Origin of the sequence: Aeromonas sp. QDB31 (genome assembly GCF_027707605.1) — a bacterium.
GTDB classification, from domain to species: domain Bacteria; phylum Pseudomonadota; class Gammaproteobacteria; order Enterobacterales; family Aeromonadaceae; genus Aeromonas; species Aeromonas media.
The window spans coordinates 1-96,075 of record NZ_JAPCIX010000017.1; the positions used below are offsets into that span (position 1 = coordinate 1).

Sequence of the window (96,075 nt, forward strand, 5' to 3'; positions counted from 1 at the left end):
AATCGGCTCAAACATGAAGAAATGAAATGACTGAGTCAGCCGAGAAGAATTTCCCCGCTTATTCGCACCTTCCTTAGCGAAGCGTAATCGAACGTTCGCGTTCTTTACGTTGATGCCATAAAAATAATATTCTTTCCTGTTACCAAAAAAGAGACCGACATATAGCCGGTCTCTTTTTATTATTCAGGGCATGTCTTACGCCTGCGGCGGGGTACTTTCCGCGTTGGACATCACCGCATCAATCTGCACCAGGGCGCCGGCGGGCAACTCGCTCACCCCAATGACGGTGCGGGCGGGCAGATAGTTCGGGAAGTATTTGGTATAGATGGCGTTTACTGCGTCCAGATCCTCGATGTTCTTCACCTGGATATTGACCTTGACGATATCGTCCATCACGTGGCCGATACTCTCGACGATGGTCTTGATATGGCCGAGGCACTGGGCGGTCTGCTCACGGATACAGCCGGTCAGCACTTTGCCTGTGGCCATGTCGAGCGGCAGTTGGCCGGCGATATGGTTGTAGTGGGAGAAGGCGACAGTCTGGGTGTGCAGGGGGCTGCGCGGCGCCTTGTCGGTATTGCGGGCGCTGATCACCAGATTGTGTCTGTCTTCTACCAGCTGCGGCGGAGTGCCGTCACCGTGGGAGATCACCGCATCCATCTGCACCCTGGCACCCTGCGGCAGGGCGGAGGCCGCGATCACGCTGCGGGCCGGCAGATAGGCGACGGCGCGGGCGATGGCGGAGTCCGGGAAGAAGGTGCGGTAAACCTCGTTGACGGCGTCCAGATCCACCAGGCTGGTCAGATAGACGGTGACCTTGACGATATCGTCAAACGGCACATCTATGCTCTCCAGCACGTTTTTGATGTTGCGCAGGCACTGGGCCGCCTGCTCCTGGATGCCGCCGGCAACCAGCTGGCCGGTGGTGGCATCCACCGGCAGCTGGGCACCGATATTGTTGTAGTGGGAGAAGGCGACGGTATGGGTCGAGAGCGGATCCTGCGGTGCCTTGTCGCTGTTGCGGGAGAGTTTCACCAGCGGGCAGGGTGCCTGCGGGAAGGTGCCTTCCCCATTGGAGAGCAGGGCGTCCATCTGGACGGCTGCACCGAGCGGCAGACCGGCCACGGCGAGCACGGTGCGGGTTGGCAGATGGTGGGGGAAAAATTCCCGATAGACGGCGTCGACCGCCTCCAGATCCCCCATGTCTTTGAGGAAGAGGGTGACTTTCACCATGTCGTCCATGACGTGGCCGATGCTCTGGACTATGGCCTGGATATTGGTCAGGCACTGTCTGGCCTGGGCTTGGATATCGCCACTCACCAGTTTGCCTGTCTTGGTATCGACGGGGAGCTGGGCGGAAATATTGTTGTAGTGGGAGAAGGCCACGCTCTGGGTGCAGGGGCCCAGATCCTGCGGTGCATTGGGGGTATTTCTGGCGGATTTGATGATGGTACCACTCATGGCGATACTCCTTTCTCTTTATTGATGTAGGGTCAACGCCTTCCTTCCTCGTTTGCCGCACACCTCGCTTTATTTCGGCAACAGTTGCCCGTTCCCGACGAATGACGACGGGTGATACGGAAAACAGTCATCGCTGTTTCGAGTCTGGCTTCGACGTCGCCTGCGTGGGCGAGCGGCTGATGGAGAAATGGATCGGGTTGATGATTCAGACAGGGGGATTCTATGGGGGGCCGACCAGGGGATGCAAACCGGGATCGCATTTCTATGAGGTGGCTCAATGCTCTGAAATATAGCTAAAATGCGGTTCAATTCACCATATATAACGGCTGACCGGGTGTCATAACGCGCCTTATAAGGGAAATGGCCGCAGTACGTGGGTTTGTACCGGGCCATCGTTGATCAATTCTGTGAATAAAGGGTTAATCATCGGCAATATTTTGCTGTTCATGCACTCCAATATGAATGGCTATGCATTTTATGCCCATGGATGGGGCTGTCAGCAACATCAAAAATATGTTAGCCAGTGCCCGTTTTCGACCCTTGAAACAGCGGCGGGAAATATCATTCACCCAGGCTGCATGACGACGATGTCATTGACGCAAGCGAGCCGCTGCAATCAACCAATACGGGCTGCATATGACATCCAGATTTATGCAATGAAATTGCAGTGTGAAAAAGAAGGGGGATGAACACGGTCGATAACGTCTGCCGGCAGAGCCGGACAATGACAGAGAGGGCGGCATGTGCCGCCCTCTCTGTGCGTGTGCGCAGGTTGCCCGCTCAGGCGGGGTAGAGTGCGCCCAGCACCGCCGGTCGGCTGGCGCCGGTGACGGCGGGCAGGTTGCCGGGCTGGCGCGTCATGAAGCGCTGTGCCAGCCAGGCAAACGCGGCTCCTTCCACCCAGTCTGGGGCGAGCCCCAGCTCGGCCGTGCTGGTAAGGCGCCAGCGGGGCAGCAGGGCGGCGAGTTCCGCCAGCAGGGGACCGTTGTGGGCGCCGCCGCCGCAGACGAACAGCTCTGGCCTGGTTTGCGTCTCATCCACTGCGGGCAGCTGGCGGGCTATGCTGTGGCAGGTCAGCGCCTGCAGGGTGCGCTGTACATCCACCGGGGCGTATGCCGTGCCTGCCAGCTCGTGGTCTAGCCACTTCAGGGTGAACATCTCCCGACCCGTGCTCTTGGGGGCGGGGGCGGTGAAGTAGGGGTGAGCCAGCAGTTTGGCTAGCAGCTCGGGAACAAGCTGGCCGCTGGCCGCCCACTGGCCACCGGCGTCATAGCTGCCGCCGTCGGGCTGATGGCGGCGATACCAGCCATCGAGCAGGGTGTTGGCGGGACCGGTATCGAAGCCATATACCCCTGAACCAGAGCCCCCGTCGGCATGGCCCGGCAACACAGAGATATTGGCGATGCCGCCGAGGTTCAGCACCACCCGCAGGGCGCCCGGTTTGGCAAAAATGGCCTGATGGAAGGCGGGCACCAGCGGCGCCCCCTGACCGCCGAGGGCCATGTCCAGGGTGCGAAAATCGGCAATGACGTCGATGCCGGTCAGCGCCGCCAGCAGGGCCGCATTGCCGATCTGCAAGGTAAAGCCGAGCTGGGGGCGGTGGCGCACTGTCTGGCCGTGGGAGCCGATGGCGCGGATATCCTTGGGCTCACGCCCTGCCTTGGCAAGCAGCGCCAGGGTGGCGGCGGCAAATTCCTGCGCCACGCGATTGTCGGCCACACCCATGCGGTCTATTTCGTTCTCCCCCGGGGTGCAGAGGGCGTGAAGCTCGCGCGCCGTTGCCTCTGGCCAGGGGTGGCAGAGCGCCGCCTCCACCCGAAGAGTTTCCCCATCCAGAGTGACCAGCACGGCATCGATGCCATCCATGCTGGTACCCGACATCAATCCGATATAGCGCTCGCTCATGGCCTCTCCTTGTTATCTGTTCATTTACAGCAGCCACGATGGCAGTGGGGCGACTCTTAGCTGCCGTTGCTGTCCCGCTGGTTCTGGGCCAGTTGCAGGTCCGTGCTGTCAAGCTTGGCCAGTTGCGGTCTGGCCTGTGCCTTGAAGCTGGCCAGTGCGCGCCCGGTGAGGGTCTCGGCCTGGGGCAAGTTGAGGGTGCGCGGGTTCTTGTGCACGCCGCCCACCACGAATTCATAGTGCAGGTGCGGGCCCGTGACGCGGCCGGTGCCTCCCAGCAGGCCTATGGTCTGCCCCTGTTTCACCCGCTGCCCCTTGTTCACGGTGCGCTTGGAGAGGTGCAGGTACTTGGTCACATAGTTGCCGGCGTGCTTGATAAAGACATAGTTGCCGTTGAACTGGTTGTAACCGGCCGCCACCACGCTGCCGCCCCCCGCCGCCATGATGGGGGTACCCACCGGCGCCACGTAGTCGATGCCGTTGTGGGGGCGCACCTTGCCGGTGACCGGGTGCAGGCGACGCGGGTTGAAGTTGGAGCTGATGTATTTGAAGTTGACCGGGGCGCGCAGGAAGCTCTTGCGCATCGCCTTGCCCTCCGGGGTGTAGTAGTTGCCATCCTGGTTCAGCACGGCGCGATAGATGGCGCCCTGATTGATGAACTCGGCGGCCAGGATGTCACCGGAGGCGACCCGTTCGTCATCCTGATACTTGTCTTCGTAGACCACCCGGAAGCTGTCTCCCGGCTGCAGGTCCTGGGCAAAATCGATGTCCCAGCCGAAGATGGCGGCCAGGTCCATGATCTGATCCTCCGTCATGCCTGCCTCGCTGGCGGCGCCCCAGAAGCTGGATCGGATCTCCCCCTTCGCCACCTGCTCGCGGGTGTCGAGCTCGAGCTTGACCGACCTGGCGACGAAGCTGTCGTCCTTGCGGCTCACCTTGAGCGCCTGTTCCAGGCTGTGCGGGTAATAGAGGCTGTGCAGCTCGCCCTGTTCGGTGAGCTTGAAGGTGAGCTCCTGCCCCGGCTGCAGCATCCGCAGGGGATCGCTGCCATCGAGCTGATCGATCAGGTGCAGGTCCGTCGTGCTCAGGCCAATGCGCTGGAAGATGACCCCCATGTTGTCGCCCCGGCGCACCTTCACCTGCTTGGTGATGTAGCGCGGCTTGGGCGGGGTGAGGGGCTGCGCGGCCTCGAGTTCATCGTTTGCAGCGGCCGCGTCGGCGGGCTGGCGCAGGGCAAGCTCGTTGCCGTTGTCATCGACCCGGGTGGCGACGGCCTGTTCGCTTGGCCAGGCTGCCAGCATCATCACCAGGATGCTCAGAATAAGCACCATCTTGCGGTGCCAGGTAGGAAGAGAGTTGAAGGCGTGCCAAATGACCATGAGAAGCTGACGAAGTTGAACCCAGAAGAAGGTCGGAGTTTACCGCCTTTCCAATTGGCCTGCCATTCCAGTAATATGTCTGGCCCTGTGGAATCGTGATTGGAGAGTCAAAAAATGTCCCAGCTCGAGGTGGCGCTAGCCGAGATCAAGCGCGGAGCGGAAGAAATTCTGGTTGAAGAAGAACTTGTCGCCAAGTTGAAGGAAGGGCGCCCGCTGCGCATCAAGCTGGGGATGGACCCGACGGCTCCGGACATTCACTTGGGTCACACCGTGATCCTCAACAAGCTGAAGACCTTCCAGGATCTGGGCCACGAGATCATTCTGCTGATCGGCGACTTTACCGCCATGGTGGGGGATCCCTCCGGCAAGAACAGCACCCGCCCGCCGCTCTCCGAAGAGGCCATCAAGCACAACGCCCTCACCTATGCGGAGCAGGCGTTCAAGATCCTGGATCCCGCGAAGACCCGGATCGAGTACAACTCCAGCTGGCTCGGCGAGCTCGGCGCGACCGGCATGATCAAACTGGCGGCCAAGCAGACAGTGGCCCGCATGATGGAGCGCGACGACTTCAAGAAGCGCTACAGCGGCGGTCAGTCCATCGCCATTCACGAATTCCTCTATCCGCTGCTGCAAGGCTATGACTCGGTCGCGCTGAAAGCGGACGTGGAGCTCGGCGGTACCGATCAGAAATTCAACCTGCTGATGGGCCGCGAGCTGCAAAAAGATGCCGGCATGGCCGCCCAGTGCGTGCTGATGATGCCGCTGCTGGTGGGTCTGGACGGCGTCAAGAAGATGTCCAAGTCCGCCGCCAACTACATCGGCGTGCACGATGCCCCGGGGGAGATGTTCGGCAAGATCATGTCCATCACCGACACCCTGATGTGGAACTACTACGAGCTGCTCTCCTCCCGCCCGCTGGCGGACATCGAAGGCTTCAAGGCCGGCATCGAAGCCGGTACCCTGAACCCGCGCGACGTGAAGATCTGGCTGGCCAAGGAGATCATCACCCGCTACCACGACGAAGCGGCGGCCGAAGCGGCCCACGAAGACTTCACCCAGCGCTTCTCCAAGAACGCCATCCCGGACGAGATGCCGGAGGTTGATTTGGCCCTGGAAGGGGAAGGCCTGGCGATTGCCAACCTGCTCAAAGACGCCGGTCTGGTGGAGACCACCTCCGAGGCGCTGCGGATGATCAAGCAGGGCGCGGTCAAGCGTGACGGCGACAAGCTGGAGGATGGCAAGGCGCTGGTCGGTGCCGGCACCGCCGTCTATCAGGTCGGCAAGCGCAAGTTTGCCCGGGTGACCGTCAAGTAATCGCGATCCGCTGATAGAAAGAAGGCCTCCATCATGGAGGCCTTTTTGTTGCGTCATTCCCGGGGGCGCGGGGATCAGCCCTGCGTTTTAAGGAAGTTGCGATAGAGCATATAGAGGTGGGCCGAGCTCCAGCTGAAGTTGCTGGCCCCCTGCATGGCGCCGGTCTCCGGGTTGTAGTTCTCGCGGATGGGGCCGCTGCCCGCCAGCCCCTCTGCGTTGGCAAACAGCTTGTTGACCAGCAGCTGGGCGTCGTCGCGATAGCCGTAGTTCTCCAGCCCCTTCACCCCAAAGTAGAACTGATCCAGCCAGACCCGGCCGCGCCAGTAGATGTCGGGGTCATAGGCCGGGTTGGTCAGCGCCGCCGTGCCGAGCGGTACTTTGGTGTTGAACTCCTGGCTGCTCAGCATCACCTCGCGCACCCGCGCCGCCTTCTCCTTGTCCGCCACCTCGGCCCAGAGCGGGCTCCAGCCTTCCGGGCCACGACCTCGGGCGGTCAGCAGCTTGCCGACGCAGCCGTTGGCATCTGCCACATCGCCCTGGGCAATCTGGCGATCGTAATAGAAGCCGGAGGTCTCATCGAACAGGCAGCTGTTGATGTAGCCAGCGAGCTGGCTGGCGCCCTCGCGATAGCGGATCCCTTCGTCCGGTTTGCCGAGCAGATCTGCCATGTCCGCCAAGATGCGCTTCTCCTTGGCGAGGAAGGCGTTGAGTTCCACCGACTCCTGATCGATGGAGAAGCCGATGAGGCTGCCGTCGTCCTCGTGGTTTTCGAAGAAGGCGACGTTCCAGTCCTGGCGGGCCTTGTCGATGTCGCCACCATAGGCCTTGTCGGCGTAACGCTTGAGCTGATCCGGCTCGATAAAGCCGAAGCGGGCGGCGTTGTCCATGCCGGACTCCCAGCCAGCACCGTGCTGGGCACCTATGTCCATCTCGTCGTACCTGCCTGTGCTCAGCACCTGCTGATAGAGTGCCATACCGGCGCAGCCGTACCAGCCGTCCCCCTCGTCGGTACAGCTCGCGAGATCCAGCCCGGCGGGCACGCCACTGGCGTACTGCACCTTGAAGGTGATATTGCCGAACTCGTCGTTGTGCTCGACGTGGCGGGTGGCGCCGTATTCGATGATGCCGTTGCGGTTGTTGTCCCGCGCCCTGTACCACCAGTCGTGATAGGCCTGGATCTTCGGATACATCTCGGCGATGAAGGCCTTGTCTTTGGTGGCGCTGTAGATCTCCCAGATGGCCCAGGCGGAGAGGGGCGGCTTGGTGTCCCGTTCGTTCCAGTTGCCGCCGTCGCCACCTCTGTCAGACAGCTTGTTGTAGAAGACGGCGTCGATCACCATGCCGGCATCCTGCGGACGCACCGGATCATCCGGCTGAACCTGGTAGTCATACATGGCGCGCACGTTGTTCTTGGCTACCTCGGGGTTGAAGTGGGCCATGGCGTAGGCGTGCTTCCAGCTGTCCCAGGCCCAGACGCCGTCGAACCAGCGGGCGGTGTTGGAGGGGGTGACCCCGTCGTGGAGGATGGCGCCAGCCGGGGAGCGCCAGTTGCCGTTGAGGGTCTCCATCGCCTTGACCGCGATGCGACGCTCCGACTCCGGGATGCCCTGGTTGGAGAGGCCGCGCGCCAGGTAATCCTCCCAGCGACGGATAGAGGCATCGAAGGCGTCGGCCGGGTCGGCCAAGAGGGCTAGGCGGCTCTGCTCGAAGCGGCTCGCCTCCTCGCTGCTGTGGACATAGCTCTGCAGGGTGTAGATATCCTGCTGACCCTTGGCGGCCAGGGTGAGGCTGGCCTCGCTCACATAGCCGAGCCCCTTCTCGTCCAGGGTGGTGCGGCTGGGCAGGGTGCGGTCGATGCGGTAGCGGGCGCTGCCGCTTTGCATGATGTTCCAGGTGCTGCGCAGTTCGCCGAACTGGAACTCGATGCCTTGCTCGCTCTGGCTGATGGTGCGGGTCCAGTCGGGATACTGCTCGGCGACCGTCTTGTTGGCATTCCACTGCTGGAGCAGCTCCCCCTGCCAGTTGAGGGTCAGGGTGAGGGGCGCATCCTGGTTGTTCACCAGACGGGTGCGGATAAGGGCGGTGCGAGCATCGCCGTAGCGCAGCTCCAGCTCCAGGGTGAAGGGCTCGAACTCGAAGCGCTGCACCAGGGCGCCGGGGATGGCGTAGATCTCATGCTTGCTGGCGCTGGTGAGCGGGAAGGCGCGGCCGCTCTCGTCGCTCAGGCTGAGCCTGTCCAGCTCGCTTGCAAAGAAGAGGCTGTACTCCTCGGCGATCACCATGGGGCCGGTGAAGCCACCCCATTCGCCGTCGCTTTTGGGCAGCAGGAAGCCGTGCCAGGCCCCGAGATCGAGTAGCGGGTTGTATTTGAGGTTGGAGTAGCTGTCAAAGTCACGGAACTGGAGCGGGGTGCCGGTGCGATCGATCACGTTCCGATACTGGTTCGCCAGGGTGGCGCCAGGCGGGGTTGGGGCACTTGAGTCATTGCCGTTGCAGGCGGCCAGGCCAAACAGGGCGACACCCAGGGCGATGGAAAGTAAATTTTTACGAAACATATCTCGCTCCAATGACGATTTTGTAGGTTAAGGAAGGTGATTTTTTTTTGTGTTTATTTTAGTAAAAACGTTTTCATGGCCATTCTAGGGGAAAGAAAGCGGAAAGATTGGCGCTGCGTCACAGTATGGATGGGGAAATGTGTGATCGGGATCACCGGGTTACATGAGGTTACACAGGAGTTGTTTTTAGTAACTATTTACTTGGCATCGCGGGGCAGTTGCGGGGCAGGTGCGCAAATATTGGTGGGGAGTCAGGCCGAACTCCTGCTTGAAGCGGGCGGCGAAGCGGCTGGGAGAGTCGTAACCACAGGCGAGGGCGGCCTCCAGCGGGTTCAGTCCCTGTTGCAGCAGGGTGAGGGCGTGGCTCATGCGCACCTGGGCCAGCAGCTGGCGAAAGCTGCGCCCCTCGGCGGCCAGCTTGCGCACCAGGGAGGCGCGACTCATGGAAAAGTGGGGGGCCAGGGTCTCCAGCCTGTGGTCGGCGCCGGGCTCCACCCCCAGGTAGCGGGCCAGCCGCTCCCCGAGCGTCATGGTGCTGGCGGGAAACAGCAGATCGAGGGCATGGGCGGCGCGCAGCTCGGCATAGAAGCCGTGCAGCAGCTGGGCCTGAGTGGCCTCGCTCAGTCTGCGGTCGGCCATGGAGCAGATCAGCTCGAAGCAGAACGCCAGCGCCGGGCTTACCTCAAGGCGCGGCTCCCGCTGCGGGGTAGCCGGGGCATCAGTCAGCCAGGTTGCGGGGGGCGGGGCCAGCAGGGTCAGGGCATGGGAGCTGAACCTGCCCTGCTCGGGCTGGTTGACGAAGGTGAGCTGGTGGCCTGCCGGGATCAGCAGCCAGCTCCCCTTGTCAAACGACAGGCGCCTGTCCTGCCACCACAGCTGTTTGTGCCCCTGCTGTACCCAGATGAGGGTCGGCGCATAGATGAGCACCCGGTGCAGGGGCTGCTGGCGGATCCCGAAATAGTGATTCAGTTGCAGCAGCGGCGTGCTCATCCGGCGGGCTCCTAGGGGGTGACGAAGGTGGCGGTCAGGGTGGCTTTGCCGAGCGCCATGGCATTGAGCATGTAGCCTACCATGGCGGGCGGGGTATCTGCCTTCACCTCGAGATCCCGGGGCAGGGCCCAGGCGGTGAACTGGTAGCGGTGCATGCCGTGACCGGCGGGCGGGCAGGGGCCGCCGTAACCCTGGCTGCCGAAATCGGTGCCAAGCTCCAGCCCCTGCTTGAGCTTGCCGGAGGCGTTGCTGGCCAGCTCGCTCTGGCTGACGGGCAGGTTCACCACCAGCCAGTGCCACCAGCCGCTGCCGCTGGGGGCATCGGGATCATAGGCTGTGATGGCGACGCTTTGGGTGCCGGCCGGCAGGTCCTGCCAGCTCAGCTGGGGGGAGTGGTTCTCCCCCTTGCAGCCGAAGCCGTTGAAGCTCAGTGCCTTGTCCATCAGCTGGCCTTCCTGGATGTCCGTGCTCTTCAGGGTCATTGCGGCGGCGGGCAGGGCCGCCACGCACAGCAGGGAGAGCAGGGCCGAACTCAGGGGTAATTTCATGGTGGTGCTCCTTCATGGATGAGGGGATCCCCATGGGAGGATCCTGATGACGGGATCAGTCTAGCGATGGGGGTCGAGCCAGGTTCAACCATACTGCTCAATGTTGGATTGAAGAGTGCCAATTTTGAGCCGAACTGCGCTATGGCGGGAAGGGAGGGGGACTGGGAGTTGGGGACGCCGGGCTGGTCAGTGGTGCGCGGCCATAAAAAAACCGGCCTCCATGAGGCCGGTTTTGACATTGTGCTGACAGAAGAGCAGGCGGCTTAGCGCAGTATCATCTGCTCGCGGCCCGGGCCGACGGAGACCATGGGAACCGGCACACCCAGCAGGGCTTCGATGCGCAGCACGTAGTGCTGGGCAGCCTTGGGCAAGTCTTCGAACTTGCGGATGTGGGAGATGTCTTCGCTCCAGGCTTCCATGGACTCGTACACCGGCTTCAGACCGGCGGTTTGCGGCCAGATCGGGTTCTCGGTGTTGGCACCTTCGTAGGCCACGCAGATCTTCAGATCCGGCATACCGGAGAGGCAGTCCAGCTTGGTCAGGGCGATTTCGTTGGCGGCCTGGATCTCCAGACCCTGCTTGGTGGCGACCGCATCGAAGTAACCGATGTCACGGGGACGGCCAGTGGTGGCGCCGAACTCGTTGGCGAACTTGCGGAACTCGTCCTGGTTCTCCATGGCGGTGATCAGGGTGCCGGTACCAACAGAGGTACTGAACGCCTTGGCCACGGCAATCACGCGCTCGGGGCGCAGGGCCGGCAGGCCGCCACCGATGCCGGCGTAGGCGCCGGAGACGTGGGAGGAGGTCACCCAGGGGTACTCACCGTAGATGAGATCACGGCCGGCGCCCAGCTGGGCTTCGAACAGCAGGGTGCCGTTCTGGGCCTGGATGGCCTTGAGCGGCTCGCTGACGTTGCAGACGGCGTCGATCCAGGGGGCGGACACTTCCAGCAGCCAGTCAGCCATCTCCTGAGCAGTCTGGCTGAATTCGAAGCTGGGGTAGAGGGCTTTGAGCTGCGGCAGTTTCCAGTCGAGGAAGAACTGGATGCGCTCGACCAGCACGTCCGGCTGTTTCAGCCAGCCCACCAGGATCGCCTTTTTCATGACCCGATCACCGTAAGCAGGGGCAATGCCCTGACGGGTGGAGCCATAGGCACCATCACCCAGACGGACTTCTTCCAGGGTGTCTTCCAGCGCGTGGATCGGCAGGCAGAAGGTGGCTCTGTCAGAGATGGCGAGTTTCGGAGTCACGCCGGCGGCCTTCACTTCGGCCAGTTCTTTGGTCAGCGGCTCCGGGCTGATGACCATACCAGGGCCGAGCACGACCAGGCAATCCGGGTTGAAGACGCCGCTTGGCAGCTGGTGCAGCTTGAAGGTGCCAAGATCGTTGACCACGGTGTGGCCGGCGTTGTTGCCTCCCTGGAAACGGATGCTGGCGGCGGACTGGCCTGCCAGATAATCGACGATGCGGCCTTTGCCTTCATCACCCCAGTTAGCACCTACGACTACGATAGACGACATGACTCTTTCTCCTAAGACGTTAGGCGTCCATCCTAGGAGCCCTATGCGGATTAGAAAAATTAATTATCTTTATAATTCCGATAAGTAAGTCATATAATTATGGCCAATTTATCAGCAAAGCCCCGCCATGACGCGCTACCCCGCGCCAGTCGTGGGTGAGAGTTACCTCATGTTGGATATTCACTGGTTAAATACCTTCGTCACCCTGGCCCGTTTGCAGCACTTCGGCCAGACCGCCACCGAGCTGCACATGACCCAGCCCAACGTCAGCCTGCACCTCAAGAATCTGGAACAGGCTACCCGGGTCAAGTTGATTGAACGCAGCCCGTTTCGGTTGACTCAGGCTGGCGAGCGGCTGCTGCAAAGTGCCGAGCGCGCCATCAACGAGCTGCAGCTCTGTCAGTCCGATCTCAACGCCCTCAGCCAGTCGAGCCAGGGGACGCTCGCCATCGCCGCCAGCGACATCATCTCGCGCCTGCTGCTGATCCAGCCGTTCCAGCGCTTCAAGCAGGCCTTTCCCGGCATCGATCTCACCCTGTTCAACACCACCTCGGATCAGGCGGCGGATCTGGTCAGGGCGGGCAAGGCGGATCTCGGCTTCGTGATGGCGCAAAAGCGCAGCGAGCCGCTCTACTACACCGAATTGCAGCAGGTGACCTGGTGCGCTCTGGGGCAGGGGCTCACCCGCTGGCAGGTCCGTGCCAAGGCCGGGGAGAGCGATCCCCTCGACGAACCCACCCTGATCCTGCTGGGGCACGACACCCGCACCCGGGCGCTGATCGACCCCTCCTTGCCCCTGCTCGGGCTGCCGAGCTGCCGCATCATGGAGGTGGGCAGCGTGGATGCCCAGCTCGACTGGGCGGAGGCGGGGTTCGGGGTCGCCATAGTGCCGGATTTCTCGCTCCACCCGCGGCTCAAACTCACCGCCCCTGTTACCCGGCTCACCGACTTCCCCGGCACCAGCCTGGGGTATGTGGTGCGCCAGAACCAGGTGCTGTCGCGGGCCATCAAGCAGTTGCTGCACTGGGTGGAGGAGGAGATCCTGCGCCCGGACTCGTTACTGTCCCCCAAAGGGTGAACCCGGTGCCCTTCGCTGAACAGTCAGATGACAAGAGGCAACCCCAGGGTGGCCTCTTGCATTGTGCTCTCCCCGTCATTGGGCGGGGGCTGGCGTCTCGTGGGTGGCCGGCGAGGCGCCGCTTGGGCTGCCCGGTGCGGGTGTGGCGGTTGTCACTTGCTCGGTGCTCTTTGCCGCGGAAGGGGTGGCGATCCCGGCCGCATCCGGCTGGCTGCCCTGCGCTATATCAGCCTCCGTCGGCACCGGTAGCGTGGTCAGCGCCGGGGCTTGCCCGGTCGCCACCGCATCCGAGCTGGCCGGCAGGGTGGCGCCAGCAGGCTGCTCCGGTAGCACTTCAGCCCCTTCCAGCGGGGTGGCCGCGCTGGTGGGGGCGGACGGCGCCGTGGGGAGCGCCCCTGAGGTGGCTTCGGCCCCGGAGGGGGCTAGGGACTCGGGCAACAGGGTCGGCACGGCATCCAGCATACCGGGGTGCAGCGGGAGTATGTCCCCTGCCTGCATGGATTCGGGGGTAAGGGTGGTGAGCGCCGGGTGCAGGCGAGTGAACTGCTTGAGATGGCGGCTCAGCACGTCGCGCAGGGTGCGCACCTCGGCCTCGGGCAGGCTGGCCTTGGCCACCAGCTCGGCGGTCACGGCAAAGGTGGCGAGGGAGCTGGTCTGCCCCGGGTAGAGATTGGCGCCGATGCGGCTGCGTTGGTAGTAGGGGTATTGCTTGAGCAGCTTGTCTATCTGCTCCCCCTCGATGGGGATAAGGCGGGCCTGGCAGCGACCGGTCAGATCGCCGATCCCCTGATTGGGGTGGCCGGCAACCAGGAAGGCGGCATCCAGGGTACCGTTGCAGAGTCCCTCCAGCCGGTTGCCGGGGGATGCCACGGGAGGCAGTGTGAAGTCGGTTGGGCGCCAGCCCATGGCTTCGAGCAGTGCCTGGCTGGTGACCCTGTCTCCCGAGTTGGGGCTGCCCAGATCGACCCGCTTGCCTTCGATGTCCGCCAGAGTGGTGATGTTGCTGGTGGCACTGGCGAGCAGGGTCAGGGATTCATTATGGAGCCGCAGCAGGCTGCGCAGCTGATCGTTCGGGGCCTGACCCGCGAAGGGGCCGCTGCCGTGGGCCGCATGGAACAAGACATCCGACTGTACCAGCGCCAGCTGGATGTCGCCCTTGGCCAGTGCGGCCAGGTTGGCAATGGAGCCCGAGGTGCTCTGTACCGTGCAGTGCAACCCGTGGCTGGCACTGTCGTCGTTGAGCAGGCGGCAGATGGCGCCCCCCGTGGGGTAGTAAACGCCGTTGAGCGCCCCCGTGCCTATGGTGACATAGGCGGGGGCGGCAGACAGGGGCAGCGCCAGCACGGCCGCCAGCCAGGGCTGGGCAAGGTGTAACAGGCGTGACAGGGCGCGCAGGGGTCTTGGGTGCATAGGGAACCGGAACAATGGCTGAAAAAAGGGATGAACCAGGCTCATCCCGTCATGAGTCACATCTTATCTATATCAGATGTGAACCTGAATGGCTTTCGCCATTCCCGTCCATGGCTGGGGGAGGCTGACCGGCAGCCCCCTCCTTGCCGTCAGTGGCGTGCCTGGAGAATCACCTCCTCCATGCGGGCCAGCGTCTCCCTGAGCTTTGCCCGGTGGCTTGCCGGAGCGTGCGATCCTGGTCAGATGCCGCGCTGAAGAATGGCTTTCTCCATGCGCGACAAGGCTTCGGTGAGGCGAGCCCGGGTGCAGCCAAAGTTGAGGCGCACGCATTGGCCATCACCAAACTGGGCGCCCGGTGAGAGACCGACACCCGCCTGCTCGAAGAAGGCGACCGGGTCATCCAGCTCGAGGCCGCTTACATCGATCCAGGCGAGATAGGTCGCCTGATTCTTTGCCAGCTTGACGCCGGGCCAGCGGGCCACCGCCTGCTCGATCAGCGTCAGGTTGGCCCTCAGATAGTCGAGCTGCTCGCTGAGCCACTGTTCACCACCCTCGTAGGCGGCCTCGGCGGCCACGAAGCCCAGCAGGTTGACGTCGGCACTGATGCCGCGCATCGCCTGCTGCAGCTTGAGGCGCAGGCGGCTATTGGGCACTACCGCGAAGGAGCAGCACAGACCCGCGATGTTGAAGGTCTTGCTCGGCGCCATCATGACGGCGCTGCGTTCGGCGGCCGACGGGCTCAGGGCACCGTAGGGCAGGTGGCGGGCATCCTTGTCCAGCAGCAGATCGCAGTGGATCTCGTCCGAGCAGACCACCAGATTGTGGCGCTCGGCGATGGCGTCGATGGCGAGCAGCTCCTCGCGGGTGAAGACGGTGCCCCCCGGATTATGCGGGTTGCACAAGAGCAGCAGGTCGGCGGAGGGAGCCTGGCGCTCCAGCTCCTCCAGATCCAGCACCCAGCGCCCGGCTTCCTCAATCATAGGGACGGTCAGCAGGGGGCGATCGTTGAAGCCAGGCGCCTGCAGGAAGGGGTAATAGACCGGCTTGGGGGTAATGATGCCACGGCCGTGCTGGCTCCAGGCCTTGCAGGCGAGGTTCAGACCGGGCACCACCCCCGGCAGGAAGACCAGCCACTCCGGGGAGATAGTCCAGCCATAGCGCTGCTGCATGCGGGTGATGATGAGTTCGATCAGCCGGGGGGAGGGGCGGGAATAGCCGAAGATGCCGTGGGCCACCCGCGCCGTGAGCGCTTCGATGACGGCGGGGGGCGAGGCGAAGTCGGTGTCGGCCACCCACATGGGCAGCACATCCTGACCCTTGTACTTGTCCCACTTCAGGCTCATGGTGCCGCTGCGATCTATCTCCCGATCAAAATCAAACATGTGAAATCCTTGTACTGGCCAGAGGGTTTACCAATGTACGGACTTGGACGTGGCCTCGCAACCCTTGAGGTGGCTGTTGATAATCGCATAAAATAAACGCCGTCATACTGTACACCCGCCGGCTTCTGGCTCCCTTTTTCTCTTCCATATCAATGGTATCTCTATGAGTTTGCTGAGTGCTGCCCGCAAGAGGCCGGATCCCGTCTCTCTCTCTTTCCTCGCGGTGACCTTCATGACCGGGGTGGCGGTGGCACTTCAAGTGCCCACCTTGAGCCTGTTTCTGGCCGAAGAGGTGCAGGTGCGCCCCTTCCTGGTGGGGCTCTTCTATACCGTCAACGCGGTGATCGGCATCCTCATCAGCCAGTGGCTCGGCCATCGCTCCGACAACGGGGGGGATCGCAAGCAACTGATCCTGCGCTGCTGTGTCGCCGGCATAGTGCTCTCCCTGCTGTTTGCTTGGAACCGGCAATACTGGCTGCTGGTGAGCCTGGGGGTGGTGCTGGCGAGCCTGACCGCCACCGCCAGTCCCCAGCTGTTTGCCCTGGCGCGCGAATACGCCGACAGCCGCAACAAGCGGGCGGACATGTTCAGCTCGGTGCTGCGGGCCCAGTTTTCCCTGGCCTGGGTCATCGGGCCACCGGCGGCCTTCGCGCTTGCCATCGGTTACGGCTTCGAGGTGATGTATCTGGCCTCCGCCCTCGCCTATCTCATCTGTGCCTTCGTGGTCTGGCGCTGGTTGCCCTCCCTGCCGCTGCCGAGCACCCAGGGCGAAGGGGAGCGGGTCAGCAGCTGGCGAGATCCTTCGGTGCGGGCGCTCTTCATCGCCTCCACCCTGATGTGGACCTGCAACAGCATGTACCTCATCAACATGCCGCTCTACATCACCCGCGAGCTGGGACTGGAGGAGAAGCTGGCCGGGATCCTGATGGGGACGGCGGCGGCCCTGGAGATCCCCTTTATGCTGCTGGCGGGTTACTACACCCGGCGCTTTGGCAAGCGGCCCATGATGCTGCTGGCGGTGCTGGCCGGGGTCGGCTTCTACGCCGGGCTAGTGACCCTGTCGAGTCAGGGGGCCCTCATCGCACTGCAACTGCTCAACGCCATCTTCATCGGCATCGTCGCCGGCATCGGCATGTCCTATTTCCAGGATCTGATGCCGGGTCGGGCCGGGGTGGCGACCACCTTGTTTGCCAACAGCATCCGCACCGGCTCCATCATGGCGGGCGCCATCGCTGGGACTGTGGCGGAGATCTGGAGTTTTCACGGGGTCTTCATGGTGGCCACCGCCTTGGCGCTGGCCGCGCTGGCCGCCTGCTGGCGGGTGCCCAATGTGTGAGGTGCCCGGGGCGGGCGAGGGAGGGCCTGACGGGATGAGCAGGGGCCGGCCGCGTTGGCCGGCGCGGGGCTATTTGCCGCTGTCGGCCTGGTATTCGTTGCGCAGGCAGCGCAGCAGCAGCTCGGCTGCCGGCCCCAGGGCATCGGTCGACGGGGTGAGCAGGTAGGTGTAGAGGTAGCGCTCGCTGCCGCCAGCGAGATCGAGCCTCACCAGGGCGCCGCTGGCGAGCTCCTCCTGCACCAGGTGGCGTGGTACCCAGGCATAGCCGAGACCGAGGCTCACCATGCTGAGCACCTCGCGATAGTGGGTCGCCTTCCAGCCGGTGTCATCCGCATCGTTCCAGTCCACCGAGCGGTGGATGGGGGGGTGCAGGCTTATCTGGTTATGGCTGGCGAGCAGTTCGGCCGTGATGGGCTCCTCCTGCCCGGCGAGGGGATGTTCAGCCGCGCACAGCGGCAACAGGCAGACCTCGTCCAGGGGCAGACCGGTGCGATCGTGGGGCAGGTGCTCGGAGAGCATCAGATCCCCCACCTGGAGCGCATTGAAGTGGCAATGGATCCGCTCGTGCAGATTGATGCGGCAACCCCGGCTGCGGGGATGGAAGTGCGCCAACGCCCGATAGAGCCGCTCGCGCGGTTGCAGCACCGACACATAGAGGTTGATCTGCGGCTCCCACTGGCGCTCCAGGTTGTTGGCCAGGTTCTCCAGCTCTTCCACCTGCTGGCTGAGCTGGCGGGCCCGCTTGAGGAAGATCTCCCCCGCCGGCGTCAGCACCGCCTTGCGCCCCCTCACCTCCAGCAGGGCCAGCCCCAGGCTCTGTTGCAGCTTGGCGACCGCATGATTGAGGGAGGATTGGCTCTTGTTCAGCGCCTCTGCGGCCTGGGCGTAACCGCCACAGTCCACCACGGCCTGGAAGATCCGCCATTGCTCAAACGTGCTCTTGGGACGAAACATAGTGCAACCTGTCAGGGGCCGATGGGATTCAACAGGGCGCGACTGGCGCCCCCCTTCACTTTAACCCCATCTGGTTAGTGTGTTGATTTATTTGGGCTGGGCCACGAAGGTCTGGCCGGTCTTGCCACGGCTGTCCGGCCCCATCAGATAGAGATAGAGCGGCATCAGGTCGGCTGGGGTCTTCAGCAACTGGGGATCTTCCGCCGGGAAGGCGCTGGCCCGCATCCTGGTGCGGGTGCCGCCCGGGTTCAGGGTGTTGACCCGCACCCCGGTGTTCTCCAGCTCGTCCGCCAACACCTCCATCATGCCCTCGATGGCGAACTTGGAGATGGCATAGGTGCCCCAGTAGGCTCGTCCCTTGCGCCCCACGCTGGAGGAGGTGTAGACGATGGAGGCCTCGCCGTGCGCCTTGGCGGTCTGGCGAATGAGGGGCAGCAGCGCCTGGGTCAGCAGGAATTCCGACTTGACGTTGACCTGCATCACCTCGTCCCACTCCTTCTCCTGGATGTGCTCGAAGGGGGAGAGGGTGCCAAGCAGGCCGGCATTGAACAGCACGCCGTCGAGGCGGCCGAACTGCTGGGAGAAGGTCTCGGCCATGCCGCGGTAGTGGGCGGCGGTGGCCCCTTTCAAATCGACAGGGACTATGGCGGGCAGCGGGTGACCGGCCGCCTCTATCTGGTCATAGACCGCCTCGAGCTTGGCGCTGGTGCGACCGAGCAGTACCACGGTAGCACCGTGGGCGGCATAGGTGAGCGCCGCTTCGCGGCCGATACCGTCACCGGCACCCGTTACCAGAATGACCTTGTCCTTGAGCAGATCCCGAGGGGCCTGATAATCGAGCATGTGCACTCCTGTTAACAAATCCGTGGCGGATGGGCGCAATAGAGGAGGCAAGTGTACTGATCCGGCCCTGCCGTTGACCAGCATGAGACGGCAAAAATGTGAAGAAAACAGGGCGGTAGCCTGAATTGGCGCAAGATGGCCCTGGGCCAGGGCAGAGTTTTTGCGCGGCGCCGACAAACTCCTTACTATGTGAAAAAACCGAACATAGCGCGGAGCATCAAGTGGCATTTTTGACCGAATACGGCCTGTTCCTGGCCAAGACCCTCACCCTACTGCTGGCCATCGGCGCCGTCGTCCTGATGGTGGCGAGCAGCCGTCAGCCCAGGACCCGCAAGGGGGAGCTGGTGGTGACCGATCTCTCCAGCGAGCTGGAGCAGGGGCGTCATCAGTTGCAGACGGCCCTGGCCGGCAAGGCCGAGCGCAAGCAGATGGACAAGGCACGCAAGGCCGAAGAGAAGGCGCGCACCAAGGCGACCGATGAGCGCAGCCGGCTGTTTGTGCTCGATTTTCACGGTAGCATGGATGCGAGGGAAGTGGCCTCCCTGCGGGAAGAGGTGAGCGCCGTGATTGGGGTCGCCCGGCCCGGGGACGAGGTGCTGCTGCGCCTCGAGTCCGGCGGCGGCGTGGTGCACGGCTATGGCCTGGCGGCCTCCCAGCTGCAGCGCCTGCGTGACAAGGACATCACGCTGACGGTGGCCATCGACAAGGTGGCGGCGAGTGGTGGCTACATGATGGCCTGTGTGGCGGACAAGATACTGGCGGCGCCCTTTGCCATCGTCGGTTCCATCGGGGTGATAGCCCAGTTGCCGAACTTCAACAAACTTTTGAAAAAACACGATATCGAATTCGAGATGCACACAGCCGGCCAGTACAAGCGCACCATCACCATGTTCGGCGAGAACGACGATCTGGGGCGGGAGAAGTTTCGCGAGGAGCTGGGGGCCATCCACGAGCGCTTCAAGGGGTTCGTGGCCGAGCACAGACCCGACCTCGACATCGACAAGGTCACCACGGGGGAGCACTGGCTGGCGAGCCAGGCCAAGCAGCTCGGCCTGGTGGATGCACTCTGCACCAGCGATGACTACCTGCTGGCCCAGGCCAGCCACCACAAGGTGGTCGGCATCAGCTACCGCAAGCCCAAGAGCCTGACCCAGCGGCTGGGCCGCCAGGCCGCACTGGGGCTGGAGGGTGCCCTCGGTCGCCTGTGGCAGCAGAGTCCCTGGCGCTGAGGTACAGTTCAATAGGTTGAAACAAGAGAGCCGGGCATTGCCCGGCTCTCTTTTTTATTGCGTCGGCTCTGCAGGCCGATGGCGCGCCTCAGCGCTGGAAGGGGTAGACGGAGCCGAGTTTGAGGATCTGGGTCAGCTCGTCCAGGGCGGTGCGGGTCTCCAGCACCAGGGCCGGGTCGCGCAGATCGTCCAGTGCCAGGCTGTCGCGGTAGTGACGTTCGACCCAGTTGTCCAGACGGGCGAACTGGCCGTCGTTGATGAGGCAGGCCGGGTTGACCGCCGCGAGCTCGGCGTCGTTCATGGCGACCCGCAGTCGCAGGCAGGCGGGGCCTCCGCCGTTGCGCATGCTCTGCTTCACGTCCATGAAATGTACCCCCTTGATGGGGGTGCCCAGGGTCACCAGCTTGGCCAGATAGGCAGAGACCGCCGGATTGTCACGGCACTCGGTGGGGGCGATGATCGCCATCTCGCCGGAGGGCAGGGTCAGGATCTGGGTGTTGAACAGATAGGATTTCACCGCGTCCTGCACCGACACCTCATTGGTCGGCACTTCGATGAAGTGCAGTTCCCCTTCACCGAACTTGGTGCGGACCTCGGCCAGGGCCGCCTCGGTATGGAGGAAGGCCTGCTGGTGGAAGAAGAGCACATTCTGGTTGCCCACCGCGATCACGTCGTTGTGGAATACCCCCTGATCGATCACGTCCGGGTTCTGCTGGATGAAGACGGCGCTCTCTTCCCCGAGCCCGTGCAGACGGGCGATGGCCTGGCTGGCCTCCAGGGTCTGGCGGGCCGGGTAGCGCTTGGGGGCGGGCTGTGAGACGTCGAAGGCGCTGCGGCCATAGACGAACAGCTCGACCCCGGCCTCGCCGTAGGCGCGGCACAGGCGGGTGTGGTTGGCGGCCCCCTCGTCACCGAAGTGATCGTTCTCCGGCAGGTGCTGGTGGTGGCTGAAGTGGCGATCGTTGTTAAACACCGCGCGCAGGATGCGGCCGGTCACTTCGGGCTCCAGGGAGCGGTGGAACTTGTTGGTCAGGTTGGCGGGGGTGAAATGGATGCGGCCATCCTGGGTGTCGGCGCTTGGCGAGACGGTGGCGGCGTTGGCGGTCCACATGCTGGAGGCGGAGTAACAGGCGGCCAGCACGGCGGGGGCCTGTTTTGCGGCCTGGGCCAGGACGCTGGCATCGTTGCCGGTGAAGCCGAGGCGGCGCAGGGTGGCGAGATCCGGCCGTTCCTGTGGCGCCAGCACCCCTTGCGTCATGCCGAGCTCGGTCAGCGCCTTCATCTTGCGCAGCCCCTGCTTGGCGGCCTCCTTCGGATTGGACGCTTCCTTGGCGTTGCTTTGGGACGCCACGTTGCCATAGGAGAGACCGGCATAGTTGTGGGTGGGGCCGACCAGGCCGTCGAAGTTGACCTCGAAGTGCTTCATGACTACATCCTTTCGATTTTTATATGGGGAGCGGTTCCTTCCGCGCACAAAGCTGCGGCGTGCGGCCATTATAAAGAGATTTCATCCTTTGTAACAAGCTGATAACCAAGATGGTTTTTTATGTGACGGGGGTGGCTGGATATGTCATTTCCAATCTAAAAAAGGGGGGGATATAGCATAAAAACAAAAAAGCGGTTGCTTCCCGCGCGTCCCCTTCGCATTAATAAATAAAGAAGCAAGGTGGTTCGGGCTGCATGGCAAATTTGTTCACAAGATTGCTTTTTCCCGTCAAATCTCTTATACAGCCCCACAAAACCGCACGCCAACCCCGTCGGGTGCAATGAGGATAATAGTTACAGCATGGGCAAATCACTGGTCATAGTGGAGTCTCCGGCCAAGGCCAAGACCATCAACAAATATTTGGGCAAGGACTACGTGGTGAAATCCAGCGTCGGTCACGTGCGCGATCTGCCGACCAGCGGCAGCGGCAGCACAGAGCCCAAAAAACCTGTCATTCGCGGCATCAAGCTCAGCGAATCCGAGAAGGCGGCCAAGGATCGCAACGCCCTGTTCTCCAGGATGGGGATCAACCCGACCGCAGGCTGGCAGGCCAACTACCAGATTTTGCCCGGCAAGGAAAAAGTGGTCAGCGAGTTGCAAAGTCTGGCCGCCAAGGCCGACACCATCTATCTCGCAACCGACTTGGATAGAGAAGGGGAGGCAATCGCCTGGCATCTGCGGGAGATCATCGGCGGCGACGACAGCCGCTACAAGCGGGTGGTGTTCAACGAGATCACCAAGACCGCGATCCAGGAGGCGTTTGCCCAGCCGTCCGAGCTGAACATCCATCGCGTCAACGCCCAGCAGGCCCGTCGTTTCCTCGACCGCGTCGTGGGCTACATGGTCTCCCCGCTCTTGTGGAAGAAGCTGGCCCGCGGTCTCTCCGCCGGTCGGGTGCAATCCGTCGCGGTGCGCCTCATCGTCGATAAAGAGCGCGAGATCAAGGCCTTCGTGCCGGTGGAGTTCTGGGATCTCAACGCTGATCTGCTGACCGGTGACAAGGCCGACCTGCGGATGGAAGTGGTCAGCCGCAACGGCGTCGACTTCAAGCCGGTGACCCAGGCCGAGACCTTCGCCGCCGTGGCTGCCCTCGAAGGGGTCGACTACAAGGTGGTGAACCGGGAAGACAAGCCGACCGGCTCCAAGCCGTCCGCCCCCTTCATCACCTCCACCCTGCAGCAGGCGGCCTCCACCCGGCTGAGCTTCGGGGTCAAGAAGACCATGATGATGGCCCAGCGCCTCTATGAAGCGGGTTACATCACTTACATGCGTACCGACTCCACCAACCTCAGCAAAGAGGCGGTCGAGGCGGTGCGGGAATATATCGGCGAGCAGTATGGCGCCGCCTATCTGCCGAGCGATCCGAATCTCTATGGTTCCAAGGCCGGCGCCCAGGAGGCCCACGAGGCGATCCGTCCCTCCAGCGTGCAGGTGACTGCCGAGATGCTGGAAGGGATGGAGCCGGACGCCATGCGGCTCTATGACCTCATCTGGCGCCAGTTTGTGGCCTGTCAGATGACCCCGGCCCAGTACGACTCCTCCACCCTGACCGTCAAGGCCGGTGAGTTCGAGCTCAAGGCCCGTGGTCGCACCCTGCGCTTCGCTGGCTGGACCAAGGCCCTGCCACCCATGGGTCGCAAGGGGGACGACAGCCAGCTGCCGGCGGTGACCGTCGGCGAGATCCTGAAGCTGGTCAAGCTGGATCCCCGTCAGCACTTCACCAAGCCGCCCGCCCGCTTCACCGAAGCGGCCCTGGTGCGCGAGCTGGAAAAACGCGGTATCGGCCGCCCGTCCACCTACGCCTCCATCATCTCCACCATCGTCGATCGCGGCTATGTGCGGGTCGAGAGTCGCCGCTTCTTCGCCGAGAAGATGGGTGAGATCGTCACCGACCGCCTGGTGGAGAACTTCGTCGAGCTGATGAACTACGAGTTCACCGCCAAGATGGAAGACAAGCTCGATGGCATCGCCGAAGGCAGCCTGGAGTGGAAGAAGGTGCTGGACGCCTTCTACGCCGAGTTTACCCAGGAGCTGGAGCAGGCCGACAAGCCGGCGGAAGAGGGGGGCATGCGAGCCAACCAGATGGTGCTGACCGACATCGACTGCCCGGATTGCGGCCGCAAGATGGGCATTCGTACTGCCACCACAGGCGTCTTCCTCGGCTGCTCCGGCTATGCCCTGCCGCCGAAGGAGCGCTGCAAGAAGACCATCAACCTGGTCAGTGCCGACGAGTTCGTCTCCGCCACCGACGGGGACGAAGCCGAGACCGAGGCGCTGCGCGCCAAGCACCGCTGCGGCGTCTGCGGCACCGCCATGGATGCCTACATCATCGATGACAGCCGCAAGCTGCACGTCTGTGGTCGCAACCCGGACTGCGACGGTTACGAAATCGAGCAGGGCCAGTTCAAGCTCAAGGGCTATGAAGGGCCGAGCATCGAATGCGATCGCTGCGGCTCCGAGATGCAGCTCAAGAACGGCCGCTTCGGCAAGTACATGGGTTGCACCAACGAGACCTGCAAGAACACCCGCAAGATCCTGAAAAACGGTGACATCGCGCCGCCGAAGGAAGATCCGGTGCCGTTGCCGGAGCTCAAGTGCACCCAGTCCGACGCCCACTTCGTGTTGCGTGACGGGGCGGCGGGTCTGTTCCTAGCCGCCAGCAACTTCCCGAAATCCCGTGAGACTCGTGCGCCTCTGGTGGAGGAGCTCAAGCGCTTCCGCGATCGGTTGTCGCCCAAGCATCAGTACCTGGCCGACGCCCCGGCGTCAGATCCTGACGGTAACGCATCCGTGGTGCGCTTCAGCCGCAAGAGCAAGGAGCAGTACGTGATGACGGAGGTGAACGGCAAGGCAACGGGCTGGACCGCCCATTACGACAATGGAAAATGGCAGGAGAGCCTGCCCAAGGCGAAGAAAGCCTGATCCGCTACCGCTCATACCATGATGAAAGAGGCCCCTTGCGAGGGGCCTTTTTATTGGGAGATGGCGGTATACTGAGAGGGCTGCATGGATGGCAGCACAAGACAGGGAGGTTGTCATGGAGATACATGAAATCCGGCCAGGCATGACCTGCCTGACACGGGAAGGAACGGCCTATGTGCTGGAAGTGGACAGGCAGAGTCTGCTGGTATTGCTGCAGCGGGAAGATGAAACCATCCCGGTGCAGGTACGTTGCGACGACATCCTGGGCCCCCTTGCCAGCGATTAGCGAAATCGCCCAGAAAGGGACTAGAACGGGATCAGAAAGAGCAGCTCGGCGAGGTCGGGCTGCCACTGCCACTCCCCCATCCTGACCCGCCCGCCAATCACGGGCACCCCCTCTTCCTGCAATCTTCCTACCTGTTCATCAAACCCCACCGAGCCCTTGGGCAAGGAGATGGCACCCCCTGCGCCCAGCACGCGATGCCAGGGCAGCGTCTTGTCCGTCTCCCGCAACACTTTTCCCACCAGCCGCGCCCGCCCGGGCAGGCCCGCGAGATCGGCGACCTGACCATAGCTCACCACGCGGCCGGCCGGGATCAGGGCCAGGATAGCCTCGATGCGCGCCACCTTGTTCAAGGGGGAAGGGGGAGGGGTCATCATCATGGTGTGTTACTCGGCGTGAAACAAAAGCGCCACCATTGTGGCGCTTCCGTGGTCTGGGGGGCAACAGGGGATCCGGCTCAGCCGAAGGTCTGGCTCAGCCCCCTGAGCTCGCTGGCGCGTTTGAGCAGCTCCTGGCTGGAGTTGTCCACCGCCTGGATCTTCTGGCTGTTGGCGCGGGAGTACTGGGAGATCTGGTGGATGTTGCGGCTGATCTCCTCCACCACTGCCTGCTGCTGTTCGGCCGCGGCGGCTATCTGGGTGGAGAACTCGGTCACCTGATCTATCTCCCCCAGCACCAGATGCAGGTTGCCGGAGCCCTGGCGCGTCATCAGGGCGCACTCGCGGGTCTGGGCCAGGTTGTCCTGCATCATCCCCTGCCAGCGTCCCAGGGTCTGCTGGATCTGGCGGATGCTGCCCTGGATCTGTTCGGTCGCCTTGTGGGTGCGGGTGGAGAGGGTGCGCACCTCGTCCGCCACCACCGCAAAGCCGCGTCCCTGCTCACCGGCCCGCGCCGCCTCGATGGCGGCGTTGAGGGCCAGCAGGTTGGTCTGCTCGGCGATGCCCTGGATCTCGCCCATGACGCTGCCGATCCGCTCGGATTCGTTCGCCAGCTCGACGGCGGAGTGGAAGGCATGCTCCGCCTGCCTGGCCAGCAGCTCCATCTGCTGCTCGGTCTGATCCAGCTGCTGCACCGTGTGCTGGCAACTGCTGCGTGCCTCTGTCACCTGGCTGTTGGTGTCCAGGATGTTGCGCGCTATCTCGTGGGCCGTGCTGGCCATCTGGGTCATGGCGGCGGCCATCTGCTGGGTCTGGGCGTCCTGCTCGTTGATGTCGAGGAAGGCTTGATGGGAAGAGTCCTGCAGGTCGGTCGCCAGGGTCTGCAGGGGATGGGTGGCGTCGTTGACCCGACCCAGCACGGTACGAATGCGGGCCTGCAGCATCTTGAGATGGAAATCGGCGATGGCGCCGGGGGCATCCCCCGAGTAGACCAGCCGGGTCAGGCTGTCATATTGCTGGCCGAGCCGCTTGAGGTAGCGTGGCAGCGAGATGAGCTCGCGCCAGTAAGTGCCGGCGACGGCCAGCAGGGGCAGCAGCATCAGCAGCACGGTCAGGGCACCCTGGGAGAAGGCCGCCCAGCCAAAGAGCACCAGCATCAGCAGGCCGAGCAGCAGGGGTCTGGCACTGTGCAGGGAGGGCAGCTTGCTGGCGCCGCCCTGTTCGGCCTTGAGCAGGGCCTGATAGGCCTGGGCTGCGACCAGCTTGAGCTGGGGCTCCGGCTTGCAGCGCACCGACTGGTAGCCGCTTATCTTGCCGTTCTCGTAGATGGGGGTCACATAGGCGTCGACCCAGTAATAGCGGCCATCCTTGCAGCGGTTCTTGACCATGCCGCGCCAGGGGTTGCCCTCCTTGAGGCGATCCCAGAGGTCGGCGAAGGCGGCCTTGGGCATGTCGGGGTGACGCACCAGGTTGTGGTTGTGTCCGACCAGTTCATCGACCTGGTAGCCGGCGATGCGGCAGAAGGCAGGGTTGGCGTAGGTGATGACGCCGCGCAGATCCGTGGTGGAGACGAGTTGCACGTCGGCGGGGAACTCAACTTCACTGTCCTGGATCTGGACGTGTTTGCGGGCCATAAGGGTAAGCTCCGAGGCGTTGCTGGTTGTTATTGTGGTTGAGCCGGATGCAGGCCCGGGCGCAGTGCGTCTTGCCCGGCCTCATCGGGGGCCTTATTTTGCCAACAAAGGCAGAGTAAAAGTAGGGGCCAGGTTGGATTTCTGTTGTTTAGTGGTAAAAAAATGGCGACCAAAAGGTCGCCAAAAAGAGAAAGACAACACTACCTCTGTGGCACCCGGTAACGCACCTGTAACTGATCGAGGATCTGCAGCTGGCCGGGCAGGCGGGCGGCGAAGTGATCCCAGGCCTTGCGGGCGGGGTCGCTCCACGCCACCTCGGCCGTGGCGAGCATGCGCGGGAACAACATGTAGTCGAGACGATCGCGAGAGGTGACCAGTTCCGACCACAAGGGGCTCAGCACCCCCAGGATGTTATCGTTGGCATGGAAATCGACCGGTGCAGGATCACATCGGTAGACCTGCTCCAGATTGAGGGTCCCCGCCCAGTAGAGCCCGGGTTCATGGATGTCCGGGCTCCAGGCGAGATCCAGATAGAGAGACTGGGCCGGGGCCATCACCACGGGGTAACCCGCGGAGGCGGCATCCAGCCCCGCCTGGAAGCTGGTCCAGGCGAAGATGGTGGCGTCCCGGCTCACCTTGTCCCCGTGCAGTATCTCCTCCCACCCCAGCATCTGCTTGCCCCTGGCCGCGAGGTATTGCTGGCAGTGGCGCAGCAGGTGGCCCTGCAGCTCCCGGCAATCGGAGTAGCCCTGCTCTGCCATCAACTGCTGGCAGGCGGGGCTGTCGGTCCAGACCCCGGTCGGCACCTCGTCCCCCCCCATGTGCACCTGAGTGCCGGGGAAGAGTGTGCACACCTCGTCGATCACCGCCTCCAGGAAGCGATAGGTGCCGGGCAGGGCCGGGTTGAGCACGTTGTCGTCAAAATATTGCACCGAGAGGTAGCGGGAGCTGTCCGCCTCTTCTCGCAGCAGTTCTGGCAGCGCCTTGATGGCCGCGTGGCAGTGACCCGGGATGTCTATCTCCGGGATGATGGTGATGCCGAGCCCGGCGCCGTAGGCCACCAGTTCGCGCACCTCGCTCTGGGTGTAGTAACCGCCATAGGGTTCGGGGCCGCCGCTGAGCTGAGGATCCACCGCCAGGCCATGTCCCCGCCAAGCCGCCACCTCGGTCAGCTGGGGGAAGGCCTTGATCTCGAGGCGCCAACCCTCGTCATCGGTCAGGTGCCAGTGGAAGCGGTTGAACTTGTAGAGGCTCATCTGCTTGAGCAGGCGCTTGAGGGTGGCGATGGAGTGGAAGTGGCGGGCGCAGTCGAGAAAGATGCCGCGAAAACCGAAGCGCGGTGCATCCTCCACTTCGAGGCAGGGCAGGCTCTCCCCGTGTTGCAGGGCCCACTGTGCCAGGGTCACCAGACCATGGCGCCAGCCCGCCTCCCCGGCGGCCCGGATGCGGATCTCCTCCGGCGTGATGGTGAGTTCATAGCCCTCGGGGGTAAGCGGCGCCTCGACCAGGTGGATCTCGGCGTCGTGATCCTGTGTCAGGGCGAGCCCCGTCAGCTCGTTGAAATGGGCCAGCAGGGGAGCGAGGGAGACTGGGCCGCTGACATGGGCTCGCTCGGCCAGGCGGAAGTTGCCTTCCGGCAGTCTCAGGTGCACCGGCTGGGGCACTATGCCGTTGGCGGGCTCCACCTCGGGCAGATCGGGGGTCACGGCGGGGCTCGGCGGCAGGCCGAGATCCTGGCCCGTCTGCACCACGGGTTGCAGCTGGGCTTGGGCGCCTTCGTCCGTCAGGCTGAGGAAGAAGCCCTGGGGCAGATCGGAGTAGCGTTTGATTGGGGTGTTGCGGCAGCAAAAACGCAGCTCGCTGACCCCCTCATTGGGTACCAGTACCTTGTAGCTACCGCTCTGGCGCGCCAGAGCTCCCCCTTCCACCGACTGGGGATCTATGTGGCGAGCCAGGCAGAAGTGCAGCTTCCAGGGGCTTGCCGGGAGCTGGCTCAGGGTGAAGCGGAACCAGACGTCTTCACCGTCGCGACGGTCGATCTGGGTATGGATCAGGGGTGCAGACATGGGTATTCCTCTGATGGGGTGAACAAGATGGGGTCCTCTCCCGCAGGTGGCTCGGCGTGGACTGTGCTCAGGGATGCAGGCATGGGTAGGCCTCTGACTGGGCAAACGGGGTTGTGCCCTTTCCAGCGCATCGTTCACACCCGACAGGGCTCAAGGATGCAGACATGGGTAGGCCTCCGATTGGGCAAACAGGATGGCACCTTCCAGCGCATCGGCTTGCGGGGGAACCAGGTTGAGGTGCCCCAGGCGAGGGGCCAGGCGCATGCCGACGCCGCCCAGCAGGGCGATGCGGTCGGCTCCCAGCAGCCCCATGCCCTCCAGCAGGGTCTGCAACTGGGCACAGGTTTCATCCAGCAGCTGGTTGGCGAGCTCATCCCCGTCGCTGGCGGCGTCGAACACCCAGGGGGCGAAGCGGCCATAGTCGGCGGGAATGGCGCGGGCGGCCCAGCGCACCACCTCGGCCTGATCCCGCTTGAAGTGATCGAGCAGGCGCACGGCGAGCAGGCTGGGGGGCAGTATGCCGTCGTGGCAGAGCAGGGATTGCTGGATGGCGCGCAGCCCGAGCCAGGCGCCGCTGCCGAGATCCGAGATGGGGAAGCCGCGCCCTGAGCAGGTATGAAGCCGGCCATGGCGGTAGATGAGCCCGGCGGATCCTGTGCCGGCGATGAGGATGGCCCCCTCGCGGCCGCCAAAGGCGCCGAGGCAGGCGCCGAAGGCGTCGGAGGTGAGCCTGACGCTCGCAAAGGGGAAGGGCATCTTAAGCAGGGCGTGGTAGCAGTCGGCCAGCTCGGCGGAGGCGAGCGCCAGCCCCACCCCCATCTGCTGTTCGCACTCGATGCCAAGCCCGGCGGCCAGCCGGGCGCTGGCGATGGCCGCCAGCACGTTGGCGTGGGCGAGGGGGATGCCGAGCTCCAGATTGGAGCCTGCGGCGCGTCCCTCTCCCAGCACTCTGCCCCCCTTGTCCCGAATGCGAGCGCGGGTGTGCGTTCCCCCGCCATCGACCCCGACCCAGTACTCAATCATGACGGGCCTCCGGCGCACTCTGCCAGCTGATGGCCAGGGCGAACCAGGCGCCGTGTGGGATCCACTGCTCCCCCCAGCGCCAGTTTTGATCCAGCCTCTCCTTGTACTCTTCGGGGATGAAAGCCACCTCAGCCTCGTCATCGAACCCGGCTGTGATGCCGTTGCAGATCCCCCCGGGTGCATTGGGATAACCGGCGGTGTAGCTCGGGTTGTTGATGCCGTGCCCCGCCAGCATGCAGGCGTTGAAGGGGTTTTGCCCGAGGATCCAGTCGAGCTGGCGCTGGCCGAACGTCGTCAGGAGCTGGCTCTGCTGGGGGAAGTGGCGGGCCGCGGCGAAGGCCATGGCGGCGAGGGACGCCAGCCGGGCGTTCTCGCCCTGCCACCAGTAACCGGACTCGTTGTGGTGGGGCATAAAGAAGCTGATGCGGGGGGCTTCGTCGACGCCCTTCACATATTGGCGGGCAAGGGCGAAGGGGTTGCCTGCCCGGGCGGCGAGGGCCAGCTCGGCGGCCAGCGCCTGCTGCACCACGGCGCTCACCCGGGCGCGGCGCTCCTGATCCGGCTCGACTCCCAGGTATTCCAGCAGGGCCAGCACCGGCAGACCCGCCTCGGCGGCGTGGTAGTAGGGGCGCGAGCCGTCGTCGTTGGCACTCCAGTAGTGGCCGAGCTCGGGGTGGGAGCGCTGGCGGGCGCAGAGCCTGTCAGCCCGGTCCCTTGCCTCCCCGAGCCAGTCGCGGCCAAGGGTCCGGGTCAGTTCCACCGCCGCCAGCAGGGCGCAGTAGTCGTCGATGATGTTCTCGCAACCATCGTCCAGGTAGGCGAGGTTGTGTTCGCGCAGGTGCAGGTAGCTGCGCCTGGCCGCCCCGGCATAGTGGCTGGTATCAAAGTCGCCGCCGGTCTGCTCGCGGGCGGCGCGGGCCAGGGCGGCGATGGCCATGCCACCTCCCTGGCGAAAGCCTGCTTGCCAGTGGTCGGATTTGAGCCCCTGTTGGGTGGCGTAGGCGCACAGCTCGCGCTGCTCGGGATCCTTGCTCCACTTGTCGAACAGTGTCATGTAGAAGAAGCCGCTCTCATCTTGCATCCGGCAGAGAAAATCCGCCCCGTGCAGCCCCTCGTCACTGAGCCGCTTGCAGAGATTCAGCCCGTCGATGTCGTGGCGCGTCGCCAGTAGCGCCCGGCTCTTGAGCAGGCTCCACACCACCAGGGGGGTCTGCTGGGGATTGAGGTAGTTGGCGTAGGAGAGGTGGCTCAGGTACTTGCTCATGTCGCCGCTGGCATCGAACCAGCCGCCGTGCACATCCTTGTGCTGGTTGGTGCCAAACAGGCGGGCACGGCGGTCGGCTCTATCGAAGGTGCCGCTGGCGCGCTGGCCCTTGAAGTAGTGAATGACATCGGAGAGGCAGCGGCCGGTCAGCAGATCCTGGCCTATGGCGAAGCGGGTGGAGCGGACTATGCCTTGGGCTGTTATCGCCTCCAGCCGGTAGTGGCCGGGCTCCTTGAATGCGGAGAAGTCGGCGCGCCAATAAGCTCGCCCCTGCCAGCCGGGCACCTGGCCTGCGGCCTGGAGAGGCACCTCCAGCAGGAGGCGGTCATCATGCAGGCGGCGCAGTCGCACCAGACCGCTAATCTCCACATCGGCGGCGGTCTGCAGCAGGGCAATCTTGTGCCCGTCACACTCGTAACCCACCTGATTGATCAAGAGTTCCATCCAGCTTTACTCCCTGGTCTGGGGCAATGAAGGGGTCTCGCGAGGAGGCCCGGGTGAAGGTGTTGCGGGCCGGGAAGGCCGCCCCCGGCGAGGGGCTGGCTTATTCGTGCAGGTAGCAGCGCACGAAGTGGTTGTCGGCAAGCCGGGTCACGGGGGGCAGGCTCTCCTTGCAGCGCGCCATGGCCTGATGGCAGCGACCGGCGAAGGGGCAGCCATGGGACTCCGGGGTCCAGAGCGGTATCTCCCCCTTGCGGCCCCCCTCCAGCTCGGCGTGTATGCTCTTCTCGGGGTCGGGCACCGCCGAGATGAGTAACTGGGTGTAGGGGTGCTGGGGGTGGTGCAGTATCTCGTCCACTTCCCCCCACTCCACCATGTGACCCACATACATCACCGCCAGATCTTCGGCCACGTAGCGGGCGGTGGCGATGTCGTGGGTGATGTAGAGCATGGAGACGCCGAGTTCGTTCTTCATCTGCTCCATCAGGTTGAGGATGCCGATACGAATGGAGACGTCGAGCATGGAGGTGGGCTCGTCCGCCAGCACCACTTCCGCCTCCACCGCCAGGTTGCGGGCGATGTTGACCCGCTGGCGCTGGCCGCCGGAGAGCTGGTGGGGATATTTGGCCGCCGTCGCCTTGGCGGGGGTCAGGCCGACCTTCTCCAGCAGGGCGTAGACCATGTCAGGCAGATCTTTCTTGTCGAGCACCTTGCTGTGCAGCAGCAGGGGACGGGCGATGTGGTGGTAGATGGTGTGGGTCGGGTTGAGCGAACCGAACGGGTCTTGCCACACCATCTGTACACTCTGACGATAGTCCAGCAGGGCGGTGCCCTTGTTGAACTCCTCCAGATCCCGGCCCCGGTAGAGAATGCGGCCGTTGGAGAGCTTGTACATCTTGGCGATGATCTTGGCGATGGTGCTCTTGCCGGAGCCCGATTCCCCCACCACCGCCAGGGCGCGGCCCCGGTGCAGGTTGAAGGTGATGTCGGAGAGGGCCCGCATCTTGCCGCTCTTGATGGCATTGGAGTTGACGGCGAAGTCCTTGTAGAGATGCTGGACCTCGATGATGGGCGCGTTGGTTTGGGCGATTTGCATGACAGACATCCTTAACAGCCAGCGGCCTTGTCCAGATAGATGGGGTGGTTCAGGGATTCCTCGGCCGAGTCATAGAGATGGCAGGCGGCCTGCTGCCCGGGCCGGATCTCGGCCAGCTGGGTATATTCCTGGCGGCAGCGTTCGTGCACCTTGCCGCAGCGGGCCTGGAAGCGGCAGCCGACCGGCACTTCCAGCAGGTTGAGCGGGGTGCCGGGGATCCCCTCCAGCACGGTTTTTGGCCCGTGCAGGGGGGGGAAGGAATTGCCCAGCCCCTTGGTGTAGGGGTGCAAGGGAGCAGTCAGAATTGACTTGGACGGCGCCACCTCCACCAGCTCCCCCGCATACATGATGCCGATGCGATCGCAGAACTCGACCATGAGCGAGAGGTCATGGGTGATGAAGAGAATGGAGAAGTTGAACTTTGCCTTGAGGGCGTAGACCTTCTGCAGTATCTCCCGCTGCACCACCACATCCAGCGCCGTGGTGGGCTCATCCATGATCAAGAGCTCGGGGTTGAGCGCCATGGCGATGGCGATCACCAGCCGCTGGCGCATGCCGCCGGAGAACTGGTGCGGGTAGTCCTTGAGCCGGCTCGGGTGGATGTCGACTATCTCCAACAGCTCCTGGGCGCGCTTGATGGCCTCGTAGCGGGTCATGCCGGGGTTGTGGGCCAAGAGCACGTCGCAGAACTGCTCCTCCATGCGCAGCACGGGGTTGAGCGCATTCATGGCGGACTGGAACACCACGCTCGCCTGGCGCCAGCGGTAGCTGCGCAGCCGCTCGTCGTCAAAGCCGAGGATGTTCTCCCCCTTGAACAGGATCTCGCCGCCACTGATGTAGGCGGGCGGCTTGTGCAGCCGGGCCACCGAGAAGGCGACCGTCGACTTGCCGCAGCCGGACTCGCCGGCGAGGCCGAAGACTTCGCCGGGGGCTATGTCAAAGCTGACCGAATTGACGGCGCGCACGTCGCCGCTCTCGGTGATGTAGTCGACGCAGAGGTTGCGTACCGACAGCAGGGGTTGTTGCGAGCTCATGCTGTCTTCTCCTGGGCGGCAATGGGGGTGACGGGGGCGGCGAGCTGTTTCCAGCGGCGCAGGCCCTTGTGAGAGCGCAGTTGCGGGTTGGCTATCTCGTCGATGGCGAAGTTGAGCATGGCCAGACCCGCCCCCAGGGTGGCGATGGCAAAGCAGGGGGCCAGGATTTCCCACCAGGCACCTACCAGGATGGCGCTGGAGGTCTGGGCGTTGTAGAGCATGATGCCCCAGCTGACCACGGTCGGATCACCCAGTCCCAGGAACTCCAGGGTCGCCTCGGTGACGATGGCGTAGATGATGGATCCGATGAAGCTCACCCCTATGATGGAGATGAGGTTCGGCAGTATCTCCACCAGAATGATGCGCCAGGCCGGCTCACCCAGCACCTCGGCGGCGATGACGAACTCTTTCTCCCGCAGTGCCAGGGTCTGGGCACGGATCACCCGGGCGCCATAGGCCCAGGAGGTAAAGCCTATGATGAGCGCAATCACCGTCGGTGACGCCTCCCCGATAAAGCTCGCGAGCACCAGTAATAAAGGGAGGTTGGGGATCACCAGCACCACGTTCATCAGGAAGGTGAGGCATTCGTCCACCACGCCGCCGAAGTAACCGGCAGTGATGCCGATGCCGATGGCGAGGGCGCAGACCAGCAGGCCTGCCCCGAAGCCCACCATCAGGGAGATGCGGGCGCCACTGGTGAACTGGGCCCAGAGATCGTGGCCCATGCGGTTGGAGCCCATCACCAGCTCCATGCTGGGGGGCTGGTGGGGGCGAGCGACCCGCTTGGTGGGTTCATTGCTGGCGAGCAGCGGGGCAAACAGGGCCATCAGCACGAAGGTGACTACGATGGCGAGGCCGAAGGCCGCCTTCTTGTTGCCCAGCAGGATCTTGAGGATGGTCGGCATACGCATCTTATTTGCCTCCTGTACGCAGACGGGGATCCAGGAAGACGTAGAGCACGTCCGCCAGGAAGTTGAAGCTGAGCATGGTGATGGTCATGATGAGCAGTTGCCCCTGAATGAGCGGGTAGTCGCGGGCCAGGATGCCCTGATAGAGGGTCAATCCGAGACCCGGGTAGTTGAAGATCACCTCGGTGATGAGGGAGCCACCGATGACGAAACCGAGCGCCATGGAGAGGGCGGTGACGCTGGGCAGCACGGCGTTGCGGGCGCCGTAGTTGAAGATGACCCGGTTGCTGGAGAGCCCCTTGGCCTTGGCCATGGTGATGTAGTCCTCGCCGAGCAGGTTGATCATGTTGTTGCGCATGGTGATGAGGAAGCCCCCCACCTGCACAATGGCCAGGGTGCCCACCGGCATGATGGCGTGCAGCATGATGCTCTTGATGTGTTCCCAGCCGAAATCGGCGGGGATCTCCGGACTATAGGCGTAGCCGATGGGCAGCCAGCCGAGGCTGACCCCGAACAGGAACAGGGCGAGCAGGGAGACCACCACGGGGGGAATGGCCTGCATCACCAGGGTGAGCGGGGAGAGGATGCTGTCCATGCGTCCCCCCCGGTACCAGGCGGCGAAGATGCCGACGATGGAGCCGATGGAGAAGCTCAAAATGGTGGAGGTACCCACCAGGAACAGGGTCCAGCCGATGGCGCGACCGAGCACGTCGGCGACCGGTTGGGGGTAGTAGCGCACCGAGGTGCCGAGATCCCAGGTGAAGACACTCTTCACATAGGCGAGAAACTGGGTGGTGATGGGACCGTCAACGAACCCGAAGGTGGCCTTGAGGGCCTCCAGGGCGGCAGGTTCCATCATGGCGCCGGCCCGGGCGAACATGACGGAGACGGGATCTCCGGGCATGGCTCTGGGCAGCAGGAAGTTGATGGTGGCGGCCACCAGGAAGGCGACCAGATAGAAGGAGAAGCGTCTTAGTATAAATCCCATGGTGAACCCTTTTACTGCAAGCCTGCCCCGCGCCGGGCAAAGCTCCCCCAACCCCGGCAACGACGGGGGATGGAAGACATGGCGGGGAAAAAAGGCCCCCCGCAGGGGGCCGAGGTGATTAGCTGTTTGGCTTGAGTGACAACACGTGCAGCAGACGCTCCGGGGTGTCCGGGTGTACCTGCGGCTTGGCGACGGGGTTGTCGGCACTGAACCAGCCATTGAAGCGCTTGGTGCTGTATTCGTACCAGGTCGGGTTGTTGAACACCGGGATGATGGTCTGGTTGGCACCGACGCGCTCCTGGATGGCAAACATGATCTCCTTCTGCTTGGCCGCATCGGCGGTCTGGGTGAAGTCATCGATCAGCTTGTCGAGCTCAGGATCCTTGTAACGGGGCGCTGCGAAGCGGTTGCCGCGCTCACCCATGTTGCGGGAGTGGAAGGCGGTCTCGAAGTACTTGTGCGGGTTGGCACCGGCAAAGTAACCCTGCAGAGCGACGTCGAAGTCACCGGTGATCAGGTTCTCGGTCCAGACGGTGGCTTCCGGGGTGGAGGTCTTGGCGTTCAGGCCCAGGGCCTGCAGGCCTTCGACCCCGATCTGGACTGTGTTGACCCAGTCGGTCCAGCCGTTCGGTACCAGCACCTTGAATTCGATCTTCTTGCAGCTCGGGGTGTCGAGGAACTTGTCGCCGTCACAGTCCTTGTAGCCCGCTTCCTTCAGCAGTGCCTTGGCACCTTCCAGGTCGAACTTGTTGTATTTGCCGTATTTCTTCTCGACGTCCGGGTTGTCCCAGGAGGCGAATGCCTTGCCAAGGCCTGACGGGTATTCGTTGACGGTCGGGTAGCCATAGCCTGCGATGTCCACCATGGACTGGCGGTCCATCGCCATGGAGAAGGCGCGGCGGAAGTTGATGTCGTTGAAGGCTTCGTTATTGCCCGGGTTCTTGCTCTGGAAGTTGACGTTGAACGCCACTGTGCCGGAGGCGGGGAACCAGTACTTGTTGTTCTTGGGATCGTTGCCGACGTAGAGGCGCTCGATGTCCGGCACGAAGGAGCCGAACCAGTCCACGTCACCCTTCATCACAGCGGCCAGTACCTGGTCGTTGGTGGCCATCTGCGGCATGCGCAGGCAGTCGATGGCGAGGTTGGCGTTGTCCCAGTAGTGCGGGTTGCGGCACTGGGTATAGAGCTGGGCGGAGAAGTTGTCCACTTCGGTGAAGGGACCTGTGCCGACCGGTTTGTCGTTGGTGAAGGCAACCGGGTCTTTCACCGACTTCCACTGATGCTCGGGGACGATGGGCACCAGCACCAGGTCATTCACCACGTTGGTGTTGACCTCGGCCAGGTCGAATTTGACCTTGTGCTCACCCAGCTTCTCGACACCCTTGATCTGAGTCCAGATGGAGCGCTCATCCAGCGCCTTGTTGGCCTTGACCAGGTTGAAGGAGAAGATAATGTCGTCGGCGGTGAAGGCTTCACCATCGGACCACTTGACCCCTTCGCGCAGGTCGAAGGTGACCGACTTCAGGTCATCGCTGAAGGCATAGTTGGTGGCCAGACGATAGACGGGTTTGCCACCCTGCATATCGTTGAAGATCACCAGCGGCTCATAGATGAAGTGGCGGGTGGTGTGCAGCAGACCGGCCTGCAGGAAGGGGTTGAAGTTCTTGACCCATGCGGTCTCCTGTTGCGCGACCAGGGTCAGAACCGTCTTGTTTTCGGCGGCCATGGCGGTGCCGGCGGCACCGAGCATCAGGGTTCCCAGCATGACTGAGGTAGCGATTTTGGATACTTTGGCAAGCATATTTTTTCCTTTCTTATTGGTCTTCCATGGTTTTGGAATGGAGCACCGGATCCCATGCTTGGATACCGGCCCTCAATGTTGGTCAGGTTTTGCACCCTTGTAGTTGTGTCATCCAACGTCCCTAGAAAAGCAGAGTTAACAGGAAAACAACAACTCTTCATTTCGTCGATATCGTAAAAACTCCCACCCTCTCGTCATTATCGTCAAACTCTATTTTTAATCCTTTTAAATTATACAGTTGCATTAATTCTCACAAAGTACCAAGTCACCATTTATGACAATTCAAAGACGATAGTGTGAAGTGGATCGTGCTCGTTTTTGCTCCCCTTCAGTGGCTTTTTTTTGAGCTTGAAACAAGCGCTCCGAGGAGAAGGACAGAACTGTGCGCTGGCTCACTAAGGAGGAATCTTCCGGCTCGTCGGGTGATGGCGGGTGGTCCCTCTCTAACAGAAGAACCCGGCCTGGATGCCAATGGGTTTTCGTGTCGACTGATTACGGGCAATAAAAAAGCCAGTCAGCATTCACTGACTGGCTTCGGGTGCCACATCCGTTAGCGGATTAGTTGACCAGGCTGGCCCACAGATCGTACTCGTCCGCTTCGTCGATGCGGACCTTGACGAGATCGCCGGGCTTGAGGCCGGTTTCACCGTTCAGGTAGACCAGGCCGTCGATCTCGGGGGCATCGGCGAAGGAGCGGCCGGTGGCGCCCTCTTCGTCCACTTCGTCGATCAACACCGTCATCTCCTTGCCGACCTTGCGGGCCAGCTTGCGAACGGAGACCTGCTGCTGCAGCTCCATGAAGCGCTGGAAACGCGCTTCCTGGACGTCTTCCGGCACAGGATCCGGCAGCTCGTTGGCCTTGGCACCCTCGACCGGGCTGTATTTGAAGCAGCCAACGCGGTCCAGCTCCGCCTTGTCGATGAAGTCCAGCAGCATCTGGAACTCTTCTTCGGTCTCGCCGGGGAAGCCGACGATGAAGGTGGAGCGCAGGGTGATCTCGGGGCAGATCTCGCGCCACTTCTGGATCCGTTCCAGGGTGCGCTCGACGGTACCCGGACGCTTCATCAGTTTGAGGATGCGCGGGCTGGCGTGCTGCAGCGGAATGTCCAGGTAGGGCAGGACCTTGCCATCGCGCATCAGCGGGATGACGTCATCCACATGGGGATAGGGGTAGACGTAGTGCAGGCGCACCCAGATGTCGAGCTTGGCCAGCTCCTCGCACAGGGCCACCATGCTGGTCTTGACCGGCATGCCGTCGTAGAAACCGGTGCGGTGCTTGACGTCCACGCCGTAGGCGGAGGTGTCCTGGGAGATCACCAGGATCTCCTTCACGCCGGCCTCTTTCAGGCGCTTGGCCTCGGCCAGTACCTCGCCGATGGGACGGCTCACCAGATCCCCGCGCATGGAGGGGATGATGCAGAAGGTGCAGCGGTGGTTGCAGCCCTCGGAGATCTTCAGATAGGCGTAGTGACGGGGAGTCAGCTTGACGCCGTGGGCCGGCACCAGGCTGGTGAAGGGGTTGTGGGTCGGCTTTTCCACGTACTTGTGAACGTGACCCAGCACCTCTTCGTAGGCGTGGGGGCCGGTTATCTCGAGCACCTTGGGGTGGATCTCGCGGATCTGGTTCTCTTTGGCACCGAGGCAACCGGTGACGATCACCTTGCCGTTTTCGGCCAGGGCTTCGCCGATGGCTTCCAGCGACTCCTGTACCGCGCTGTCGATGAAGCCGCAGGTGTTGACCACCACCAGCTCCGCATCGTCATAGCTGGGCACCACATCGTACCCTTCGGTACGCAGCTGGGTCAGGATACGCTCGGAATCGACCAGATTTTTGGGGCAACCCAAGGAGACGAATCCTACTTTGGGGGCCTGTTTTGTGTTGGACATCGCTCAATCACTCTTAGGTGGCTCTTATTCAAGGGCGCGGATTTTACCGGAATGGCTAACCAAAAACTATACAACCGAGGTTGTCAGGCCGAACAATATTTACGGTCGGGCCCGTCGGCTATCGGCAGATAAGGAGAGCCGTGCATGATGGTGGTGGTCGTGACCGTCCGGGGACCGCAGTTCCCTCAGACCGGATGAGGGCTGCGACACCATACTGGAGAGATGGGAAGTCTGTGTTTGCTGACTGGAGCGGAATGGAGAGGCATTCGGGACTTCTTGGAGTTGGCTTAAATCTGATAGGGTGACATGTCCGCTGACGCGATATTTAAGGAGCACACAATGAAGAGCCGATCCTGGTTGATTGCCGCCGTCCTGGCACTTGCATCTAGCCCCAGCCATGCCGACTGGGCGAAATTGAAGGAAGCGGCCTCCGAGCTTGGCACTGCGGTGAGCGACACCGGCAAGGAGGCGTGGCAGGGGATCACCGATTTTTCGAAGGCGACCTGGGAGTCTGTCTCCACCTGGGGGGCCGATGCCTACAACAAGGCGGGTGCCTGGACGGAAGAGAGCGCAGCCACCGGCAAGGAGTGGCTGACGGCCGCCGACAAGAAGCTCGATACCATGCTGGAACCCAAGACCCCGACAGAGGCCCGTACCGCCCTCGATACCATGGCCGATACCGCACTGGTGCGGCTGTTCAACGAGCAACCCTCCGCCAAGCTGCTGTTTGACAAGGCCTATGGCTATGCGGTGTTCGACTCACGCAAGTTCTCCCTGATGATCCACACCAATCAGGGATCCGGGGTGGCGGTGAACCGCTCGAATGGCAAACACACCTATATGAAGATGTTTGGCGCCGGCATGGCGGCTGGCTTCGGCGGCAAGTTCTATCAGCAGGTGATGTTGTTCGAGACCAAACAGACCTTTGACAACTTCGTGAACAAGGGTTGGGAGGCGACCTCGGAGGCGGGCGTGGTCGCCGGCAAGGAGAGCGCGTCGCTTGACTCGGGTTACAACGGCGGCATGGCCATCTACCAGCTTGGTGAGAAGGGGTTGCTGTACGGCGTCAGCATCACGGGATCCAAATACTGGATCGACGAGGATCTGACGCAATAGAGATCGGAATCTGAGCCTGGCCCGCGATGCGGGCCTTTTTCATGTGCCCGCCTGCTCGCCGCGCGGCCAGCAGACGGGCATCTTCCCGGGATCCCTGCTGCCGGCATGATGGCCCGTTGCACAGGTGGGGTACAGGATCCTTATGCATTGGCACTCTAATTGCTTAAGGCTTGCCAGTGTCAACGATTTGTCTGGGAAGAGAAGATGGAAATAAGCGCAAGCAGCCTGATGCAAGAGATGCAGGCTCTCAGGGTCGAAGCCGGTGCCACGCCGCTGACCCAGCCCGGTCGTCAGGTCAACTCGGATTTTGGCCAGATGCTGCAGCAGGCCCTCGACAACGTCAACGAGCTGCAGGGCAGCGCCAACGATCTGCGCACCCGGTTCGATCTGGGGGACAAGTCGGTGGATCTCTCCGAAGTGATGATCGCTGGGCAGAAATCCTCCATCGCTTTCGAGGCGACGGTGCAGGTGCGCAACAAGATGGTCGATGCCTACAAGACCATCATGAACATGCCGGTATAACTCAGGCCCATGGCGACCGAGCATCATAAACATGTCAGCAATAAGGACATAAATCGTGGCTAACGATCCAAACGGCGATCTGCTGATGAACAACGAGGGGGCGGCCGCCCTCGATGAGCAGGAGCAGAAGAGCTCGGCGCTGGGCTTTTTGTCCAATACCGATGTGTTGCGGCAGATCACCCTGATCCTGGGGCTGACCATCTGTCTGGCCATCGCCGTCTTCATCCTGCTGTGGGGCAAGGAGCCGGAGATGCGTCCGCTCGGCACCTTCAGCACCCAGGAGCTGGTCTCCACCCTCGACTATCTGGATCAGCAGAAGATCCCCTATCAGGTGGACGGCAAGAGTGTGCTGGTCAGCGCCGAGAATTATGCAGACATCCGGCTGCGCCTGACCCGCGCCGGCCTCGCCAGCAGCAGCGAGGCCAGCAACGATGGGGAAGCCATCCTGCTCAAGGACTCCAGCTTCGGCGTCAGCCAGCGCATGGAGAGCGAGCGGCTGAAACTGAGCCGCGAGCGCCAGCTGGCGAGCGCCATCGAGCAGTTCCAGAACGTCGCCAAGGCCCAGGTGCTGCTGGCCATCCCGAAAGACAACGTGTTCGCCCGCAACGAACGCAAGCCGAGCGCCACCGTCGTGCTGAGCCTGAAAGGGGCGGCGCTGGGCCAGGGGGAGGTGGACTCCATCGTCGACATGGTCGCCTCCGCCGTCCACGGCCTGGAGCCGACCCGCGTCACCGTGACCGATCAGAACGGTCGCCTGCTCAACTCCGGCTCCCAGGATCCGCTCTCTGCCCAGACTCGCAAGGAGTTTGCGATGCAGCAGAAGCAGGAGCTGGAATACAAACAAAAAATTGACGCCATCCTGATCCCGGTGCTGGGGGCCGACAACTACACGGCGGAAGTGGATCTCTCCCTCGACTTCTCCCAGCAAGAGCAGACCCGCAAGACCTACAATCCGGACTTGCCCGCCGTGCGCTCCGAGATGACGGTGGAAGAGAACAGCGCCAATGGCAGCAATGGCGGCGTACCCGGTGCGCTCACCAACCAGCCGCCCGCCGCGTCGAACATTCCCGAACAGGCCGCAGGCGGGGAAGGGGGAACCAGCTCTTCCGGCCGCTCCCGCAAGGAGGCGACCCGCAACTTCGAGCTGGACACCACGGTCAGCCACATCCGGCGTCAGCAGGGCGGCATCCGCCGCATGACGGTGTCGGTGGCGGTGGATTACAAGGCCACTCCCGGTGCCGAGGGGGCCGTCACCCGCGAGCCCCGCAGCCAGGCTGAACTCGATACCCTGCGTCGCCTGCTCAGCGGCGGCCTCGGTTTTGACGTGACCCGGGGGGATACCCTGGAGGTGGTTGCCATTCCGTTCAACCGCCCCGAGCTGGAAGCCGTGGCCGACATGCCCATCTACGAACAGCCCTGGTTCTGGCGTGCGGTGCGCATCGCCGCCTCGGTGCTGGTCATCATAGTGCTCATCGTCACCGTGGTGCGGCCCATGCTCAAGCGTCTGCTCTACCCGGATGCCAAGCCGGAAGGGGAGCTGGACTTCGACAACCACACCGTGCTGGGTGGGGATGACGAACTGAGCCTGCTGGCAGCCCAGGCCGAGGCCGAGCCGGTGTTCGGTCTGCGGGATGGCCAGCTCAAGCTGCCCGATCTGCACCGTGACGAGGACCTGCTCAAGGCCGTGCGTGCCTTGGTAGCGAATGAACCAGACCTGGCTGCTCAGGTCATCAAAGAATGGGTAACGAACCGAGATGCCTGAAGAGAAGAAAAACCAAGTCACCGGTAACGAGATTACCGATAACCAGCGCCAGATCCTGGACCAGATGAGCGGGATGGAGATGGCGGCGGTGCTGATGCTGAGCCTCAACGAGGAGGATGCCGCCCAGATCTTCCGTCATCTCGAGCCCAAGCAGGTGCAGCGGCTCGGCATGTCCATGGCCTCCATGTCGGATTTCAGTCACGACCGGGTGGCGGCGGTGCATCGTCAATTTATCGACGACATCCAGAAATACACCAACATCGGCATCGGCAGTGAAGACTTCGTGCGCAAGGCCCTGGTGGCGGCGCTCGGGGAAGACAAGGCCAGCAACCTGGTGGATCAGATCATCCTGGGATCCGGCGCCCGCGGCCTCGACTCCCTCAAGTGGATGGATGCCCGCCAGGTGGCCAGCATCATTCAGAATGAACACCCGCAGATCCAGACCATCGTCCTCTCCTATCTGGAGCCGGAGCAGTCCGCCGAGATATTGAGCCAGTTCCCGGAGCAGGTGCGCCTGGATCTGGTGATGCGCATCGCCAACCTCGAAGAGGTACAACCGGCGGCGCTGCAAGAGCTCAACGACATCATGGAGAAGCAGTTCGCCGGTGCGGCCGGGGCCCAGGCGGCCAAGATGGGTGGCCTCAAGGCTGCCGCCAACATCATGAACTACCTGGACACCAACATCGAAGGCCAGCTGATGGACTCCATCCGCGAGTCGGACGAGGAGATGAGCCAGCAGATCCAGGACTTGATGTTCGTGTTCGAGAACCTCATCGACGTGGACGATCGGGGCATCCAGACTCTGCTGCGGGAAGTGCCGGGGGATCTGCTGCAACGGGCCCTCAAGGGCTCGGATGACCAGATGCGCGAGAAGGTGTTCAAGAACATGTCCAAGCGGGCCGCCGAGATGCTGGCGGACGATCTGGAGGCCATGGGGCCGATCCGGGTCTCCGAGGTGGAGGCCGCCCAGAAGGAGATCCTCTCCACTGCGCGCCGTCTGGCGGATGCGGGCGAGATCATGCTGGGGGCGGGCGGTGGCGAAGAGTTCCTCTAAGCCATGGGCAATGGAATGTGCGATGATGTCGGCCCTTTCGTCCGGCATGCCAGGAGTGTCTTTCGCAGATGAATAACAAGAACAACAAGCTGCGGGGTTATGTCAGACCCGAAGCGGACGAGACCCGGGTGGAAGCCTGGGGCTGGCCCGAGATGGAGGTCGAATCCGAGATCCAGAGCAATGCCTTGGGGCTCGGCCCTGACTGGTATCGCCAGGAGCAGGCGGACGAGATGCCGCCAGAAGATCCACCGGAGGAGCCCACCCCCAGCATCACCGCCGAAGAGGTGGAGGCGATCCGTCAGGCCGCCTGGGAAGAGGGGCTGGCCGAGGGGCGAGCCGCCGGCTTTGCCAAGGGGCTCGAAGAGGGCAAGCTGGAGGGCTTGCAGCAGGGCCATCAGGCGGGTCTGGAGCAGGGCCGTGAAGAGGGGCTCGCCATGGGCCGCGACCAGGTGGAGCAAGAGATTGCCCACTGGCAAGCGCTCGCCGCCCGCCTCGCCACGCCCCTGAGCGAGCTGGACGCGGCGGTTGAGCAGCAGCTCATCAGCCTGGTGCAGCAGCTGGCCCGCGCCCTCATTCGCCACGAGGCCGAGACCTCCCCAAAATTGTTGCTCGAGGCCCTCAAGCAGGGCCTTGCCCTGCTGCCCGCCGCCGAGCAGGGGGTTACCCTGATGCTGCACCCGGACGATGTGGCCCGGGTCGAGCAGGCCTTCGGCGCCGAGGAGTGTGCCAAGCGTCACTGGCGGCTGCAGAGCGACCCCACCCTCTCCCCGGGTGATCTGCAGCTGGCCACCGAACTCTCCAGCATCGATCTGACCCTGGCGGGACGCATCGATCAGTTACTGCGCAATTTCCTTCGTGACAATGCCGACTAACTCTCTTCCCCGGTTTGGCATAGGGAGTGCGTGCCGCTGCTGCGTACCGTCTGTCGACGGCGCGACCATGCCGGCTGACTCCGGGGCTCGGCCTCTTTCCCTTTTATCTCTGGAGGCGCGATGACAACATCCCTGCTCGGCCGACTGCAAGGCTACCGGGTCCGCGATCTTGCGCCCATACCGCCGGTGGCGGGCAAGCTCACCCGGGTGGTCGGGCTGACCCTGGAGGCCATCGGCTGCCGCGCCGCCATCGGGGCTCTGTGCCGTATCGACACCCAGGATGGCGTGCTGGAGGCCGAAGTGGTGGGCTTCTCCGGCGATCGCCTGTTCTTGATGCCGAGCGAGCAGCTCAAGGGGGTCATTCCCGGCGCCCGCGTGGTGCCCGTCACCGAGGATCACGGCATTCCGGTGGGCATGAACCTGCTTGGCCGGGTCATCGACGGCATCGGCCAGCCCCTGGACGGACTCGGCCCCATCATCTCGTCCCAGACGGTGCAGTTCGCCCAGCATCGCATCAACCCGCTGGCCCGTCGTCCCATCCATCAACCCATGGACGTGGGGGTGCGGGCCATCAACGCCGTGCTCACCGTGGGGCGTGGCCAGCGCATGGGGCTGTTCGCCGGTTCCGGCGTCGGTAAATCGGTGCTGCTCGGCATGATGACCCGCGGCTCGGTGGCGGACGTGGTGGTGGTGGGCCTCATCGGCGAGCGTGGCCGGGAGGTGAAGGAGTTTATCGAGGAGATCCTCGGCGCCGAGGGGCGCGAGCGCGCCGTGGTGGTGGCGGCGCCGGCCGATGCCTCGCCGCTGATGCGACTCAAGGGGTGCGAGACCGCGCTCGCCATCGCCGAGTATTTCCGCGAGCAGGGGCTCAACGTGCTGCTGCTGATGGACTCCCTCACCCGCTACGCCCAGGCCCAGCGCGAGATCGCCCTGGCGGTGGGGGAGCCGCCGGCCACCAAAGGCTATCCGCCCTCGGTGTTTGCCAAATTGCCGGCGCTGGTGGAGCGGGCCGGCAACGGCAGCGATGGCCAGGGCTCCATCACGGCCTTTTTCACCGTGCTGACGGAGGGGGACGATCTGCAGGATCCCATCGCCGACGCGGCGCGGGCCATCCTCGATGGCCACATCGTGCTGGCGCGGGAGCTGGCGGATGCGGGCCACTACCCCGCCATTGACATCGAAAAATCCATCAGCCGGGTCATGCCCATGGTGACCTCACCTGAGCACATGGAGCTGGCGCGCACCTTCAAGCAGTTCTACTCCCTCTATCAGCAGAACCGGGATCTCATCACCATAGGCGCCTACAGCCAGGGATCGGATCCGCGCATCGATCGGGCCATCATCCAGAAACCCTACCTGGATCAGTTCTTGCAGCAGAAGATGCGCGAGGTCATTCACTACGATGAAGGCCTGCAATCCCTGCAACTGGTGGCCATGCCACTGATGCGTTGACCGGTGGAGAGCCCCGATGAGTAAAGGATTGACGTTGCTGGCAGGCCGACTGCTGGAGGCCGAACAGCAGGCCGCCCTGGCGTTGGCCAAGGCCCAGCAGGATCTCAAGCTGTTCATGGATCAGCAGAACGCCCTCAACCAGTACCGCCAGATCTACCATCAGCAGTGGACTGATCGCGGGCTGCAGGGGATCACGCCCCAGCAGAACAGCCAGTATCACGCCTTCATCAACAAGCTGGAAAATGCGGCGACCCAGCAGTACCAGGGGGTGTTGCAGGTGCGCGAGGCGCTGGCCCAGTGCCGTACCCAGTGGCTCGAAGCCCAGCAGCGGCGCAAGGCGGTCGAGCTGCTGCTCGAGAAGCAGGCGGGGCGAGCTCAGCTGAAGGCCCAGCGTCAGGAACAGAAGATGCTGGACGATTACGCCATCCTGCGACGCTATCACCATTCTGGCCTGTAACTTGCTTTCTATTGCCAACACAGGCTAAGACGCCGCACCTGCCTGCTGGCCGTGCGGCCACCACACCGGATTGTCGTCAGGGATCCCAGCATGATACAGACCCAGTTGATCAAGGCCGCGACTCAGGCCACCCCTGCCGACAGTGGCATCACCCTCCCGGGCCTCACCCAGGAAGGGGCCGAGCCGCTGCAGGGGGACAGCAAGGCTGCCTTTGCCGATGCCATGGCCCTGGCGCAGCTGGTCGACAAGGGCGCCGTCGCCACTCCCGTGAGCGACGACGCGCTCACCGCACTCGCCCTGGATGCCAAATCTTTGGCGGTGGCCGAAGAGGCTACCTCGAGCACGCAGCACAAAGCCGACAAGGCAAAGGCCAGCGAGACAGATCTTCCCCCCGACGTTTTTCTGCAGCAGCTGCAGGCCTCCCTGCGCCAGGACACCAGCCTGACTCTGCCTGCCGTCGCTCCAATGACGCAGGCACTGCCCGTGGCCACCGACGGCAATGACTTGCCGCCCGAGTCGCCGTCGTTGACCGACGGCGGCAAGCCTGCCCCGACACCGGGCGCTGCAGGGCGAGAGATCGCCACACAGCAGGCGCTGTTGCAACAAGCGGGCGAGGGGAATAGCACCCAGGTGTCCGCTCTTGCGGACAAGGAAAACAGTACGAATGAACCCGGCAAGGGGGCTCAGGCCATCGCCGCCACCGCCAATACCCTGCCGATAAGCCGGCTGGAAGACGCTGCCTCCGCCAATACCCTGCCGATAAGCCGGCTGGAAGACGCTGCCTCCGCCAACACCCTGCCGATAAGCCAGCTGGAAGACGCAGCCGTGGATGCAGGCACGCCGGTCGATCCCGAGCTTGCATCATCGAAACCGACGGTGCTTCCCTTGTCTGGCGAAGAGCGCGCCGCCCTGCTGGCCAAGGTGGTCGCCACCTCACAAGCCACCGAGCCACGGAGTGCAGCGGCCCAGGTGACAGGCGAGCCCCAGAAACAGATGGCCTCGGAAGCCGCGGTCAATGGTGTTGGCGCACAAACGCCTCATGCCGTGCAGGCCGGTGCGGCCAAGGCCTTTGGTGAAGGGCTGGTCAGAATGGACGCTGGCGTGACTGATGGCGTTGAGGCCAGCACGGATGCCGCGACTGAGGATGGCAGCAAGCCTCGCATGGTTGCGCCGGAACAGCCGGAACAAGAGTCCAGCCCAGCGCAGACGACGGGGGTGAGCAAACCCGATGCGAGCGCTGGTGCGGCCCACAGTGCCGCTCCCCTGGCCAGGGCTGCGGACCCGGAACCCGTGCTGACGGCGCCCCAGCAGACGCTGGCGCGTCACGAATCCCAGGGGCCGCAAGCCTCGCTGACGGCGCTGTCAGCCGGCATCCAGCAGATGGAGGCCGAACCCGCGGTGGCCGTCGGAGCCGCCGTGGAACTCAAGCCGGCGGCGCAGAAATCCAAGCTCGATGAGCTGGGCAAGCAGCTCGGGATGGAAGTCGGGGGCACCGAGCCGAGCGAGGGAAGCCAGCCGCTGCAGCAGACCCAGACCAGCGATGGCAAGCCGGCGGCAGAGCTGAGCACGAGACGGGAACCCCAGAGCCTGCCGCACCTCAAGCTGGCCACCCCGGAGGCACCGGCCCAGTTGCACCAGAAGGTGAACCTGATGCTGGCGGACAAGCTGCAACAGGCGGAGATCCAGCTCGATCCCCTGGGTCTTGGCAAGATGAAGATCCAGATACAGATGGGGGCGGATAGCCAGGCCAATGTCCACTTCGTGGTGCAGCATGGCCAGACCCGGGAGATGCTGGAGCAGGCCATGCCGAGGCTCAGAGACATGCTGGCAGGGCAGGGGATACAGCTCGGTCAGACTCAGGTACAGCAACAGGCGCAGCACCAGGGGCAGCCATCACAGCAACAATCCCAGGGTCAGTCCACCTTCAATGGTCAGGAGCAACGGGGTCAGCAGGGGAACGGTTCCTTTGGCGGCAACGGCCAGGGGGAGGGGGAACATGCGACCCGCACCCTGAGTCTGCTGGTGGAATCGACAAACGATGCCGGAATTGATTTCTATGCTTGATGCCTGCCCGAGTAAGTTTATGATACCGAACAAGTTTGAGACTAGGGTGGACAAGGGATGGCAGACGATAACGAACTGACGCTGAAGGACCCGGCGGCGGCCAAGAAAAAGAAGTTGATCATGATAGTCGCCCTGGTCGTCATCCTCCTGGGTGGCGGCGGGGCCGGTGCCTGGTTCATGTTTGCCGGTTCGGACGAGCCGGCGGCCGACACGGCCGAGGCCAAGCCCGAAGCCAGTGCGCCCCAGCCCTCCCTCTATGTGGGAATGCCGCGCCCCTTCGTGTTCAACGTGGCGGGCGGGCAACGGGATCGGCTGGTGCAGATCAAGATCCAGCTGATGGTGCGCGGGGCCGCTGACGAGACCCTGGCCAAACAGAATATTCCCCTGATCGAAGGGACCCTGCTGCGGGTCTTCAGCGCGGCCACCGCCGAGCAGCTGATGACCTTCGAGGGCAAGGAGAAGTTGCGTCAGGATTCATTGGAAGAGTGTCGCCGGGTCCTGAAGGATCTGGTCTCTTCCCCCGTAATCGAACAAGTGCTGTTTACCGGCTTTGTCATGCAATGAAAGGTGAAGCGTGAGCGATCTGTTAAGTCAGGACGAAATTGATGCCCTGCTGCACGGTGTCGATGATGTCGAAGAGGAAGAGCTAGGGGCGGCCGGAGATCCCGGTATCGCCCAGTTTGACTTCTCCTCCCAGGACCGCATCGTCCGTGGCCGCATGCCGACCCTGGAGCTGGTGAACGAGCGATTCGCCCGTCACATGCGCATCAGCCTGTTCAACATGATGCGGCGCACCGCCGAGGTCTCCATCAACGGCGTGCAGATGCTCAAGTTCGGCGAGTACGTGCACACCCTGTTCGTGCCGACCAGCCTGAACATGGTGCGCTTCCGCCCCCTCAAGGGGACGGCACTCATCACCATGGAAGCGCGCCTCGTCTTCATCCTGGTGGAGAACTTCTTCGGCGGCGACGGCCGCTACCACGCCAAGATCGAGGGGCGCGAGTTTACCCCCACCGAGCGGCGTATCATCCAGATGCTGCTCAAGCTGGTGTTCGAGGACTACAAGGATGCCTGGGCGCCGGTGATGGACGTGGGATTCGAATACCTCGACTCGGAGGTGAACCCGGCCATGGCGAACATCGTCAGTCCCACCGAGGTGATAGTGGTGAGCTCCTTCCACATCGAGCTGGACGGCGGCGGCGGCGACTTTCACGTGGCCATGCCCTACTCCATGCTCGAACCCATCCGCGAGTTGCTCGATGCCGGGGTGCAGAGCGACAAGGGGGACACCGACGTGCGCTGGAGCAAGGCCCTGCGCGACGAGATCATGGACGTCAAGGTGGAGCTCAAGGCCAAGCTGCTGGAGACGGAGCTGACCCTGCGCGAGCTGATGGAGCTGCAACCGGGCGACATCATCCCGGTGGAGATGCCGGAGAACCTGCTGGTCTTCGTGGAGGACCTGCCCACCTTCCACGCCAAGATGGGGCGCACCAAGGAGAACGTGGCGCTCAAGATAGTGGATAAAATCAAGCGCCCTGACGGAGTCAAGACAGAGATGCATCTGGTGACCCGGGGGGGCGTGCGCATCGATGGCGAGGCCGAGCTGGAAGAGCTCGAACGCAGCATCGCCGATAAACAGCCCTAATAGACCCGTCGCCTGCGACCTGGGTCACGAAGTAGCATGAGGAATTCAAGATGAGCGGAACCGATGACGAGCAGGATCTGATGGCTGACGCCTGGGCTGCCGCGCTGGAAGAGCAGGTGACGGCTGAGGCCAAGCCCGCCCCCCTGGAGGAGCTGAGAGACGACGCCCCCATCAGCGCCGAGGAGCGGCGCAAGCTGGACACCATTCTGGATATTCCGGTGACCATCGCCATGGAAGTGGGACGCAGCCAGATCAGCATCCGCAACCTGCTGCAACTGAACCAGGGTTCTGTCGTGGAGCTGGATCGGGTGGCGGGCGAGCCCCTGGACGTGCTGGTCAACGGCACCCTGATCGCCCACGGCGAGGTGGTGGTGGTGAACGACAAGTTCGGGATTCGGTTGACCGACGTCATCAGCCAGATAGAGCGCATTAAGAAACTCAAATGATCCGTGCTCTCGCTCTGATACTGTTCGCCGCCCCGGCGCTGGCAGAGGGGGCCAATCCCCCCAGCATCACCTCCTGGCTGCTCTCCAGCCTGATGGTGATCGGCCTCATCCTGGTGCTGGGCTTCCTGCTCAAGAAGAGCAAGCTCACCCAGGTGATGGGGGGCGGCCAGATGAAGGTCATCGCCACCCTGCCGCTCGGCTACAAGGAGAAGCTGATGGTGGTCAAGGTGGGCGAGCAACAGCTGCTCATCGGGGTGACCCCGCAGCAGGTCAACTTCCTCTATCGCCTGGAAGAGCCCCTGGACGAGCGTCAGCCCCAGGCCTTCTCCCAGCAGCTCGGCAAATTGATGGGCAAGCATGAAAAAAGTTAACTGGATCGGGTGCCTGAGCCTGCTGGCCGTGCTGCTGTCGCCCCTGGCGATGGCCCAGGACGGTATGTCGGCGCTGACGGTCAAGACCATGGCGGATGGCAGTCAGGAGTACAGCCTGACCCTGCAGGTGCTGGCGCTGATGACCGCGCTCTCCTTCCTGCCGGCCATTGTCATCATGATGACCTCCTTCACCCGGATCATCGTGGTGCTCGGCATCCTCAGACAGGCCATAGGCCTGCAGCAGAGCCCGTCCAACCAGGTGCTGATCGGCATCGCCCTCTTCATGTCCTTCTTCATCATGTCCCCGGTGCTGGATCGCATCAACGAGGAGGCGCTGCAGCCCTATCTGGCGGAGACCATAGGGCCCAAGGAGGCGCTGGAGAAGGCCGAGCTGCCCATCCACCAGTTCATGCTGGCCCAGACCCGGGTCAAGGATCTCAACACCTTCATGGAGATAGCGAACGTGCAGGTGGCCGAGCCAGCGGATGTGCCGCTGCGGGTGCTGATCCCGGCCTTCGTCACCAGCGAGCTCAAGACCGCGTTCCAGATAGGCTTCATGCTGTTTCTGCCCTTCCTGGTCATCGATCTGGTGGTGGCGAGCATACTGATGGCCATGGGGATGATGATGCTGTCGCCTATGCTGGTCTCATTGCCGTTCAAGCTGATGCTGTTCGTCATGGTGGATGGCTGGAACCTGATCCTGGGCTCCCTGGCCACCAGCTTCGGGCTGGGGGCGGGGTAAGCCGGTCAATGGAAAGGAGCCGATAAGATGAGTCCGGAAACCTTTGTCGACGTATTCCGTGAAGCGCTCTGGCTGGTGACCATCATGGTGTGCGCCGTGATCCTGCCGAGCCTGATGGTGGGGCTGGTGGTCGCCATCTTTCAGGCCGCCACTTCCATCAACGAACAGACCCTGAGCTTCCTGCCCCGTCTCGTGGTCACCCTGCTGGCCCTGGGGGCCGGCGCCCACTGGGGATTGCAGAGCCTGATGGACTTCTTCCAGCTGATGGTGAGCCAAATCCCCGAGGTGGTCGGCTGATGCCTATGTCGGCATTAGCGACCATCAGGCTGCCGATGACGACCCGTCCCATGGCTCCCGGAGTGGCGGCATGAGCTATACCACTGCGGTGATCATGGAGTGGCTGGCGTCCGTGCTCTGGCCGCTTGCCCGGGTGAGCAGCCTGCTGATGGTGATGGCGGTGTTCGGCAGCCGGCTGGCTCCTGCCAACGTTCGCATGGGACTGGCGCTCGCCATCACCTTCATCATCGCCCCCCTGCTGCCCCCCATGCCCAAGGTGGAGCTGTTCTCCGTCGGCAGCTTCCTGGTGCTGGGGCAGCAGCTGCTCATCGGCATAGCGCTCGGCCTCATGACCCAGTTTCTGCTGGAAAGCTTCGTGATGGCGGGCCAGATCATCGCCATGCAGACCAGTCTGGGCTTCGCCACCCTGGTGGATCCCATGAACGGCCAGTCTGCCCCCGTGGTGGGCCAGTTCTACCTGATGCTGGCGACCCTGGTGTTCCTGGCGGTGGATGGGCACCTCCTGATGATCAGGATGGTGGTGCTGAGCTTCGAGACCCTGCCGGTCTCGGACAGCGGGCTCAGCCTGCCCGCCATCCGCAGCCTGGTGAGCTTCCTCGGGGTCATGTACCAGGCCTCCCTGGTGATGGCCCTGTCGGCCATCATAGCCTTGCTGCTCATCAACTTCGCGTTCGGGATCATGACCCGGGCGGCCCCCCAGCTCAACATCTTTAGCATCGGCTTTGCGGTCAGCATGATGTCGGGTCTGTTCATCCTCTGGCTCACCATAGGCGGCTTCATGGGGCACTTCGACGCCCTCTGGGAGCGCGTGCAGGAGACCAGCTGCGAGCTTATCCAGGTCCAATGCCTGGGGGGGCAGAATGGTTGATACCGATCAGGTCAACGGCACCAAACAACCAGCCCATGCTATCGGCTGGCTGATCGACAACGGCCAGTCAGTCGGGGGACTGCATCTCATTGATACCGATCGGGTCAACGGCACCGAACAACCAGGCCATGCTATTGGCTGGCTGATCGACAGCGGCCAGTCAGTCGGAGGTCAGCGTGGCTGATACCGATCAGGAACGCACAGAACAACCCACGGGCAAACGACTGCAACAGGCCCGGGAAAAAGGGCAGATTGCACGCTCCAAGGAGCTGGGGACCGCCAGCGTCCTGCTGGCGACCGTGTTCGGCTTGCTGATGATCAAGGAGAGTCTGGCCGGTGCCATGGTCAAGGTGCTCACCATGGGCTTTACCCTGGACCGGGATCAGGCCTTCGACCCCAACGCCATGGGGGTCATGCTGCCCACCCTGCTGTGGGAGCTGCTGCAACCTCTCGGCCTGCTGTTCCTGCTGGTGACCATCGCCGCCTTCGTGGGCAACACATTGCTCGGCGGTATGAACTTCTCCTCCGAGGCCATGCTGCCCAAATGGAGCAAGCTGAGCCCCTTGAGTGGTTTGAAGAGGATGTTCGGGGTGCAGTCCCTGGTGGAGCTCGTCAAGTCTATCGCCAAGGTGGTGTTCATCAGCCTGTTTGCCTGGTGGATGCTGTCGAGCCAGTTCAATCACCTGCTTAATCTCTCCCTCGAGGGCTTCCCCGGCGGCATTATAGATGCGCTGGACCTGCTGCTGTGGATGCTGATCATCCTCTGCTGCGCCCTGATCCCCATCGTTGCCATCGATGTGCCGTTCCAGACCTGGAACCACAATCGCCAGCTCAAGATGACCAAGCAGGAGATCAAGGACGAGTTCAAGGACAGCGAGGGCAAGCCCGAGGTCAAGGGACGGATACGCCAGTTGCAGATGCAGATGGCGATGCGCCGCATGATGGGGGATGTGCCCAAGGCGGACGTCATCATCACCAACCCGACCCACTACTCGGTGGCCCTGAAGTACGACGCGGGCAAGCCAGGCGCCGCCCCCAAGGTACTTGCCAAGGGGGTGGACGAGGTGGCGATGAAGATCCGGGAGATAGCGCGGGAATACGACATCCCCGTGATGTCCTCGCCGCCGCTGACCCGGGCCATCTACCACGCCACCGAGATTGGTCAGGAGATCCCCGAGGGGCTGTTTGCCGCCGTGGCCCAGGTGCTGGCCTACGTCTATCAGCTCAAGAAGTTCCGCCGTGGCCGTGGCCGCCGCCCGACTCCGGTCGCAAGGGATCTCCCCATTCCGCCGGAATATCGCAAGTAGTTTGGTGTTCAGCTGAGGGTGGCTGGTTACCCATGATCGCCAGGGATCTCCCCATTCCGCCGGAATATCGCAAGTAGTCTTTGCTCTGAAACGTTGGCTGTTCCCGTCGCCGGGGTCTGTCCACCATGCCACCGGACTATCGCAACTAACCTCGCTCCCGCCCTGTTTGCCACGGCTCTGCTCATTCCAACGGGATTTGCTGGCAACACCTTGCTCCCCATCAAGCTACCCGAATGTGTCCTCCGACGGACTTCTGACAGCATCAAAATAAAATTCATATAGATCAACTGGTTGGGTAATTGGCTTGATATTTGCTTTAATTCGGCATCGGCAGTGGTAAATCGAGAAGAACGATGGGATTCAAGGCTGGAGTGAGCCGTTTCAAAGAGTACAGATGGTTGCTCAGCAAGGGGATAGGAACCCCGCTGCTGGTGCTCGCCTCTCTCGGCATGGTGGTACTCCCCATACCGCCCCTGATGCTGGATATCCTGTTCTCCTTCAACATCGCCCTCTCCATAGTGGTGCTGCTGGTGGCCGTCTATACCCGTCGGCCGCTGGAGTTTGCCGCCTTCCCCACAGTCCTGCTGATAGCGACCCTGCTGCGGCTAGCGCTCAACGTCGCCTCCACCCGGGTGGTGCTGCTGGAAGGCCACAACGGCAGCGCGGCGGCGGGCCATGTGATCGAGGCCTTCGGCAACGTGGTGATCGGCGGCAACTATGCGGTGGGCATCATCGTCTTCATGATCTTGGTTATCATCAACTTCGTGGTGGTCACCAAGGGTGCGGGCCGGATCTCGGAGGTGAGCGCCCGCTTCACCTTGGATGCCATGCCCGGCAAGCAGATGGCCATAGATGCGGACCTGAACGCCGGCCTCATCAACCAGGAAGAGGCCAAGAAGCGCCGTCAGGACGTGACCCAGGAAGCTGACTTCTACGGCTCCATGGACGGTGCCTCCAAATTCGTGAAGGGGGATGCCATCGCCGGCATCATGATCCTCTTCATCAACATCATCGGCGGCTTCATCATCGGCATGATGCAGCACCAGCTCAGCTTCGGCGAAGCGGCCCAGATCTACACCCTGCTCGCCATCGGTGACGGCCTGGTGGCCCAGATACCCTCACTGCTGCTCTCCATCGCCGCCGCCATCATAGTTACCCGTCAAAATACCGATCAGGACATGGGCACGGCCGTGCTCGGCCAGCTGTTCGAGAATCCCAAGGCGCTGGTGATCTCCGCCGGCATCCTGCTGATGATGGGCAGCGTGCCCGGTATGCCCCACCTGGCCTTCCTGAGCCTGGGAGCGGTGGCAGCGGCCGGAGCCTGGTGGTTGTTGCGTCGGGAGAAACTGAACAAGGCCAGGGTGGCGAGCGGTGAACTCCTGCCGGCCCAGGGCGATGCCCCGCTCGAGCCGAAGGACCTGAGCTGGGACGACGTGATGCCGGTGGACATCATCGGTCTGGAAGTGGGCTATCAGCTCATCCCGCTGGTGGACAAGAACCAAGGGGGCGAGCTGCTCAACCGGATCAAGGGGGTGCGCAAGAAGCTCTCCCAGGAGTTCGGCTTCCTGGTGCCTGCGGTGCACATCCGCGACAACCTGGATCTCGCCCCCAACCAGTACCGCATCACCCTGATGGGGGTGAGCACCGGCGAGGCCACCGTCTATCACGACAAGGAGATGGCCATCAACCCGGGCCAGGTGTTTGGCCAGATCCAGGGCATCGCGACCCAGGATCCCGCGTTCGGGCTGGAGGCGGTCTGGGTCGCCAAGGATCAGGTCTCCCAGGCCCAGACCCTTGGCTATACCGTGGTGGACGCAGCCACCGTAGTGGCCACCCACCTGAGCCAGATCCTCTCCAACCATGCCGCCTTGCTGCTGGGTCACGACGAGGTGCAGCAGTTGCTGGACATGATAGGGAAGCATCAGAGCAAGCTGGTGGAAGGGTTGGTTCCCGAGGTGATCAGCATGGGCAACCTGGTGAAGGTATTGCAAAATCTCCTCAATGAAGGCGTGCCAATTCGCGATATGCGCACTATCCTGCAGACCCTCGTGGAATATGCACCACGCAGTCCGGACCCGGAAGTGCTGACCGCCGCCTGCCGTATCGCCCTGCGCAGGCTGATCGTGCAGGAGATTGCCGGCCCAGAGCCCGAGCTGCCGGTGATCACCCTTTCACCAGAACTGGAACGCATATTGCATCAATCCCTGCAAGCAGGTGGGGGAGATGGCGCCGGTATCGAACCGGGACTGGCGGAGCGGATGCAGCGCTCCCTGGTGGAAGCCACTCAACGACAAGAACTGGAAGGCCAGCCGGCCGTGCTTCTGACATCGGGGATATTGCGCAATACCCTGGCGAAATTTGTCAAGAATGCCATTCCTGGATTACGCGTCCTGTCTTATCAGGAAGTGCCTGATGACAAGCAGATCCGCATCGTCAGTGCGGTGGGACAGGGCTAGTTAGCGGAGATGACGGGTGAAGATTAAGCGGTTTTTTGCCAAAGACATGCGCACGGCGCTGGCCGAGGTCAAGGAGACTCTCGGGCCGGATGCCGTCATCATGTCCAACAAAAAGGTCACCGGTGGGGTGGAGATAGTCGCGGCCGTCGATTATCAGTCCCAGGTGCCTGGACCTAAAGATGCGCCGGTTCGCCGTCAGTTGAACGATGAGAGCGTCAATATCTCGTCTGCGGGCAAGCAGATGACGCGCTCGGCTCCCCCCAAGGAGCAGAACGAATACTATGCCGATACCCTGGCGGCCCTGCTGGCACGCCAGCAGAAGCTCAACCCGGCCAACCCGGCGGGCGGCAATGCCGCCCCGGGGTCATGGTCTGCCAATGGGACGGGCAACGGTAGTCCTGCCGCTGCCTCCTGGCCCGCCAATGGCGGTGCCGGCACCCAGTCCGCCGGACTGGCTGCGGCCTCCAGCGCACCCAGAACCCTGGCCGAACAGGGCCAGTGGGGCGCAGCCCCCGAGCCCACCAAGCCGAAGGCGCGCCCGGCCCCCGGCCCCCGTGCTGCCCAGTCCGCCCCGCGGGATCAGGAGATGGAGGGGATGCGCAAGGAGATGGCCAGCATTCGCAAGCTGCTCGAGCACCAGATCTCCGGTCTGATGTGGCAGGAGGTGGAGCGCCGCGAGCCGATGCGGGCGCTGCTCATCAAGGAACTCAAGAAGATGGGGTTCGACGATGCCTTCGCCGATCAGCTTGCCGGGCTTATCCCGGAAGACATGCCCATCCATCAGGCCATGGCCCAGCTGGCCGAGGTATTGACGGCCCAGCTCAAGATCAGCGAAGACGACATCTTGCGCCAGGGCGGTGCCGTGGCCCTGCTCGGCCCGACCGGGGTGGGCAAGACCACCACCATCGCCAAGCTGGCGGCTCGCTTTGCCATGAAGTATGGCGCCGAGCAGGTGGCCCTCATCACCACGGACAACTACCGGATCGGGGCCCACGAACAACTGCAGACCTATGGTCGCATCATGGGTTGCCCGGTGCGTCAGGTGCGCGATGCCGAGGAGCTCGCCAATGCGCTCTATCAGTTCCGCAACCGCCGGCTGGTGCTCATCGATACCGCCGGGGTAGGACAGCGGGATATCCGTCTGACCGAGCAGCTCGACACCCTGGTCAAGAATGCCAAGGTGCGCATTCGCAGCTACCTGGTCATGTCGGCCACCTCCCAGCGCCGGGTGATGCAGGAGGCGGTGGATCACTTCAGGCGCATTCCGCTCTCCGGGTGCATCCTGACCAAGCTCGACGAGAGCCTGAATCTGGGTGAAGTGATTAACGTATGCATTCAGAACGCCCTGCCCATCAGCTACATCACAGATGGACAGCGGGTGCCGGAAGATATTCAAGTTGCCAATGCGGCGCTGCTGGTTGGCGCGGCCATGGGCTCGCTGGAGCGGGAAACAGAAGACCCTTACTTCTGGGGTTCAGGCTTTGGCGAGGCCGAAGATTCGGAGTTTTATGAGTAACATGTATATGGATCAGGCGAGTGGTCTGCGCAAAATGCGTCAAAACAATCGAGTGAAAGTGATCGCCGTGTCTGGAGGCAAGGGGGGCGTTGGCAAGACCAACGTGACCCTGAACGTGGCGGGAGCCATGGCCGCCCAAGGCAAGCGGGTGTTGGTGCTGGATGCCGACCTTGGTCTGGCCAACGTCGACGTCATGCTGGGGCTGCGGGTGCACCGCAACCTCTCCCATGTGCTGGCGGGGGAGTGCACCATAGACGACATCATCGTCGAGGGGCCCTACGGCATGATGATAGTGCCGGCCACCTCGGGCACCCAGTCCATGGTCGAGCTGTCGCCGGTGCAACATGCCGAGCTCATCCGCGCCTTCAGCGAGATGAAGACCCAGGTAGACGTGCTGCTGGTGGACACGGCGGCGGGGATCTCCGACATGGTGTTGAGCTTCACCCGTGCGGCCCAGGACATCATGGTGGTGGTGTGCGACGAGCCCACCTCCATCACGGATGCCTATGCCCTCATCAAGATCCTCTCCAAGGATCACGGGGTGTTCCGTTTCAAGGTGGTGGCCAACATGGTGCGCTCCCTGCGCGAGGGACAGGAGCTCTTCGCCAAGTTGACCCGGGTCACCGACCGCTTCCTGGACACCTCCCTAGAGCTGGTGGCCTGCGTGCCTTACGACACCAACCTGCGGGCCGCGGTGCGCAAGCAGAAGCTGATCGTCGAGGCGTTCCCCAAGTCGCCCGCCTCCCTGGCATTCCGTGCCTTGGCGAACAAGGCGGCGAGCTGGCCCATCCCGAACCAGCCGGGGGGACACCTCGAATTTTTCCTGGAAAATTTATTGCAAAAGCCGGTCATAGCACAGGAAGACTCCCGTGAATAAAGCCCAAGCATACTTGCGTCATCAGGATTCCTACGTGCTGGTGGAGCGTCACGCTCCCCTGGTCAAGCGGATTGCCCAGCATTTATTGGCTCGCCTGCCAAGCAGTGTCTTGCTGGATGACCTGATCCAGGCAGGTATGATTGGGCTGCTCGAAGCCTCCCGCAACTTTGACGGCAGCAAGGGCGCCAGCTTTGAAACCTATGCCGGCATCCGCATCCGCGGCGCCATGCTCGACGAGATCCGCCGCGGGGATTGGGTGCCCCGCTCGGTGCACCGCAACAGCCGTGCCATCGCAGAGGCGATCGAGAACGTGGAGCAGGCCCATGGCCGGGATGCCAGAGACACCGAGGTAGCCGCCAACATGGGGGTCTCCCTGGGTGAATACCATGCCATGCTGCAGGATGTCTCCTGCGGCAAGATCATCGGCATCGAGGATCTCGGGGTCAGCGAGGATGTGATAGGGCATCCCGATGACGCCAGCAGTCACGGCGGCTTCGACGATCTGGCGGCCGAGCGCTTCCAGGGCGCCCTGGCCGAACACATCGCCCGCCTGCCCGAACGGGAAGCCCTGGTGCTGTCACTGTATTACGACGAAGAGCTGAACTTGCGTGAAATCGGGGAAGTCCTGAGCGTCAGCGAGTCTCGGGTGAGCCAGATCCACAGCCAGGCCATGCACAGGCTGCGGGCCCGTCTGAGAGATTGGAATTTATAAGTGGTTGTACTGGCTACACTGGAACGCAACTCTAAGGCATAATCCGCACCATAAAACCTGCGATCTGCATCATGTAAGTGAGCCGTTTTGGCGGCTATTTAGGAGGGAATTTTGGACAAGAACATGAAAATCCTCATCGTCGACGATTTTTCAACGATGCGCCGGATTATCAAGAACTTGCTGCGTGACCTGGGATATAACAATACCCATGAAGCAGACGATGGCAACACGGCCCTGCCGATGTTGAAAAACGGCGATTATCAATTCGTGGTCACCGACTGGAACATGCCCGGCATGCAGGGCATAGACCTGCTCAAGGCGATCCGTCTCGATGACAAACTCAAGCACCTGCCGGTACTGATGGTGACTGCGGAAGCCAAGCGCGAGCAGATCATCGAAGCCGCCCAGGCCGGGGTCAATGGCTATATCGTCAAGCCGTTCACTGCCGCCACCCTCAAAGAGAAGCTCGACAAGATCTTTGAACGAATCGGCTAAGGAGCGGCAGGGATGAAGGCCAAAACGAGTGCCATGATCTCGCTTGAACAGGCAAGGATGCTGGTTGCCCACCTGGAGCGAGAAGAGTTTGAACAGGCCGATACCATCCTCGCCGATGTGTGCGCCCCCAATGCGGCGGCCCTGTTTGACAAGGTGGGGCAGCTGACCCGTCAGTTACACAACTCACTGCAAGATTTTCGCCTGGATCCCAGGATCCCCGACCTGGCCACCCACGAGATCCCGGATGCCCGGGAGCGTCTCAGCTATGTCATCGACATGACGGACAAGGCGGCCAATCGCACCATGGATGCGGTAGAGGCCAGCCTTCCCATCGCCGATCGGCTCAATGACAACATTCAGCTGGTGATGCCCAATTGGAATGCCTTGATGAGCCGGGATCTTGAACTGGGCCAGTTCAAGGCACTCTGCCATCAACTGAATGATTTTATTAAGGCTTCGGAGACGGATGCCGATAAGTTACGACAACTGCTGACTGAAATCCTGATGGCTCAGGATTTCCAGGACTTGACCGGTCAGATGATCCGCAAGGTGATCAAGCTGGTGCAGGAAGTTGAAACAAAGTTGATAGAGATGCTGACCATGTTTGGTGAGGCCGTCATCGAGAATTCGGCGCGCCGCCTGCCAGCGAGCGGCATCGAGGCAGAAGGCCCCATCATGAACCCGCAGACAAGGTCCGATGTGGTCAATGGTCAAGATGATGTGGACGATCTGCTGTCTAGCCTGGGATTCTAATGGAGTGACGCATGGCCTTCGAAGTTGATGAAGACATACTGCAAGACTTTTTGGTCGAAGCATCAGAAATATTGGAACAGTTGTCTGAACAACTGGTCGACTTGGAAAAGCGGCCCGATGACAAGAATCTGTTGAATGCCATCTTTCGCGGCTTCCATACCGTCAAGGGGGGAGCGGGTTTCCTCTCCCTGACCGAGCTGGTGGACGTCTGCCACGGTGCCGAGAACCTGTTCGACATGCTGCGCAACGGCAAGCGAACCCTCAGTGCCGAGCTGATGGATGTCATTTTGCAGGCCCTTGATGCCATCAACGTCATGTTTGCCCAGGTGCAGAACCGGGAGCCGACCAGCCCGGCCTCTGCCGATCTGCTGCACGATCTGCACGAGTTGTGCAAACCCGAAGGGCAGGAGCAACTGCGTACCGCCAGTGTTGCCGCCCCGCAGCAGCCAGAACCCGAGCCCGAACCCGTCATCGTCGCCGAGAGTGCGCCTGTGGCTGTCAACGGTGGCGGCTCCATCGACGAGATCTCCGCCGACGAATTCGAGCGCCTGCTGGATGAACTGCACGGTGCCGGCAAGGCGCCGACGGTGTCTGCCGCCCCCGTGTTGAGCGGCTCGGGCGATATCACGGACGACGAGTTCGAGGCCTTGCTCGATCAGCTGCACGGCCAGGGCCAGCACGGCGGTGCCCCAGATCTTTCCCCGCTGCAATCGGTACAAAAAGAGGTGGACGAGCTCATCGACGACGACGAGTTCGAACGCCTGCTGGATGAATTACATGGCCGTGGCCAGGCGCCGCAGCACAGCATGGCGGCTGCACCGGCTCCCGAGCCCAAGGCCCCCGCCGCGCCCGTGACCCCGCCCAAGGCGCCGGTCGCGGCCAGCGCCGCCCCCGCCAAACCCGCCCCTGCGCCGGCCAAACCGGCCCCGGCACCCGTCCCTGCCAAGCAGGCTGCCCCCGAGAGCAGTGCGGTGCAAAATGACACCACTGTGCGGGTGGATACCAAGACCCTGGACGTCATCATGAACATGGTGGGGGAACTGGTGCTGGTGCGAAACCGCCTGGTGAGCCTCGGCATCGCCAGCAATGACGAAGAGATGTCCAAGGCGGTGGCCAACCTGGATGTGGTGACCGCTGATCTGCAGGGCGCGGTCATGAAGACCCGCATGCAACCTATCAAGAAAGTCTTCGGCCGCTTCCCCCGCGTTGTGCGCGATCTCGCCCGCACCCTCAAGAAAGAGATCGAGCTGGTGATGGTGGGTGAAGAGACGGATCTCGACAAGAACCTGGTAGAGGCCCTTGCCGATCCCCTGGTTCACCTGGTGCGCAACTCCTGCGACCACGGGGTCGAGATGCCGGACGTGCGGGAGAAGGCGGGCAAGCCCCGTCAGGGTACCATCACCCTGAGCGCCTCCCAGCAGGGTGACCATATCCTGCTCTGCATCGAGGATGACGGTGCCGGCATGGACCCGGAGAAGCTCAAAGCCATCGCCATCAGCCGTGGCGTGCTCGATGCCGACAGCGCGGCGCGCATGAGCGACAACGACGCCTACAACCTGATCTTCGCCCCCGGTTTCTCCACCAAGTCCGAGATCTCCGACATCTCGGGCCGTGGCGTCGGCATGGATGTGGTGAAGACCAGCATCGTCAGCCTCAATGGCTCGGTGCACATCGATTCGACCTGGGGCAAGGGTACCCGCCTCGAGATCAAGGTGCCCTTGACCCTGGCCATACTGCCGACCCTGATGGTGGAAGTGGGTGAACAGACCTTTGCCCTGCCGCTGGGCTGCGTGAACGAAATCTTCCACCTGGATCTGAAGAAGGCCAACGTGGTGGACGGCCAGCTCACCATCATAGTGCGCGACAAGGCGATCCCGCTGTTCTACCTGCACAAGTGGCTGGTCCGTGGTGCCGGCAAGACGGCCCGTCAGGACACAGGCCACGTGGTCATCGTCCAGATCGGCACCCAGCAGGTGGGCTTCGTGGTGGACAACCTCATCGGTCAGGAAGAGGTGGTGATCAAGCCTCTGGACAATCTGCTGCAAGGGACCCCCGGCATGGCCGGCGCCACCATCACCAGCGATGGCGGCATCGCCCTCATCCTGGACGTGCCCAGCCTGCTCAAGGCTTATGCCCGCCGCCACTGAGCGACTGGCTCAAGGAGTTAAAAGAATAACAATGGCAGTCAAGGTATTAGTGGTCGACGATTCGAGTTTCTTCCGTCGCCGGGTCAGTGAGATCATCAATCAGGACCCCCTGATGACGGTGATCGACACGGCCCAGAACGGCCGGGAAGCGGTAGACAAGGCGCTGCAGTTGCGGCCTGACGTCATCACCATGGACATCGAAATGCCGGTGCTAGACGGCATCAGCGCCGTGCGCGAGATCATGGCCAAGTGTCCGACCCCCATATTGATGTTCTCCTCGCTGACCCATGAGGGGGCCAAGGCGACCCTGGATGCACTGGATGCCGGCGCCCTCGATTTTCTGCCCAAGAAGTTCGAAGACATCGCCCGTGACAAGGATGAGGCGGTCAAGCTGCTGCAACAGCGCGTCAGGGAGATTGCTCGCAAGCGCTTCCTGATGGCGGCCACCAGACCCCGGGCGCCGGAGCCCGCGGTGCGTCCCGCCCTCGGTGCTGCCCTGGCACGTCCTCTTGAGCGCCAGCCAGAACCGGTTCGTGCCGCCGCGGCCCCCGCCAGCTTCAAGCGCAGCGGCAAGAGCTATCAGTTGGTGGCCATCGGCACCTCCACCGGCGGTCCGGTGGCGCTGCAGAACGTGCTGACCAAGCTGCCGGGAGATTTCCCCCATCCGATTTTGTTAATCCAGCATATGCCGGCCACCTTCACCGCGGCCTTCGCCGCCCGTCTCAACGGCCTGTGCCAGATCGGGGTCAAGGAGGCAGAGGACGGTGACGTGCTGAGGCCGGGTCACGCCTATCTCGCCCCCGGTGGCAAGCAGATGCTGTTGGAAGGGCGCGGGCCAGGTGCTCGTCTTCGCATCATCGAGGGCAATGACAAGGTCAACTACAAGCCCTGTGTCGACATCACCTTCGCCTCGGCCGCCAAGATCTACGGCGACAAGGTGCTCGCCATCGTGTTGACTGGCATGGGAGCCGATGGCCGGGACGGGGCGCGTCTGCTCAAGGATCAGGGCGCCACCATCTGGGCGCAGGATGAAGCCTCCTGCGTGGTCTACGGCATGCCCCAGGCGGTTGCCAAGGCGGGCATCGCCAGCGAATCCCTGCCGCTGGACAGGGTTGCCCAGCGCATCCTGGTCGAGTTGGGTCGCTGACCATGGGCATGTTCGGCCTGGTGCTGGCGCTGGCTGCCGTGGCCGTCGCCCAGTGGTGGCACGGTGGCAGCCTGCTGACCCTGCTGGATGGCCCTGCCTTCGTCATCGTGGTCGGGGGCACCTGGGGTGCCGTCATCCTGCAGACGCCCCGCAAGTACATGCTGGCCGCCCTCGCCCAAGCCCGCTGGATGCTGTTTCCGCCACAGCGGGATCTGGTGCAACAGGCCGAGCGCCTGCAGGCCTGGGCCCAGTTTGCGCGCCAGCAGGGGTTGCTGGCGCTGGAGAACCAGGCCGAAGAGGAGAGCGATCCCTTCACCCGCCAGGGCCTCACCATGATAGTGGACGGGGTCTCCATCGAGGATATCCGCCGCCTGCTGGAGGCAGACATCGACATCGAACAGGAGCGCAACGAGCACGCTGCCAGGGTGTTCGAGGCCATGGGGGGTTACAGCCCGACGATCGGCATCATAGGGGCCGTGATAGGCCTCATCCAGGCCATGTTTCATCTGGAGGAGCCGGGCACCCTGGGCGCCGGCATCGCCATCGCCTTCGTCGCGACCATCTACGGGGTGGGCTTTGCCAACCTCCTCTATCTGCCGATAGCGAATCGCCTGCGGGCATTCCACTACCACCACGGTCTCTATCAGGAGATGACGCTGGAAGGGTTGCTGGCCATCGCCCACGGGGAGAATGGCCAGCAGGTTGAACGGCGGCTACAGGCGTATCTGAAAGGGGAATAGCCATGCGCAAGCGCTATCGTTTGCACCTGCAAGGGCGAGAACATCTCGATCGCTGGCTGGTCTCCTATGCCGATTACATGACGCTCATCTTCGCCCTCTTCGTGGTGCTCTACTCCGTAGCCATCGTCAACAAGGAGCAGTACCGCGCTGTCATCGAGGGCATGACCCAGGCATTCAACCAGGTACCGCGCAGCGACGGCTTGCTGGAGGGGCAGGGCAACTCCCTGCTCAACAACCCGGTGTCAGCCGCGTCTTCCCTGCTGGAGAGCCAGGCCTCCCCGTCGCCTTCGCTCGCTCCTATCACGGGTACCCCGATCCAGCAAGATGGCACGGCCCTTGCGACGATCGATCTGCAGTTGCAGGAGGCCATGGGCGCCCTGGTGGAGGCCGGCGTGGTCAAGCTGGCGAAGGATGACAACTGGCTGACGGTGGAGCTGAGTTCCGGCCTGCTGTTTCGCAGCGGCAGCGCCTTTCTGGGAAGCAATGCGGCCCCGGTGCTCGATACGCTTTCAGGTATTCTGAAACCGGTCGATAACTATGTCAGGGTGCGGGGTTACACGGATAACCAGCCGATCAACAACGAAATGTTTCGCTCCAACTGGACCCTGTCTGCCGCCCGCGCCGAAGCGGTGCTCGGCGCTTTGGTGGTCAAGGGCATCGCCCCCGAGCGGCTCGCCTACGAGGCCTATGGGGAGTTCTCCCCCTTCGCCGACAACGGCAGCGAGCAGGGGCGGTTACAGAATCGCAAGGTCGTGGTCGCCATCTCCAGATTCGCCTGGGTGCCGGCGTCCCCCGCCAAACCCCTGACGGCGACGCCGGCATCGGCCGCGCCACAGAGCGTCGACAGCGAGAACGTCAGAGTGGTGACGCTGCCCGGTGGTGGCATACGCATAACAACAAGGCAGGATTGATACAGTGATTGTTTGGACGGTTGCCAATCAGAAGGGTGGAGTCGGTAAAACCACCACGGTCGTCTCCCTGGCGGGCATTCTGGCCCAGCGTGGCCAGCGGGTGCTGCTGATCGACACCGATCCCCATGCCTCCCTGACCTCTTATTTTGATTTTGACTCGGACCGGCTGGAGGGCACCCTCTACGAGCTGTTCCAGGCGGCCAAGCCCAGTGCCGAGCTGGTCAACCGGATGACCCTCAAGACCAAGTTCGAGAACATCCACCTGCTGCCTGCCTCCATCACGCTGGCGACCCTGGACAGGGTCATGGGCAACCGGGAAGGCATGGGGCTGGTGCTCAAGCGTGCCCTGCTCAGGGTGCAGGATCAGTATGACTATGTGCTCATCGACTGCCCGCCGGTGCTGGGGGTGATGATGGTCAACGCGCTGGCGGCCTGCGATCGCATCCTGGTGCCGGTGCAGACCGAGTTTTTGGCCTTGAAGGGGCTGGAGCGGATGATGAAGACCTTCGAGATCATGCAGCGATCCAAGCGGGACAAGTTCCGCTATACCGTGATCCCGACCATGTTCGACAAGCGTACCCGGGCGTCGCTGATGACGCTGCAATCCATCAAGGAGCAGTATGGGGAGGCGGTGTGGAATGCGGTCATTCCCATCGACACCAAATTCCGGGATGCCAGCCTGCTGCACATCCCCCCGTCCATCTATGCACCGGGCAGCCGTGGCACCTATGCCTACGAGACCCTGCTCAACCATCTCGATGCGCTGGAGCGTCAACGGACCCAGGAGGTGAAGCCATGAGAGAGACCACCCAGGTTCGGGCCATGGATGACTATTTCCACTCCCTGCTGCTCGATGACGCCCTGCTGCGGGAAGGGCCGGACGACGAGCCGCCGGCCCCTGTGCTGCAGTTGCAGCCTCAGCCTGCCCCCTTGCCCGAGGTGGTTGCGGCGCCCTATCTCGAAACCGACAACCGACTGGCGCAACTGAGCGAACTGCTCGCCCAGGTGAGCCAGGTGCAGGATGAGATGGATGTCCTGAGCCATGAGGAGGTGCATGTCGAGCCTTTCCAGCTCGAGGTCGAGGCAGAGCCCGAGCCAGTCGAGGTGGCCCTGGTGACGCCCGAAGTGATCCCGGTGATCGCCGAGCCCGTCGCCCTGGCACTGGCCGAACCCGTGCTGGCGGCGGAACCTGAGCCTGCCCCTGCGGCCTGGGAAAACCTGGATACCGGCAACGAGTTTCAGGCGCTCTTCTTCGACGTGGCCGGAGTGACCTTCGCGGTACCCCTGACCGAGCTCGGCGGCATTCACCAGCTGGGGGAGGTGACCTCCCTGTTCGGCCAGCCGGGCTGGTACAAGGGGATCATGACCTCCCGGGAGCAGAAGATGAACGTGGTCGACACGGCCCAGTGGGTCATGCCGGGCCAGCATCTGGAGATAGACGAGTACAAATATCTGATTATGCTGGGGGAATCACCCTGGGGACTGGCCTGTCATCAGTTGAAGGGCACCGAACTGCTGCATCGGGATCAGGTGAAGTGGCGCCATCAGGAGGGGAAACGCCCCTGGCTGGCGGGCATGGTCAAGGAGAAGATGTGTGCCCTGCTGCACGTCAGGGAGCTCTTGGTGCTCCTTGGCCGAGGCGTGAACATTGAAGGCCGCTGACAACATCGGCACCGCCATGGTTTTATTGCTAATTTTACCCGTTGACGGGTTCATACAAGGATCAAGAAGATGACAGAGAAGCGCAATATTGCACAGAATCTGGCCGAGGACGAAGTGCTGCAGTGGGTGACCTTCCAGTTGGAAAACGAGACCTATGGCATCAACGTGATGCAGGTCCAGGAGGTGTTGCGCTACACCGAGATCGCCCCGGTACCGGGTGCGCCAGACTATGTGCTGGGCATCATCAACCTGCGTGGCAACGTGGTGACCGTCATCGACACCCGCTCCCGCTTCGGCCTGCCGGCCGGGGATGTGAGCGAGAATTCGCGCATCGTCATCATTGAGGCGGAGAAGCAGGTGATCGGCATCATGGTGGACAGCGTGGCCGAGGTGGTCTATCTGCGCTCCTCCGAGATCGACGCTGCCCCGGCAGTGGGCACCGAGGAGAGCGCCAAGTTCATCCAGGGTGTGAGCAACCGCGACGGTCAGCTGCTGATCCTGGTGGATCTCAACAAGCTGCTCTCCGACGAAGAGTGGGACGATATCGGCTCCCTGTAACGGCGCGTCAAAAAGTGATACAACAGCGGTCCCGGATTTGCCCGCGGCACCTTGACGCCGAGCGGGACCCTGTGATGAGGAAGGTGACAGTTTGATGATTGAATTAGCAGCCTTGGGGTTGTCCTTGTTGGCGCTGGTGCTGGCCCTCTACGGTATTCTGGGTCACCGCCGCCGTCAGCGAGAGTCCGAGGCCAGGATGGAGACGCTGCAGGGGCAACTCGAGAGTCTGCGCAAGCAGATGATGGAGCTGCATACCGGTGCCATCGGCATGGGTCAGCGCCTGCAATCCGCCGAAGGGGCCATGCAGAAGATCCAGGATAGCCAGCAGGAGTTGACCCTGCAGGATCCGGAGCGCCGCCTCTACAGCCGCGCCGCCAAGATGGTGGAGCTTGGCGCCGATCTCGACGAGGTGATGAGCGAATGCGAGTTGCCCCAGGCCGAAGCCGAGTTGCTGATCTCCCTGCGCAAGGGGCGCACCTGACCCCTGCTTCAGATCGAGAGGGGAGGCACTGGCCGCCCCGCTCTTCCCTGCCACCCCTCCCTCTGCCCGTGCCTGGTCACTCCAGTTTCCCCCTGCCACATCTTCTTCTGCCGGTGCGCGATCTCCCCCACAAATCCTGTTGATTATTGGCATCTTTGAAAAGACGCCTCCGGATCCTGTGTTAAGATGCAGGCCGCCTCATTTTCAACGATTACATCCCCATGCTGCTTCAAGCCAACAATCTGAGCTGCGTGCGTGAAGATCGCACCCTGTTTGAACATCTCTCCTTCGCGGTGCGTTCGGGCGATCTGATGCAGATTGAAGGCCCCAACGGGGTGGGCAAGACCAGCCTGCTCCGTCTGCTGACCGGCCTCTCCCAACCCTTCGCGGGGGAGGTGTGCTGGAACGGGGAGAACATCCGCCATTGCCGGGATGAGTACCATGCCAGCCTGCTCTACCTGGGCCATCAGCCCGGCGTCAAGGCGACCCTGACCCCCCTCGAGAACCTCTCCTTCTATCAGAAGCTGCACGGCACGGCCGAGGGCGACGTGGATCTCTGGCAGGTGCTGGCCCAGGTCGGCCTCGCCGGTTTCGAGGATTATCCCGCGGGCCAGCTCTCGGCCGGGCAGCAGCGGCGGGTGGCGCTGGCCAGGCTCTGGCTGTCGGAGCGCCCGGCGCTCTGGATCCTGGACGAGCCCTTTACCGCCATCGACAAGCAGGGGGTCAAGGTGCTGGAGCGGCTGTTCCTGACTCACGCGGATCGCGGCGGCATGGTGGTTCTCACCACCCATCAGGACTTGACCCTGATGCAGGGGCGCCTGAAGACACTGTCGCTGACCTCGTTGTTGCAGGAGTAGCCATGCTGCGCGCCGTAATCCACCTTATTCACCGCGAGTTGCTGATGGCCCTGCGCCAGCGTGCCGACATCTTCAATCCGCTCTGGTTCTTCCTCATCGTCATCACCCTGTTTCCGCTCGGCATCGGGCCCGAGCCCCAGCTGCTGGCCCGCATTGCCCCCGGTATCATCTGGGTGGCGGCCCTGCTGGCTGCCATGCTCTCCCTGGAGCGGCTGTTTCGCGATGATTTCAGCGACGGCGCCCTGGAGCAGATGATGCTGATGCCCCATCCCCTCGGGTTGCTGGCGCTGGCGAAAGTGATCGCTCACTGGTTGCTGACCGGCCTGCCGCTGCTGCTGGTCTCCCCGCTGCTCGCCATCCTGCTCTCCCTGGACATCAGGACCTATCTGGCCGTGGTGGCAACCCTGGCGCTGGGCACCCCGGTGCTGAGCCTGCTCGGGGCGGTCGGGGTGGCACTGACGGCGGGGCTGCGCAAGGGGGGGGTGCTGCTCAGCCTGCTGCTGCTGCCGCTCTATATCCCGGTGCTGATCTTCGCCACCTCCGCCATCGATGCGGCGAGCATGGGGTTGCCCTACGGGGGCCAGCTCGCGATCCTGGGGGCCATGCTGGCGGGGGCCCTGACCCTGACGCCCCTGGCCATCTCGGCGGCACTGCGGGTCAGCGTCAATTGATTGATTATCAAAAAAAGCTTCTTTTGAGGCTGTTTTGTGAAGAATATAATTGAGATAGATCAAGGGGATGGCTGCTTATTGCTTTGGGGGGATATGATGTTTCCCGCCGGTGGGTATGGTAGCCCTCGCCACTTAAAAATTAATAACTGAAAGGTTCCGTGAGCTATGTGGAAATGGTTGCACCCTTATGCCAAACCCGAGCGCGCCTATGGGCTGGCCGGCACCCTGCTGCCCTGGTTTGTCGTGACAAGCCTGCTTGCCTTCATCATAGGCACGGTCTGGGGGCTGGCCTTTGCCCCCGCCGATTATCAGCAGGGAGACTCTTTCAGGATCATCTACATCCACGTGCCTGCCGCCATCCTCTCCATGGGGGCCTACTCAACCATGGCGGTGGCGGCCTTCATCGGGCTGGTGTGGCAACTGCGCATGGCGGACATGACGGTGGCGGCCATCGCCCCGGTGGGCGCCGTGTTCACCTTCATCGCCCTCTTCACCGGCGCCGCTTGGGGCAAGCCCATGTGGGGCACCTGGTGGGTGTGGGATGCGCGCCTCACCTCCGAGCTCATCCTGCTGTTTCTCTATCTTGGCGTTATCGCCCTCTACAACGCCTTCAGCGACAAGGTGGTGGCGGGTCGCGCCGCCGGCATCCTGGCGCTGGTGGGGGTGATCAACCTGCCCATCATTCACTACTCGGTGGAGTGGTGGAACACCCTGCATCAGGGCGCCTCCATCACCAAGTTTGACAAGCCCTCCATCTCCCCCGAGATGCTGTGGCCCTTGCTCATCATGATATTGGCGTTTGCGGCCTTCCTCGGGGCCCTGACCCTGATGCGTTTCAGGAATGAACTCCTGATGCGGGAGTGGCATCGTCCCTGGGTCGCCGACATCGCCAGCCAGGAGAAGTAAGCATGCACTTTGCCTCATTCAGCGACTTCATGGCCATGGGCGGTTACGCCTTCTACGTCTGGCTCTCTTTCGGTCTGACCGCGCTCTGCCTGGTCGGCATCGTCATTTCCACCCGGTTGAAAACCCGCAACCTGCTCGGTGAATTGCGCAACAAGCAGGCCCGCGAGGCCCGTCGCAAGGCGGCCCAGCAGATGGAGAACACCCTATGAACCCGAGACGCAAGAAACGCCTCACCATCATTCTGGCCATCAGCCTGGGCCTCGCCAGCGTGATCGGCCTGGTGCTCTATGCCCTCAGCCAGAACATCGATCTCTTCTATACCCCGAGCGAGCTGGTGGAAGGCAAGGGACCGGACAAGATCAAGCCGGAAGAGGGGCAGCGCCTGCGCATCGGCGGCCTGGTGGTTCCGGGCTCGGTACAGCGCGATCCCCAGAGCCTCAAGGTGTCCTTCAAGCTGGTGGACAACGGTGGCCATCTGGTGACGGTGGAGTTCGATGGCATCCTGCCGGACCTGTTCCGCGAGGGGCAGGGCATCGTCGCCCAGGGCACCCTCAAGGATGCGACCACGGTGGCCGCTTTCGAGGTGCTGGCCAAGCACGACGAGAACTACATGCCGCCGGAAGTGGCCGACGCCACCAATGGTATGCACTTCAAGCCCGAATATACCGAGGCACAGTTGCAAGGGGCCAAGCGATGATCCCGGCAGCCTTGACCCTGTGTTCACCTCGTGTCGCCGCCGAATCGGTATGTCTCATCGTGCAATCGAAAGGAAATAGTCAATGATCCCCGAAGTAGGGCAGTTCTCACCGTCTTATGCCTGTGCACCGGTTCTGGTCGCGGCGCAATTGAAAGGAAGTCAGCCATGATCCCTGAACTGGGGCAATTCGCACTGATCCTGGCCTTTGCCACCGCTCTGCTGCTGGGCAGCTACCCGCTGCTCGGGGCCAAGTGGGGGCGCCTCGGCATGATGTCGGCGGCCCGTCCGCTCGCCTACAGCCAGTTCCTGCTGCTGTTGCTCTCCTTCCTCTGCCTCACCTGGGCCTTCGTCGACAACGACTTCACCGTGCAGTACGTGGCCACCAACTCCAACAGCCTGCTGCCGCTGCAGTACCGCATCTCGGCGGTGTGGGGGGCCCACGAGGGTTCCCTGCTGCTCTGGGTGCTGACCCTGGGGGGCTGGACCGCGGCCGTGGCCCTGTTCAGCCGTCGCCTGCCGCTCGATGCGGTGGCGCGGGTGCTGGGGGTGCTCGGTCTCATCTCGGTGGGCTTTACCGCCTTCGTGCTGTTCACTTCTGACCCCTTCACCCGCACCCTGCCGTACTTCCCGGTGGATGGGCGCGACCTCAACCCCCTGTTGCAGGATCCCGGCCTCATCTTCCACCCCCCTATGCTCTACATGGGTTACGTGGGCTTCTCGGTGGCCTTCGCCTTCGCTATCGCCTCCCTGATGACGGGCAGGCTCGATGCCACCTGGGCGCGCTGGTCCCGTCCCTGGACCATGGCGGCCTGGGTCTTCCTGACCCTGGGAATCGTGCTCGGCTCCTGGTGGGCCTATTACGAGCTTGGCTGGGGCGGCTGGTGGTTCTGGGATCCGGTGGAAAACGCCTCCTTCATGCCCTGGCTGGCGGGCACGGCTCTGCTGCATTCCCTGGCGGTGAGCGAGAAACGCGCCACTTTCAAGGCCTGGACAGTGCTGCTGGCGCTCTCGGCCTTCTCTCTGAGCCTGCTCGGCACCTTCCTGGTGCGCTCCGGCGTGCTGGTGTCGGTCCACGCGTTTGCCTCCGACCCGACCCGCGGCCTTTTCATCCTGGGCTTCCTGCTGGCGGTGATAGGCAGCTCCTTGCTGCTGTTCGCCTTCAAGGGCTCCCAGGTGAAGAGCCACGGCAAGCACGAGCTGTGGAGTCGCGAGACCCTGCTGCTCGGTAACAACATCCTGCTGGTGGCGGGCCTGCTCACCGTGCTGCTCGGCACCTTGTTGCCGCTGGTGCACAAGGAGCTGGGGCTCGGCAGCATCTCCATCGGTACCCCCTTCTTCAACCACATCTACAGCTGGCTCATCATCCCGTTCGCCCTGCTGCTGGGGGTGGGTCCGCTGTTCCGCTGGCGCCGTCAGGAGCTCGGCGAGCTCAAGGGCAAGGTGGTGCTGGCCCTGGGGCTGAGCCTGGTCGCCGCCTTCGGGTTGCCGCAGCTCTTTGCCGGGGAGTTCAAGCCCTGGGCCGCGCTCGGCATCGGTCTGGGTAGCTGGATCATCATCACCAGCATCCAGGAGACCTGGGTGCGAGCCACCCACAAACACAGCTTTGCCACCGGGGTGCGCAAGCTCGGCAACAGCCATTGGGCCATGATCCTGGGCCATGTGGGGCTCGCGGTCAGCATCATCGGCATCGCCTGCACCCAGAACTACAGCATCGAGAAGGACTTGCGGATGCAGGCCGGTGATCGGGTGCACTTCGCCGATTACGAATTCGTGTTTGCCGGGACAGCCGAAAAGAACGGCCCCAACTACGACGGCTTCAAGGGGGTGCTGGAGGTGCACAAGAACGGCAAGCAGGTAGCCCTGCTCAAGCCCGAGAAGCGGATGTACAAGGTGAGTCGCATGCCGATGACGGAAGCCGCCATCGACGCCGGCTTCACCCGGGATCTCTATGCAGCGCTTGGCGAGCAGCTCGACAACGGCGCCTGGGCGGTGCGGATCTACTACAAGCCCTTCGTGCGCTGGATCTGGTTCGGCGGCGTCTTCATGGCCATCGGTGGCGTGCTGGCCATGCTGGACAAGCGCTACCGGTTCGGCCGTCGTGACGAGGAGGCCAAGGCATGAGCAAGAAGACCTGGTTATTTCTGCTGCCCTTCATCATCTTCCTGATGGGTGCCCTGTTCCTGTTCAAGGGGCTCTACTCCGACCCCACCAAGCTGGAATCCGTGATGGTGGACAAGGAGGTGCCCGTGTTCACCCTGCAGGACATCTATGACCTCGACAAGCAGCATGACAGGAGCATCTTCAAGGGGCGTCCCATGCTGCTCAACGTCTGGGCCACTTGGTGTCCGACCTGCTATGGGGAGCACACCTACCTCAAGCAGCTGGCGGGGCAGGGCATTCCCATCGTCGGCATGAACTACAAGGATGAGCGGGACAAGGCCATCAAATGGCTGGCGGAGCTCGGCAATCCCTATGAGGTCAATCTCTACGATCCGGACGGCATGTTGGGGCTGGATCTCGGGGTTTACGGCGCGCCCGAGACCTTCTTCATCGACAGCCAGGGCATCATCCGCTATCGCCACGTGGGGGACGTGAACCCGGAAGTCTGGGCCTCGACCCTCAAACCCATCTTCGATGCCATGAAGTGAGGGCAACTCTGATGAAAACCCTTATTGCCTCCCTGTTGCTGCTGGCGGGCTTGTTCGGCGCCGGTCAGGCCAGCGCCGCCATCGACGTCTACACCTTCGACAGCGATGCCCAGGAGCAGACCTTCCGCGAGTTGACCAAGGAGCTGCGCTGTCCCAAGTGCCAGAACCAGGACATCGCGGACTCCAATGCCGGGCTCGCCAAGGATTTGCGGGACAAGACCTACCAGATGGTACGCGAGGGCAAGGAGAAGCAAGAGGTGGTGGATTACATGGTGGCCCGTTACGGCAACTTCATCCTGTATGATCCGCCCCTGATGGCCTCCACCCTGATCCTCTGGCTTGGCCCCCTGCTGGTCATCGTCATCGGCGCCACCACGGTCGTGGTGCGCAGCCGCCGTGCCCCGGCGGCGACAAAACGAATGGATAACGCCCTGAGCGAAGAAGAGCGGCGCCGTCTGGCCGAGTTGCTCAAAGAGGAAGAGAAACAATGACCGCATTTTGGATAGTGATCGCGGCCCTGCTGGTGCTGGCGAGCCTGGCGCTGATCCTGCCGCTGTGGCGCGGCGAGGGCAGGCAGAGCATCAGCCGCTCGGCGCTCAACAAGCAGCTCTACCGTCAGCGTCTGCTGGAGATAGGCGAGGAGCGTGAGCAGGGGATACTGGCCGAGGAGTCCGAGTCCTTGGTGGAGCTGCAACGCAGCCTGCTGGACGACATCCCCGACGTGGAGCAGAGCGCCCGTGGCGGCAAGAGCCTGACTTGGATCCCGGGTGTGCTGGTGCTGGTGGTGGTGAGTCTGGGGCTTTATTACAAGCTGGGGGCCTGGCAGGAGGTGAGCCGCTGGCAGGATGCCAGCAGCCGGCTCGGGGAGCTGAGCAACCGTATCCTGGTGGAGCGGGATAGCAATGTCACTGAGCAGGATCTGCTGGACTTCACCCTGGGGCTGCGCACCCGGCTGAAAGAAGAACCGAGCGACTATCGTGGCTGGCTGCTGCTGGGGCGTCTGACCCTGGATGGCAATGACCCCGAGATGGCCCGCGAGGCGCTGGAGCGGGCCTACTCCCTGGCCCCGCAGAAGGCCATGGTGGCGGTGCCCTATGCCCAGGCCCTGATGATGACGGGGGAGGAGGCCAGAGCGGATCAGCTGCTGCAGGCGGCTATTGCCCAGGATCCGGCCAACATAGAGGCGCGCTCGGTTCATGCCTTCATGGCGCTGCAAAAAGAGGACTTCCAGACCGCGCTGGTTCGCTGGCGAGCCATGTTGCCGCTGCTGGAGCAGGGCTCGACCCGCCACGCCATGGTGGAGCGCTCCATCGAGTATGCCGAGCAGCAGCTCAAGCAGCGTGGCATGGCGGCAACCCAAAGCAAACAGGCACAAACCCAGGTACTGGCGGTGAAGGAAGGGGAGTTCCCGTTGCACATCACTCTGGCGCCAGGCATCCAGTTGCCTGAGGACGCTCACCTGTTTGTGTTTGCGGTGATCCCCAACGGCCCACCCATGCCCATCGCGGTCAAGCGCATCCCGGGCCCGCAGTTGCCCCTCACCCTGTCACTGGGGGATGGGGATGCCATGATGCAGGGCAGCAAGCTGGCGGCTCATCCCGAGCTGCAGTTCAAGGCGCGCCTCTCCCGGGGCGGCAACGTGATGAACAAGGAGGGCGCCTTCGAGGGGGTCTCGGTCACGGTATCGACGAATGCTATCCCCACAGCGCCGATTGACATCCGCATCGATCACGCACTCTAATACCTCTTTTACATAGGTAGCCCGCCCCTGGAGGGGCGAGCTACCTATAATTCATGGCAATTCCCAATAAAAAGCTTAGGACTTTCATATGTATCTGCGTTCAGGAGCATTGGCAGTGGCACTGCTGTTGGGGGGCTGTGCGGGTGGCCCTCCCAAGCCGGGTCCAGAGAGCCTGGATCTCAAGGAAACCCCCAGCCGTCCCGAAGCGACCAGCACGGCCAGCGATCCCCGTGACCCCTTCCAGGGCGCCAACCGCGCCATGTGGGCCGTCAACTATGACGTGCTGGAGCCCTATGTGGCCCGCCCCGTGGTCCATGGCTATGCTCGTTATGTGCCGCAGGGGGTGCAGGACGGTATCGCGAATTTCGTGGATAACTTCGACGAGCCGAGCAGCATGGTCAACCACCTGCTGGTCGGTGACCTGAAGGGGGCGGGGACCAACCTGGGCCGCTTCACCCTCAACACCACAGTGGGTCTGCTGGGCATCTTCGACGTGGCCAGACATGCCGGCCTCGAGCGCAACATGCTGGAAATGGACACCGTACTCGGCAAGGCGGACATCGGGGATGGTGCCTACATCATGGTGCCCGTCTACGGCCCGACCACCACCCGCGAGCTGGTGGGGGATACCATCGATACTGTGTACTTCCCCTACGCGCTGCTGACTTTCCCCATGAAATTCATTCACTGGGCGCTGGATGGCCTGGGTACCCGCGCCAAGCTCATCGATCAGGAGCGGATCATCGACAATGCGCTCGATCCTTATGCCCTCACCAAGGACTTCTACCTGCAGTACAACGACGGCAAGGTGACGGGTCGCCAGCCTGAGCTCAAGCAGCAGGGCCAGCAGGAGGATGACAGCAACCTGGACGAGTATCTGGACGAGATAGACCAGTAAGGTCAATGGTTATCAGAAAGGCGCCCATGGCGCCTTTTTCGTTGCTTTCCTGCCATAAAAAAACGCCCCGCAGTGCGGGGCGTTTTGGCATGAAGCGGCTATCAGGCAGCCAGGTTCTTGGCCACGAATTCCCAGTTGACCAGGGCCCAGAAGGTTTCCATGTACTTCGGACGCAGGTTGCGGAAATCGATGTAGTAGGCGTGCTCCCACAGGTCGACGGTCAGCAGCGGGGTGGTCCCGGCTTCGGTCAGCGGGCAGCCGGCGTTGGAGGTGTTGACGATGGCCAGGGAGCCGTCGGCTTTCTTTACCAGCCAGGTCCAGCTGGAACCGAAGTTACCGATGGCAGACTTGGTGAACGCATCCTTGAACTCGGCGAAAGAGCCGAATGCCTTGTTGATGGCATCGGCCAGGGCGCCGGTAGGCTCGCCACCGCCGTTCGGGGAGAGGCAGTGCCAGTAGAAGGTGTGGTTCCAGATCTGGGCGGCGTTGTTGAAGACACCGCCGGTGGAGGTCTTGATGATCTCTTCCAGAGACTTGCCTTCAAACTCGGTACCCGGCACCAGGTTGTTCAGGTTGACCACGTAGGTGTTGTGGTGCTTGCCGTGGTGGTATTCCAGGGTTTCCTGGGAGATGTGCGGTTCCAGAGCATTGATTGCATAGGGCAGAGCGGGAAGTTCGAATGCCATTTTCTACTCTCCATTGGCTGGTCCGTGCGAAGGCGACGGTTGCAAGACATTGCATACTCTTTTCTATGTTGAAAAGAATTGTTCTTGAAATGATGGGGCCTGAATGGCCCAAAGCCCGTCGATTGTAGCAGCATCAAAGATGAGCGAACAACTCTTGATTCTCGCCATGATCCGGATCAAGCTGCGACGTATTGATTCATCACTTCTTGCATTCGGGACCGTTTGCCAGTTTGTGGTCTGCCCGGTTTGCAGTAGAATGGCCGCCGAAATCGCTCTAGTGAGGCATTTATGGAAACTATTGAAAAGATCAAACAGCAGCTGGCTGAGAATCCCGTCATCCTGTACATGAAGGGATCCCCCAAGCTACCCAGCTGCGGTTTCTCTGCCCAGGCCTCCCAGGCCCTGATGTCCTGTGGCGAGCCCTTTGCTTACGTCGACATCCTGCAAAACCCGGACATCCGTGCCGAGCTGCCGAAATTTGCCAACTGGCCGACCTTCCCGCAACTGTGGGTCGAGGGTGAGCTGGTCGGTGGTTGCGACATCATGATCGAGATGTTCCAGGCTGGCGAGCTGCAGACCCTGATCAAGGAAGTGGCCGCCAAGCACAAGCAGGATGATGCCGCCGCCGAATAAGGTCGCATCCGCATCATGCAAAAAGGGGAGCCATTGGCTCCCCTTTTCTATGGGTACGCAGGGCCTCAGCCGATGCGCTCGATCCGTGCCATATAGAAACCGTCGAAGCCGGTCTCGGAGGGGCTGACGGTGTGGTCATCCCGCAGGCGGTAGTTTTCGTTGGCCGCGAGGAATTTGTCCACCTGTTGACGGTTCTCCTGGGGCAGGATGGAGCAGGTTGCATAGACCAGCAGACCACCCACCTTCACCATCTGGCTGTAACGCTGCAGGATCTCTTCTTGCAGGGCAACCAGCACCGGCAATCGCTCGGCGGTATCACGCCACTTGGCATCCGGATTGCGCTTGAGTACGCCAAGACCGGAGCAGGGCACGTCCAACAGCACGCGGTCGGCACTCTCTTTGAGGCGCTTGACGGTCTTGCTGCTGGTGATGACCCGGGTCTCCACGTTGTGGGCACCGGCGCGGCGAGCGCGTTGCTTGAGGTTCTCCAGCTTCCACTCTTCCACGTCCATCGCCAGCAGGCGGCCTTTGCCCTCCATCATGGCGGCGATATGCAGCGTCTTGCCACCGGCACCGGCACAGGCGTCGATGACGCGCATGCCCGGGGTCACTTCCAGCGCGGCCGCGACCAGCTGGGAGCCGGCATCCTGCTGCTCGAAGCAGCCATCGGCGAAGGCCTTGGTGCGGAACAGGGCGGCGTCAGAGGTGACCTGCAGGGCAGCATCCACCCCGTCGACGGGGATGGTGGAGACGTGCTCTTTGGCCAGAATGGCCTGCAGCTCTTCCCGGCTGCACTTGAGGGTGTTGACCCGCAGGTAGCGCTTGGGCATCCAGGCCAAGGCAGCACGCTCGGCGGGCCAGGCGTCACCCAGCTGCTCGCTGCCGAGTTTTTCCAGCCAGGAAGGGCAACCATCCATCAGCACCGGGTTCTTTTTGGCCTCGGTCAGACGGCGACGGAACGCCTCTTCGTTGAAGCGATCCAGGGTCGGGTTGTTGGGCTGGGCAATCTTGTGGAAGGCGTGCCAGCTGTGCAGCAGCGGCCAGACATTTTTTTCGGCCTGACGCACCTGGATGCCGGTGAGGAAGCAATAGAGACTGAGACGACGCAGCAGGTCGCCGGTGACCAGGGCAATCCTTGCCTGTTCTTGCGGTTTGAGTTCGATGCCGGAGAAGTGACGGGCATAGGCGCGGTCGAGGGTAAGACCCTGACCCAGCACATCGTCAACGATGGCAACGACCAGATCCCCGAAACGGGGCAACAGTGGGGATTTGAGCATGAGATTAACCTTGGCCAAAAAAGGATGAACCGGCCCGTGACACAGGAGGGTTCTGAAACGGACAAATCCGCGCCATGATAGGGGCTAGACTGCATTGGTGCAACCGTCCCCATTCGGGGAATGTACAGCGGATGGTGCTGGACTTCTCACTGTGGCAGGAAAATGATGCTGAGGCAGTTCAGGCGAACGCATTGAAAAAGGAATAAAAAGATGCAGTTGATGAAATACTCTCCGCTGGCGCTGCTGGTGGCCGGTCTGATGAGCACCACCGGCCTGGCCGCCAGTGAGTGGAATACGGTGGCGGCAAAGGCCACCGCTGCCGATGGCTATGAGGTGCGAGCCAGCCAATATCGCATCGCCACCGTACCGGCCGATTACTTCGCCGGTTTGCTGGGAGGGGAGCATCGACTGGCCCTGCCGCTGCCGGATGGCAAGGAGGTGACCTTCAGCCTGCAGCCCTATGATCTGCTGCCGGCGGACCTCGCCGCCAAGTACCCCGGGATCCGGACCTTCAAGGGACACGACGAAGCAAACCCGGTCGAAACCGGGCGTGTCGATCTCGGCCCCCAGGGTTTCCACGCCATGTTCAGCCACCAGGGCCGGATGGTGTTTGTCGATCCCCTGCGCAACGGCGAGGGTTATGCGGTCTATTACCAGCAGGATGCCCACAGCCGGCTGGAAGAGGAGGCCGATCGCGTCATCGGCAGCAAGGCCGGCACGTTGGCCCGCCAGGTGCTGGTGGATGGCAACGAGCGCAAGCGCTACGTCATCGCCATCTCGGCGGCGGGGGAGTACACCCAGTATCACGGCGGGACTGTGGAGGCCGGTCTCGGTGCCATTACCACCCTGCTCAACCGGGTCAACGAGGTGTACCAGCGTGACGTGGCAGCCGAGTTCCAGCTGGCCAGCGGCAACGACACCATCATCTTCACCGACGCGGCCACGGATCCCTTCTTCAACGGGGATGACCCGTCCGGCTCTGGCCTGAGCGACGTCGACGTCAACATGCAGGTGCAGGCCGTGGCGCAGACCCAGGGGCTCGGTGCCTTCGACATCGGTCACGTGGTGAACACCGGGGGCGGTGGGCTGGCGGGGCTGGGAGTGCTCTGCACCGCGGATAAATCGGCAGGCATGACCGGTTCCTCGAACCCGGTGGGAGATGCCTTCTTCATCGACTACGTGGCCCACGAGATTGGCCACCAGTTCGGGGCCGACCATACCTTCAACGGCACCACCGGCAGTTGCGGTGGCGGCAACCGGGAGGCCAGCCAGGCCTGGGAGCCCGGCAGCGGCAGTTCCATCATGGCCTATGCCGGGATCTGCGGGGAAGAGGACCTGCAGGCCAACAGCCTGCCCTACTTCCACAGCAAGTCCATCGAGCAGATGCGGGCGCACATGGCCACGGTGTCGAGCTGCGGCACCACCCAGAGCCTCACCAACAATGCGCCTCAGGTGGCCGCAGGCAACGACCATGTGATCCCGGCCAACACCCCCTTCGTGCTCAAGGGGGCCGGCACCGATCTGGATAACGACGCCTTGAGTTACACCTGGGAGCAGATCGATCTCGGCACCGAGTCCTTCAGCGTCGCCAGCATGGTGGACGACGGCAGTCGTCCGCTGTTCCGTTTCGTGGCGCCGACCAGCGTGCCGGAACGCACTCTGCCAAGCCTTCCCTCGTTGCTCACCAACACCCTGGCGAAGGGGGAGGCTTGGCCTGCCACCAACCGTGAGCTCAACTTCCGCCTCACGGCTCGGGACGGCAAGGGGGGTGTCAGCAGCGACGACATGAAGATCCAGGTGGTCAACACCGGCAAGGCCTTTGCCCTGACCAGTCCCCTGGTGACGCCGCTGGCAGCCGGCCAGACGCAGACCATCGACTGGGACGTCGCCGGTACCAACGCGGCCCCCATCAACTGCAGCAAGGTGGATCTCTACATGACCCGGGACGAGGGGGTGAACTGGACCCTGCTCGCCGGCGGCCAGCCGAACTCGGGGTCGGCGAGTGTCGCCATTCCGGCGGGCAGTGACGGCACCGCCAGGCTGAAAGTGGCCTGCAGTGACAACCTCTTCTTTGCCATCAGTCCGCTCAAGCTGTCGGTGACCCAGCGCGTGGAAGGGGGTGGCGGTGGTGGCGGTGCCCTCGGCTTCTGGACCCTGGCCCTGGCGTTGCTGGGCTGGCAACGGAGGCGGGCATGAGACTGGCCGGTGTGCTGCTGCTCACCCTGATAGGCGGCTGCCAGGCCGATGCCGACGCCCTGGATCAGGCGATCAGTGCCAGCCTGGCCAAGCAGGATTACCGGCTGATCGTGCGGGCCGGGCGTGGCGAGGTGGCACCCGGCATTGCGGTGGGTGAACAGGCTGCAGCCAAGGCCCGTTGTGGCGTGCGCTATCTGGACGGGTTCGGCGATGTCATCAAGCCGGATCAGAAAGAGGCACATGCCAGGCTGAGCACTTATGCCAGTGAGTATAACCAGCTCATGGTGACGCATTGCCCGGCAGCATCGGGTGCTGACAAGCAGTAATACACCAATATACCCATCCAGATGAGGGGCACTTCTGCCCCCAGGTTATCCGTGGAGGCGCCAATGGCGCCTTCATTTTTCCGCTTTTGAACGGAGTCCGCTTGTTTCACCGGAGGTGTGGAGATCGGTAGTAGCAGGTTTTTTAAGCGTGATAGCGGTTTTGTGCGGATTTTCTTTTCTGTCTGTGACGCAGATCGGCCATTTACGCTGCACCATACTTGGGATCACCAAGGTAGGGCAAGGAGGCTCTATGAAGCATGGCATTGTGGTGATTATCACCAGTTTGTCTGTTCAGGTTGCGGCAGAACCCCAGTGGACCTTCATGGATGAGAGCGCGGCAAGGGGGGGCGCCTATGATGTGCGAGCTGACAAGGTCAGAGTGGTCGTTCCGGACAAGCCTTTTGAACCCGGGCATCTTGCCAGTGTGTTGACCTTGCCACTCCCAGATGGCACTACGGTGCAGTTTGATGTTCATCCCAATACCCTGCTTCCTGACTCGTTGGCCCAGCGTTACCCTTCTATCAATACCTACAATGGCAAGGCCATCGATCAGGCCACGGATACCGGTCGATTCGATGTCACCATGCATGGTTTTCACGGTTTGTTTACTCACCGGGGGCGTACCTTTTACATCGATCCGCTTCAGGACGGTTTCTCCTATGCCGTTTATGAGCAGCAGGATGCCTGGCGGCGACAGGATGTGGATCAGGTGCTGGATTCTCTGGGAGTCGATCGCGAGCGGGCCGTGCTGGTCGATGGCAATTTGCGCAAGCGCTACACCATCGCTATCTCGGCAACCGGTGAATATACCCAGTATCACGGTGGCACCAAGGTCGCTGCACTCTCGGCCATTGCAACACTGCTTAATCGGGTCAACGAAGTCTATCGCCGTGAAGTGGGTGCCGAGTTTCAGCTTGCAGCCGATACGGACAAGGTGATTTTCACCGATCCTGCAACGGATCCCTTCACCAACTCGACCCAGGATATCGCCATCAACCAGACCCAACAGGGGCTACTGTTAAATCCAACCTTTGATTTGGGCCATCTGCTGGCGACATCCGGTGGCGGCGTGGCGACCCAGAGATCCCTGTGTAACCCCTTCAGCCGTTCACGGGGCATGACGGGGGGCTCACCGCCTGTCGGCGATGCCTTCTTTATTGATTATGTGGCGCATGAGCTGGGGCATCAGTTGGGGGCCGAACACTCTTTCAACGGCACGGCCGACAGTTGTGCAACGGGTCGCAAGGCTCACTCAGCCTGGGAGCCGGGCAGTGGCTAGACCATCATGGCCTATGCCGGGATCTGTGGTGAAGAGAATCTGCAGATCAACAGCAGCCCCTTCTTTCACAGCAAGTCGATCGAGCAGATGCGCACCCTGATGGCCTCTTTGCCCTCCTGCGGCACAGATCTGGCTCTTGCCAATAATGCGCCGGTCGTGGATGCGGGGGGCGATCGGGTGATCCCCGCCAATACTCCTTTCACACTGGTCGGCAGCGCGCTGGATCTGGACGGTAATCCCCTGAGTTACACCTGGGAGCAGGTTGATCTTGGCAATGCATCCTACAGTGTGGCGACCATGGTGGATGATGGAACCCGCCCGCTGTTTCGTTTTGTCTCTCCGACATCGGAACCCCACAGAACTTTGCCCGCCATGAGCTCGCTGATCTCGGGTGTATTGGCCAAAGGAGAGGCGTGGCCTGCGACCAATCGTAACCTTCAGTTCCACCTTACTGTGCGCGATGGGCAGGGGGCGGTGAGCAGTGATGAAATGGTGGTACAGGTGATCAATACCGGCGCGGCATTTGCTATCACTGCCCCACAGGTCGGCACCATGGTTGCGGGTAGTACCCAGATGGTGACATGGGATGTTGCAGGGACCGATCAGCCTCCCATTAACTGCTCTCGCGTGGATTTGGCACTGACACAGAATGGCGGCTCTAGCTGGACTACGCTGGCAAGCGGTCTGGCCAATAACGGCTCGACCAGTGTGGTGTTGCCTGCATCGTTGACCAGCACGGCCAGGCTGAAGCTGGCATGCAGCAATAATATTTTTTTCTCTATCAATGGAATAAAAGGTAATGCGTCGGCTACGACGGAGAGTGCAAGCGTGATTAACAATAACAGTGCGGGTGGCGGCGGTGGTGGCGGCGCAGTAAGTCTTATCGTGATCTTCCTGATGGGAGGGGCAGCCGGATGGCGCAGATATTACGGCTAGTCGCCAGTTTGCTGCTTCTGCATATATGCGCAGAACAGGTTGTGGCCGCCTCTATGACCGAGACAATAGAGGAGAGTCTTGCCGCTCAGGATTATCGGCTCATCGTACGCGGCGGGCGTGGCGGCATGGCCCCAGGAGTTGTGGAGTCACTGCAAGCAGAAGCGAGAACCCGGTGCGGGGTGCGTTATCTGGAAGGATTCGGCGATGTGATTGAGATAGGCAAGGAGGCGGAGTTCAAGCAGCGGATTGACTATGCCACCCGATATAACCGACGGATGCTGGAAAAGTGCATGCCAGAGGCGATTGAGAGGTAATTGAGAGGTAATAGTGTGCAGGTAAGCACAGCGGGGAGGCAGTTGCCTCCCCGCTGCGTTATGGCTTGTCACTGGCAGACGGGCGGAGCACAATGCCTGCGTCACTCTCTTGATGGTCGTGGAACCATTATTTATTTGAAGGAAAATCAAGATGATGGATGTTGCTGATCTGCGTCGCGAATACACCAGGGGCGGACTGCACCGGGTCGATCTGCCGGCCGAGCCCCTCGCCCTGTTCGAGAAGTGGCTGGCCCAGGCGTGCGAGGCCAGGCTGACCGATCCCACCGCCATGGTGGTGGCGACCGTGGATGCCGAGGGGCAACCCTGGCAGCGTACCGTGCTGCTCAAGCATTACGATGCCGAGGGGATGGTCTTTTACACCAACATGGGCAGCCGCAAGGCACACCAGCTGGAAGGCAACCCGCGTATCAGTCTGCTCTTCCCCTGGCACACCCTGGACCGTCAGGTGCACGTGACCGGTCGGGTGGAGAAGATGAGCACCTTCGAGGTGATGAAGTACTTCCACAGCCGCCCCAAGGACAGTCAGATAGCCGCCTGGGTTTCCAAACAGTCGACCCGCATCTCGGCCCGTGGCGTGCTGGAGGCCAAGTTCCTCGAGCTCAAGCAGAAGTTTGCCAATGGCGAGGTGCCGCTGCCGAGCTTCTGGGGTGGTTTCCGGGTGCGGATCGAGACGGTGGAGTTCTGGCAGGGGGGTGAGCATCGCCTGCACGATCGCTTCTATTACAGCCGCGAGGGGGATGGCTGGCACATCGAGCGCCTGGCCCCCTGATGAACATAGCCCGGCTCAAGAACTTCACCGAGATAGTGAAGAACAACTTCAACATCTCGGCGACGGCGGAGAAGCTCTACACCTCCCAGCCGACCCTCAGCAAGCAGATGAAGATGCTGGAGGAGGAGCTGGGGCTGGCGCTGTTCACCCGCAAGGGCAAGAACCTGGCGGGCCTGACCCCCATGGGGGGAGCAGGTGATGGAGCTGGCCAAGGGGGTGGTGGCCTAGGTCGAACAGATTGGCCAGCTCTCCCTCGGTGACCAGCTGGCCACCAGCGGGGTGCTGCGCATCGCCACCACCCACACCATGGCCCGCTACAAGCTGCCCGCGGTGATCACCGCTTTCTCCCGCCGCTACCCAGCGGTGAGCATCCAGCTGCATCAGGGGGCGCCGGCCCAGCTGGCACAGATGGTAGAAAACGGGGACGTGGAGATGGCCATCGCCACCGAGTCCATGCACCTGTTCGAGGAGCTGGCGACCGTTCCCTGTTACCGCTGGGGGCGCGGCGTGGTGGTGCCCCACGGTCATCCGCTGCTCGACTGCCAGCCGCTGGCCATGGCGGATCTGGCCCGATATCCCCTCATCACTTATGTGTTCGGCTTCACCGGCAGCTCCAAGATGGACAAGGCGTTCGGCCGTCATGGCCTCAGTCCCCGCATCGTGCTGACCGCCACCGACAGCGACATCATCAAGCACTATGTGCGCCTCGGCATGGGGGTGGGAGTGATCGCCACCTCGGCGTTCGACGAGGCGGACAGGGAGAGCCTGGTCTGTCTCAACATCGATCATCTGATCGCCTCGAGCACAGCCCATGTCTGCCTGCGCAGGCACGCCCATCTGCGGGACTACATGTACGACTTCATCCACCTCTATGCTCCCCATGTGAGCCGGGAGACGGTGCAGCTGGCGCTGCTGAACCAGTCGCTCCCCACCAGTGCGGCGACCCTGCCCTGGTTGTAGCGCCGGATCTATGCCGCGGCGCGACATGGCAGGGATAGAAAGAGAGGCGTAATGGACAGGCGTCGAGGGTGCAGGGTGACGAGGCCCTCTTCCCCGAGCAGTGAGGTGAGGGGCTGCGGGAATGAGGTCAGAGAGCGATTCCAGCTGGGCGACATCGCTGGCGTGAAGGCGGTCATGGTCCTGTTCGATACGCATAAAAAATCCGAAACCAAATCAACTGGTTTCGGATTTTTACACCGCAGAGGGTCGGTCAATGGCCCCTGGATTGCCCGACATTAACGCCGCAGCGTCCCTTCTTGCTGTTTCTGCCGGGATCATCCCCCCCGCTGAAAGCGGAAGCGCTTCTTGCGCCGGTAGGGATAGACATCCTCGAACACCCCCTCCTTGATGTTGCCCTGCAGCATCTTCCAGTAGTTGGCATCAAACAGCTCCTTGTGCACCTGCATCATGATCTCCCGCACCTGGGGCTTTTGCAGCAGGAAGGTGGCGAACTCCTCGGGGAAGATGTCATTGGGGGCCACCGAGTACCAGGGCTCGGCGCTCCACTCGTCCTCCGGGTAGCGTGGCGGCGGGATCTGGCGGAAGTTGCACTCCGTCATGTAGCAGATCTCGTCGTAGTCATAGAACACCACCCGGCCGTGGCGGGTCACGCCGAAGTTCTTGAACAGCATGTCGCCGGGGAAGATGTTGGCCGCCGCCAGCTGCTTGATGGCGTTGCCGTACTCCTCCAGCGCGAGCCGGGTCTGCTGCTCGTCCGCCTGATCCAGATAGAGGTTGAGCGGGATCATCTTGCGCTCGGTGTAGAGGTGCTTGATAACCAGCTTGTCGGCCGTAATGGTGAGCGCCGAGGGGGCCACCGACTTGAGCTCGGCCAGCAGTTCGGGGGAGATGCGATCGAGGGGAAACTCGAAGTTGGTGAATTCCTGGGTGTCGGCCATCCGGCCCACCCTGTCGTGCTGTTTCACCAGCCGGTATTTCGCCTTCACCTGCTCGTGGCTCACGTCCTTGGGCGGCGTGAACTCGTCTTTTATCACCTTGAACACCACATCGTAGGAGGGGAGGGTGAACACGCTCATCACCATCCCCTTGATGCCGGGTGCGATGACGAACTGCTCCCGGCTCTGGGCCAGGTGTTGCTGGTAGTGGCGATAGAGCTCGGTCTTGCCGTGCTTCTGGCAGCCGATGGCGTTGTAGATCTCGTAGTCCGGCTTGCGGGGCATGATCTGGCGCAGGAACAGCACGAACAGGGCCGGCACCGGGGCATAGACCATGAAGTAGGCGCGGGCGAAGCCGAATACGATGGAGGCCAGCTCAGGCTCGAAGATGACGGTGTCCACATAGATGCTCTGGCCGGTGCTGAGCAGCGGCAGGATGAAGGGATGCACCTCGCCTTTCACCCGAATGAGGCCCACCAGATAGGCCCCCTTGTTGCGGTAAAACACCTCCTTCAAGAGCTCGATGGCGAATGGCTCCTCGTGCAGTATGGCCGGGCCGCTCTCCGCCAGATGGCGGTGAATGTCGATGATGTCCCGCTGCTTGTCCTCAAAGGGCAGGGTGAAGCTGTAATCCCCGAGCAGCTGGCTCAGGGTCTGCGGCAGGTGGGCAAGGTCGGTGCGATAGACTCGCAGCAAGGCGCTCAGATCCGGGTGCTCACCCCGACTGCGAAAGGGGTGGATGTAGAGATTCTCGTCGCGGATGTTGCGATGGCGGAAGATCCGGCGATAGACGGAGTTGAAGAAGGACTCCGCCACCTCGAAGTTCTCGCAGCGGGGCAGCAGATCGCTGAAGGCCCCCTTCACCTGCTTGAGCAGGGCCTGGGTCGGCAACTGCTCCCCCATCATCTGCTTGATGAGGGCGGTGGTGGCACCGACGTGATGATCATAGAGGCGAATGCGCTCGCGCCCGGCGAGCTGCACCCCCAACCAGTCGCTGTTCTCGAAGCGGCTCTTGCTGCCCTGGGTTATCTCGAGAAAGCGGCTGTAAAACGACTCGAAACGCTGCAAGATCGTCTCGGCGACCGCCTGTTCCAATGGCTGCTGCATCTCTCTCTTCCTTGTGATGTATCGGGCCGATGGCGTCTGTGCCGGTAGGCAACGGGCTCACTCGTCCGGCCACTATGGCAACATCCAAACATCTGTTCAAGTGGCAATGTTCGGGGATAAACGGTAGATTGCGCCCCTGTTTTACCGGCGGTTTGCTGCAGTTCGCGGCGTCGGCCCTGTTCAGGAGAAACCCGATGAAACTCTATTTTGTACTGGTAGCCCCCGCTCGCGCGGCCAATGTGGGTGCGGCCGCTCGCGCCATGAAAACCATGGGCTTCGATGCCATGCGACTGGTAGGGAGCCGGGTACACGAAGAGGAGGAGGCGAGCTGGGTCGCCCATGGCGCCCAGGAGATCCTGACCGAGGCACGCGCCTTCGACACCCTGGAGGAGGCCCTTGCCGACATGGATCTGGTGGTCGCCACCACGGCCCGCCAGCGTGGCCGTTATCAGCACTACCTCACCCCGGCCGAGATCCGCGATCAGATCCGCGCCAAGCCTTCCCTCGAAAAGGTGGCCATCGTGTTTGGCTGCGAGGAGTCCGGCCTCTCCAACGAGCAGCTTGCCCAGGTGGACCTCATCAGCTATCTGCCCCTCAAGGTGAGTTATCCCTCTTTGAACCTGGGGCAGGCGATCATGCTGTATGCCTACGAGATGAGTCCCCTGCTGGACGAGCCCGAGGCCGTAGCAGAAAATTTTGATGGTACCGGGCAGGTTCGCGTACTCAAATCAAAAACAGCAGAATTGCTTGGTGAACTCGGAGTTTATCAGGATGAAAAGCTGCATCAATGGGTGATGGACCGAGTACCCATGCTGCCGCAGCGGGATCTGAATATGCTGCATCTGCTCTGCAAAGACCTCGCCCGCAAGTTTGGCAAAGAGGTTTAGGTTGACAGCCCAAGGTCCGGCAAGGTATTGCTAACAACCAGTTTCGTTCAAGAGTGTTCGTCATGCAGCTATTCACCAACATCATCACCACCACCATTATTACCGGTACCACCACAGGTGGCACTGGGGCCGGTTGATGCGCTGACGAACAAGCACAGAAATCTTAAAAGGCCCGTACCCACCCAGTACGGGCCTTTTTGTTGGATTGGTTTTTAGATTGCATTTCATAGATTTACAGGGAGAGAAAGCGATGAGAGTGTTGAAATTTGGCGGGTCGTCACTGGCCGACGCAGAGCGTTTCTTACGGGTCGCCGATATCGCGGTGAACACCCACGGCCAATCCCAGGTTGCCCTAGTGCTGTCGGCTCCGGCCAAGGTGACCAACCACCTGGTGGCCCTGGTAGAGCAGACCAGTCGTGGCATGGATGCCAGCAATACCCTGTTTGAAATCAACGGCATCTTCTCCCGCCTGCTGGCGGGTTTGAAGGCGGCCTACCCGGCGCTGGATGACAAGGCGTTGCAGGCTCGCCTCACCGCCGAGCTGGATCAGGTAGAGCGCCTGATGCAGGGCATCCGCCTGCTGGGGCTCTGCCCGGACAATGTCCAGGCCCGCATCCTGAGCCGGGGGGAGAACCTCTCCATCGCCTTCATGCACGAGTTGCTGCGGGTGCGCGGTCTCGAACTGGATCTCATCGTGCCGGAGCAGCTGCTGGTGACCGACGGCGGTTACCTCGAAGCCCATGTGGACATCGAGGCCTCCCGCCTGCGCTTTGCCGCCAAGGGCTTGCGCTCCGATTGCCTCTACCTGATGCCGGGCTTCACCGGTGGCAGCGACAAGGGCGAAACCGTGCTGCTGGGCCGTAACGGCTCCGACTACTCCGCCGCCGTGCTGGCCGCCTGTGTGGATGCCGAATGCTGCGAGATCTGGACAGACGTCGAGGGTTGCTACAACTGTGACCCGCGCCTGGTGCCGGACGCCTACCTGCTCAAAACCCTCTCCTATAAAGAGGCGATGGAGCTCTCCTACTTCGGCGCCAAGGTGTTGCACCCGAAAACCATCGCCCCCGTGGCCCAGTTCCACATTCCCTGCCTCATCAAGAACAGCTTCAACCCGCAGGGGCCGGGGACGCTTATCGGCGTCGAGCAGGGGGATGATGACCTGAAAGTGAAGGCCATCTCGGATCTCTCCGGCATGTGCATGTTCAACGTCTCCGGCCCCGGCATGAAGGGCATGGTGGGCATGGCGGGCCGGATCTTCTCCGCCGTCTCCCGCGCCGGGGTCAGCATAGTGCTGATCACCCAGTCATCCTCCGAGTACAGCGTCAGCTTCTGTATCCACAGCTACGACAGCGACAAGACGCGCAAGGTGCTGGAGCGTGAGTTCGAGCTGGAATTCAAGAACCAGCTGCTGGACCCGCTCGAGATCATGACCGATCTGGCCATCATCTCCCTCATCGGGGACGGCATGCGCACTTCCAAGGGGATGGCGGCACGCTTCTTCACCTCCCTGGCGCAAGCCTCCATCAACATCGTCGCCATCGCGCAAGGGTCGAGTGAGCGCTCCATCTCGGCGGTGGTGCGGGATCGCAAGGTGGCGGAAGCCATCAAGGCGTGCCACCAGAACTTCTTCGGCAGCCAGCAGTTCATCGATCTCTTCGTGGTCGGTGTGGGTGGCGTCGGTGCGGCCCTGGTGGATCAGATTGCCCGCCAGCAGCCGGTACTGGCCGAGCAGGGCACCGGCCTGCGGGTGGTGGGTATCGCCAACAGTCGCCAGATGGCGGTCAACAAGGATGGCTTGAATCTCGCCAACTGGCGTGAGCAACTGGTGGAGGCCCGTGACAGCTTCAGCCTGGAGGCGGTGAAGAAGCTGGTGGAAGAGAGCCACCTCATCAACCCGGTGATCGTCGATTGCACCTCGAGCGAGGCCGTTGCCGTGCAGTATGCGGACTTCCTGGCCGCCGGTTTCCACGTGGTTACCCCGAACAAGAAGGCCAATACCGGGTCGCTGGATTACTACAAGGCGCTGCGCCGCACCGCCCGTCAGACCCGTCGCAAGTTCCTATACGAAACCAACGTAGGCGCGGGCCTGCCGGTCATCGAGAACCTGCAGAACCTGATCAAGGCCGGTGACAAGCTGCGCGCCTTCGACGGCGTGCTGTCCGGCTCGCTCTCCTTCATCTTCGGCAAGCTGGACGAGGGGATGGCTTTCTCCGAGGCGACCCAAATCGCCCGCAGCAACGGCTTCACCGAGCCGGATCCCCGCGACGATCTCAACGGCATGGACGTGGCCCGCAAGCTCTTGATCCTGGCCCGCGAGGCCGGCATGGCGCTGGAGCTGTCCGACGTGGAAGTGGAGCAGGCGTTGCCGCCGGGCTTTGACGTCAGCGGCGATGTGGAAGCCTTCATGGCCCGCCTGCCCGAGGCCGACGGCTGGTTCCGCGACCAGTTCGCGGCCGCCCAGCGTGAAGGCAAGGTGCTGCGCTATGTGGGCTCCATCGAGGGGGGCAAGTGCAAGGTCGCCATCAAGGCGGTCGGCGCCGACGAGCCCCTGTTCAAGGTAAAAGACGGGGAGAACGCGCTCGCCTTCTTCTCCACCTACTACCAGCCCATCCCGCTGGTGCTGCGCGGCTATGGCGCAGGGACCGAAGTGACCGCCGCCGGCGTCTTCGCCGACGTGCTGCGCACCCAGAACTGGAAGCAGGAGCTGTAACATGAGTTCAGCGATGAACCCCGATTTTGAACAAGATGCCATGGCGCAGGGCGGCAGCGTGGTCGCCTATGCACCGGCCTCCAGCGCCAACCTGAGCGTGGGATTCGATGTACTGGGGGCGGCGCTCGCCCCCGTGGATGGCTCCCTGCTGGGGGATCGCGTCCAGGTCAAATCGGCAGAGGTGCCTTTCGCCCTCTCCTCCGTGGGCCGCTACGCCCACAAGCTGCCGGATGATCCCAAGAAGAACATCCTTTATGACTGCTGGGTCGCCTATGGCGAGGCGCTGGAGAAGCGTGGCCTGGGCCTCAAGCCGCTGGAGATGGTGCTGGAGAAGAACCTGCCGGTGGGCTCGGGTCTGGGCTCCAGCGCCTGCAGCGTGGTGGCGGCGCTGGAAGGGCTCAACGCCTTCCACGGCGCGCCCCTCAATGAACACGACATGCTGCTGCTGATGGGGGAGATGGAAGGCAAGATTTCCGGCTCCGTTCACTACGACAACGTGGCTCCCTGTTATCTCGGCGGTATGCAGCTGGTGCTGGAAGAGCACGGCGTCATCAGCCAGGGCATACCGGTGTTCGAGCAGTGGTACTGGGTGGTCTGCTACCCGGGCACAGTCGTCTCCACCGCCGCCGCCCGCGCCATCCTGCCCGCGCAGTATCGCCGTCAGGATTGCCTCACCTACGGTCGCCGCCTGGCGGCCTTCGTGCACGCCAGCTACACAGGACAAGAGGGGCTGGCGGCCAGCGTATTGAAGGACGTGATCGCCGAGCCCTACCGTGCGGCGCTCATTGAAGGCTTCAACGAGGTGCGGGCCCAGGGCGCCCAGAACGGGGCACTCGCCACCGGCATCTCGGGCTCCGGTCCCACCGTGTTCGTGGTGATGAAGGATCTGGCCCAGGCCGAACGGATGAAAGAGTGGATGGAGGCGCACTTCGTGCGCAATGAAGATGGATTTGCCCGGGTCTGCAAAGTAGACATCGAAGGGGCACGGGTAACAGGAAGCGAGCTATGAATCTTTACAATATCAAGGACAAGAGTGAACAGGTCAGCTTTGCCCAGGCGGTGCGCCAGGGTCTGGGTCGCGAGCAGGGGCTCTTCTTCCCCGAAACCATCGCACCCCTGACCGAGGTTGATGCCCTGCTGGACTTGCCGCTGGCCGAGCGCTCCGCGCGCATCATCAGCCACCTGCTGGGGGACGAAGTGCCCAAGCCTAAGGTGAGCGAGCTGATCAATGCCGCCTTCACCTTCCCGGCGCCGCTGGTGAAGCTGAAAGACGGCACCTATGCCCTCGAGCTGTTCCACGGCCCGACCCTGGCGTTCAAGGACTTCGGCGGTCGCTTTATGGCCCAGTGCCTCGCGACCTTCCGCACCAACGACAAGATCACTATCCTCACCGCCACCTCGGGCGACACCGGCGCCGCCGTGGCCCACGCCTTCTACGGGCTGGAGGGGATTGAGGTGGTCATCCTCTACCCCAAGGGCAAGATCAGCCCCTTGCAGGAGGCGCTGTTCTGCACCCTCGGCGGCAACATCCGCACCATCGCCATCGACGGCGACTTCGATGCCTGTCAGGCGCTGGTCAAAGATGCCTTCGACGACGAGGGGCTCAAGACCGCCATCGGCCTCAACTCCGCCAACTCCATCAACATCAGCCGCCTGCTGGCCCAGGTCTGCTACTACTTCGAGGCGGTGGCCCAACTGCCCAAGGGCGATCGTGCCAAGGCGGTCATCAGCGTGCCGTCCGGCAACTTCGGCAACCTCACTGCGGGTCTCATCGCCAAGGCGCTGGGGCTGCCGGTGAAGCGCTTCATCGCCGCCACCAATGCCAACGACACAGTGCCGCGCTACTTGAAAACCGGCAGCTGGGAGCCACACCAGACGGTGGCAACGCTGTCCAATGCCATGGACGTGAGCCGCCCCAACAACTGGCCGCGCGTGGAAGAGCTGTGCCGCCGCGAAGGTTGGGCGCTGGAAACCTTGGGGTCTGGCATGCGCAGCGATGCCGAGACTCGCGATGCCCTTAAACGCCTGCACCAGCTCGATTACCTGTGCGAGCCTCACGGCGCCATCGCCTGGGATCTGCTGAATGAGCAGCTCGCCGAGGACGAAGTAGGGGTCTTCCTCTGCACCGCTCATCCCGCCAAGTTCAAGGAGTCGGTGGACGAGATCCTGGGTCTGGATGTGCCGCTGCCGGGCCCGCTCGCCAAGCACGCCGCCCTGCCGCTGCTCTCCCACAACCTGCCCGCCGACTTTGGCCGCCTCAAGGCCTTCCTGCTCGGTTAAGCCGCCATGAGACGCTGAAGATCCCCCGCTTTTATATCGAGAGCGGGGGATTTTTTATGTCCGGTATAGGGCGGGGAAACCCGCATTGGATTAAGCACCATTTCACGATCAGAGCGTGAGCAGATCCTAAGGAGCACTGTATGAGCCAACATCCCCTTCGCACATTGATCGAGACCTGCGACGCAGCCATCTCCCGGCGCGACTTCGACGCCCTGATGGCCTTCTATGCAGAGGACGCCGCCCTGGTGGTCAAACCCGGCATGGTGGCGCGCGGCATTCCCGCCATCCGCCGCGCCTTCACCGCCATCTCCGATTACTTTGACGGCCGGCTTGAGGTGACCCAGGGAGCCATGGAGGTGATAGAGGGGGCCGACAACGCCCTGGTGATCATGGAGACCCGGCTGCGCTACCCGGACGCGCCAGGCGGCCTGGTGGACGAGACCCGCCGCGCCACCTATGTGTTTCGCAAAGAGCCCGGCGGGCAGTGGCGCTGCACCGTCGACAACTCCTACGGCACTGCGCTGCTGGAGAGTAAATCGGGAGAGAGTAAATCGGAGTAAATCGGCGAGTAAATCGGGACACCCACCTTTTTGACAGCGGCTTAGTCGTGTACTTGGCTTGAGAGGTCACAGCCCAGGGGGTGAGCCATGACCATTGCCCGTTCACGTCAAATCAGCCTGCAAGATACGCCTTACTACCATGTGGTCAGCCGCTGCGTGCGGCGAGCTTTTCTGTGCGGGGAAGATGCCCATTCTGGTCAGAGTTACGAGTATCGTCGCCAGTGGGTGGTCGACAAGCTGGGCCAACTGTCGCGACTGTTTGCCATCGGTATTTGCGCTTATGCGGTGATGAGCAACCACTATCACCTGGTGCTCAAAGTGGAGCCCGACACCGCAGCAAGTTGGAGTGAGCGGGAGGTGGCCGAACGTTGGGCGGCACTGTTCCAGTGGCCGCTATTGGTGCGGCGCTGGTATCAGGGGGAATCCCTGATTGAGCCCGAATGGACTGTGGTGCAACAACTGATAGGGCAGTGGCGGGAGCGGCTTCATTCCATCAGCTGGTTTGTGCGGCTGCTCAATGAAAACCTGGCACGGCAGGCTAATCGGGAAGATAGCTGCAAGGGCCATTTCTGGGAAGGGCGCTTCAAGAGTCAGGCTCTGCTCACCGAATCAGCCCTGCTGGCCTGCATGGCCTACGTTGATCTCAACCCGATACGGGCGGCATTGGCGGACCGACCTGAGGAGAGCGATTACACCAGCATCAAGCAACGCTTTGAGGGAGAGCAACCAGACGCGCCATTGCCACCTTTGTTGCTGCCATTCGCAAGCCAAGCCCAACCGGAGGGCCTGCCTTATGCCTTTATCGATTATCTAATGCTGGTGGATTGGACAGGTCGCGCGATAAGAGCTGACAAGAGGGGTTATATTCCTGCTCACCTGGCTCCCATTCTGGCGCGATTGGGCCTTGATGGTGCCCGTTGGTTGAAACAAGTGACACTGTTCAGGCGCCAGGGCATCAGAGTGGTGGGTGACAGGGAGCATTGCCAGCGCTTTGCGCAGCACTGTGGGCAGCAACGATGTCACCAGCCGCCTTGTTAATCCGTTAGATCCCGTTTTACCCCCCTTGGCATTTGTTTGGTGTTAGGCATTACCACGTCTGAACACGCGCTCACCACGTCTGAACACGTGGCCCGCCAAGTAAAAATCGCTTGCTTGCCCGATCTCTAGGGAAGGTGCGAATAAGCGGGGAAATTCTTCTCGGCTGACTCAGTCATTTCATTTTTTCAGTTTGAGCCGATCT

At 62.4% G+C, this 96,075-nt stretch carries 87 protein-coding genes and 1 pseudogene; 62 read left to right on the top strand and 26 right to left on the bottom strand.

Features of this window, described 5'->3' with window-relative positions; genetic code table 11:
• Positions 1–195: 195 nt before the first annotated feature.
• The gene (locus PG898_RS15585; RefSeq protein ID WP_042650723.1) at positions 196–1,461 is read right to left on the bottom strand and encodes a RidA family protein; all 1,266 of its coding nucleotides are present in this window, start codon (positions 1,459–1,461) and stop codon (positions 196–198) included.
• 407 nt (positions 1,462–1,868) lie between these two features.
• On the opposite strand from PG898_RS15585, the gene PG898_RS15590 reads away from it, so the two are divergent.
• Positions 1,869–2,150 (top strand): hypothetical protein, encoded by a 282-nt coding sequence (locus tag PG898_RS15590; protein ID WP_182788160.1) that lies wholly within the window; start codon positions 1,869–1,871, stop codon positions 2,148–2,150.
• Between the two features lie 91 nt (positions 2,151–2,241).
• On the opposite strand, the gene PG898_RS15595 is transcribed toward PG898_RS15590, so the two are convergent.
• A complete protein-coding gene (locus tag PG898_RS15595) occupies positions 2,242–3,366 on the bottom strand; it encodes an anhydro-N-acetylmuramic acid kinase (protein ID WP_042650722.1) in 1,125 nt (374 codons plus the stop codon).
• A gap of 56 nt (positions 3,367–3,422) precedes the next feature.
• Positions 3,423–4,742 (bottom strand): peptidoglycan DD-metalloendopeptidase family protein, encoded by a 1,320-nt coding sequence (locus PG898_RS15600; RefSeq protein ID WP_270824567.1) that lies wholly within the window; start codon positions 4,740–4,742, stop codon positions 3,423–3,425.
• 114 nt (positions 4,743–4,856) lie between these two features.
• On the opposite strand from PG898_RS15600, the gene tyrS reads away from it, so the two are divergent.
• The gene (tyrS, locus tag PG898_RS15605) at positions 4,857–6,056 is read left to right on the top strand and encodes a tyrosine--tRNA ligase (protein WP_005330603.1); all 1,200 of its coding nucleotides are present in this window, start codon (positions 4,857–4,859) and stop codon (positions 6,054–6,056) included.
• 74 nt (positions 6,057–6,130) lie between these two features.
• On the opposite strand, the gene ygjK is transcribed toward tyrS, so the two are convergent.
• The 4 genes from ygjK to PG898_RS15625 form a co-directional block, all read right to left on the bottom strand.
• Positions 6,131–8,611: an alpha-glucosidase gene (ygjK, locus tag PG898_RS15610; RefSeq protein ID WP_270824568.1), complete on the bottom strand. Its 2,481-nt coding sequence runs from the start codon at positions 8,609–8,611 to the stop codon at positions 6,131–6,133.
• Between the two features lie 186 nt (positions 8,612–8,797).
• Positions 8,798–9,601, bottom strand: coding sequence for a helix-turn-helix transcriptional regulator (locus PG898_RS15615; protein ID WP_270824569.1), 804 nt, complete (start codon positions 9,599–9,601; stop codon positions 8,798–8,800).
• A gap of 11 nt (positions 9,602–9,612) precedes the next feature.
• Complete coding sequence (locus PG898_RS15620) at positions 9,613–10,149, bottom strand: YbhB/YbcL family Raf kinase inhibitor-like protein (protein WP_270824570.1); 537 nt, start codon at positions 10,147–10,149, stop codon at positions 9,613–9,615.
• A 263-nt stretch (positions 10,150–10,412) separates the two neighbouring features.
• The gene (locus PG898_RS15625) at positions 10,413–11,669 is read right to left on the bottom strand and encodes an adenylosuccinate synthetase (RefSeq protein WP_270824571.1); all 1,257 of its coding nucleotides are present in this window, start codon (positions 11,667–11,669) and stop codon (positions 10,413–10,415) included.
• A gap of 169 nt (positions 11,670–11,838) precedes the next feature.
• Between PG898_RS15625 and PG898_RS15630 the strand changes: the two genes are divergently transcribed.
• Positions 11,839–12,747, top strand: coding sequence for a LysR family transcriptional regulator (locus PG898_RS15630; RefSeq protein ID WP_270824572.1), 909 nt, complete (start codon positions 11,839–11,841; stop codon positions 12,745–12,747).
• A 75-nt stretch (positions 12,748–12,822) separates the two neighbouring features.
• Here the strand turns inward: PG898_RS15630 and PG898_RS15635 are convergent, their stop codons facing one another.
• Both PG898_RS15635 and PG898_RS15640 read right to left on the bottom strand, forming a co-directional pair.
• Positions 12,823–14,157 carry a TAXI family TRAP transporter solute-binding subunit gene (locus tag PG898_RS15635; protein ID WP_226171958.1) on the bottom strand — a complete coding sequence of 445 codons (1,335 nt, stop codon included), beginning with the start codon at positions 14,155–14,157 and terminating at the stop codon, positions 12,823–12,825.
• A 239-nt stretch (positions 14,158–14,396) separates the two neighbouring features.
• The gene (locus PG898_RS15640) at positions 14,397–15,539 is read right to left on the bottom strand and encodes a MalY/PatB family protein (protein ID WP_226171960.1); all 1,143 of its coding nucleotides are present in this window, start codon (positions 15,537–15,539) and stop codon (positions 14,397–14,399) included.
• Positions 15,540–15,702: 163 nt separating this feature from the next.
• Here PG898_RS15640 and PG898_RS15645 point away from each other — a divergent pair, with 163 nt between their 5' ends.
• A complete protein-coding gene (locus PG898_RS15645) occupies positions 15,703–16,875 on the top strand; it encodes an MFS transporter (protein ID WP_226171963.1) in 1,173 nt (390 codons plus the stop codon).
• 69 nt (positions 16,876–16,944) lie between these two features.
• On the opposite strand, the gene PG898_RS15650 is transcribed toward PG898_RS15645, so the two are convergent.
• Both PG898_RS15650 and PG898_RS15655 read right to left on the bottom strand, forming a co-directional pair.
• Positions 16,945–17,829, bottom strand: coding sequence for a LysR family transcriptional regulator (locus PG898_RS15650; protein ID WP_005331279.1), 885 nt, complete (start codon positions 17,827–17,829; stop codon positions 16,945–16,947).
• An 87-nt stretch (positions 17,830–17,916) separates the two neighbouring features.
• A complete protein-coding gene (locus tag PG898_RS15655) occupies positions 17,917–18,672 on the bottom strand; it encodes a YciK family oxidoreductase (protein WP_042648450.1) in 756 nt (251 codons plus the stop codon).
• 221 nt (positions 18,673–18,893) lie between these two features.
• Between PG898_RS15655 and sohB the strand changes: the two genes are divergently transcribed.
• The gene (gene sohB / locus PG898_RS15660; protein WP_226171967.1) at positions 18,894–19,901 is read left to right on the top strand and encodes a protease SohB; all 1,008 of its coding nucleotides are present in this window, start codon (positions 18,894–18,896) and stop codon (positions 19,899–19,901) included.
• 88 nt (positions 19,902–19,989) lie between these two features.
• On the opposite strand, the gene astB is transcribed toward sohB, so the two are convergent.
• Positions 19,990–21,327 (bottom strand): N-succinylarginine dihydrolase, encoded by a 1,338-nt coding sequence (gene astB / locus PG898_RS15665; RefSeq protein ID WP_226171969.1) that lies wholly within the window; start codon positions 21,325–21,327, stop codon positions 19,990–19,992.
• Between the two features lie 360 nt (positions 21,328–21,687).
• On the opposite strand from astB, the gene topA reads away from it, so the two are divergent.
• Positions 21,688–24,309: a type I DNA topoisomerase gene (gene topA / locus PG898_RS15670; RefSeq protein WP_171273422.1), complete on the top strand. Its 2,622-nt coding sequence runs from the start codon at positions 21,688–21,690 to the stop codon at positions 24,307–24,309.
• A 115-nt stretch (positions 24,310–24,424) separates the two neighbouring features.
• Positions 24,425–24,595, top strand: a complete 171-nt coding sequence (locus PG898_RS15675) for a hypothetical protein (RefSeq protein WP_162852227.1) — start codon at positions 24,425–24,427, stop codon at positions 24,593–24,595.
• 20 nt (positions 24,596–24,615) lie between these two features.
• Here the strand turns inward: PG898_RS15675 and PG898_RS15680 are convergent, their stop codons facing one another.
• From PG898_RS15680 to rimO, 11 genes are all read right to left on the bottom strand, one after another.
• Positions 24,616–24,972, bottom strand: coding sequence for an MGMT family protein (locus tag PG898_RS15680; RefSeq protein ID WP_270824575.1), 357 nt, complete (start codon positions 24,970–24,972; stop codon positions 24,616–24,618).
• 77 nt (positions 24,973–25,049) lie between these two features.
• On the bottom strand, positions 25,050–26,603 hold the full coding sequence (locus PG898_RS15685; RefSeq protein WP_270824576.1) for a methyl-accepting chemotaxis protein: 1,554 nt from the start codon (positions 26,601–26,603) through the stop codon (positions 25,050–25,052).
• A gap of 200 nt (positions 26,604–26,803) precedes the next feature.
• The gene (locus PG898_RS15690; protein WP_270824577.1) at positions 26,804–28,669 is read right to left on the bottom strand and encodes a beta-N-acetylhexosaminidase; all 1,866 of its coding nucleotides are present in this window, start codon (positions 28,667–28,669) and stop codon (positions 26,804–26,806) included.
• A gap of 150 nt (positions 28,670–28,819) precedes the next feature.
• Positions 28,820–29,692, bottom strand: a complete 873-nt coding sequence (locus PG898_RS15695) for a BadF/BadG/BcrA/BcrD ATPase family protein (RefSeq protein WP_182788189.1) — start codon at positions 29,690–29,692, stop codon at positions 28,820–28,822.
• On the bottom strand, positions 29,685–31,400 hold the full coding sequence (locus PG898_RS15700) for a glycoside hydrolase family 9 protein (protein ID WP_270824578.1): 1,716 nt from the start codon (positions 31,398–31,400) through the stop codon (positions 29,685–29,687). The genes PG898_RS15695 and PG898_RS15700 overlap by 8 nt, the downstream gene beginning before the upstream one ends.
• 100 nt (positions 31,401–31,500) lie before the next feature.
• A complete protein-coding gene (locus PG898_RS15705) occupies positions 31,501–32,493 on the bottom strand; it encodes an ABC transporter ATP-binding protein (protein WP_268424693.1) in 993 nt (330 codons plus the stop codon).
• Between the two features lie 11 nt (positions 32,494–32,504).
• On the bottom strand, positions 32,505–33,527 hold the full coding sequence (locus tag PG898_RS15710; protein WP_042648442.1) for an ABC transporter ATP-binding protein: 1,023 nt from the start codon (positions 33,525–33,527) through the stop codon (positions 32,505–32,507).
• Positions 33,524–34,438 (bottom strand): ABC transporter permease, encoded by a 915-nt coding sequence (locus PG898_RS15715; protein ID WP_042648441.1) that lies wholly within the window; start codon positions 34,436–34,438, stop codon positions 33,524–33,526. Before PG898_RS15715 ends, PG898_RS15710 begins: the two co-directional genes overlap by 4 nt.
• 1 nt (position 34,439) lies before the next feature.
• The gene (locus PG898_RS15720) at positions 34,440–35,423 is read right to left on the bottom strand and encodes an ABC transporter permease (RefSeq protein WP_270824579.1); all 984 of its coding nucleotides are present in this window, start codon (positions 35,421–35,423) and stop codon (positions 34,440–34,442) included.
• Between the two features lie 118 nt (positions 35,424–35,541).
• Positions 35,542–37,224, bottom strand: a complete 1,683-nt coding sequence (locus tag PG898_RS15725) for an ABC transporter substrate-binding protein (protein ID WP_043129008.1) — start codon at positions 37,222–37,224, stop codon at positions 35,542–35,544.
• A 558-nt stretch (positions 37,225–37,782) separates the two neighbouring features.
• Positions 37,783–39,111, bottom strand: coding sequence for a 30S ribosomal protein S12 methylthiotransferase RimO (rimO, locus tag PG898_RS15730; protein ID WP_270824580.1), 1,329 nt, complete (start codon positions 39,109–39,111; stop codon positions 37,783–37,785).
• A 339-nt stretch (positions 39,112–39,450) separates the two neighbouring features.
• Between rimO and PG898_RS15735 the strand changes: the two genes are divergently transcribed.
• The 41 genes from PG898_RS15735 to PG898_RS15935 all read left to right on the top strand — a co-directional run bounded on the left by PG898_RS15735 (position 39,451) and on the right by PG898_RS15935 (position 76,959).
• Complete coding sequence (locus PG898_RS15735) at positions 39,451–40,227, top strand: lipoprotein (RefSeq protein WP_042650075.1); 777 nt, start codon at positions 39,451–39,453, stop codon at positions 40,225–40,227.
• Between the two features lie 204 nt (positions 40,228–40,431).
• The gene (gene fliE / locus PG898_RS15740; protein WP_042650076.1) at positions 40,432–40,749 is read left to right on the top strand and encodes a flagellar hook-basal body complex protein FliE; all 318 of its coding nucleotides are present in this window, start codon (positions 40,432–40,434) and stop codon (positions 40,747–40,749) included.
• A 55-nt stretch (positions 40,750–40,804) separates the two neighbouring features.
• The gene (gene fliF, locus PG898_RS15745; protein ID WP_270824581.1) at positions 40,805–42,511 is read left to right on the top strand and encodes a flagellar basal-body MS-ring/collar protein FliF; all 1,707 of its coding nucleotides are present in this window, start codon (positions 40,805–40,807) and stop codon (positions 42,509–42,511) included.
• Complete coding sequence (gene fliG / locus PG898_RS15750) at positions 42,504–43,565, top strand: flagellar motor switch protein FliG (protein ID WP_043129018.1); 1,062 nt, start codon at positions 42,504–42,506, stop codon at positions 43,563–43,565. The genes fliF and fliG overlap by 8 nt, the downstream gene beginning before the upstream one ends.
• 68 nt (positions 43,566–43,633) lie before the next feature.
• On the top strand, positions 43,634–44,437 hold the full coding sequence (gene fliH / locus PG898_RS15755; protein WP_042650079.1) for a flagellar assembly protein FliH: 804 nt from the start codon (positions 43,634–43,636) through the stop codon (positions 44,435–44,437).
• A 120-nt stretch (positions 44,438–44,557) separates the two neighbouring features.
• Positions 44,558–45,889: a flagellar protein export ATPase FliI gene (gene fliI, locus PG898_RS15760; RefSeq protein WP_042650080.1), complete on the top strand. Its 1,332-nt coding sequence runs from the start codon at positions 44,558–44,560 to the stop codon at positions 45,887–45,889.
• A 16-nt stretch (positions 45,890–45,905) separates the two neighbouring features.
• Entirely contained in the window at positions 45,906–46,346 is a 441-nt protein-coding gene (gene fliJ, locus PG898_RS15765; RefSeq protein ID WP_043129023.1) for a flagellar export protein FliJ, read from the top strand.
• Between the two features lie 90 nt (positions 46,347–46,436).
• Positions 46,437–48,410 (top strand): flagellar hook-length control protein FliK, encoded by a 1,974-nt coding sequence (locus PG898_RS15770; RefSeq protein ID WP_270824582.1) that lies wholly within the window; start codon positions 46,437–46,439, stop codon positions 48,408–48,410.
• Between the two features lie 57 nt (positions 48,411–48,467).
• A complete protein-coding gene (gene fliL, locus PG898_RS15775; RefSeq protein WP_171268714.1) occupies positions 48,468–48,974 on the top strand; it encodes a flagellar basal body-associated protein FliL in 507 nt (168 codons plus the stop codon).
• Between the two features lie 10 nt (positions 48,975–48,984).
• Positions 48,985–50,055: a flagellar motor switch protein FliM gene (gene fliM / locus PG898_RS15780; protein ID WP_042650084.1), complete on the top strand. Its 1,071-nt coding sequence runs from the start codon at positions 48,985–48,987 to the stop codon at positions 50,053–50,055.
• Between the two features lie 50 nt (positions 50,056–50,105).
• Entirely contained in the window at positions 50,106–50,501 is a 396-nt protein-coding gene (gene fliN, locus PG898_RS15785) for a flagellar motor switch protein FliN (protein ID WP_042650085.1), read from the top strand.
• A complete protein-coding gene (gene fliO / locus PG898_RS15790; protein ID WP_043129029.1) occupies positions 50,498–50,872 on the top strand; it encodes a flagellar biosynthetic protein FliO in 375 nt (124 codons plus the stop codon). The genes fliN and fliO overlap by 4 nt, the downstream gene beginning before the upstream one ends.
• Complete coding sequence (gene fliP, locus PG898_RS15795; RefSeq protein ID WP_042650087.1) at positions 50,859–51,614, top strand: flagellar type III secretion system pore protein FliP; 756 nt, start codon at positions 50,859–50,861, stop codon at positions 51,612–51,614. The genes fliO and fliP overlap by 14 nt, the downstream gene beginning before the upstream one ends.
• 27 nt (positions 51,615–51,641) lie before the next feature.
• Positions 51,642–51,911 carry a flagellar biosynthesis protein FliQ gene (fliQ, locus tag PG898_RS15800; protein WP_010673927.1) on the top strand — a complete coding sequence of 90 codons (270 nt, stop codon included), beginning with the start codon at positions 51,642–51,644 and terminating at the stop codon, positions 51,909–51,911.
• A gap of 70 nt (positions 51,912–51,981) precedes the next feature.
• The gene (gene fliR / locus PG898_RS15805; RefSeq protein WP_270824583.1) at positions 51,982–52,779 is read left to right on the top strand and encodes a flagellar biosynthetic protein FliR; all 798 of its coding nucleotides are present in this window, start codon (positions 51,982–51,984) and stop codon (positions 52,777–52,779) included.
• On the top strand, positions 52,772–52,963 hold the full coding sequence (locus PG898_RS15810) for a hypothetical protein (RefSeq protein ID WP_270824584.1): 192 nt from the start codon (positions 52,772–52,774) through the stop codon (positions 52,961–52,963). The genes fliR and PG898_RS15810 overlap by 8 nt, the downstream gene beginning before the upstream one ends.
• Entirely contained in the window at positions 52,956–54,086 is a 1,131-nt protein-coding gene (flhB, locus tag PG898_RS15815; protein ID WP_042650090.1) for a flagellar biosynthesis protein FlhB, read from the top strand. Before PG898_RS15810 ends, flhB begins: the two co-directional genes overlap by 8 nt.
• Before the next feature lie 353 nt (positions 54,087–54,439).
• A complete protein-coding gene (gene flhA / locus PG898_RS15820; RefSeq protein WP_182788213.1) occupies positions 54,440–56,542 on the top strand; it encodes a flagellar biosynthesis protein FlhA in 2,103 nt (700 codons plus the stop codon).
• Between the two features lie 16 nt (positions 56,543–56,558).
• Positions 56,559–58,058 carry a flagellar biosynthesis protein FlhF gene (gene flhF, locus PG898_RS15825; protein WP_182788215.1) on the top strand — a complete coding sequence of 500 codons (1,500 nt, stop codon included), beginning with the start codon at positions 56,559–56,561 and terminating at the stop codon, positions 58,056–58,058.
• Position 58,059: 1 nt separating this feature from the next.
• Entirely contained in the window at positions 58,060–58,935 is an 876-nt protein-coding gene (locus PG898_RS15830) for a MinD/ParA family protein (protein WP_025326254.1), read from the top strand.
• Positions 58,928–59,647: an RNA polymerase sigma factor FliA gene (locus tag PG898_RS15835; RefSeq protein ID WP_270824585.1), complete on the top strand. Its 720-nt coding sequence runs from the start codon at positions 58,928–58,930 to the stop codon at positions 59,645–59,647. Before PG898_RS15830 ends, PG898_RS15835 begins: the two co-directional genes overlap by 8 nt.
• Positions 59,648–59,770: 123 nt before the next feature.
• The gene (gene cheY / locus PG898_RS15840; RefSeq protein ID WP_425266319.1) at positions 59,771–60,142 is read left to right on the top strand and encodes a chemotaxis response regulator CheY; all 372 of its coding nucleotides are present in this window, start codon (positions 59,771–59,773) and stop codon (positions 60,140–60,142) included.
• A gap of 12 nt (positions 60,143–60,154) precedes the next feature.
• Positions 60,155–60,895, top strand: coding sequence for a protein phosphatase CheZ (locus tag PG898_RS15845; protein WP_270824586.1), 741 nt, complete (start codon positions 60,155–60,157; stop codon positions 60,893–60,895).
• Positions 60,896–60,906: 11 nt separating this feature from the next.
• Positions 60,907–63,042: a chemotaxis protein CheA gene (locus PG898_RS15850; protein ID WP_270824587.1), complete on the top strand. Its 2,136-nt coding sequence runs from the start codon at positions 60,907–60,909 to the stop codon at positions 63,040–63,042.
• 31 nt (positions 63,043–63,073) lie between these two features.
• On the top strand, positions 63,074–64,189 hold the full coding sequence (locus PG898_RS15855; RefSeq protein WP_042648461.1) for a protein-glutamate methylesterase/protein-glutamine glutaminase: 1,116 nt from the start codon (positions 63,074–63,076) through the stop codon (positions 64,187–64,189).
• 2 nt (positions 64,190–64,191) lie between these two features.
• Positions 64,192–64,929, top strand: a complete 738-nt coding sequence (locus PG898_RS15860) for a flagellar motor protein (protein ID WP_270824588.1) — start codon at positions 64,192–64,194, stop codon at positions 64,927–64,929.
• A 2-nt stretch (positions 64,930–64,931) separates the two neighbouring features.
• The gene (locus tag PG898_RS15865) at positions 64,932–65,840 is read left to right on the top strand and encodes a flagellar motor protein MotB (protein ID WP_043129049.1); all 909 of its coding nucleotides are present in this window, start codon (positions 64,932–64,934) and stop codon (positions 65,838–65,840) included.
• A gap of 4 nt (positions 65,841–65,844) precedes the next feature.
• Positions 65,845–66,639 (top strand): ParA family protein, encoded by a 795-nt coding sequence (locus PG898_RS15870; protein WP_042648458.1) that lies wholly within the window; start codon positions 65,845–65,847, stop codon positions 66,637–66,639.
• The gene (locus PG898_RS15875) at positions 66,636–67,502 is read left to right on the top strand and encodes a chemotaxis protein CheW (protein WP_043129051.1); all 867 of its coding nucleotides are present in this window, start codon (positions 66,636–66,638) and stop codon (positions 67,500–67,502) included. The genes PG898_RS15870 and PG898_RS15875 overlap by 4 nt, the downstream gene beginning before the upstream one ends.
• A 69-nt stretch (positions 67,503–67,571) precedes the next feature.
• Complete coding sequence (locus PG898_RS15880; RefSeq protein WP_005333026.1) at positions 67,572–68,060, top strand: chemotaxis protein CheW; 489 nt, start codon at positions 67,572–67,574, stop codon at positions 68,058–68,060.
• A 94-nt stretch (positions 68,061–68,154) separates the two neighbouring features.
• Positions 68,155–68,541, top strand: coding sequence for a DUF2802 domain-containing protein (locus tag PG898_RS15885; protein WP_042648456.1), 387 nt, complete (start codon positions 68,155–68,157; stop codon positions 68,539–68,541).
• A gap of 221 nt (positions 68,542–68,762) precedes the next feature.
• Positions 68,763–69,398 (top strand): cytochrome c biogenesis heme-transporting ATPase CcmA, encoded by a 636-nt coding sequence (gene ccmA / locus PG898_RS15890; RefSeq protein ID WP_042648455.1) that lies wholly within the window; start codon positions 68,763–68,765, stop codon positions 69,396–69,398.
• A gap of 2 nt (positions 69,399–69,400) precedes the next feature.
• Positions 69,401–70,069, top strand: coding sequence for a heme exporter protein CcmB (gene ccmB / locus PG898_RS15895; RefSeq protein ID WP_043129052.1), 669 nt, complete (start codon positions 69,401–69,403; stop codon positions 70,067–70,069).
• Between the two features lie 165 nt (positions 70,070–70,234).
• Complete coding sequence (locus PG898_RS15900; protein ID WP_005333032.1) at positions 70,235–70,975, top strand: heme ABC transporter permease; 741 nt, start codon at positions 70,235–70,237, stop codon at positions 70,973–70,975.
• 2 nt (positions 70,976–70,977) lie between these two features.
• Entirely contained in the window at positions 70,978–71,184 is a 207-nt protein-coding gene (ccmD, locus tag PG898_RS15905; protein WP_025326268.1) for a heme exporter protein CcmD, read from the top strand.
• Positions 71,181–71,672: a cytochrome c maturation protein CcmE gene (gene ccmE, locus PG898_RS15910; RefSeq protein WP_270824589.1), complete on the top strand. Its 492-nt coding sequence runs from the start codon at positions 71,181–71,183 to the stop codon at positions 71,670–71,672. Before ccmD ends, ccmE begins: the two co-directional genes overlap by 4 nt.
• Positions 71,673–71,837: 165 nt before the next feature.
• Positions 71,838–73,793 carry a heme lyase CcmF/NrfE family subunit gene (locus tag PG898_RS15915; RefSeq protein WP_042648585.1) on the top strand — a complete coding sequence of 652 codons (1,956 nt, stop codon included), beginning with the start codon at positions 71,838–71,840 and terminating at the stop codon, positions 73,791–73,793.
• Positions 73,790–74,320, top strand: coding sequence for a DsbE family thiol:disulfide interchange protein (locus tag PG898_RS15920; RefSeq protein ID WP_043129055.1), 531 nt, complete (start codon positions 73,790–73,792; stop codon positions 74,318–74,320). Before PG898_RS15915 ends, PG898_RS15920 begins: the two co-directional genes overlap by 4 nt.
• An 11-nt stretch (positions 74,321–74,331) precedes the next feature.
• Positions 74,332–74,811, top strand: a complete 480-nt coding sequence (locus tag PG898_RS15925; protein ID WP_005333041.1) for a cytochrome c-type biogenesis protein — start codon at positions 74,332–74,334, stop codon at positions 74,809–74,811.
• Positions 74,808–76,061: a c-type cytochrome biogenesis protein CcmI gene (gene ccmI, locus PG898_RS15930; RefSeq protein ID WP_042648586.1), complete on the top strand. Its 1,254-nt coding sequence runs from the start codon at positions 74,808–74,810 to the stop codon at positions 76,059–76,061. The genes PG898_RS15925 and ccmI overlap by 4 nt, the downstream gene beginning before the upstream one ends.
• Positions 76,062–76,149: 88 nt before the next feature.
• Positions 76,150–76,959, top strand: a complete 810-nt coding sequence (locus PG898_RS15935) for an MlaA family lipoprotein (RefSeq protein WP_042648587.1) — start codon at positions 76,150–76,152, stop codon at positions 76,957–76,959.
• Positions 76,960–77,060: 101 nt separating this feature from the next.
• Here the strand turns inward: PG898_RS15935 and sodB are convergent, their stop codons facing one another.
• On the bottom strand, positions 77,061–77,645 hold the full coding sequence (sodB, locus tag PG898_RS15940; RefSeq protein WP_005331469.1) for a superoxide dismutase [Fe]: 585 nt from the start codon (positions 77,643–77,645) through the stop codon (positions 77,061–77,063).
• 288 nt (positions 77,646–77,933) lie between these two features.
• Between sodB and PG898_RS15945 the strand changes: the two genes are divergently transcribed.
• Positions 77,934–78,278 (top strand): Grx4 family monothiol glutaredoxin, encoded by a 345-nt coding sequence (locus PG898_RS15945; RefSeq protein WP_005331467.1) that lies wholly within the window; start codon positions 77,934–77,936, stop codon positions 78,276–78,278.
• 65 nt (positions 78,279–78,343) lie between these two features.
• On the opposite strand, the gene PG898_RS15950 is transcribed toward PG898_RS15945, so the two are convergent.
• Positions 78,344–79,555 carry an RsmB/NOP family class I SAM-dependent RNA methyltransferase gene (locus PG898_RS15950; RefSeq protein WP_270824590.1) on the bottom strand — a complete coding sequence of 404 codons (1,212 nt, stop codon included), beginning with the start codon at positions 79,553–79,555 and terminating at the stop codon, positions 78,344–78,346.
• 210 nt (positions 79,556–79,765) lie between these two features.
• On the opposite strand from PG898_RS15950, the gene PG898_RS15955 reads away from it, so the two are divergent.
• The 7 genes and pseudogenes from PG898_RS15955 (at position 79,766) to PG898_RS15990 (ending at position 86,356) form a co-directional block, all read left to right on the top strand.
• The gene (locus PG898_RS15955) at positions 79,766–81,751 is read left to right on the top strand and encodes a reprolysin-like metallopeptidase (protein ID WP_042648589.1); all 1,986 of its coding nucleotides are present in this window, start codon (positions 79,766–79,768) and stop codon (positions 81,749–81,751) included.
• Entirely contained in the window at positions 81,748–82,077 is a 330-nt protein-coding gene (locus PG898_RS15960; protein WP_042648590.1) for a hypothetical protein, read from the top strand. The genes PG898_RS15955 and PG898_RS15960 overlap by 4 nt, the downstream gene beginning before the upstream one ends.
• Positions 82,078–82,327: 250 nt before the next feature.
• Positions 82,328–84,292 (top strand): annotated as a pseudogene (locus PG898_RS21255) (reprolysin-like metallopeptidase).
• Between the two features lie 53 nt (positions 84,293–84,345).
• Positions 84,346–84,606, top strand: coding sequence for a hypothetical protein (locus tag PG898_RS15975; protein WP_378002259.1), 261 nt, complete (start codon positions 84,346–84,348; stop codon positions 84,604–84,606).
• Positions 84,607–84,757: 151 nt separating this feature from the next.
• The gene (pdxH, locus tag PG898_RS15980; RefSeq protein ID WP_042648593.1) at positions 84,758–85,396 is read left to right on the top strand and encodes a pyridoxamine 5'-phosphate oxidase; all 639 of its coding nucleotides are present in this window, start codon (positions 84,758–84,760) and stop codon (positions 85,394–85,396) included.
• Positions 85,396–85,656: a LysR family transcriptional regulator gene (locus PG898_RS15985; RefSeq protein ID WP_231557438.1), complete on the top strand. Its 261-nt coding sequence runs from the start codon at positions 85,396–85,398 to the stop codon at positions 85,654–85,656. The genes pdxH and PG898_RS15985 overlap by 1 nt, the downstream gene beginning before the upstream one ends.
• Positions 85,657–85,675: 19 nt before the next feature.
• Positions 85,676–86,356, top strand: a complete 681-nt coding sequence (locus PG898_RS15990) for a LysR substrate-binding domain-containing protein (protein ID WP_231557439.1) — start codon at positions 85,676–85,678, stop codon at positions 86,354–86,356.
• A gap of 314 nt (positions 86,357–86,670) precedes the next feature.
• Here the strand turns inward: PG898_RS15990 and aceK are convergent, their stop codons facing one another.
• Complete coding sequence (gene aceK, locus PG898_RS15995) at positions 86,671–88,398, bottom strand: bifunctional isocitrate dehydrogenase kinase/phosphatase (RefSeq protein WP_042648594.1); 1,728 nt, start codon at positions 88,396–88,398, stop codon at positions 86,671–86,673.
• Positions 88,399–88,592: 194 nt separating this feature from the next.
• On the opposite strand from aceK, the gene PG898_RS16000 reads away from it, so the two are divergent.
• The 6 genes from PG898_RS16000 to PG898_RS16025 all read left to right on the top strand — a co-directional run bounded on the left by PG898_RS16000 (position 88,593) and on the right by PG898_RS16025 (position 95,873).
• Entirely contained in the window at positions 88,593–89,285 is a 693-nt protein-coding gene (locus tag PG898_RS16000) for a tRNA/rRNA methyltransferase (RefSeq protein ID WP_042648595.1), read from the top strand.
• Between the two features lie 250 nt (positions 89,286–89,535).
• Complete coding sequence (gene thrA / locus PG898_RS16005; protein WP_042648596.1) at positions 89,536–91,995, top strand: bifunctional aspartate kinase/homoserine dehydrogenase I; 2,460 nt, start codon at positions 89,536–89,538, stop codon at positions 91,993–91,995.
• Positions 91,996–92,035: 40 nt separating this feature from the next.
• On the top strand, positions 92,036–93,004 hold the full coding sequence (thrB, locus tag PG898_RS16010) for a homoserine kinase (RefSeq protein WP_156139747.1): 969 nt from the start codon (positions 92,036–92,038) through the stop codon (positions 93,002–93,004).
• Positions 93,001–94,275 (top strand): threonine synthase, encoded by a 1,275-nt coding sequence (thrC, locus tag PG898_RS16015; RefSeq protein WP_042648598.1) that lies wholly within the window; start codon positions 93,001–93,003, stop codon positions 94,273–94,275. The genes thrB and thrC overlap by 4 nt, the downstream gene beginning before the upstream one ends.
• A 140-nt stretch (positions 94,276–94,415) precedes the next feature.
• Positions 94,416–94,835 (top strand): YybH family protein, encoded by a 420-nt coding sequence (locus tag PG898_RS16020; protein WP_042648599.1) that lies wholly within the window; start codon positions 94,416–94,418, stop codon positions 94,833–94,835.
• 87 nt (positions 94,836–94,922) lie between these two features.
• A complete protein-coding gene (locus PG898_RS16025) occupies positions 94,923–95,873 on the top strand; it encodes a transposase (protein WP_042648600.1) in 951 nt (316 codons plus the stop codon).
• Positions 95,874–96,075 lie beyond the last annotated feature (202 nt).

What these genes read in the sequence shown, in the direction of transcription:
- aceK (WP_042648594.1), bottom strand. Translation starts at nt 88,398, where the DNA reads ATGCAGCAGCCATTGGAACAGGCGGTCGCCGAGACGATCTTGCAGCGT.
- thrB (WP_156139747.1), top strand. Translation starts at nt 92,036, where the DNA reads ATGGCGCAGGGCGGCAGCGTGGTCGCCTATGCACCGGCCTCCAGCGCC.
- PG898_RS16020 (WP_042648599.1), top strand. Translation starts at nt 94,416, where the DNA reads ATGAGCCAACATCCCCTTCGCACATTGATCGAGACCTGCGACGCAGCC.
- PG898_RS15935 (WP_042648587.1), top strand. Translation starts at nt 76,150, where the DNA reads ATGTATCTGCGTTCAGGAGCATTGGCAGTGGCACTGCTGTTGGGGGGC.
- PG898_RS15705 (WP_268424693.1), bottom strand. Translation starts at nt 32,493, where the DNA reads ATGCAAATCGCCCAAACCAACGCGCCCATCATCGAGGTCCAGCATCTC.
- fliL (WP_171268714.1), top strand. Translation starts at nt 48,468, where the DNA reads ATGGCAGACGATAACGAACTGACGCTGAAGGACCCGGCGGCGGCCAAG.
- PG898_RS15725 (WP_043129008.1), bottom strand. Translation starts at nt 37,224, where the DNA reads ATGCTTGCCAAAGTATCCAAAATCGCTACCTCAGTCATGCTGGGAACC.
- flhA (WP_182788213.1), top strand. Translation starts at nt 54,440, where the DNA reads ATGGGATTCAAGGCTGGAGTGAGCCGTTTCAAAGAGTACAGATGGTTG.
- PG898_RS15945 (WP_005331467.1), top strand. Translation starts at nt 77,934, where the DNA reads ATGGAAACTATTGAAAAGATCAAACAGCAGCTGGCTGAGAATCCCGTC.
- cheY (WP_425266319.1), top strand. Translation starts at nt 59,771, where the DNA reads ATGAAAATCCTCATCGTCGACGATTTTTCAACGATGCGCCGGATTATC.
- PG898_RS15810 (WP_270824584.1), top strand. Translation starts at nt 52,772, where the DNA reads ATGGTTGATACCGATCAGGTCAACGGCACCAAACAACCAGCCCATGCT.
- PG898_RS15850 (WP_270824587.1), top strand. Translation starts at nt 60,907, where the DNA reads ATGGCCTTCGAAGTTGATGAAGACATACTGCAAGACTTTTTGGTCGAA.
- PG898_RS15630 (WP_270824572.1), top strand. Translation starts at nt 11,839, where the DNA reads ATGTTGGATATTCACTGGTTAAATACCTTCGTCACCCTGGCCCGTTTG.
- PG898_RS15645 (WP_226171963.1), top strand. Translation starts at nt 15,703, where the DNA reads ATGAGTTTGCTGAGTGCTGCCCGCAAGAGGCCGGATCCCGTCTCTCTC.
- PG898_RS15880 (WP_005333026.1), top strand. Translation starts at nt 67,572, where the DNA reads ATGACAGAGAAGCGCAATATTGCACAGAATCTGGCCGAGGACGAAGTG.
- fliO (WP_043129029.1), top strand. Translation starts at nt 50,498, where the DNA reads ATGATCCGTGCTCTCGCTCTGATACTGTTCGCCGCCCCGGCGCTGGCA.
- fliJ (WP_043129023.1), top strand. Translation starts at nt 45,906, where the DNA reads ATGAGTAAAGGATTGACGTTGCTGGCAGGCCGACTGCTGGAGGCCGAA.
- PG898_RS16025 (WP_042648600.1), top strand. Translation starts at nt 94,923, where the DNA reads ATGACCATTGCCCGTTCACGTCAAATCAGCCTGCAAGATACGCCTTAC.
- PG898_RS15595 (WP_042650722.1), bottom strand. Translation starts at nt 3,366, where the DNA reads ATGAGCGAGCGCTATATCGGATTGATGTCGGGTACCAGCATGGATGGC.
- PG898_RS15600 (WP_270824567.1), bottom strand. Translation starts at nt 4,742, where the DNA reads ATGGTCATTTGGCACGCCTTCAACTCTCTTCCTACCTGGCACCGCAAG.
- PG898_RS15585 (WP_042650723.1), bottom strand. Translation starts at nt 1,461, where the DNA reads ATGAGTGGTACCATCATCAAATCCGCCAGAAATACCCCCAATGCACCG.
- PG898_RS15720 (WP_270824579.1), bottom strand. Translation starts at nt 35,423, where the DNA reads ATGGGATTTATACTAAGACGCTTCTCCTTCTATCTGGTCGCCTTCCTG.
- PG898_RS15955 (WP_042648589.1), top strand. Translation starts at nt 79,766, where the DNA reads ATGCAGTTGATGAAATACTCTCCGCTGGCGCTGCTGGTGGCCGGTCTG.
- PG898_RS15920 (WP_043129055.1), top strand. Translation starts at nt 73,790, where the DNA reads ATGAGCAAGAAGACCTGGTTATTTCTGCTGCCCTTCATCATCTTCCTG.
- rimO (WP_270824580.1), bottom strand. Translation starts at nt 39,111, where the DNA reads ATGTCCAACACAAAACAGGCCCCCAAAGTAGGATTCGTCTCCTTGGGT.
- PG898_RS15985 (WP_231557438.1), top strand. Translation starts at nt 85,396, where the DNA reads ATGAACATAGCCCGGCTCAAGAACTTCACCGAGATAGTGAAGAACAAC.
- PG898_RS15655 (WP_042648450.1), bottom strand. Translation starts at nt 18,672, where the DNA reads ATGCTCGATTATCAGGCCCCTCGGGATCTGCTCAAGGACAAGGTCATT.
- PG898_RS15715 (WP_042648441.1), bottom strand. Translation starts at nt 34,438, where the DNA reads ATGCGTATGCCGACCATCCTCAAGATCCTGCTGGGCAACAAGAAGGCG.
- PG898_RS15710 (WP_042648442.1), bottom strand. Translation starts at nt 33,527, where the DNA reads ATGAGCTCGCAACAACCCCTGCTGTCGGTACGCAACCTCTGCGTCGAC.
- PG898_RS15900 (WP_005333032.1), top strand. Translation starts at nt 70,235, where the DNA reads ATGTGGAAATGGTTGCACCCTTATGCCAAACCCGAGCGCGCCTATGGG.
- ccmA (WP_042648455.1), top strand. Translation starts at nt 68,763, where the DNA reads ATGCTGCTTCAAGCCAACAATCTGAGCTGCGTGCGTGAAGATCGCACC.
- thrA (WP_042648596.1), top strand. Translation starts at nt 89,536, where the DNA reads ATGAGAGTGTTGAAATTTGGCGGGTCGTCACTGGCCGACGCAGAGCGT.
- PG898_RS15680 (WP_270824575.1), bottom strand. Translation starts at nt 24,972, where the DNA reads ATGATGATGACCCCTCCCCCTTCCCCCTTGAACAAGGTGGCGCGCATC.
- fliQ (WP_010673927.1), top strand. Translation starts at nt 51,642, where the DNA reads ATGAGTCCGGAAACCTTTGTCGACGTATTCCGTGAAGCGCTCTGGCTG.
- PG898_RS15960 (WP_042648590.1), top strand. Translation starts at nt 81,748, where the DNA reads ATGAGACTGGCCGGTGTGCTGCTGCTCACCCTGATAGGCGGCTGCCAG.
- PG898_RS15620 (WP_270824570.1), bottom strand. Translation starts at nt 10,149, where the DNA reads ATGAAATTACCCCTGAGTTCGGCCCTGCTCTCCCTGCTGTGCGTGGCG.
- ygjK (WP_270824568.1), bottom strand. Translation starts at nt 8,611, where the DNA reads ATGTTTCGTAAAAATTTACTTTCCATCGCCCTGGGTGTCGCCCTGTTT.
- PG898_RS15695 (WP_182788189.1), bottom strand. Translation starts at nt 29,692, where the DNA reads ATGATTGAGTACTGGGTCGGGGTCGATGGCGGGGGAACGCACACCCGC.
- ccmB (WP_043129052.1), top strand. Translation starts at nt 69,401, where the DNA reads ATGCTGCGCGCCGTAATCCACCTTATTCACCGCGAGTTGCTGATGGCC.
- tyrS (WP_005330603.1), top strand. Translation starts at nt 4,857, where the DNA reads ATGTCCCAGCTCGAGGTGGCGCTAGCCGAGATCAAGCGCGGAGCGGAA.
- PG898_RS15700 (WP_270824578.1), bottom strand. Translation starts at nt 31,400, where the DNA reads ATGGAACTCTTGATCAATCAGGTGGGTTACGAGTGTGACGGGCACAAG.
- fliG (WP_043129018.1), top strand. Translation starts at nt 42,504, where the DNA reads ATGCCTGAAGAGAAGAAAAACCAAGTCACCGGTAACGAGATTACCGAT.
- PG898_RS15735 (WP_042650075.1), top strand. Translation starts at nt 39,451, where the DNA reads ATGAAGAGCCGATCCTGGTTGATTGCCGCCGTCCTGGCACTTGCATCT.
- PG898_RS15635 (WP_226171958.1), bottom strand. Translation starts at nt 14,157, where the DNA reads ATGCACCCAAGACCCCTGCGCGCCCTGTCACGCCTGTTACACCTTGCC.
- PG898_RS15975 (WP_378002259.1), top strand. Translation starts at nt 84,346, where the DNA reads ATGACCGAGACAATAGAGGAGAGTCTTGCCGCTCAGGATTATCGGCTC.
- PG898_RS15925 (WP_005333041.1), top strand. Translation starts at nt 74,332, where the DNA reads ATGAAAACCCTTATTGCCTCCCTGTTGCTGCTGGCGGGCTTGTTCGGC.
- PG898_RS15860 (WP_270824588.1), top strand. Translation starts at nt 64,192, where the DNA reads ATGGGCATGTTCGGCCTGGTGCTGGCGCTGGCTGCCGTGGCCGTCGCC.
- PG898_RS15640 (WP_226171960.1), bottom strand. Translation starts at nt 15,539, where the DNA reads ATGTTTGATTTTGATCGGGAGATAGATCGCAGCGGCACCATGAGCCTG.
- PG898_RS15830 (WP_025326254.1), top strand. Translation starts at nt 58,060, where the DNA reads ATGTATATGGATCAGGCGAGTGGTCTGCGCAAAATGCGTCAAAACAAT.
- PG898_RS15875 (WP_043129051.1), top strand. Translation starts at nt 66,636, where the DNA reads ATGAGAGAGACCACCCAGGTTCGGGCCATGGATGACTATTTCCACTCC.
- sodB (WP_005331469.1), bottom strand. Translation starts at nt 77,645, where the DNA reads ATGGCATTCGAACTTCCCGCTCTGCCCTATGCAATCAATGCTCTGGAA.
- PG898_RS15615 (WP_270824569.1), bottom strand. Translation starts at nt 9,601, where the DNA reads ATGAGCACGCCGCTGCTGCAACTGAATCACTATTTCGGGATCCGCCAG.
- PG898_RS15770 (WP_270824582.1), top strand. Translation starts at nt 46,437, where the DNA reads ATGATACAGACCCAGTTGATCAAGGCCGCGACTCAGGCCACCCCTGCC.
- pdxH (WP_042648593.1), top strand. Translation starts at nt 84,758, where the DNA reads ATGATGGATGTTGCTGATCTGCGTCGCGAATACACCAGGGGCGGACTG.
- fliI (WP_042650080.1), top strand. Translation starts at nt 44,558, where the DNA reads ATGACAACATCCCTGCTCGGCCGACTGCAAGGCTACCGGGTCCGCGAT.
- fliR (WP_270824583.1), top strand. Translation starts at nt 51,982, where the DNA reads ATGAGCTATACCACTGCGGTGATCATGGAGTGGCTGGCGTCCGTGCTC.
- ccmD (WP_025326268.1), top strand. Translation starts at nt 70,978, where the DNA reads ATGCACTTTGCCTCATTCAGCGACTTCATGGCCATGGGCGGTTACGCC.
- fliE (WP_042650076.1), top strand. Translation starts at nt 40,432, where the DNA reads ATGGAAATAAGCGCAAGCAGCCTGATGCAAGAGATGCAGGCTCTCAGG.
- PG898_RS15690 (WP_270824577.1), bottom strand. Translation starts at nt 28,669, where the DNA reads ATGTCTGCACCCCTGATCCATACCCAGATCGACCGTCGCGACGGTGAA.
- PG898_RS15865 (WP_043129049.1), top strand. Translation starts at nt 64,932, where the DNA reads ATGCGCAAGCGCTATCGTTTGCACCTGCAAGGGCGAGAACATCTCGAT.
- PG898_RS15650 (WP_005331279.1), bottom strand. Translation starts at nt 17,829, where the DNA reads ATGTTTCGTCCCAAGAGCACGTTTGAGCAATGGCGGATCTTCCAGGCC.
- topA (WP_171273422.1), top strand. Translation starts at nt 21,688, where the DNA reads ATGGGCAAATCACTGGTCATAGTGGAGTCTCCGGCCAAGGCCAAGACC.
- PG898_RS15855 (WP_042648461.1), top strand. Translation starts at nt 63,074, where the DNA reads ATGGCAGTCAAGGTATTAGTGGTCGACGATTCGAGTTTCTTCCGTCGC.
- PG898_RS15845 (WP_270824586.1), top strand. Translation starts at nt 60,155, where the DNA reads ATGAAGGCCAAAACGAGTGCCATGATCTCGCTTGAACAGGCAAGGATG.
- fliN (WP_042650085.1), top strand. Translation starts at nt 50,106, where the DNA reads ATGAGCGGAACCGATGACGAGCAGGATCTGATGGCTGACGCCTGGGCT.
- ccmE (WP_270824589.1), top strand. Translation starts at nt 71,181, where the DNA reads ATGAACCCGAGACGCAAGAAACGCCTCACCATCATTCTGGCCATCAGC.
- ccmI (WP_042648586.1), top strand. Translation starts at nt 74,808, where the DNA reads ATGACCGCATTTTGGATAGTGATCGCGGCCCTGCTGGTGCTGGCGAGC.
- PG898_RS15885 (WP_042648456.1), top strand. Translation starts at nt 68,155, where the DNA reads ATGATTGAATTAGCAGCCTTGGGGTTGTCCTTGTTGGCGCTGGTGCTG.
- fliH (WP_042650079.1), top strand. Translation starts at nt 43,634, where the DNA reads ATGAATAACAAGAACAACAAGCTGCGGGGTTATGTCAGACCCGAAGCG.
- PG898_RS15915 (WP_042648585.1), top strand. Translation starts at nt 71,838, where the DNA reads ATGATCCCTGAACTGGGGCAATTCGCACTGATCCTGGCCTTTGCCACC.
- PG898_RS15675 (WP_162852227.1), top strand. Translation starts at nt 24,425, where the DNA reads ATGGAGATACATGAAATCCGGCCAGGCATGACCTGCCTGACACGGGAA.
- PG898_RS16000 (WP_042648595.1), top strand. Translation starts at nt 88,593, where the DNA reads ATGAAACTCTATTTTGTACTGGTAGCCCCCGCTCGCGCGGCCAATGTG.
- PG898_RS15625 (WP_270824571.1), bottom strand. Translation starts at nt 11,669, where the DNA reads ATGTCGTCTATCGTAGTCGTAGGTGCTAACTGGGGTGATGAAGGCAAA.
- fliP (WP_042650087.1), top strand. Translation starts at nt 50,859, where the DNA reads ATGAAAAAAGTTAACTGGATCGGGTGCCTGAGCCTGCTGGCCGTGCTG.
- thrC (WP_042648598.1), top strand. Translation starts at nt 93,001, where the DNA reads ATGAATCTTTACAATATCAAGGACAAGAGTGAACAGGTCAGCTTTGCC.
- PG898_RS15685 (WP_270824576.1), bottom strand. Translation starts at nt 26,603, where the DNA reads ATGGCCCGCAAACACGTCCAGATCCAGGACAGTGAAGTTGAGTTCCCC.
- astB (WP_226171969.1), bottom strand. Translation starts at nt 21,327, where the DNA reads ATGAAGCACTTCGAGGTCAACTTCGACGGCCTGGTCGGCCCCACCCAC.
- PG898_RS15950 (WP_270824590.1), bottom strand. Translation starts at nt 79,555, where the DNA reads ATGCTCAAATCCCCACTGTTGCCCCGTTTCGGGGATCTGGTCGTTGCC.